Source organism: Streptomyces sp. JH002 (assembly GCF_050916115.1).
In the GTDB taxonomy this organism is placed as follows: domain Bacteria; phylum Actinomycetota; class Actinomycetes; order Streptomycetales; family Streptomycetaceae; genus Streptomyces; species Streptomyces xiamenensis.
The window spans coordinates 687584-802926 of record NZ_CP087989.1; the positions used below are offsets into that span (position 1 = coordinate 687584).

Annotated in this window: 92 protein-coding genes, 2 tRNA genes, 1 pseudogene and 1 riboswitch (2 of these 96 running past the window's edge); of the genes and pseudogenes, 54 read left to right on the top strand and 41 right to left on the bottom strand. The window is 72.7% G+C overall.

The window, feature by feature from the left end; all coding sequences use genetic code 11:
• Window positions 1–747: the 3' portion of a bifunctional 2-methylcitrate synthase/citrate synthase gene (locus tag H7827_RS02805; RefSeq protein WP_432742374.1), read on the top strand. Its footprint begins 393 nt before the window's first position; the window shows 747 of its 1140 coding nt (coding positions 394–1140); its start codon lies beyond the left edge, outside the window; the stop codon is at window positions 745–747.
• Window positions 748–760: 13 nt separating this feature from the next.
• On the opposite strand, the gene H7827_RS02810 is transcribed toward H7827_RS02805, so the two are convergent.
• From H7827_RS02810 to H7827_RS02825, 4 genes are read right to left on the bottom strand one after another with little or no spacing between them, the layout of a single operon-like run.
• Window positions 761–2122 (bottom strand): MDR family MFS transporter, encoded by a 1362-nt coding sequence (locus H7827_RS02810; RefSeq protein WP_432742376.1) that lies wholly within the window; start codon window positions 2120–2122, stop codon window positions 761–763.
• A complete protein-coding gene (locus H7827_RS02815; RefSeq protein ID WP_432742378.1) occupies window positions 2119–3960 on the bottom strand; it encodes an ABC transporter permease subunit in 1842 nt (613 codons plus the stop codon). Before H7827_RS02815 ends, H7827_RS02810 begins: the two co-directional genes overlap by 4 nt.
• Before the next feature lie 5 nt (window positions 3961–3965).
• Window positions 3966–5471: an ABC transporter substrate-binding protein gene (locus H7827_RS02820; protein ID WP_432742380.1), complete on the bottom strand. Its 1506-nt coding sequence runs from the start codon at window positions 5469–5471 to the stop codon at window positions 3966–3968.
• A 28-nt stretch (window positions 5472–5499) separates the two neighbouring features.
• Window positions 5500–6036 carry a GNAT family N-acetyltransferase gene (locus H7827_RS02825; RefSeq protein ID WP_432742382.1) on the bottom strand — a complete coding sequence of 179 codons (537 nt, stop codon included), beginning with the start codon at window positions 6034–6036 and terminating at the stop codon, window positions 5500–5502.
• A 147-nt stretch (window positions 6037–6183) separates the two neighbouring features.
• Here H7827_RS02825 and H7827_RS02830 point away from each other — a divergent pair, with 147 nt between their 5' ends.
• Window positions 6184–7095 (top strand): NADP-dependent oxidoreductase, encoded by a 912-nt coding sequence (locus tag H7827_RS02830; protein WP_432742385.1) that lies wholly within the window; start codon window positions 6184–6186, stop codon window positions 7093–7095.
• A gap of 74 nt (window positions 7096–7169) precedes the next feature.
• On the opposite strand, the gene H7827_RS02835 is transcribed toward H7827_RS02830, so the two are convergent.
• Entirely contained in the window at window positions 7170–7997 is an 828-nt protein-coding gene (locus tag H7827_RS02835; RefSeq protein WP_432742387.1) for an alpha/beta fold hydrolase, read from the bottom strand.
• Between the two features lie 275 nt (window positions 7998–8272).
• Here H7827_RS02835 and H7827_RS02840 point away from each other — a divergent pair, with 275 nt between their 5' ends.
• Window positions 8273–10483: a catalase gene (locus H7827_RS02840; RefSeq protein WP_432742389.1), complete on the top strand. Its 2211-nt coding sequence runs from the start codon at window positions 8273–8275 to the stop codon at window positions 10481–10483.
• A 41-nt stretch (window positions 10484–10524) separates the two neighbouring features.
• Here H7827_RS02840 and H7827_RS02845 read toward each other — a convergent pair whose 3' ends face one another.
• The 11 genes from H7827_RS02845 to H7827_RS02895 all read right to left on the bottom strand — a co-directional run bounded on the left by H7827_RS02845 (window position 10525) and on the right by H7827_RS02895 (window position 17105).
• Window positions 10525–11700 (bottom strand): zinc-dependent alcohol dehydrogenase, encoded by a 1176-nt coding sequence (locus H7827_RS02845; RefSeq protein ID WP_386541335.1) that lies wholly within the window; start codon window positions 11698–11700, stop codon window positions 10525–10527.
• 254 nt (window positions 11701–11954) lie between these two features.
• Complete coding sequence (locus H7827_RS02850; RefSeq protein WP_386541336.1) at window positions 11955–12218, bottom strand: gas vesicle protein K; 264 nt, start codon at window positions 12216–12218, stop codon at window positions 11955–11957.
• Between the two features lie 14 nt (window positions 12219–12232).
• Entirely contained in the window at window positions 12233–12463 is a 231-nt protein-coding gene (locus H7827_RS02855) for a gas vesicle protein (RefSeq protein ID WP_030731353.1), read from the bottom strand.
• The gene (locus H7827_RS02860; protein ID WP_432742392.1) at window positions 12450–13292 is read right to left on the bottom strand and encodes a GvpL/GvpF family gas vesicle protein; all 843 of its coding nucleotides are present in this window, start codon (window positions 13290–13292) and stop codon (window positions 12450–12452) included. Before H7827_RS02860 ends, H7827_RS02855 begins: the two co-directional genes overlap by 14 nt.
• On the bottom strand, window positions 13289–13660 hold the full coding sequence (locus tag H7827_RS02865) for a gas vesicle protein (RefSeq protein ID WP_078635408.1): 372 nt from the start codon (window positions 13658–13660) through the stop codon (window positions 13289–13291). The genes H7827_RS02860 and H7827_RS02865 overlap by 4 nt, the downstream gene beginning before the upstream one ends.
• The gene (locus H7827_RS02870) at window positions 13657–14649 is read right to left on the bottom strand and encodes an SRPBCC family protein (RefSeq protein WP_432742394.1); all 993 of its coding nucleotides are present in this window, start codon (window positions 14647–14649) and stop codon (window positions 13657–13659) included. Before H7827_RS02870 ends, H7827_RS02865 begins: the two co-directional genes overlap by 4 nt.
• Complete coding sequence (locus H7827_RS02875; RefSeq protein ID WP_386541340.1) at window positions 14649–15155, bottom strand: hypothetical protein; 507 nt, start codon at window positions 15153–15155, stop codon at window positions 14649–14651. The genes H7827_RS02870 and H7827_RS02875 overlap by 1 nt, the downstream gene beginning before the upstream one ends.
• Window positions 15156–15184: 29 nt before the next feature.
• Window positions 15185–15448: a gas vesicle protein GvpG gene (locus tag H7827_RS02880; RefSeq protein WP_200363002.1), complete on the bottom strand. Its 264-nt coding sequence runs from the start codon at window positions 15446–15448 to the stop codon at window positions 15185–15187.
• A gap of 5 nt (window positions 15449–15453) precedes the next feature.
• Window positions 15454–16278 carry a GvpL/GvpF family gas vesicle protein gene (locus tag H7827_RS02885; protein ID WP_432742396.1) on the bottom strand — a complete coding sequence of 275 codons (825 nt, stop codon included), beginning with the start codon at window positions 16276–16278 and terminating at the stop codon, window positions 15454–15456.
• 47 nt (window positions 16279–16325) lie between these two features.
• Window positions 16326–16757: a gas vesicle protein GvpJ gene (gene gvpJ / locus H7827_RS02890; protein WP_043177427.1), complete on the bottom strand. Its 432-nt coding sequence runs from the start codon at window positions 16755–16757 to the stop codon at window positions 16326–16328.
• Window positions 16758–16814: 57 nt separating this feature from the next.
• A complete protein-coding gene (locus H7827_RS02895; protein ID WP_432742398.1) occupies window positions 16815–17105 on the bottom strand; it encodes a gas vesicle protein in 291 nt (96 codons plus the stop codon).
• Between the two features lie 332 nt (window positions 17106–17437).
• Between H7827_RS02895 and H7827_RS02900 the strand changes: the two genes are divergently transcribed.
• On the top strand, window positions 17438–18127 hold the full coding sequence (locus H7827_RS02900) for a helix-turn-helix domain-containing protein (RefSeq protein ID WP_432742400.1): 690 nt from the start codon (window positions 17438–17440) through the stop codon (window positions 18125–18127).
• Window positions 18128–18229: 102 nt separating this feature from the next.
• Here H7827_RS02900 and H7827_RS02905 read toward each other — a convergent pair whose 3' ends face one another.
• Entirely contained in the window at window positions 18230–18916 is a 687-nt protein-coding gene (locus H7827_RS02905; protein WP_432742402.1) for a TetR/AcrR family transcriptional regulator, read from the bottom strand.
• Between the two features lie 153 nt (window positions 18917–19069).
• On the opposite strand from H7827_RS02905, the gene abc-f reads away from it, so the two are divergent.
• The 3 genes from abc-f (at window position 19070) to H7827_RS02920 (ending at window position 22859) form a co-directional block, all read left to right on the top strand.
• The gene (gene abc-f, locus H7827_RS02910) at window positions 19070–20683 is read left to right on the top strand and encodes a ribosomal protection-like ABC-F family protein (protein WP_432742404.1); all 1614 of its coding nucleotides are present in this window, start codon (window positions 19070–19072) and stop codon (window positions 20681–20683) included.
• A gap of 71 nt (window positions 20684–20754) precedes the next feature.
• On the top strand, window positions 20755–21417 hold the full coding sequence (locus tag H7827_RS02915) for a CatB-related O-acetyltransferase (protein ID WP_432742406.1): 663 nt from the start codon (window positions 20755–20757) through the stop codon (window positions 21415–21417).
• A gap of 83 nt (window positions 21418–21500) precedes the next feature.
• On the top strand, window positions 21501–22859 hold the full coding sequence (locus H7827_RS02920; protein ID WP_432742408.1) for an erythromycin esterase family protein: 1359 nt from the start codon (window positions 21501–21503) through the stop codon (window positions 22857–22859).
• A 214-nt stretch (window positions 22860–23073) separates the two neighbouring features.
• Here the strand turns inward: H7827_RS02920 and H7827_RS02925 are convergent, their stop codons facing one another.
• Window positions 23074–24189 carry a ferric reductase-like transmembrane domain-containing protein gene (locus H7827_RS02925; protein ID WP_432742410.1) on the bottom strand — a complete coding sequence of 372 codons (1116 nt, stop codon included), beginning with the start codon at window positions 24187–24189 and terminating at the stop codon, window positions 23074–23076.
• A gap of 439 nt (window positions 24190–24628) precedes the next feature.
• On the opposite strand from H7827_RS02925, the gene H7827_RS02930 reads away from it, so the two are divergent.
• From H7827_RS02930 to H7827_RS02940, 3 genes are all read left to right on the top strand, one after another.
• Window positions 24629–25006: a MarR family winged helix-turn-helix transcriptional regulator gene (locus H7827_RS02930; RefSeq protein WP_432742412.1), complete on the top strand. Its 378-nt coding sequence runs from the start codon at window positions 24629–24631 to the stop codon at window positions 25004–25006.
• 384 nt (window positions 25007–25390) lie between these two features.
• Window positions 25391–26008: a hypothetical protein gene (locus H7827_RS02935; RefSeq protein ID WP_432742414.1), complete on the top strand. Its 618-nt coding sequence runs from the start codon at window positions 25391–25393 to the stop codon at window positions 26006–26008.
• Between the two features lie 73 nt (window positions 26009–26081).
• Window positions 26082–26738 (top strand): DsbA family protein, encoded by a 657-nt coding sequence (locus tag H7827_RS02940; protein WP_432742416.1) that lies wholly within the window; start codon window positions 26082–26084, stop codon window positions 26736–26738.
• A 70-nt stretch (window positions 26739–26808) separates the two neighbouring features.
• Here H7827_RS02940 and H7827_RS02945 read toward each other — a convergent pair whose 3' ends face one another.
• Both H7827_RS02945 and H7827_RS02950 read right to left on the bottom strand, forming a co-directional pair.
• Window positions 26809–27813 (bottom strand): hypothetical protein, encoded by a 1005-nt coding sequence (locus H7827_RS02945; RefSeq protein ID WP_432742418.1) that lies wholly within the window; start codon window positions 27811–27813, stop codon window positions 26809–26811.
• A 189-nt stretch (window positions 27814–28002) separates the two neighbouring features.
• Window positions 28003–28545 (bottom strand): RipA family octameric membrane protein, encoded by a 543-nt coding sequence (locus H7827_RS02950; protein ID WP_432742420.1) that lies wholly within the window; start codon window positions 28543–28545, stop codon window positions 28003–28005.
• 281 nt (window positions 28546–28826) lie between these two features.
• Between H7827_RS02950 and H7827_RS02955 the strand changes: the two genes are divergently transcribed.
• On the top strand, window positions 28827–29258 hold the full coding sequence (locus tag H7827_RS02955) for an NUDIX hydrolase (RefSeq protein ID WP_432742422.1): 432 nt from the start codon (window positions 28827–28829) through the stop codon (window positions 29256–29258).
• A gap of 93 nt (window positions 29259–29351) precedes the next feature.
• Here the strand turns inward: H7827_RS02955 and H7827_RS02960 are convergent, their stop codons facing one another.
• Complete coding sequence (locus H7827_RS02960; protein WP_432742424.1) at window positions 29352–30458, bottom strand: protein kinase family protein; 1107 nt, start codon at window positions 30456–30458, stop codon at window positions 29352–29354.
• 518 nt (window positions 30459–30976) lie between these two features.
• On the opposite strand from H7827_RS02960, the gene H7827_RS02965 reads away from it, so the two are divergent.
• Together H7827_RS02965 and H7827_RS02970 are read left to right on the top strand one after the other, a co-directional pair.
• Window positions 30977–32080 carry a non-reducing end alpha-L-arabinofuranosidase family hydrolase gene (locus H7827_RS02965; RefSeq protein ID WP_432742426.1) on the top strand — a complete coding sequence of 368 codons (1104 nt, stop codon included), beginning with the start codon at window positions 30977–30979 and terminating at the stop codon, window positions 32078–32080.
• An 83-nt stretch (window positions 32081–32163) separates the two neighbouring features.
• Complete coding sequence (locus tag H7827_RS02970) at window positions 32164–33078, top strand: alpha/beta hydrolase family protein (RefSeq protein WP_432742428.1); 915 nt, start codon at window positions 32164–32166, stop codon at window positions 33076–33078.
• 159 nt (window positions 33079–33237) lie between these two features.
• On the opposite strand, the gene H7827_RS02975 is transcribed toward H7827_RS02970, so the two are convergent.
• Complete coding sequence (locus H7827_RS02975; protein WP_432742430.1) at window positions 33238–34008, bottom strand: FadR/GntR family transcriptional regulator; 771 nt, start codon at window positions 34006–34008, stop codon at window positions 33238–33240.
• 153 nt (window positions 34009–34161) lie between these two features.
• On the opposite strand from H7827_RS02975, the gene H7827_RS02980 reads away from it, so the two are divergent.
• The 6 genes from H7827_RS02980 (at window position 34162) to H7827_RS03005 (ending at window position 42137) form a co-directional block, all read left to right on the top strand.
• On the top strand, window positions 34162–35427 hold the full coding sequence (locus tag H7827_RS02980; protein ID WP_432742431.1) for an ABC transporter substrate-binding protein: 1266 nt from the start codon (window positions 34162–34164) through the stop codon (window positions 35425–35427).
• Between the two features lie 142 nt (window positions 35428–35569).
• Window positions 35570–36415, top strand: coding sequence for a carbohydrate ABC transporter permease (locus H7827_RS02985; RefSeq protein ID WP_432747925.1), 846 nt, complete (start codon window positions 35570–35572; stop codon window positions 36413–36415).
• Window positions 36415–37242 (top strand): carbohydrate ABC transporter permease, encoded by an 828-nt coding sequence (locus tag H7827_RS02990; protein WP_432742433.1) that lies wholly within the window; start codon window positions 36415–36417, stop codon window positions 37240–37242. Before H7827_RS02985 ends, H7827_RS02990 begins: the two co-directional genes overlap by 1 nt.
• Window position 37243: 1 nt before the next feature.
• Window positions 37244–38506, top strand: a complete 1263-nt coding sequence (locus H7827_RS02995; protein ID WP_432742435.1) for a mandelate racemase/muconate lactonizing enzyme family protein — start codon at window positions 37244–37246, stop codon at window positions 38504–38506.
• A 3-nt stretch (window positions 38507–38509) separates the two neighbouring features.
• A complete protein-coding gene (locus H7827_RS03000) occupies window positions 38510–40546 on the top strand; it encodes a right-handed parallel beta-helix repeat-containing protein (protein WP_432742437.1) in 2037 nt (678 codons plus the stop codon).
• A 550-nt stretch (window positions 40547–41096) separates the two neighbouring features.
• Window positions 41097–42137 (top strand): NAD-dependent epimerase/dehydratase family protein, encoded by a 1041-nt coding sequence (locus H7827_RS03005; RefSeq protein WP_386535697.1) that lies wholly within the window; start codon window positions 41097–41099, stop codon window positions 42135–42137.
• On the opposite strand, the gene H7827_RS03010 is transcribed toward H7827_RS03005, so the two are convergent.
• Window positions 42119–43453: a hypothetical protein gene (locus H7827_RS03010; RefSeq protein WP_432742439.1), complete on the bottom strand. Its 1335-nt coding sequence runs from the start codon at window positions 43451–43453 to the stop codon at window positions 42119–42121. The two genes, H7827_RS03005 and H7827_RS03010, sit on opposite strands and share 19 nt — an antisense overlap.
• 292 nt (window positions 43454–43745) lie before the next feature.
• On the opposite strand from H7827_RS03010, the gene H7827_RS03015 reads away from it, so the two are divergent.
• The 5 genes from H7827_RS03015 to H7827_RS03035 all read left to right on the top strand — a co-directional run bounded on the left by H7827_RS03015 (window position 43746) and on the right by H7827_RS03035 (window position 46428).
• Window positions 43746–44171: an ATP-binding protein gene (locus H7827_RS03015; protein ID WP_432742441.1), complete on the top strand. Its 426-nt coding sequence runs from the start codon at window positions 43746–43748 to the stop codon at window positions 44169–44171.
• Between the two features lie 343 nt (window positions 44172–44514).
• Complete coding sequence (locus H7827_RS03020; protein WP_432742443.1) at window positions 44515–44820, top strand: hypothetical protein; 306 nt, start codon at window positions 44515–44517, stop codon at window positions 44818–44820.
• On the top strand, window positions 44817–45188 hold the full coding sequence (locus H7827_RS03025; RefSeq protein WP_386535684.1) for a hypothetical protein: 372 nt from the start codon (window positions 44817–44819) through the stop codon (window positions 45186–45188). The genes H7827_RS03020 and H7827_RS03025 overlap by 4 nt, the downstream gene beginning before the upstream one ends.
• Before the next feature lie 128 nt (window positions 45189–45316).
• Window positions 45317–45389 (top strand) — tRNA-Ser (locus H7827_RS03030).
• A gap of 103 nt (window positions 45390–45492) precedes the next feature.
• Complete coding sequence (locus H7827_RS03035) at window positions 45493–46428, top strand: TauD/TfdA family dioxygenase (protein ID WP_432742445.1); 936 nt, start codon at window positions 45493–45495, stop codon at window positions 46426–46428.
• A gap of 40 nt (window positions 46429–46468) precedes the next feature.
• Here the strand turns inward: H7827_RS03035 and H7827_RS03040 are convergent, their stop codons facing one another.
• Window positions 46469–47242, bottom strand: a complete 774-nt coding sequence (locus H7827_RS03040) for a glycosyltransferase family 2 protein (RefSeq protein WP_432742447.1) — start codon at window positions 47240–47242, stop codon at window positions 46469–46471.
• Between the two features lie 67 nt (window positions 47243–47309).
• Between H7827_RS03040 and H7827_RS03045 the strand changes: the two genes are divergently transcribed.
• Window positions 47310–48572: a nucleotide sugar dehydrogenase gene (locus tag H7827_RS03045; RefSeq protein ID WP_432742449.1), complete on the top strand. Its 1263-nt coding sequence runs from the start codon at window positions 47310–47312 to the stop codon at window positions 48570–48572.
• A 216-nt stretch (window positions 48573–48788) separates the two neighbouring features.
• Here the strand turns inward: H7827_RS03045 and H7827_RS03050 are convergent.
• A tRNA-Leu gene (locus H7827_RS03050) sits at window positions 48789–48876 on the bottom strand.
• A gap of 194 nt (window positions 48877–49070) precedes the next feature.
• Here H7827_RS03050 and H7827_RS03055 point away from each other — a divergent pair.
• Together H7827_RS03055 and H7827_RS03060 are read left to right on the top strand one after the other, a co-directional pair.
• On the top strand, window positions 49071–50456 hold the full coding sequence (locus H7827_RS03055; RefSeq protein WP_432742451.1) for a cellulase family glycosylhydrolase: 1386 nt from the start codon (window positions 49071–49073) through the stop codon (window positions 50454–50456).
• A 129-nt stretch (window positions 50457–50585) separates the two neighbouring features.
• Window positions 50586–51059: pseudogene (locus tag H7827_RS03060) on the top strand (alpha/beta fold hydrolase); the annotation flags it as partial.
• Between the two features lie 295 nt (window positions 51060–51354).
• On the opposite strand, the gene H7827_RS03065 reads toward H7827_RS03060, so the two are convergent.
• Complete coding sequence (locus tag H7827_RS03065) at window positions 51355–51930, bottom strand: hypothetical protein (RefSeq protein WP_432742453.1); 576 nt, start codon at window positions 51928–51930, stop codon at window positions 51355–51357.
• A gap of 136 nt (window positions 51931–52066) precedes the next feature.
• Window positions 52067–53389, bottom strand: a complete 1323-nt coding sequence (locus H7827_RS03070; RefSeq protein ID WP_432742455.1) for an extracellular catalytic domain type 1 short-chain-length polyhydroxyalkanoate depolymerase — start codon at window positions 53387–53389, stop codon at window positions 52067–52069.
• 198 nt (window positions 53390–53587) lie between these two features.
• Between H7827_RS03070 and H7827_RS03075 the strand changes: the two genes are divergently transcribed.
• The 8 genes from H7827_RS03075 (at window position 53588) to H7827_RS03110 (ending at window position 62574) form a co-directional block, all read left to right on the top strand.
• On the top strand, window positions 53588–54394 hold the full coding sequence (locus H7827_RS03075) for a DeoR/GlpR family DNA-binding transcription regulator (protein ID WP_386535663.1): 807 nt from the start codon (window positions 53588–53590) through the stop codon (window positions 54392–54394).
• A 214-nt stretch (window positions 54395–54608) separates the two neighbouring features.
• Entirely contained in the window at window positions 54609–56111 is a 1503-nt protein-coding gene (locus tag H7827_RS03080; RefSeq protein WP_432742457.1) for an FGGY family carbohydrate kinase, read from the top strand.
• Window positions 56104–57573 carry an FGGY-family carbohydrate kinase gene (locus H7827_RS03085; RefSeq protein ID WP_432742459.1) on the top strand — a complete coding sequence of 490 codons (1470 nt, stop codon included), beginning with the start codon at window positions 56104–56106 and terminating at the stop codon, window positions 57571–57573. Before H7827_RS03080 ends, H7827_RS03085 begins: the two co-directional genes overlap by 8 nt.
• Window positions 57573–58637: an NAD(P)-dependent oxidoreductase gene (locus tag H7827_RS03090; protein ID WP_432742461.1), complete on the top strand. Its 1065-nt coding sequence runs from the start codon at window positions 57573–57575 to the stop codon at window positions 58635–58637. Before H7827_RS03085 ends, H7827_RS03090 begins: the two co-directional genes overlap by 1 nt.
• Before the next feature lie 193 nt (window positions 58638–58830).
• Window positions 58831–59460 carry a histidine phosphatase family protein gene (locus H7827_RS03095; protein WP_386535653.1) on the top strand — a complete coding sequence of 210 codons (630 nt, stop codon included), beginning with the start codon at window positions 58831–58833 and terminating at the stop codon, window positions 59458–59460.
• 14 nt (window positions 59461–59474) lie between these two features.
• Window positions 59475–60551, top strand: a complete 1077-nt coding sequence (locus tag H7827_RS03100; RefSeq protein WP_432742464.1) for an ABC transporter substrate-binding protein — start codon at window positions 59475–59477, stop codon at window positions 60549–60551.
• 12 nt (window positions 60552–60563) lie between these two features.
• Window positions 60564–61337, top strand: coding sequence for an ATP-binding cassette domain-containing protein (locus tag H7827_RS03105; protein WP_432742466.1), 774 nt, complete (start codon window positions 60564–60566; stop codon window positions 61335–61337).
• The gene (locus H7827_RS03110; protein WP_432742468.1) at window positions 61330–62574 is read left to right on the top strand and encodes a sugar ABC transporter permease; all 1245 of its coding nucleotides are present in this window, start codon (window positions 61330–61332) and stop codon (window positions 62572–62574) included. The genes H7827_RS03105 and H7827_RS03110 overlap by 8 nt, the downstream gene beginning before the upstream one ends.
• 119 nt (window positions 62575–62693) lie before the next feature.
• On the opposite strand, the gene H7827_RS03115 is transcribed toward H7827_RS03110, so the two are convergent.
• Window positions 62694–63701 carry a porin PorA family protein gene (locus H7827_RS03115; RefSeq protein WP_432742470.1) on the bottom strand — a complete coding sequence of 336 codons (1008 nt, stop codon included), beginning with the start codon at window positions 63699–63701 and terminating at the stop codon, window positions 62694–62696.
• Between the two features lie 287 nt (window positions 63702–63988).
• Here H7827_RS03115 and H7827_RS03120 point away from each other — a divergent pair, with 287 nt between their 5' ends.
• Together H7827_RS03120 and H7827_RS03125 are read left to right on the top strand one after the other, a co-directional pair.
• Entirely contained in the window at window positions 63989–64870 is an 882-nt protein-coding gene (locus H7827_RS03120; protein ID WP_432742472.1) for a sigma-70 family RNA polymerase sigma factor, read from the top strand.
• Between the two features lie 24 nt (window positions 64871–64894).
• Entirely contained in the window at window positions 64895–65380 is a 486-nt protein-coding gene (locus H7827_RS03125; protein ID WP_030731209.1) for a GNAT family N-acetyltransferase, read from the top strand.
• A 63-nt stretch (window positions 65381–65443) separates the two neighbouring features.
• On the opposite strand, the gene H7827_RS03130 is transcribed toward H7827_RS03125, so the two are convergent.
• A complete protein-coding gene (locus H7827_RS03130; protein WP_432742475.1) occupies window positions 65444–67210 on the bottom strand; it encodes an ABC transporter ATP-binding protein in 1767 nt (588 codons plus the stop codon).
• A gap of 191 nt (window positions 67211–67401) precedes the next feature.
• Between H7827_RS03130 and H7827_RS03135 the strand changes: the two genes are divergently transcribed.
• From H7827_RS03135 to H7827_RS03150, 4 genes are all read left to right on the top strand, one after another.
• Window positions 67402–68010 (top strand): helix-turn-helix domain-containing protein, encoded by a 609-nt coding sequence (locus H7827_RS03135; protein WP_432742477.1) that lies wholly within the window; start codon window positions 67402–67404, stop codon window positions 68008–68010.
• On the top strand, window positions 68007–68219 hold the full coding sequence (locus tag H7827_RS03140) for a hypothetical protein (RefSeq protein ID WP_432742479.1): 213 nt from the start codon (window positions 68007–68009) through the stop codon (window positions 68217–68219). Before H7827_RS03135 ends, H7827_RS03140 begins: the two co-directional genes overlap by 4 nt.
• A gap of 64 nt (window positions 68220–68283) precedes the next feature.
• Window positions 68284–68474: riboswitch (cobalamin riboswitch) on the top strand.
• A 167-nt stretch (window positions 68475–68641) separates the two neighbouring features.
• Window positions 68642–70966 carry a 5-methyltetrahydropteroyltriglutamate--homocysteine S-methyltransferase gene (metE, locus tag H7827_RS03145; protein WP_432742481.1) on the top strand — a complete coding sequence of 775 codons (2325 nt, stop codon included), beginning with the start codon at window positions 68642–68644 and terminating at the stop codon, window positions 70964–70966.
• A 198-nt stretch (window positions 70967–71164) separates the two neighbouring features.
• Window positions 71165–72001, top strand: coding sequence for an endonuclease I family protein (locus H7827_RS03150; protein WP_432742483.1), 837 nt, complete (start codon window positions 71165–71167; stop codon window positions 71999–72001).
• A 34-nt stretch (window positions 72002–72035) separates the two neighbouring features.
• Here the strand turns inward: H7827_RS03150 and H7827_RS03155 are convergent, their stop codons facing one another.
• From H7827_RS03155 to H7827_RS03165, 3 genes are all read right to left on the bottom strand, one after another.
• Window positions 72036–74207 carry an MMPL family transporter gene (locus H7827_RS03155; protein ID WP_432742485.1) on the bottom strand — a complete coding sequence of 724 codons (2172 nt, stop codon included), beginning with the start codon at window positions 74205–74207 and terminating at the stop codon, window positions 72036–72038.
• Window positions 74208–74403: 196 nt separating this feature from the next.
• Window positions 74404–75648, bottom strand: a complete 1245-nt coding sequence (locus H7827_RS03160; RefSeq protein ID WP_432742487.1) for an MFS transporter — start codon at window positions 75646–75648, stop codon at window positions 74404–74406.
• Window positions 75649–75711: 63 nt separating this feature from the next.
• Window positions 75712–86799, bottom strand: coding sequence for an amino acid adenylation domain-containing protein (locus H7827_RS03165; RefSeq protein WP_432742489.1), 11088 nt, complete (start codon window positions 86797–86799; stop codon window positions 75712–75714).
• A 443-nt stretch (window positions 86800–87242) separates the two neighbouring features.
• On the opposite strand from H7827_RS03165, the gene H7827_RS03170 reads away from it, so the two are divergent.
• The 6 genes from H7827_RS03170 to H7827_RS03195 are packed head-to-tail and all read left to right on the top strand — an operon-like array spanning window position 87243 to window position 94131.
• Window positions 87243–88403, top strand: coding sequence for a hypothetical protein (locus H7827_RS03170; protein ID WP_432742491.1), 1161 nt, complete (start codon window positions 87243–87245; stop codon window positions 88401–88403).
• Entirely contained in the window at window positions 88400–89548 is a 1149-nt protein-coding gene (locus H7827_RS03175) for a CbiQ family ECF transporter T component (protein ID WP_432742493.1), read from the top strand. The genes H7827_RS03170 and H7827_RS03175 overlap by 4 nt, the downstream gene beginning before the upstream one ends.
• Window positions 89545–91179, top strand: a complete 1635-nt coding sequence (locus tag H7827_RS03180) for an ABC transporter ATP-binding protein (protein WP_432742495.1) — start codon at window positions 89545–89547, stop codon at window positions 91177–91179. Before H7827_RS03175 ends, H7827_RS03180 begins: the two co-directional genes overlap by 4 nt.
• A 50-nt stretch (window positions 91180–91229) precedes the next feature.
• Window positions 91230–92114: an ECF transporter S component gene (locus tag H7827_RS03185; RefSeq protein ID WP_432747926.1), complete on the top strand. Its 885-nt coding sequence runs from the start codon at window positions 91230–91232 to the stop codon at window positions 92112–92114.
• Window positions 92111–93601 carry a hypothetical protein gene (locus tag H7827_RS03190; protein ID WP_432742497.1) on the top strand — a complete coding sequence of 497 codons (1491 nt, stop codon included), beginning with the start codon at window positions 92111–92113 and terminating at the stop codon, window positions 93599–93601. The genes H7827_RS03185 and H7827_RS03190 overlap by 4 nt, the downstream gene beginning before the upstream one ends.
• A 50-nt stretch (window positions 93602–93651) precedes the next feature.
• A complete protein-coding gene (locus H7827_RS03195) occupies window positions 93652–94131 on the top strand; it encodes a DUF4430 domain-containing protein (protein ID WP_432742499.1) in 480 nt (159 codons plus the stop codon).
• 63 nt (window positions 94132–94194) lie between these two features.
• Here H7827_RS03195 and H7827_RS03200 read toward each other — a convergent pair whose 3' ends face one another.
• On the bottom strand, window positions 94195–96630 hold the full coding sequence (locus H7827_RS03200; protein ID WP_432742501.1) for a glycosyltransferase: 2436 nt from the start codon (window positions 96628–96630) through the stop codon (window positions 94195–94197).
• 339 nt (window positions 96631–96969) lie between these two features.
• Between H7827_RS03200 and H7827_RS03205 the strand changes: the two genes are divergently transcribed.
• Entirely contained in the window at window positions 96970–98364 is a 1395-nt protein-coding gene (locus H7827_RS03205) for a flavin monoamine oxidase family protein (RefSeq protein ID WP_432742503.1), read from the top strand.
• A 283-nt stretch (window positions 98365–98647) separates the two neighbouring features.
• Entirely contained in the window at window positions 98648–99292 is a 645-nt protein-coding gene (locus H7827_RS03210; RefSeq protein WP_386541697.1) for a hypothetical protein, read from the top strand.
• 99 nt (window positions 99293–99391) lie between these two features.
• Here the strand turns inward: H7827_RS03210 and H7827_RS03215 are convergent, their stop codons facing one another.
• The 5 genes from H7827_RS03215 to H7827_RS03235 all read right to left on the bottom strand — a co-directional run bounded on the left by H7827_RS03215 (window position 99392) and on the right by H7827_RS03235 (window position 106942).
• Complete coding sequence (locus tag H7827_RS03215; protein ID WP_432742505.1) at window positions 99392–101425, bottom strand: glycoside hydrolase; 2034 nt, start codon at window positions 101423–101425, stop codon at window positions 99392–99394.
• A gap of 65 nt (window positions 101426–101490) precedes the next feature.
• Entirely contained in the window at window positions 101491–103521 is a 2031-nt protein-coding gene (locus H7827_RS03220; RefSeq protein ID WP_432742507.1) for a beta-galactosidase, read from the bottom strand.
• A gap of 113 nt (window positions 103522–103634) precedes the next feature.
• A complete protein-coding gene (locus H7827_RS03225; protein WP_386541718.1) occupies window positions 103635–104996 on the bottom strand; it encodes an ABC transporter substrate-binding protein in 1362 nt (453 codons plus the stop codon).
• An 84-nt stretch (window positions 104997–105080) separates the two neighbouring features.
• Window positions 105081–105992, bottom strand: a complete 912-nt coding sequence (locus tag H7827_RS03230; RefSeq protein ID WP_030731125.1) for a carbohydrate ABC transporter permease — start codon at window positions 105990–105992, stop codon at window positions 105081–105083.
• Window positions 105993–106000: 8 nt separating this feature from the next.
• Window positions 106001–106942: a carbohydrate ABC transporter permease gene (locus tag H7827_RS03235; protein WP_030731123.1), complete on the bottom strand. Its 942-nt coding sequence runs from the start codon at window positions 106940–106942 to the stop codon at window positions 106001–106003.
• Window positions 106943–107225: 283 nt separating this feature from the next.
• On the opposite strand from H7827_RS03235, the gene H7827_RS03240 reads away from it, so the two are divergent.
• The 3 genes from H7827_RS03240 (at window position 107226) to H7827_RS03250 (ending at window position 110199) form a co-directional block, all read left to right on the top strand.
• Window positions 107226–108218 (top strand): LacI family DNA-binding transcriptional regulator, encoded by a 993-nt coding sequence (locus H7827_RS03240; RefSeq protein WP_432747927.1) that lies wholly within the window; start codon window positions 107226–107228, stop codon window positions 108216–108218.
• A gap of 296 nt (window positions 108219–108514) precedes the next feature.
• The gene (rsgA, locus tag H7827_RS03245) at window positions 108515–109582 is read left to right on the top strand and encodes a ribosome small subunit-dependent GTPase A (protein WP_386541719.1); all 1068 of its coding nucleotides are present in this window, start codon (window positions 108515–108517) and stop codon (window positions 109580–109582) included.
• Between the two features lie 95 nt (window positions 109583–109677).
• A complete protein-coding gene (locus tag H7827_RS03250) occupies window positions 109678–110199 on the top strand; it encodes a GNAT family N-acetyltransferase (RefSeq protein ID WP_432747929.1) in 522 nt (173 codons plus the stop codon).
• Window positions 110200–110265: 66 nt separating this feature from the next.
• On the opposite strand, the gene H7827_RS03255 is transcribed toward H7827_RS03250, so the two are convergent.
• Window positions 110266–110865 carry an HhH-GPD-type base excision DNA repair protein gene (locus H7827_RS03255; RefSeq protein ID WP_386542099.1) on the bottom strand — a complete coding sequence of 200 codons (600 nt, stop codon included), beginning with the start codon at window positions 110863–110865 and terminating at the stop codon, window positions 110266–110268.
• A gap of 129 nt (window positions 110866–110994) precedes the next feature.
• On the opposite strand from H7827_RS03255, the gene H7827_RS03260 reads away from it, so the two are divergent.
• The gene (locus H7827_RS03260; RefSeq protein WP_432742510.1) at window positions 110995–111723 is read left to right on the top strand and encodes a flavodoxin family protein; all 729 of its coding nucleotides are present in this window, start codon (window positions 110995–110997) and stop codon (window positions 111721–111723) included.
• Between the two features lie 115 nt (window positions 111724–111838).
• Here the strand turns inward: H7827_RS03260 and H7827_RS03265 are convergent, their stop codons facing one another.
• A complete protein-coding gene (locus tag H7827_RS03265) occupies window positions 111839–113098 on the bottom strand; it encodes a right-handed parallel beta-helix repeat-containing protein (RefSeq protein WP_432742512.1) in 1260 nt (419 codons plus the stop codon).
• A gap of 114 nt (window positions 113099–113212) precedes the next feature.
• Between H7827_RS03265 and H7827_RS03270 the strand changes: the two genes are divergently transcribed.
• The gene (locus tag H7827_RS03270; protein WP_432742514.1) at window positions 113213–114490 is read left to right on the top strand and encodes an FAD-binding protein; all 1278 of its coding nucleotides are present in this window, start codon (window positions 113213–113215) and stop codon (window positions 114488–114490) included.
• Here the strand turns inward: H7827_RS03270 and H7827_RS03275 are convergent.
• Window positions 114391–115343, bottom strand: the 3' portion of a protein-coding gene (locus H7827_RS03275) for a DNA polymerase Y family protein (protein ID WP_432742516.1). It continues 499 nt past the right edge of the window; 953 of the gene's 1452 nt are visible here — the last part of the coding sequence; its start codon lies off the right edge, out of view; it ends in the stop codon at window positions 114391–114393. The two genes, H7827_RS03270 and H7827_RS03275, sit on opposite strands and share 100 nt — an antisense overlap.

Genomic DNA, 115343 nt, shown 5'->3' on the forward strand with positions numbered 1-115343 from the left:
AAGCTGCCCACGGTGGTGGCGGCCGACCAGCGCCGTCGCCGGGGGCTGCCCCCGGTGCCGCCGGACCCCGCTCTCGGGTACGCGGAGAACTTCTTCCACATGTGCTTCGGCGCCGTACCGGACCCCGAGGTGGTGCGCTGCTTCGAGATCTCCCTGGTGCTGTACGCCGAACACGGCTTCAACGCCTCCACGTTCACCGCCCGTGTGGTGACCTCCACGCTCTCGGACCTGTACAGCGCGGTCACGGCGGCCATCGGCGCGCTCAAGGGCCCGCTGCACGGCGGCGCCAACGAGGCGGTGATGCACATGCTGGCGGAGATCGGCGACCCCGCGCGGGCCCCGGAGTGGCTGGCCGCCGCGCTGGCGGAGAAGCGCAAGATCATGGGGTTCGGGCACCGGGTCTACAAGGACGGCGACTCCCGGGTGCCGATCATGCAGCAGGCGCTGGACGCTCTTCTCACCCGTGGGGCGCACCCGGAGACCGCCCGGCTGGCCGCGCTGCACGCCGCGCTGCGGGAGGCGATGCTCGACCACAAGGGCATCCACCCGAACCTGGACTACCCGGCCGGGCTCGCCTACCACCTGATGGGGTTCGACACCCCGGTGTTCACGCCGCTGTTCGTGATGAGCCGCATCACCGGCTGGACGGCGCACATCACCGAACAGCTGGCGCACAACGCGCTGATCCGGCCGCTGGCCTCGTACACGGGGCCGGAACAGCGGGCGGTGCCGGCGGTCACCGGGTAGGTGAGGGCGCCCGTCACCCGCCGGACGGCGGGGCGGGTTGCCGGGCGGCGTGCGGACCGGGGCCGGGACCCGGGTCGGGATTCGTGTCGGGGCCCGGGGCGGGGTGCGTGTCGGGCTGCGGTCCGCGCGGGAGCACCAGCACCGCCAGCGCGGTGACGGCGGCCAGGACCAACCAGGGCACGGCGGGCGGCAGCCCCAGCTGGAACAGCCCGCCGGTCGCCGAACTGCCCACCAGGACCAGCAGCCCGGAGACCGAGGACAGCGCGCCCATGTACAGGCCGAGCCGTCCCCGGGCCGCGAAGTCGGGTACCCACGCCCGGGCGGCCGGCACGATCAGCATCTGGCCCACCGTCAGCAGGACCACGAATCCGGCGGCGGGCAGCAGCCCGGCCGGGCCCGTCCAGCCCGCCGGGCGGGCCAGCGCCACCACCGCGAACCCGGCCGCCACCAGCAGCAGTCCGGCCGCCATCGAGCGGCGCGGATCCAGCCGGTCACCCACCAGGCGGCTGACCGGCAGCTGGGCGCAGACCACCAGCAGCGAGGAGAGCGCGAACAGCCAGGACAGCGGCGCCTGCGAGCCGGCCGCCCGCTCCACCTCCTGCGGTAGGGCGAGATACAGCTGGTTGTAGGCGAGCAGATAGCCGCCGTACGCGCAGCACAGGGCGAGGAAACGGCGGTCGCGCAGCAGGGGCGCGAACGCGCCGCCGGCCGGGGCCCGCTCCCGGCCGGGGATGTGCTGCGGCATCAGCCGCGCGTGGCCGGCCAGGACGAGGACGAAGACGGCCGCCCCGCACAGGCACGCGGTGCGGAAGTCGACGGCGAGCAGCAGCCCGCCCAGCAGCGGTCCGACGAACGCCCCGGCCTGGCCGGCCGCCGAGAACAGGGCCAGGACCCGGGTGCGCGGGCCGTGCCCCGACGCCTCCCACTCCACGGCCTGCCGGGCCACCTCGGATTCGACGGCCGGGGAGAACAGCGCGGCGGCGAAGCCGATCAGCAGCACCGCGCCGATCACCGCCCAGGTGGCCGTCGCGTAACCGAGCCACACGAAGCCGGCGATCCGCAGCGCGCAGCCGGTCAGGACGGCGGGCCGCACGCCGTAGCGGTCCACCAGCCAGCCGCCGGCCAGGAACAGGCCCTGCTGGCTGAAGGTGCGCAGTCCCAGGACGAGGCCGACCAGCCAGCCGGCCATGCCGATCGCCGTCCCCAGGTGCGCGGCGAGGAAGGGCAGTACGGCGAAGAAGCCGAGGTTGAAGGCGAGTTGGGTGGCGATCAGCAGCCGCGGCAGGGGCGGCAGCCGCCGCCACACCCGCTCGCGCGGTGGACGGGACCGCCCTCCGGGGCGGGGAGCCAGGATCCGGGCGACGAGCCGGCTCATCGCGCCACCCCTTCGGCCGGGGCCCGGGCGGCGGACACCGCGGCGGGAGCGGCGACGGGGAAGCCCGGCACGGCCGGTGTCGCCCGCCGGCGGCGCACCCGGGGCAGCCGTACCCCGCCGGCCGCCGTCACCGCGAGGGCGCCGAGCAGGGCGAGGGCGGCGGCGGGCGTCAGAACCGTCCACGGCGCGCGTTCGACGTAGGGCTGGTTCTCGGAGAGCAGCAGGCCCCACTCGGGCGAGGGCGGCTGCGCGCCGAGTCCGAGGAAGCCGAGGGCGGCGAGGCTGAGCGCGATGCCGGGCAGCCGGATCAGGGCGTGCCGGACCACCGGCGGCAGTACGGCGGGGAGCAGCACCCGGCGCAGCAGATGACCGGGGCCCGCTCCCAGCGCGCGCGAGGCGGTCACGTGCGGGGCGGCGCGTTCCTGCCGCAGCAGTGCGGAGGTGTGCGCGGCCAGCGCCGTCCAGGCGACCGCGGCCACCGCCAGCGCCGGGACCCACGGCCCGCCGCCCAGCAGCCCGGTGATCAGCAGTGCGGCCGGTACCGGCGGGACGGCGTTGACCGTGTCCACCAGCGGGCCGGACAGCCGGGGCAGCAGCCCGAGCAGCACGCCGGCCAGCAGGGCGGCGGCGCTCACCGCCAGCGCGGTGCCCAGGGTGCTCAGCGCGCCGTGCGCGACCCGCGCCAGCAGGTCGCGGCCGAGCGCGTCGGTGCCGAACGGGTGGGCCCAGGAGGGTGGTTGGAGGCGGGCGGTGGTGTCGAGCGCCAGCGGGTCGCGGGGCAGGCCGAGGCCGATCAAGGCGGCGAGGGCGAGCCCGTAGCCGAGGGGCGCGAAGCGTGGTTCCCGGCGGGTGGACCGGTACGCGGAGTGCAGGGCGCCGTCGCGCAGCGCGGGGCCGATCAGCCGCTGTGCGCCGAGCCGGGCGAGCGCGGCGGCCACCGCCGCGAGGGCGACGAGGGTGAGGATGCCGGTCTGGAGCACGGGGAGGTCCTGGGCGAGGGCGGCGCGCAGGGTGAGCCGTCCGAGCCCCGGGATGTCGAATATCTGCTCGACGGCGACGGCGCCGCCGGTCAGGCCGACGACGAACAGGCCCAGGTTGGGCAGCAGTCCGGGCACGCAGCGGCGCAGCGCGTGCCGGGCCACGGCGGCCGGCGGGATGCCGCGCGCCACGGCGGCCGGCAGCCAGGGTTCGGCGTACGCGGTGGGCAGCAGGTCGGCGAGCAGCCGCCCGAGCACCGCGCCGGCGGGCAGCCCCAGGGCGAGCGAGGGCAGGATCATCCACTGCGGGCCGTACCAGCCGAGTGCCGGCAGCCAGCCCAGTTGCACGCCGATGACGGAGGCCAGGACGGAGGCGAGCAGGAACTCGGGGAGCGCGGCGAGCACGGCCGAGCCCGTACCGCCGGGGCGCCGGGCGTGAAGCCGCCGCCGGGCGCCGTGCCACAGCGGGCGGGCGCAGATCGCCGCGACGGTGGCCAGGGCGACGGCGAGGGCGCCGGCCATCAGCAGCAGGGAGACGCCCAGGGCCTGTCCGACGGCGGGCAGAACCTCGGTGCCCGACACCCAGGACCGGCCGGCGTCGCCGTGCGCCAGCCCGCCGAGCCAGCTGCCGAGCAGGGAGAAGGGCCCCTCGTCCAGGCCGAGGTCGTTCCGGATGGCGTCCAGCGTCTCCGGGGTGGGCTCGCGTTCGGTGGAGCGGGCCTTGAGGACGGTGAGCGCGGGGTCGGTGCGGGACAGCCACGGGAGCAGGCCGATCACGCCGATCAGGGCGGCGAGCAGCGCGAGCCGCCACAGTGCGGTGGCGGCGCGCCGCTCGGGCCGGTGGCGCGCGGTGGTCTTCACGGGTGTCAGCGCCGGGTTCCCAGGCCGACGATCTCCCGTTCGTAGGGGTCCAGGGCGACGCCGGTGACCCCGGCGGCGATGCCGGTCACGACCTTCAGATGGACGAGGGGGATCTCGGCGTCGGTGGCGAGGATGGCGGCCTCGGCGCGCAGCGCGGCGTCCTGCCGGGCGCCGGGTTCCGGCTGGGCGCGGGCCTCGTCGATGAGGGCGTCGATGTGGGCGTCGCACAGCGCGGACAGGTTGAAGCTGCCCTCGCAGGTGTAGCCGCTGGCGAGGACGGTGACCGGGTCGCCGGTGTCGAGCATGACGTTGCGGGCGAGGACGGCGGCGTCGAACGTTCCGGCCAGCAGGTCGCTCTCCAGCCGGGCGTAGGTGCGTACCTCCAGCCGTACGGTGAACCCGGCACGCTCCAGCTGCTGCTGGACCACCTGGGCGGCCTCGGGGAGTTCGGGGCGGTCGCTGTAGGTGGCGATGGTGATGCTCCGCCCGGTGGGGTCGGTGGCCCCGGCGCGGTCCCGCGGCGCGATCCGCTTGCCCTCGGCCCAGCTCAGCGCGGGCCCGAAGATGCCCTGGGCGGGCTGGGCGTAGCCCTCGTAGACGCCCTCGGCGACGGCGGTGGGGTCGATCGCCTCGCGGGCGGCGGCGCGCAGTCCGGCGTCCTCGAAGGCGCCCGCCGCGGTGTTGAGGAACAGGCTGGTGTTGCGGGCGGTGTCGACCTCGTGCGCGGTGCCCTCCTCCAGGGCGGCGACCTGGGCGACCGGTACGGCCTCGGCGATGTCGGCCTCGCCGGTGCGCAGGGCGTTGGCGCGGGCGGTGCCGTCCGAGATGTAGGTGGCGTCGATGCCGGACGCCTGGGCCCGGCCGCCCCAGTGGTCCTCGAAGCGGTCCAGGGTGGCGGCGGTGTCGCCGGTGATGGTGGTGAGTTCGAAGGGGCCGGTGGCGGTGCCGGCCGGGTTGACCGTGCCGTCCTCGCCGTAGGCGGCCGGGGCGAACACGGCCAGGCTCGGGTTGGTCAGCCGCAGCGGCAGCACCGGATCGGGCTCGGCGGTGCCGACCCTGACCTGCCGGTCGCCGATGGCCTCGGCGCTCAGCTCCACCCCGGAGATGGCCGAGGGGGCGGGGTCGGCTGCGGCGGCGCGGGTGAGGGCGGTGGCGACGGCCTGCGCGGTGACCTCGGTGCCGTCCTGGAAGGTGGCCTCGCGCAGGGTGAAGAGCCAGCCGGTGCCGTCCGGTTCGGCGCTCCAGGAGGTGGCGAGCGCGGGCACGGCGGTGCCGTTGGCGTCCAGCCGGGTCAGTCCCTCGACGACGCCGAGCCGGGACAGGTCGTAGGCGTCCATCCCGTACGGGGAGTAGTTCTCGGCGGGCGGGAAGGCGAGCGCGACGCGCAGCCGGCCGCCGTCGCCCGGGCCGTCGGGGCCCGCGGCCCGGCCGCCGTCGGAGGAGGCGAAGCAGCCGGTGAGCAGGGGGACGAGCAGCAGCCCGGCTATCAGCCGCGGGCGGGGAGATCTCATGATCCTCGTTCTGTCTTCCTGAGGCGGGTCAGAGAAGGGGGAGCTCGAAGTGCACGACGTCGCTGCCGGCGCCGGGCCGTTCCACCCGCTCGTCGCACACGATCTTGCCCAGGGTCTGCCACAGGGCCATCGCGCCGGACAGGTGGGCGTTCGTGTGCAGGTACACGGAACGGTAGCCGCCGTCCCGGGCGGCGAAGTCGAGCAGTTCGGTCACCAGCCGCCCGGCGAGGCCGCGCCGCCGGTGCTCGGGGCGTACGTACACGCGCCGCAGTTGTGCCGTCTCGCCCGAGGGGTAGCGGTCGGCCAGCCAGCGCGGGTTGGGGGGATGCGCCGGTCCGCGGGCGTCGAGCGCGCCGGTGGCGGCGACCGTCCCGTCGTGCGTGTCCACGGCGACGAGCAGGGTGTGCCGGGGCGGGCGCAGGTAGAACGATCCCGGGTCGATGATGTCGGCGTGCCAGCGCGGCACGTATCCGGCACCGAAGTCGCGGTACACGGTGTCGAGCATCACGGCCCTGACCTCGTCGAGGTCCGCGTCCGTGGCCGTTCTGATGCGGTAATCATGCACTTGCGAATCATACGCAGAAGGGTTCCGGCGGGAACGGCCCGGCCCCGGGTCACGAGAGCCGGCCCCCGGCCGGCCCGGCGTGGCGCGGCGGCGGGCGCGCCGGGCGGTGCGAGGGTGCTGGCGACAACGGCGAGAAGTGGTGGTGGTATGCCCAAGGCGGTGCTGTTCGACGCGTACGGCGGTCCCGAGGTGCTGCGGGTGGCGGACGTACCCGTACCCGAGCCGGAAGGGGACCGGGTGCTGGTGCGGGTGTGGGCCGCGGCCATCAACCCGGGCGAGGCGATGATCCGGGAGGGGCTCCTGCACGACCGGTGGCCGGCGACCTTTCCCTCGGGCCAGGGCAGCGACCTGGCCGGCGTGGTGGAGCGCACGGGCCCCGGGGCGCAGGGGGTGGCGACCGGCGACGAGGTCCTGGGCTACACCGACGAGCGGGCCAGCCACGCCGAGTACGTCAGCGTGCCGGCCGGGCAGCTGACCCCCAAGCCGCCGAACGTGCCCTGGGAGGTGGCGGGTTCGCTGGCCATCGCCGGCAGCACGGGGTACGCGTGCGTGCGCGCCGTCGCCGCCGGCCCCGGCGACCGGGTCGCGGTGGCCGGTGCCGCCGGGGGCGTGGGCTCGATCGCCGCGCAACTGGCGCGGCACGCCGGGGCGGAGGTGATCGGCATCGCCGGGCCCGCGCACCACTCCTGGCTGAGCGGGCGCGGGATCCAGCCGATGGGCTACGGCGAAGGGCTGGAGGAGCGGCTGCGCGCCGCGGGGATCGACGCGCTGATCGACACGCACGGCACCGGCTATGTGCGGCTCGCCATCGATCTGGGTGTGGCACCCGAACGCGTCAACACCGTCGCCGACTTCACCGACGGGCCGCGGTACGGGGTGCGGATGGACGGCGCGTCCGCCGCCACGGGCGCCGGGGTCCTCGCCGAACTGGCCGCGCTGGTGGCCGACGGCGTCCTGGAGGTGCCCATCGCCGCGACCTATCCCCTGACGGAGGTGAGGGCGGCCTACGAAGACCTGGCCACCGGCCACGTCGAGGGCAAGATCGTCCTGCTGCCCTGAGGGCCGGACCGTCCGCCGGGGCGGCCGTCACCCCGTCCCTGGAGCCGCCGGGCCCCGGCGGCTTTCCGGCGTGCTCAGCGGGCGAGGAACTCGATCAGGTCGGCGTTGAACCGTTCCTTGTCCCCGCGGACCATGGCGATGCCGTGCGAGCCGCCCTCGTACACCGTGAGGGTGGCGTCGTCGATCAGTTCGGCGGATTTCGCTCCGGTGGCGGCGAAGGGCACCACCTGGTCGTCGTCGCCGTGCACCACGAGGGTGGGGATGTCGAACTTCTTCAGGTCCTCCGTGAAGTCCGTGTAGGCGAAGGCGTCCACACAGGCCGCCCCGCCCTGGATCGTCTCGTCCATCGCCATGAGCCAGAACGCGTCCTTGTTGCCCTGCGTGACCTTGTTGCCGGGCCGGTTCGCGCCGAAGAATCCCTCGGCCGTGTCCTTCCAGAACTGCGAGCGCTCATCCAGGATGCCCTGCTTGATCTGGTCGAAGACCTCGTCCGGTACGCCCTCGGCGTTGCCGCGCGACCGGCTCATCAGCGGGGTGATCGCGGACAGCAGGACGGCCGAGCGGATCCGGCCGGTGCCGTGCCGGCCGATGTAGCGGGCGAGTTCACCGCCGCCCATCGAGTGCGCCACCAGCGTGACGTCCCGCAGGTCCAGGCCGGTGAGCAGATCGTTCAGGTCGTCCGCGAAGGTGTCGAAGTCGTAGCCGTCGAAGACGGGGGTGGAACGTCCGTGCCCGCGCCGGTCGTGCGCGAGGCCCCGGAAGCCGGCGTCGGCCACCGCCTTCAGCTGGTCCTGCCAGGCGTCGCCGCTGAGCGGCCAGCCGTGGATGAAGACGACGGGCCGGCCGCTTCCCCAGTCCTTGTAGAAGATGTCGACGCCGTCGCGAGTGGTGCAGATGGGCATGGCAGTCCCTTCCAGGTGCGCGCTGCGCGCTCGGTCTCGTGGGCCACCTCCCACCGTCGGCCGCTCACCCGGCCGGCGCATCCGTACCGCCCGCGCACTGCTCCATGCGGGTGACGGCGGCGACCGCGCGTGACGGAGGACCACGGCACGCGCCCGGAACACACCCGCCGGAGTGTCCTTGACCTGGCGCCGCCCGACTGCTCCAGTGAAGACGGTTTGTTCATTTTGTCCGGACATCGGACCACATCCGTCCCCGGCGACCCCAGGAGCCCTCCATGCCCGAGCCCTCCCGCGCCGCCGCCGACCAGGGCGACCCCCCGTCCGAGATCCCGGGACGGCCCGCCGCCCAGCCGCCCTCGCCCGCCGAGCCCACGCAGGTACGAGAGCCCCTGCCCTCCAAGCCGGACCAGCGCGGCCCCGCGACCGTCTCCCCCACCGGCCGGGCCACGGACACCGATCCGGAGCTCGCCTCCCAGGGCGGCGGATACCTGACGACGGCGCAGGGCGCCCGGCTGCCCGACTCGGACCACTCGCTGAAGGCCGGGCCGCGCGGCCCCATCCTGCTCCGGGACCACCACCTGCGGGAGAAGATCACCCACTTCGACCACGAGCGGATCCCCGAGCGGGTGGTGCACGCGCGCGGCGCCGCGGCGCACGGGGTCTTCGAGGGCTACGGCACCGCCGGCCACATCACCAAGGCCGCGTTCCTCGGCAAGGACGTCAGCACCCCGGTCTTCGTCCGCTTCTCCACCGTGCTCGGCTCGCGCGGCTCCGCCGACACCGTGCGCGACACCCGCGGCTTCGCGACGAAGTTCTACACCGCCGAGGGCACCTTCGACCTGGTCGGCAACAACATCCCGGTCTTCTTCATCCAGGACGCCATCAAGTTCCCCGACGTCATCCACGCCGGCAAGCCGCACCCCGACCGGGAGATCCCGCAGGCCCAGAGCGCCCACGACACCTTCTGGGACTTCGCCGGCCTGCACACCGAGGCCACCCACCACACCCTGTGGAACATGTCCGACCGCGGCATCCCCCGCTCGTACCGGATGATGGAGGGCTTCGGCATCCACACCTTCCGGCTGGTCAACGACCGGGACGAGACGACCCTGGTGAAGTTCCACTGGAAGCCGCGCCTGGGCGTGCACTCCATGGTCTGGGAGGAAGCGCAACTGACGGGCGGGATCGACCCCGACTTCCACCGGCGCGATCTGGCCGACGCGATCGAGGCGGGCGCGTACCCCCAGTGGGAGCTGGGCGTGCAGATCTTCGCCGACACCGAGGAACAGCTCTTCGAAGGCATCGACCTGCTGGACCCCACCAACATCGTTCCCGAGGAACTTGCCCCGGTGCACCCCATCGGGCTGCTCACCCTCAACGCCAACCCGGTCAACTACTTCGCCGAGACCGAACAGGTGGCCTTCCACCCCGGGCACCTGGTGCCGGGCATCGACATCACCGACGACCCGCTGCTGGCCGGGCGGCTGTTCTCGTACCTGGACACCCAGATCTCCCGGCTCGGCGGCCCCAACTTCGCCCAGCTGCCCATCAACCGCACCCACGCGCCGGTCAACGACATGCTGCGCGACGGGATGCACCAGACGGCCGTGCACCGGGGGGTGGCCCCGTATCGGCCCAACTCCCTGGACGGCGGCTGCCCGTTCCTGGCCGGGGCGGGTGAAGGGGCGTACATCGAGGTGCCGCGCGAGGTGCCGGCCGGCCGCACCGTGCGGCAGGCGGCGGCGAGCTTCGACGACCACTTCAGCCAGCCGCGCCGGTTCTGGCTCAGCATGACCCCGGTGGAGCGCGAACACATCATCGCCGCCTACACCTTCGAGCTGGGCAAGTGCTACGAGCAGGCCGTCAAGGAGCGGATGCTGGGGGTGCTGGCCCGCATCGACCCGGTGCTGTGCGAACGCGTCGCCGCCGGACTTGGACTGCCCGGCCCCACGCCCCCGGCCGAGCTGCCGTCGGTCCAGGCGTCCCCCGCCCTCTCCCAGCTGGGGAAGGAATGGCCGCTGGACGGCCGGGTGATCGGGATCGTCGCGGACGGAACGGACGGCCGGGCCCTCGAAGGGGTGCGCACCGTACGCCAGTCCGCGCTCGCGGCGGGACTGGTGCCGCTGGTCATCGCCGCGACCGGTGGGGTACTGGACGCGGAGAACGACCCGGTGACGGTGCAGCGGACGTTCGCCACCGCGCGCTCCGTGGAGTTCGACGCCGTCCTGCTGGCCGGCGCCCCGGCCGGCTCCGAACCCGACAGCGACGCCGTCAACCCGCGGGTGCTGCTGCTGATCGCCGAGGCCTACCGGCACGGCAAGCCGATCGGCGCCTGGGCCGGGGCGGACCCGGCCCTCGACGCGGCGGGCGTCCCCGCCACGGCGCCCGGAGTGGTGCACGCCGCGTCACCGCTGGCGGTGTGGGACGAGATCACCCGGCTGCTCGCCGGTCACCGGGTCTGGGAACGCTTCCCGGCATCCGCGTGACGCCCCCGTCATGACGCCGCCGCTGTCGCTGCCGCAGCCGTTCAGGGCCGGAGCACGACCTTGCCGGTCTCCTTGAGCTGGAACCGGTCGTACGCCTCCGGGGCCCGCTCCAGGGGCAGATGGTGGGTGGCGAAGTCGTCCACGCCCAGCGGATCGTCCTCGCCGAGCAGCGGCAGGATCTCCGGCACCCAGTGCTTCACATTGGCCTGCCCCATCCGCAGCGTGATCTGCTTGTCGAACAGGGTGAGCATCGGCAGCGGGTCGGCCATGCCGCCGTAGAGCCCGCTCAGGGCGATGGTGCCGCCGCGCCGCACCATGTCGATGGCCAGGTAGAGCGCAGCCATCCGGTCCACGCCCGCCTTGCCCGCCATCCGCTCGGCCAGCGCGGACGGCAGCAGTCCGGCCAGTCCCTGGAGCGTCGCACCCGCGGTCCCGCCGTGGGCCTCCATCCCGACCGCGTCGATCACCGCGTCCGGCCCGCGCCCCGCGGTGAGGTCACGGACGGCCGCCGCGATGTCCTCGTGCTCCTCCAAGTCGAGGGTCTGCACCCCGCGGGCCGCGGCCCGCTCCAGGCGGTCCGGCACCAGGTCGATGCCGATGACCTGACCGGCACCCCGGAAGCGGGCGACGCGGCAGGCCATGTCGCCGATCGGCCCCAGTCCCAGCACGGCGACGCTGCCGCCGGCCGGGACCGCCGCCTGCTCCACCGCCTGCCAGGCGGTCGGCAGCACATCGGAGAGATACAGATAGCGGTCGTCCGGCACCCCGTCGGGGACCTTGACCGGGCCGTACTGTGCCTGCGGGACGCGCAGATACTCGGCCTGGGCCCCGGGCACCGACCCGTACAGCTTGGTGTAGCCGAACAGCGCGGCGCCGCTGTCCCGCCCGCGTACCTGGGTGGTCTCGCACTGGGTCTGCAGTCCGCGCCGGCACATGAAGCAGGTGCCGCAGGCGATCTGGAACGGCACCACCACCCGGTCCCCGGGCGCGATGCCGGTCACTTCGGAGCCGATCTCCTCCACCACCCCCAGCGGCTCGTGGCCCAGGATGTCGCCCGGGGTCATGAACGGGCCCAGGACCTCGTAGAGGTGGAGGTCCGAGCCGCACAGCCCGGTGGAGGTGACGCGTATCAGGGCGTCGGTGGGCTGCTGCAGCACCGGATCGGGGACCTCGTCGACCCGGACGTCGCGCTTGCCGTGCCATACGGCGGCCTTCATGGGCCAGCTCCTGTCGTCGTCGGTGCGGAGGGGCGGGGCCGACGCCGGACGGGGCCGACGCCGGACGGGGCCACGGCGGACCGGCCGCCCGCTCGCCGGGGCCGCCCCTCCTCTCGTTGTGCTCCTTCCCCGCGCCCCCGGGTACCTCGCACGGCGGAGATCACACCTGCCCGTCACCCTCACCGCCGGCGACCGGAACCAGGGCGACGACACCGGCGGCGGGCGGGACGCACCACCGGCCGGGCCGGAACCGCTCAGTCGCGGGGCAGCAGGGAGCCCAGCGGCCCCAGATCGAGGTTCAGGTCCTCGGGCCGCAGGCCGAAGGTGGTACGGAGCTCACCCATCCGCTGCTCCAGCAGCATCAAGGTGGTGCCGATGCGGTCGACCTGCTCCTCGGAGAGTTCGCCCGAGTCCACCCGGCGCAGCGCCTGCCGTTCCATCAGCTGCCGCAACAGCTCCACCACGGTCAGCACCAGCGCCACCAGGTCGCGCCCCACCGAGCCCTCGTCCAGATCCATGCGGCGCTCCGGGGTCACCACGGCCCACCGTCCGCCCAGGGCGCCGGCATCCGGTCGCTGACCGAGGACAGCAGCGCGTGCAGGGACAGCCGCACCAGCGGCACCTCGGCGATCGCGATCACCACATCGCCGCTGATCACCACGCCGGTGGCCATCACCCGGTCCAGCAGGTCCACCAGTGGCACCCCGATCGGCCCGTACGGGCCCTGCTCGCCCTGCCAGGGGATCGTCTCAGAGGACGGCATCGGCGCGCTCCTCCTCGTCGCACTGGTCGAGCCGGGCGAAGGAGTACGGGACCCACGGTCCGGTCACCTCAATCCGGGCGTGCCGGGCGATCGCGGGGTCGGCCGCCAGGGTGCCGGCCAGCTCGCGCAGTTCCGCCGCCCGGTGGTGGTCGAGCAGCAGGGCCGCGTTGAGGAGCTGGCGCGGTCCGCCGCCGCCGAGCACCGGATCCTGCGGGCGCAGCCGGCGGGCGGCCACCGCGGTGCGGCGTACCGCGGCGTACACCCGCTCGGCGGTGCGCCAGGCCACCTCCTGCCGTTCCTCGCGCTCCTGCTGCCGGCCGCGTACCCGGGCGAGGTAGGCACGGCCGTCGGCGGGGGCGGCGGCGGGCTCCGGAGCGGCCGGGGCCGGGGCGCCGGGGGCCGCGGTGACCTTGACCCCCCACTCCGCGCGGTGCCGCAGCCGGTCCAGGACCCGGACGAAATCCCGCGCCCGCTCGGCGACGGCCGCCACGGCCCGCTCATCGCTGAGGTAGAGCGTGGCGAGGGGAAAGGGCACGACGGGAGCGGTACGGGCCACGGCGGTGATGACGGCGTGATGGTCCCGGGCGCAGCGCTCCAGCTCGGCCGGGTCGCCCAGCCGCTCGGGCAGCGTCTCGGGGGCGAAGTCGGCGGCCGGTACGTCCTGGGCGACCACCGCCAGCGGCCCGGCCGTCAGCAGGCGCACCGGCCCGCCGCCCGTGTGCCCCGCGACCCCGCTCAGCACAGGGGCGGTGGAGGCGGGGCAGACCGCGAAGACGCAGACGGTGGAGCCGGATTCATCGTCGGGGCGGTGCGCCGTGGGCTCGGTCATGCGGTCTCGGACTCCTTGTGCCGGTCGCGCCGGTGATCGCTGGTGGTCTCCAGTTCGCACAGCCGTTCCCTGAGCCGTTTGTTCTCGTCGTACAGGGCGTCGCGGGCGGCCCGGGAGGAGAGCGCGGGCTCGGTCTCCCACCAGTCGATGCCGGCCTTGCGCGCGGTGTCGACGGAGGAAATGAACAACCGGACGCGGATGGTCAGCAGTTCGATGTCGAGCAGATCGATTTTGATGTCGCCCGCGATGACCACGCCCTTGTCGAGGATCCGCTCCAGGATGTCGGCGAGGTTGGCGGTACGGGGCGGGTACGGCTCCAGCGGCTCGTACGCCTCCAGGGGCTGCAACGTCCGGCGTGTCGATGTCATCGGCGGCCTCGTCCCTTGCGCCTGCCCTTGCGCTCCTTCTCCTCTTCCTCTTCGTCCTCGTCCTCGCCCTCCTCGCCTTCCTCTTCCTCCTCCTCTTCCTCGTCGTCCCACTCCCCCTCCGTGTCCTCGTCCTCGCCCTCCTCCTCGTCCGGCTCCTGCTCCTCGTCCCCGGGTTCCTCGTCGGGCCCGCGGACCACCTCGCCCTCCCTGATCTCGCCACGCCAGCCCTCGGGCTCGTCCTCCTCGGCGGCGAGCGTCACATGGCTCTGGAACCGCTTCAGGTCGAGCCGCAGCCTGCGGCCCTGCGCGCGCCAGAGGTTGGCGGTCTTCTCGAAGAAGCCGGCCGGGCTGTACTCGACGACCACCACGATCCTGGTGAGCCGGGGCGTCAGTTCGTGGAAGGAGACGACCCCCCGGTGGGTGCCCTTGGATCCCTCCGAGGTCCATTCGACGCGCTCGTCGGGCACCTGCTCCTGCACCGTCGCCTTCCAGGAGCGGGTGGACGGACCGATCTTGGCGCGCCAGTCGGTCTCCGTGTCGTCCTGGCGCTGGACGTGCTGCACGCCCTTCATGAACTCGCCGAAACCCTCGAAATCGGTCCAGTGGTTGTAGCAGGTCCGCAGCGGTACGCCCACGTCGATGGATTCGATGATGAAGGTGGACTTCATGCCGTCGGCCCCGCCCTTGCCGTCCCCGCCCTCCCCCTTCTCCTCGTCGTCGCCGCCGCCCATTCCCGGGATGACCTTCTTCACCGGATCGATCGCCGCCTTCTTGACCGGTTCGACCGCCGCTTCCTTCACCAGGTTGCGGGCTCCCGCGGCGGGTGCGCCGGCGAGCCGCCCCGCCATGTGCTGCACCCGTTGGCCGGCCGCCTGAGTCAGGTGGTGGGCACGGGCGCCGAGGTAGCCGGTGAATTCTTCCCGCAGCCGTTCCAGGCTGCCGCTCACGCCGCCGTCGGACGTCTGCGTCGCTTCTTCGGACTTCGCCATCAGGATGCCTCCGATGCCCTGGACCGACTGCTCTTGCTCGGTGACCGCTTCTTGTCCGGCGCCTTCTTCCCGGTCCCCGCCTTGGCCTTGGGCTTCGGCTTGGACGAGGGTTTCGTCTTCGGTTTCGGCTTGCGCTCCGGCTCCTCTTCCTGCTCCGGCTCCTGCTCCTGTTCCTGTTCGCCCTGCTCGGCCGAGACGCCCTCCAGGGCCTGGGCGCCGCGGCGCAGGGCTTCGGAGAGCGCGTCGATCCGGGCGGTGGCCGCGGCCATGACCGCGCTGCGGCCGGACTCCAGCAGATCACCCCGTACCTGATCGCTCAGCGCTCCGAACCGGGGGTGCTCCCGCAGCCTGCGTCCGCCTTCCTCGGCCAGGTGCCGCGGGGTGAGCGGAAAGCGGCGGCCGATGACGTAGGTGGCGATGGCGAAGGCCACTTTGGCCTTGCGGGTGCGGCCCAATACATAGCCCCCGGCAATTCCGGCCGCCAGCGCGGCCTTGCTGTTGTCCATCGGTACTGCCGCCTTTCCTCGTACGTGGCTCAGTCGGTGACAGGGGGTGGGTAGGGATGGTCGGGGTCCTGTCGCTGCTGGATGGCGAGCAGCAACCGTTCCTCCCCGGCCTCGAACTCCTCCTCGTCGATCTCGCCGTCCTCCAGCGCGCGGTGGAGTTCCCGCAGCCGCGCCATCAGCGGGGCCGGGTCGTACAGCTCCTCCTCGGCGGCGTCGGCGATGCGGCCGGCGAACCAGGCGGTCGCCCGGACGGGGGCCAGGGGCAGCAGCAGGATCTCGGTGAGCAGGCCCATGGCGGTCAGGCCCCCGGGGTGGTGGGGGCGGAACGGGCGGACGTGGTGGCCGGGTCCGGGGCCCGGCCGGCGCGGGGGCCGGCTCCGGCGCGGGGGCGGGCCCGCTGCGGCGCGGCCGGGACCCCGGTGAAGCTGAAGCAGGGCAACGGCCCGGACAACCGCAGCTCGACCTGCCCGCGATACGCGGCGGAGCAGGACTCGACGGCCGCCCGGAACTCCTCCTGCGCCTCCCGGCCGAGCAGGAAGGACATGTTGAGGACGCACCCCTCGATCTCCGGCCCTGCGGCGGTCGCCTCGGCGAGCGCCCCCATCCGTTCCAGGGTGCGGGCCGCCGCACGGGCCGCGCGCCGGCCCAGGCCCTCCGCGATGGCCTGGCCGAGCCTGATGCTGCTCTCGTATCCCGGCCGCGCCTTCGACTCCCGGTGCAGCCGGCGCACCTGGTTGTCCTCCCGCAGGAGTTCGGACAGGCCGTCCTCCAGCACGAGAGCCTTCAGGTTCATCTCGACCCGGCCGTCCAGCCTTTCCAGGAGCGCGAGTTGTTCCTGTGGGGCGTCGGCCAGCCGGGTGCGGAGGGTCTCCTCGTCCGGGGCGACGGAGCCGAACCGCATCGGGATGACGGGGCCGTCGGCCGCCAGCCCCAGCAACGTTTCCTGGTGGGCGAGCAGATCGCGGCGCCGGGCCAGCAGTCCGGCCGGGGCGGCGCTGACCACGGCGGTCAGCGGGCCCACCGGCAGCGTGCGCAGGGGTTCGGGAGGGCTGCCCACCCCCGTCGCCCCGGGCGGCAGCCGGTGTCCGGTGCGGACGATGCCGTACGCGTAGACCTGGTCCATCTCAGTCAGCCTCGCTCCGTCGTTCAGTCGCTCGGTCGTTCCGTGGCTCAGTCGGCGCCCGGAATGGCGCTCTTGACCTTGTCCTTCGCCCCGCCCATCGCCTTCTTGGTCCGGCCGGCGACCCCCTTGACCTTCTTCTCGCCGGCCTCGGCGGCCTTCTTGGCGCCCTTCTCGCCCGCCTTGCGGACCATGCCGCCACCGCCGCCCATGCCGCCGAACAGCTCGGGGACGGTGCGGCTGCGGCTGTCCGCCTCCAGGTCCAGGCGGTTGCACGCCTCGGCGAACCGCAGATAGGTGTCGACGCTGGCGATGACGATCCTTATGTCGATCTTGACGATCTCGATTCCGACCAGTGAGACCCGCAGAAAGACATCGATGACCATGCCCCGGTCGAGAATGATGTCGATGACGTCGTAGAGAGTGCCGGTGCGGGGCACGCACGCGACATCCTCGCGATAGGTGGTCGTGGTCGTGCTCATGGGCTCTCCCTCGGTCGTCCGTTCCCGGAGCCGCTCGGCCCCGGGGTTTCGCTGGGGCTAGTCGTCGGTGGCGCAGCGCCGGTAGCGGCGCACCCGCTCGTACTGCACGAGCCGGCCGTTGTGGTCGAGATCGACCTCGTAGGTGGCCATCAGACTGGTGGTGTCCGGGATGCGGGGCACCTCGATCACGTCGACGCGTACCCGCCACCCGTCCTCGATCGGGCTGACGGCGGAGACGCCGTCCACCGCGTGGCCGGTCAGGGCCGACAACCGCCGACCGGCCCGGCGGGCCGCGCCGATGGGCCCCTTGACCGGGGCGGAGCGCTGCTTCTCAGAGTGGTGAGGCATGACCTCATCTCGCCACGGTCCGGCCGTCCGCGCACCCGCAGTTGGGCTGTTGGGAGCGCGGGGAGCGGGCCGGTCGGGTGGTGCCGGGGCGCCGTCCGGCGCGGCCGGTGCGGCGAGCGCCTGCGGGCGCGGCTGCCGGCGGTCGGGGTGCCGCGCTCGTTGCCGACCCGCGCGGTGGGCTCCGCACCGCGCCGGGACGGTGACGGTGGTGCCGGCGCGGTCGGGGGCCCGGCGGGCGCCGGCCCGCGCGGTGGCGCAGGCGTCGCCGGCGGCACGGAGGGGGCACCCGCCTCCGTCCTACGATGGCCGGGTACGACGGAGGTGGATCGCCGGTGGGGAGCTACACCGCACGACGCGGGGCGCGGACCGGCGCGCTCGTGTGGCGTGTGGTCCCGGACGGCCCGGAGCATCGCGTCGATCCCGATGGCGTGCTGGATCTGATGTGGTTCCGGGAGCGCCTGATCGTGGCGGGCCCCGATACCCGGAGCATGCTCGCGCGGACCCGTGCCGGTGAGGTCACCTGGGGGCTGCGGCTGGCTCCCGGTGTGGGGCACGCGCTGTTCGGGGTGTCGGCGCACGAGCTGACGGACCGGCGCGTCGCGTTGTCCGACCTGGTGAGGCTTCCGGCGTACGGGGGCCCGTCGTTCGGTGACGATCCGGCCGGTGCGCTGGAACGGGTCTTCGTCGCCCTGTGGGCGCGGGCGGAGCCGGAGCGCCGTGACCTGCGGAGAGCGGCCTCGCTCGACAGCGCCGCTCGCGAGGGGCTGAGCGTGCGCGAGACGGCGCAGCTGCACGGTCTGTCGGTGCGCTCGCTGCACCGGCTGAGCAACCGGCTGTTCGGTTACGGGCCGAAGACGCTCCAGGGGATTCACCGCTTTCAGCGCGGTCTCCACCTGGCGCGGGCCGGTGTGCCGCTGCGTGACGCCGCGGCGACGGCCGGCTATGCCGACCAGGCGCACTTCACCCGGGAGGCCAAACGGCTCACCGGGCGGACACCGGGCGCGCTCACCCGGGCGACGTAGCGCGTTGGCCGCCTGCCCTCCCGCATCGCGGGGCCGCCGCACCGGAGGGCCGCGGCCCGCGTGGCGCGGCGCGAGGATGTCCGGAACGGCTGACCGTGCCGCTCAACTGCCGGGCGCCGACGGGGACCGGGCGAAGGCGCCGGCCACCGCGGCGAGGGTGACGGTGCGGGCCGCGTGGCGGGGCAGCCGCGGGTCCAGCGGCGTACGCAGCAGCACCAGGTGGTGGTACAGCGGTGCGGTGGCGGCGATGAGCAGGCGCCGGGCGTCGGTGTCCGGGGGGAGTTCGCCGCGCCGGACGGCCCGGCCGACGACGATGTCGCAGCGCGTGTACCGGTCCTCCCAGAGCCGCCGCTGGGCCTCGGCCGCCTTCTCGGAGCGGAACGAGGCGGCGATCAGGGCCTCCATGACCGGCGGCTGTGCCGTCATGGCCGTCTGGATCTCCTGGTTCAGCGCCGTCAGGTCCTCCTCCAGTGAGCCGGTGTCCGGTGGCTGCCAGTCGTCGTCGCCCGCGGCGTCGAGCACGTCGGCGAGCAGCGCGCCCACGTCGCCCCAGCGTCGGTAGACCGTGGTGCGGTGCACGCCGGCGCGGGCGGCGACGCCATCGGTGGTGAGCCCGTCGTAGCCGTGTTCGCCGAGCTCCGCGCGGACCGCGTCGAGCACCTGGGCACGGACCCGGGCGGTGCGGCCGCCGGGCCTGCGGCGTGGCGGTGACGGCCGGGTTTCCGCCGGGTCCGGCGGCGTTCGGGGTGCCACCTCCGCCTCTGGTCGCGGGTCTGTGGGTGTCGTCACGGGGAAATCCGTTTGCTCGGGGGACAGCGACGTGGCACGATCTTAACGCATCAGTTGTCGCACTAACGGAGCGATCCATGTTCTTCCGAAGCGTTCACCCGGCCGCGCGGCCCCTCACCGCCGCCTCACCCACCCACGCTCCGGAGTCCTCGTATGCCCACCCAGATCACCGCACGCTCCGTCAGCAAGTCCTTCAACGGCAGGACCGTCCTCGACTCGGTGACCTGCTCGCTCACCCCGGGCGAGCGCACCGGGATCATCGGTGAGAACGGATCCGGCAAGAGCACCCTGCTGCGTCTGCTCGCCGGACGGGAACAGCCCGATGAGGGCGAGATCGTCGTCCGGGCCGCCGGCGGCGTCGGGTACCTCGCCCAGGACGAGCGGCTGGCCCCCCGGTCCACCGTCCAGCAGGTCATCGACCGGGCCCTGGGCGAACTGCGCGCCGTGCAGCGGCGCATGCGGCAGCTGGAAGCCTCGATGGCCGAGGGCGACACAGCGGGCCTGGCCGAGTACGGCGACCTGCTGACGGTCTTCGAACTGCGCGGCGGCTACGAGGCCGACGCCCGCGTGGAACGTGCCCTGCACGGCCTCGGCCTGGGACTGGTCGGGCGCGACCGCACCGTGGGCACGCTGTCCGGCGGCGAGCAGGTCAGGCTGCGGCTGGCGGCCGTGCTGGCCGCCGCACCGGAGGTCCTGTTGCTGGACGAGCCGACCAACCATCTCGACGAGGCCGCCCTGCGCTGGCTGGAGGACCACCTGCGCACCCGGCGCGGCAGCACCGTCGCCGTCTCCCACGACCGGGTCTTCCTCGAACGGGTGGCCACCACCCTGCTGGAGGTGGACGCCGACCGGCATCGCGTCGTCCGGTACGGCGACGGCTACCCCGGGTACCTCGCCGAGCGGACGGCCGCCCGGCACCGCTGGGTCCAGGCGTACGACCGGTGGCGGACCGACATCGACCGGCTCCGCGAGACCGCCGCCACCACCGCACGGCAGGTGGCCCACGGCCGCCCGATGAAGGACGGCAACAAGATGGCGTACGACCGGGCGGGCGGCCGGGTGCAGCAGTCGCTGGCCGGCCGGGTGCGCAACGCCGAGGAACGGCTGCGCCGGCTGCTCGCCGACCCCGTCCCGCCGCCGCCCGAACCGCTGCGTTTCGCCCCCGCCCTGCGGACGGGGCACCGGGAGGGCGTCGTCCTCGACGCCACCGACATCGCCGTCACCGGCCGGCTCGACCGCACCCGCCTCACCCTCACGGCGGGCGAACACCTGCTGGTCACGGGGGAGAACGGAGCGGGCAAAAGCACCCTGCTGCGGGTCCTGGCCGGGGACATCGCGCCCGACGGCGGGAGCGTCACCCGCCGCGGCAGGGTCGGGTACCTGCCCCAGGACCCACGGCCCGGCGCACCGCGGGAGACCGTCCTGGCCGCCTTCGCCCGCGGCCGGGCGGGAGATGCCGACACGCACACCGAACAGCTGCTGTCACTGGGCCTGTTCGAGCGCGACCGGTTGACGGTGCCGGTCGGCCGGCTGTCCACCGGACAGCGGCAGCGCCTCGCCCTGGCCCGGCTGCTCAGCGAGCCGTGGGACGTTCTGCTGCTCGACGAACCCACCAACCACCTCTCCCCCGGACTCATCGAGGAGTTGGAGACCGCGCTGCGCGGTTTCGCCGGGGCCGTCGTCATCGTCAGCCACGACAGGCGGCTGCGCAGCCGCCACCGGGGCCGCCACCTGGCCCTGCGGGCGACCGCGCGGCCGGCGGTGTGAGTCACCGCCCCGCCTCTCCTCCCCCGCCGGAAGACACCTCTTCCCACCCGGACTTCGCAAAGGAAACAGCCATGCCACCCGTCCCGCCCGTCCTGCCCGACCCGACCGTCACACACCCGATGCCGGAACAGCCCCGGGTGGTCCTGCTGAAGCCGCTGATCACCTCGCCGCTGATCGAGGCGGGCGACTTCTCCTACTACGACGATCCCGATGACCCCACCGCCTTCGAGACCCGCAACGTGCTCTACCACTACGGCCCCGAGAAGCTGGTCATCGGCAGGTTCTGCGCGCTGGGCGCACAGGTGCGGTTCCTCATGAACGGCGCCAACCACCGCATGGACGGGCCCTCCACGTTCCCGTTCCCCATCATGGGCGGCTCCTGGGCCGAGCACGTCGACCTCATCTCCGGACTGCCGGGACGCGGTGACACCGTGGTGGGCAACGACGTCTGGCTCGGCTACCGCACGCTGGTGATGCCCGGTGTCCGGATCGGCCACGGGGCGATCATCGCCTCCGGCTCCGTCGTCGTCGACGACGTCCCCGACTACGGCATCGTCGGCGGCAACCCCGCCCGGCTCATCCGCCGCCGGTACGCGGACGCCGACATCGACCGCCTGCTGGCCCTCGCCTGGTGGGACTGGCCGCTGCCGCATCTCACCGCACAGCTGCGCACCATCATGTCCGGGACGATCGAGGACCTGGAGGCCGCGGCTCCCGCCCCCGGTCGTCCCTGAACCCGCCGGAAGCCCACGCCCGCACGCACCGCACCGCACCGCACCGGCCCTCCCTCCCCCTCACCCGCGAAATGAGTGCCCGTATGCCCGATCCGTCCCACCACCGGCACGGCGACCCGTTCACCCGCTGGCTCCGCGCCGACGCCGCCCCGCTGACCCACCTCGACCCGGACGCGCCGCTGGAGGACCTGGAGCCGCTGCGCGCCCTGATCGGCGACGCCCGCGTGGTCGCCATCGGCGAGAACTCGCACTTCATCCACGAGTTCACGCTCCTGCGCGAGCGCGTCCTGCGCTTCCTCACCGAACGCTGCGGCTTCACCGTCCTGGCCTTCGAGTACGGCTTCAGCGAAGGGTTCCCGCTCGACGCGTGGGCCCGGGGCGAGGGAACGCAGGACGCGCTGCCCGACCTCCTCGGCGCGTCGATCCCCGTGGGTGTCGAGGCGCCGCTGCGCCGACTGCGCCGGCACAACCGCACCGCCGCACCACCGGTGCGGTTCGCCGGCATCGACATCCCCGCGGCCGGCGGCTCCCTGCTCCCCGCCCTGGCCCCGGTCGCCGACTATCTGCGCGCCGCCGATCCCGAAGCGGTGCCGCAGATCGAGGAGGCGATGCGGATCGCCGCCTCGTTCGCGGGGGGCTCCGCGGCCGACGCCGCTCCCGCGTGGGCCCGCCTGGAGGCCGCCGAACAGGACGCGCTCAGCGCGATCCTGAACCGGCTGCTCATCCGGTTCCGTTCCGTCGAGCCGCTGTACGTCTCGCGCGGCGACCGGCGCGGCTACGACATCGCCCGGCGACGTCTCGAAGGTGCCTGCCACGGCGACCACACCTTCCGCGCCATGGCCGGACTCTTCTCCGGTACGGGGCTGACCGCCGACACCTCGGCCCGGGACCTGTACATGGCCGAATCGCTCCTGTGGCACCTGGAGCGCGGCGCGCCGGACACCCGGATCGTACTGGCGGCCCACAACGCCCACATCCAGAAGACACCGGTCTCCTTCGACGGCCACCTCACGGGATTCCCGATGGGACAGCACCTGCACTCCGTCCTCGGCGAGGACTACATCGCCGTGGGCCTGACCAGCAGCACCGGACAGACCGCGGAGATGCGCCGCGACGAGCGCAGCCGGTTCGGATTCACCGTCGAGCCCACCCCGCTGGGCGCGCCCGAACCGGGAAGCGTCGAGGCGGCGTTCACGGACGCCGGGCTCGGGCTCAGCCTGGCCGATCTCCGGCGGGCTCGCCGCCCGGACGCCGGCGGCGACGGCTCCGTGCCCGGCCCCGACCGCATCCGGATCCAGGGCGCCCAGCTGCACACCCCGGTCCTCGACGCGTTCGACGCCGTCCTCCACTCTCCGGTCTCCACCGTCATCGGCGGACTCGGCCTCGACGCCGTACCCGGTCCCGCCCCGGTCGGCCAAACCGCCGGGGAGGACACCAGGTGACCGGCGACGGGCCGTTGAGGGTCGCCGGGGCCGGCTGATCGGCTTCGGCGTCCGGGGACGGCAGGGCGGGCCGGCGGGGATGCGGCGGCCCATCGCCGCGCGGCCGGCTGGTGCGTGGCGTGGGACCGTCCCCAGGTGCGACGGGGACCGCCGGCCGGGCCGGTCACCCGTGCCGGGCGGGCTCCGTCTCGCGGGCGCCGCTCGTGCACTGCCGTCACTGCCGTTCGGAGATGTCCGCGGGCGCCCCGCGCCGGGAGGGGGACGGGGACTCCGGCGTTCCGGCGCCGGTGCCAGTGCCGGGGCGCAGCCGCAGCACGACCGCCACCAGGACCAGGGTGAGGGCGAGCAGGCCCGCCCAGATGATCCAGCGTTCGGGCCAGACCGCGGGTGAGGAGCCGCCGAGGTCCTCGGGGTCGCGCCCGCCGTCGGTTCCCGTGACGATCACGGCCAGCAGTCCGAGCAGGGTGGCGACGACCGCGAGGCGGCCGGCCAGCCGTACGGTCACCGGCAGGGGGTGGCCGCGCAGCCGGAGGCGTTCACGGGGGCGGGCCGGGGCCAGCAGCCTCACCAGGATGAGCCCGGCGATCGGCATCTGGAGGGCCCACACCAGGGTGCGGAACGTGCCGTCGAACCAGACGTTGGTGCCGTACAGCAGGGTGTGCCACACGCTGAGCACGTACACCACGATGACGAACCGGTGGAGCGCCACCCACATCCTGCTGCCGGTCCGGTGGCGGAGGTAGAAGGCCAGGCTCAGCGGTATGGCGAGGTAGAGGGCGAGCAGCCCCAGCAGGATGGCGACGCGGCCGGTGCCGGTGGCGTACCCGCCGGGGACGAACACGTCCACGAACGCCGTCCACAGGCTCCGGCCCGTGCCCCACCGGGTGAGGTTGTCGCGCATCTGGTCGCCGAAGAAGAACGCCGCGTGCAGGAACATCAGCCCGATCGTCGTCAGGCTGGTGGTGCGGTGCCATTTCTCGATCCGGGCCGGCGGCAGCCATCTCCAGCGTGGTCGCGGCCCGGAGCGCAGCAGTCCGAAGATCACGGTGATGTACGCCCACAGCAGTGCCGACCAGCCGAAGGCCTGGCACATCCAGTACATCCACAGCTCGTTGGGGTCGTTGAGGTGCGGCATGATCACGATGGACGGCGACGTGCCGTTGGCCACCCGCGCGTACAGCAGCCAGTAGATGAGGCCGGTGGCGATCAGCGCCAGCGAGGCGTCGGGGATCGCACCCCGCAGATCGGCTCGCAGACCGTGCCAGTCGAAGCTCCCGCGGACCCGTGGCTTGCGGGCGGGGGGCGACACCGTTTCGGAGACTTCGGTCATTCCAGGACACCGCTTTCCTGCGCCGTGACAATGTGCCGGTCCCGCTCCACCAGCGAGGGACAGTAACCGCGTTCGCCCGCGTGGGGAAGACATCCGTCCCGAGTTGGCCGATGACCCCGGGCAGGGGAACTCTCGCCGCTCCGGACCCGACGTCATGAGGTCGGCCGGGGTGGGGTGAAAGTTCCGGAGGGATGCCGACCGGGGCCGGGCACCACTTCGGGCGACGCGGCACACGAGGCGATCAGGGTGCCGGCGCGTCAGCGCACCGCGGAGACCGCGAACGGCCGCCGGAGGGAACGGACGTGGTGCCGATCGCCGTCCATGAGGGTCGCCCGGGGGCGGCTCACCGGCACGGGCGGGCGGACGATCGACCCGGGGTCGTCGTCCGCCCGCCCCCACCTGGGAAGCCGCCGCCCTCGCCGCCGAACTGCGGACCGCGATGGGCAAGCTCACCCGACGCGTCAAACACGAGGACCGCATCCCGCTGGGCCAGGTGGCCGTCCTCGGCGCACTCGACCGGGACGGCGCCATGACCACCAGCGACCTCGCCGCCGACCAGCGCGTACGCCCCCAGTCGATGGCCCGGGTGGTGGGACTGCTCATGGAGCAGAACCTGATCACGCGCCGGGCCCACCCCACGGACGGCCGGAAGTCGCTGGTCGAGCTCTCGGACGCGGGCCGGGCGGCGCTCCAAGCGGAGCGCTGCCGGCGGGCGGGCTGGCTCGCCCGGGCCATCGAGGCCGAACTCACCGACGAGGAGCAGGCGCTGCTGGCACGGAGTGCCACCTTGCTGGAGCGGCTCGCCACCCGGCACTGACACGGGTGGCGCAGGGCCGGGCCCGGAGGGTTCCGGTACCCGTCACCGGTCCACCCGGTGGGTCCCGCTCCGGGCCCCCTGCCGACGGTCTCCCCCGCGCGGCCACCTGTCCCCGGCTGGGCACCGCGTGGTCCTGACCGCCGCTTCAGGGGGCGCCACGGCCCCTCGGCACGACAGCGAACCCGCGCCGTCACGCCCGCGCCTCGCCTACGGCGCACGCGCCGCCTCCGCGCGCCGCCTCCGCACGCCGCCCGAAACCCCGTACCGCCCGTTCTCCACCGCCCCCTGACGGTGTGCCCGATCCGTACGGCCGCCCGAAGCGGCCCCGTACGGCTTGGCTACGCTGACCGGCACCGCACCACCACCGGGAATGAGGTGACGCACGTGCCGTCCGGCCGGGGCAGGACACGAGCCGGCGCGCTCGGCGCGCTGGGCGTGCTGCTTCCCCTGCTGAGCCAGGCGGGTGCGGCCGGATTCGTGCCCTCCGGGTGTGCGCTGTGGCTCTCCGTCGTGGTGGCGTGCTGCGGGGTCATGTGCGCCGCACGCCGGCCACTCCCCCACGGGCAGGCCCTGGCTGCGGTCGCCGGCGCTCAGGCCGCGCTCCAGGTCTGTTACGTCCTGCCGGGAGCGTGCACGGCGGCCGACGGGCGTGGTCCCGCCGGACTGCTCGCACAGCTCGCGCCGCAGGGCCACGGCACCGGTGAACTGCTGGCCGGGTACCTGGTGGCGCTGGTCCTCGCCGCCCGGCTGCTCGGTGTCGCGGACGGGTTGTCGGGGCCGCTGCGCGCCGTGCTGGTCGCGGCGATCGCCGCGCTGGCCGCGCGCCCGGCCGCCGTGCCCGGGCCGCTGTCCCGGCCGCGCCGTGCCAGGACCCCCACGGAGCCCCGTGTGTGGGGTACGTGCCCCGTCGTCTCGGGTCGTTCGGTCCGCGCCCCGCCGTGGGCGCCGGTGATCTCTCCCGCGCCCCGGCCGCTGCCGGGTGCCGGAACCCGCTGGGCCTGACCCGGCGGGCGACGGCGCGCCCCCGCGCGCCGTCCTCCCCGACCGAACGACCCATTCACCTCCGGAGTTCTCCGTGAAAAGACAGCTGTATGCCGTGCTCGCGACCGTGGCGGCCCTCGCCGCCGCCTTCGCCGTTCTGCTGGCGCTCTCCCCCGACGACCGGCCGAAGACCGCCGATTGGTCCGGCTCCTCCTCCGCCGCCGCCGTGGTGCGCGAGGACAGCCACCGCCTGTCCGACCCCGCGAACAGCGAGTTGACGCTGGTGGAGTTCCTCGACTTCGAATGCGAGGCGTGCGGCGCCTACTACCCGGTCGTGGAGCGACTGCGCGAGGAGTACGGCGACCGTGTCACCTTCGTCGCCCGGTACTTCCCGATGCCGGGGCACCACAACGGGGAGACCGCCGCTCTCGCCGCCGAAGCAGCCGCCCAGCAGGGCCGGTTCGAGGACATGTACAACCGGCTGTTCACCACGCAGGCCGCCTGGGGCGAGTCCCGCGACTCGCACGCGGCGACGTTCCGCGGCTTCGCGGAGGATCTCGGTCTGGACATGGCCACCTATGACGCCGCCGTCGCGGACCCCGCCACCGCCGAGCGGATCCAGGCCGACATCCGCGACGGCCTGGCACTGGGCGTTCAGGGCACCCCGACGTTCTTCTTCGACGACCGCCCCCTCTCACCCCCCGCCTCCTACGAGCAGTTCGTCGCCCTGATCGAGGACGAACTGGGCTGACCCGCCCGCCCTTCCCCCGGCGCGGCGCACGGCCGTGCCGGGGATGTGGCCGCCCGGCGGCTCCGGCGGGTCACTCCGTTCGCGGAGCCGCGGTGCCGTGGTCGTCGTCGGCGGCGGCACCCGGCGGCGGGACGCTGGGGCCTGCGTTTCTCGCCGGGGGGATTTCCGGCGCCTCGGCGAGTCGGCGTTTGACCTCGCGCAGGGTCGGATGAACCTGCCGCCGCATCATCGCGCGCAGCCGTCCGAGATCGGTCACAGCCCGCACCGCCGTGGGGTCGAGGCGGACGAACTGTGGCTCCCAGCCGGGGCCGAAGGTGATCAGGCCCTGGGTTCCGACGGCCCTGGCAGCGACGGCCGGGTTCTTCAGCGGCGGATGGTCGGGCAGCCGGAAGGCGCTGAGCCTGGCCGCCTGCGGCCCTTCCAACTCGGCGGCCCGGGAGGCGAAGGAGTCCTGTGCCGCAGACCGGAACCGGCCGTAGTCGGCCCGGTTGGTGAACACCACCAGCATCAGGCGCTCGGGCGGCAGGAGCCGGACACACTCCGTCAGTTCCCACAGCGTCCCCTCGGTGGTCCCGGTGGCGAGCACCACCAGCCGTGCCGTGCCGATGAGGGAGCTGACGGTCGGTTTCCACACCGTCGGCAGATAGAACCGCCGGGCACCCACCCGGGGCAGCCGTTCTCCGGGGCTGCCCACTGCCACGACCTTGCCCAGTCTCCACCGCAGGGTCAGCACCAGATCTTCCTCAAAGGTACGGCTGAGGGGGCTCTGGAGTCTGCGGACCGGATTGCGGCTGGGATCCGGCCTGATCCCGTACAGCTGGTGATCGAGTTCGAAGGGACGCAAGTACAGGATGTACGAGCCGGGTTCGAGGCCGCCCGGGTCCTTGATCAGCCGAGCGGTGTGGCGCCGGCCGAACCGGGACATGCGGGCGCCCACGTAGACGGCGGTGATGCCCCCCAGGATCATCAGAACGCCGGTGATCACGCCCTGGACCCGCGACTCCCCGAACAGCACAGGGGTGTAGATGTGGTTGGCCCCGCCGAGCGCGACGAGGAAGCCGGTTACGCGTGTCACGCATCCGGCACCTCGGGCGCCGCAGCCCACGGTCCTGGACTGGTGAGGCAGTGCGGGGACATCGTTCCCCGTTGGTGCGCGCATGGGGCGGAGGCTACTGATTCACGGGACGCCAGGAAGCGTGTTCCGCGCGAAAGGGCACGATCGCGGCGGTCGGACCCGCGAGATCCGCGAGCGGGTCGAGGCAGGTCACAGGGACAGCGTGCCGGTGAACAGGGTGAGATGCGCCAGGGCGAACACCCAGGGGACCATGCGTTCGGGGGTGCCCAACTCGGCGTAGCGCCTGAACCGGCCGGGTGACGGTGGGCTTTTGAGCACCTCCCACTCATCGGTGAAGATCCGCACCGGCAGGTGCTTCTCCAGACTGTGGATGACCTTGAACTTTGCCATGTTGAGGGCCCGGTAGCTGCGCAGTTGCATCCACCAGGCCAACGAGAGGGTCACGCCGCCCAGCGCCACGACCAGGGACACCCACCACGGCGACTCGGACAGGCGCGGCATCCCGAAGCCGATCAGGGTGACCAGCGCGGTCTGCAGGGAGAGGTAGTACGTGTTGGCCGCGCCGCGGCGGGAGGACACCCGGTCGGCCATCTCGACCGCGAGCTTGTACAGCTCCAGAACCTCCTGCCGTTCGGCGTGCGCGGTCGCCGCTACCGGCTCGCCGCCCGCGCGCGGGGACACGAGGCCCGTCCGCCCCGCCGCACCGTTCTCTCCCGCATCGTCCGCGTCCATCCGGCCCCCATCGGTGGTGAACGTCCCGGTGCGAAGAGTAACCGCGCAGCGGATGGTGCGCAGCCCTTTCCCCGGATACCGGGGCCACCCGCCACGGACCACCCGGTGTTCGCCGATCCCACGCCGGACTCGTACCTCAACGGGACTGCTGCGACGCGTGGTTGCTCATCACCGCGTCCGGCCTCGGCTGGTGGACGTACACGGGCTTCCCGCCATCTGCGGGCCCGGTACCACCACCGCTAAGGTCCTACCGCCCGACACTCGGCCGGAGGGACTTCCGCGTGCAACCCCACACCGTCATCGACGTCATGGTGATCCTCGAACGAGGCGACCGGATCCTCCTGGCCGAGCGCTCGGGCACCGGCTACGCCGACGGCATGCTCAACCTGCCCTCCGGAAAGGTCGACCCCGGCGAGAGTGTCATCGAGGCGGCGGTGCGCGAGGCGCGGGAGGAAGTCGGCATCGCCATCGATCCGGCGGCGCTGCGCACCGTGCACGTCATGCACCACCGCAGCCCCGAAGGACGGCCACGGATCGGCTGGTTCTTCGCCACGGCCCGCTGGGAGGGCGAACCGGTCAACGCGGAACCGGGGAAATGCGCCGGCATCGGCTGGCACAGGCCGGGCGAACTCCCGGCGCACACCGTCCCGTACAACGCCCACGGAATCGTTCACTACCTGGCCGGGGAGAGCTTCTCGACCCACGGCTGGTGATGCACCGCGCCAGGTGTCTCAGGCACCCGGCTGTACCCACTCACACCGCCCCGCGGGTCTCCGGACGGTGTTGTGGGCTTCTTCGCGGGGCTCTTACGGCCCGGTCGGCGCGCCGGGCGGGGCGTCCCGCTGAAGAATCCGGCGGATCGCCTCACCCGGGTAGGGCGTCTCGCGGCTGTCCTGCTGGAAGGTGCGGATGAAGTCCCACATCACCGGGGCGAGCGGAGCGTGGCGGGTGATGATCGAGGCGGCTGCCTCCGGGATGCCAGTCAGCGGCTCGCCCTCGGCGCACGCGCGCACCAGCGCGTAGCGTTCGTCCCACCCGTAACCGGCTCCGTACAGGGCGGTGATCAGCCAGTACACCAGGTAGGTGGCGGTGTAGGCCCGGTCGTACGTCTCGTGCCGCGCGGGGAGGGTGGCCTCGTCGCGGGACAGCTCGAAGCGGGAGGAGAGCGCGAGGCCGTAGTCGGCGAAGTACAGGCGGTGGCCGTCGGTCAGGATGTTCTGGAAGTGGGCGTCGAAGTGCACCAGCCCGCGGGCGTTCATGAACGAGACGCCGGCCCGCAGCTCGTCGTCCACCGCGACGCAGGCCCGCTCGGCGGCCTCGCCGCCCGCCCGGACGCGGTCACCGAGCCACTCGTGCAGGTTCTGCGGGATGTACTCCAGGAACAGCGTGAGGCTGGCCGTGGACTCCTGGATCCCTTCGATCCGCCGGCGTACCTCCGGCCCGCCTCCCCAGTAGGCGACGGCCCGTTCCACGTCGGCGAGTTCTTCGGGCAAGGGCCGGCCGGCCGTGGGGAGTACCCGCCAGTGGTGCATCAGGGGGAAGCCCTCGTAGTCCCCGGCGATCACCCAGTTCGTCGTCATGGTGTGGACGGCGAGTTCCCGCCAGGCCCCGCCGCCCGGGCCGCCGATGCTGCCGACTCCGTACTGGAAGAAGGACGGCAGGCCGAACAGATTGGCCGTGGAGCGCACGTTCTCCGGCTGTCGCTCCAGATCGGTCAGGGGCACCTGCTTGACGAATACGGGGGTTCCATCGACCTCCAGCAGTACGGTCCTGCCGCCGATACCAGAACCGATCGACGGGGCGGCCTCGACCTGCTCGTGCAGACTGCGATCGCTGTGCAGCGCCAGCAACGTGGCGACGGCACCGTGGGCGGCGAGCCGAGCACCGCGTGACCTGTCAGCGTTTCCCACCATGCCTCCAGCCGGGCCCCATCCCGCGCGGCCACGCCGACCAACGCCCGGACCGGCCCTGTTCGCCACCCTCTCACGCCCGTATGCCGTACGGAACCGAGCGTCATCCCTGTCCCGGGGTCTCCCGAAGCAGGGTTCCGCTCGCCCGAGCCGCTCGGAGAACGTGGCCCATGCATCCACGGATCCACCCCGTCGGCGGGCGCGACCACGCCGGGCGCCGATCACGGCGGACCGGAGACCGACCGGAGGCGGAGGCGGAGGCGGAAATTCGTACGACGTATGTTGACTCACGTCCGGCCCTCGCTATCATCCGTGACGTTTGAAGGGCCAGTCGACGTTCGACGGGTCGAACGTTCGGACGGGCCGCCGGTCTGTGTCCCCACACACAGACCATGACAGGACGTACGCGCACCATCCGTTTTGTTCCGGTGAGGTCCCCCCACGCCCCGCTGTGCCGGACACCATGGCCTGGCGATGTTCGTGTGGGTGAGCCCACCGGCCGAGCCGACACGGAGTCTTTGATGCCTGCCTCAGTACGCCGCTCCCGCTCCCGGCCCCTCCACGCGGCCGTCGTCCTCCTGCTCGGTGTGGCTTTGGCGCTGGTCGCCGCGCCCGCCTCCGGTGAGCAGGCGGACGACATCGCCCCCCAGGCCGACCCCGCGCAGCAGCAGTTACCCGACACCTTCCAGTGGTCCTCCGGCGGGCCCCTGATCTCCCCCGCGCCGAACCTCAACTCGGTCGCGGCCAAGGACCCGTCGGTGGTCCAGGACGACGACGGCACCTGGCACGTCTTCTTCACCAGAGTCGACACCAGCGGCGACTGGGGCCTGGCCCACACGAGCTTCACCGACTGGTCACAGGCCGCGAGTGCTCCGCAGACCGACCTGGAAGCCGCTTCCGCCATCGGGCCCGGCTACCGCGCCGCGCCTCACGCGTTCTACTTCGCGCCCCACGACGAGTGGTACCTCGTCTACCAGACCGGCCTGCCGTCGTTCTCCACCACCACAGACCCCAACGACCCGACCAGTTGGTCCGCGCCGCGGAACTTCATGGACAGCGTGCCCGAGGTGGTCCGGCAGAACATCGGCAACGGCAACTGGCTCGACTTCTTCGTCATCTGCGACGACACCATGTGCTACCTGTTCTCCGCGGACGACAACGGCCACGTCTACCGGTCCGAAACCACCATGGCGGACTTCCCCAACGGCTTCGACAACACGCAGATCGTCCTGGAGGACGGCGCGTACGACCTCTTCGAGGGCGGCGCCGTCTACCGCGTCGGCGACACCGACACCTATCTGCTGATCTGGGAGGCTATCGGCCCGGACGGCCGGCGCTGGTACCGCGCCTTCACCGCCCAGGGCCTGACCGGCCGGTGGACGCCGCTGGCCGACACCCAGCAGAACCCCTTCGCCAGCCGCAACAACGTCACCTTCGAATCCGGTGCCTGGACGCAGGACATCAGCCACGGCGAGCTGATCCGCGCCACCAACGACCAGACCATGACCATCGACCCGTGCGACCTCCGGCTCCTCTACCAGGGCATCGACCCCTCCGCAGGCGGCGAATACTCTCAGCTCCCCTGGCGTCTGGGCCTGGCCACCAGCACCACGAACAGCTGCTGATCCCCGCACGGGGCCGGGGCCGCCCGGCCCTCGGCCGCACCTCCCCCACTATCCCCCATCATCCCCCACACAAGGAGTCACCCATGACGATGCGACGACGCACGCTCCTGGGTCTCGGCGCCGCCGGAGCGATCGGGACCGGCGCCGCCCTGCTCGGCGCCGCACCGGCCCAGGCACTCCCCGCCCACCGAACCCGGCAGGCACCCACGCAGGCCTTCGCCGTCGGAGTCCGGGAATACCACTGGGCGCGCGGCGGCCGTTCGCTGTTCACCAAGGTGTTCTACCCGGCCACCGGCACCCCCGGCGGCCAGCCCGTCCCCAACGCGCCGGTCGCCGACGGAGTGTTCCCCGTCGCCGAGTTCAGCCACGGCATGGGGTGCAACTCCGACTGCTACTCCTCGCAGACCAATGGTCTGGCCGCGGCGGGCTTCATCTGCCCCGCTCCTTCCTTCTCCGACAACACCAACCTCGGGAGCGTCTACGGCGGCGAGTGGTCGAGGGACGTGTCCGAGGTCATCACCCGGACACTGGCGCTCGGCGACTCCTGGGACGACCCGATGGCCGGGCACATCGACACCGGCGCCGGAGTCGGCGTCTCCGGCCACTCCATGGGCGGCATGACCACCCAGGGACTGGTCACCGCGTGGCCGGACGACCGCATCGCCGCGGCGGCGCCGATCGCCTGTGTGGACATGGGCGACCCGACCGGCGCGGTCAGGGCCAACGTGCTGTTCATCCACGGCGACCGGGACCCGACCTGTGACTACCAATCGGCCCGCGCCGCGTACGACAAGGTCGCCGCTCCCAAGGCCTTCCTCACCCATGTGGGGGCGGACCACGGCTCCTACCTGATCCCGGACTTCCCGGCCTACCCGCAGACCGAGAACACCTTCCTCGACTGGTTCCGCTGGAGCCTGTACGGCGACACCGGCGCCCGTGACCGCCTTCCGGCCGGTGCCACGGCCGATGGCACCAGGTGGGAGGCGGTACTGGGGTAGTCCGACCGTGTGTTGGTGCCTTCCCGGGGCCGGCCGCCGTCTCTTCCCCCGGCGACGGCGGCCGGTCCCCGGGCCCCGACCGGTGTCAACAGCGCCCGGGCACAGCACACTCGGGGCTTGGCCGGCGGATCCCGGCCGGCCCGCGGCGACCGGCAGACCTCAGCGCCGTAGCCGCACGGGCTCGCCGGGTCCGCTGCGCCGGACCAGCCACGCCTCGGTGATGTGGGCGAACATCGCCTGGGCGGCGCCGGGCGGGTCATGGGCGGCGATGCGTTCGTAGATGCGGCGGTGGCCCTCGTTGGACGCGACACACAGGGCACGCTCGGTCTTCCCCACGTACCGGGCGGTGTTGATGGCCTGGCTCTCCAGTGAGCGCACCACGGCACGGGCGATGCGGTTCCGCGAGACCCGCATGATCGTGTCGTGGAAGGCGCGGTCGTGCTCCTCGTACGTGACGTGGTCGTCCACGAGCTCGTCCATCCCGTCGACGAGCGTGCGCAGCCGGTCGACGACCTCGTCCGTGGCGAGCTGGGCGGCGAGGTTGGCCATGTCGGATTCCAACAGGCGCCGTGTGACGACGAGGTCATCGAGGATCGTCAGGCTCTCGTCCCCTTCGACGCTGGCCCCCAGCACCAGCTCGTCGAGCATGTTCCACCGGGTCGAGGGGGTCACCACGGTGCCGGCCCCCTGACGGACGTGGACCAGGCCCTTCTCCTGAAGGAGCTTCACCGCCTCGCGCACCACGGTCCGGCTGACCCCGAACGCCTCGCACAGCCCCGGCTCGGCCGGCAGGGAAGTGCCGGGCGGGTAGTCCCCCCGGACGATGCGCACCACCAACTCCGCGGTGAGCGCCCTCGCGAGGCTGGCCGGCCGGCGCACCCAGGGCGGAGGCGGCGCAGCGCCCGAAGTGGCTTGCTGTGATGCCGTCATAGTCCCTCCGGTGGCCCGCGATCAGGCGGCGCCACGAATCCCGCCGCCAGTATACGCACCACCCCTTGACGCCAAACATCATACGACTTACGTTTCCTGACCATCTGGACCGACGGGCGGGCTGCCCCGGCACCCTCCGGAGAGTGAGCGGCGATGAAGCGGCGAGCACTGTGGTCGACGGCACTGGCGGTGGCTCTGGCCCTGAGCGGCTGCGGCAGCGCGGGATCGGGTTCCGCCTCCGGCTCCCGGCAGGACACGCTGGTCGTCTGGGACTGGAAGTCCGGTGACGAGGCCGCGGCCGCCTACATCGGGGAGGCGAGGGCCGACTTCGCCGAGCGACACCCGGAAGTGACCGTGGAGTTCGTGGCACAGCCCTTCGACCAGTACTACACCCTGCTCGGCACGGCCGTGCGGACCGGTCAAGGCCCCGACGTGATGCTCTTCAACGGTGGCGGCCAACTCCGGGAGCGGGCGGATGATCTGCTGCCCCTCGACGACCATGTGGCCCAGGACCGGCACAGGCTGGCGGGCTGGGAGGCGTTCTCCAGGGACGGCACCGTCTACGCGGCGCCGGTGACGCTCCAGGGACACCCCATCTACTACAACAAGGCCCTCTACGAGGAGGCCGGGCTCGACCCGGATGACCCGGCCACCACGTGGGAGGAGTTCCTCGGGGACTGCCGGACCATCGCGGAGGAGACCCCGGCCAACTGCTTCGCCCTGGGGAACAAGGAGGGCTACGGCATCCAGTTCTTCCTCTCGGCCCTGGGATCGGCCGTCCTCCCGCCACAGGAGTACGCCGACTGGATCGCCGGGAACCGGGACTGGACCTCGCCCCAGGTACGCCGGATCTTCGAACTCTGGCAGGAGGTCGACGGCGCGGGCCTGAACAACGACGGCGTCAACTCCACCGCGCTGTTCAACGACTCCCTCGCCCTCTTCTCCTCCGGCAGCGCCGCCCACATCGCCGGACTCATGTCGGACGTGGGTCACTGGGAGGAGTTCGGCGAGTTCCTCGGCGAGGACAACGTCGGCGTGCTGCGCGCACCGGTCCTCACGCAGGGGGCGGTTCCCAGCCTGCCCTACGACGGCGGCATCGGGTACGCGGTCGCGAAGGGGACCCAGAACCCGGACCTCGCCGCCGACCTGGTCCGTTCCCTCACCTCCACCAGGGCTCTGGCCGCCTTCCACGCCGACGCCGGGGCGATCGTCGCGGACACCACCGTGGACGTCTCCGGTGGCGGCCCCGCCCTGGCCACCATCGTGCGGGAGATCGAGACCGGCAGGCCCGCCCTGCATGTCGCGCTGTCGGCCCGGACGCTGGACCTGATGGGACGGCTGTCCCAACAGCTGCTGAGCGGGTCGGTCGGCGTCGATGACGCGCTGCGGCAGCTGGCCGACTCCGACCGGGCGGACTGACCCCGTGCCTGTCCACGGGTCGCCGCCCCCGGCTCACCCGGCCACGGCCGGTCCGACCGGTCGTCCGGGCGCCGCCGGTACCCGCCGCACGGCCGCGGGCAAGGGCGGGCCGCGGTACGGGACCGGTCGCCGCGCGGAACGGCTGGCGCCCTACGTCCTGCTCGCGCCGGCCATCCTGATCATCCTCGCGCTCCGGCTGTTCCCGCTGCTCCTGGGCGTCAACTTCTCCTTCACCGGCGACGGCGAGCACGACGGGCAGCCGGTCGGCCTGGACAACTACGCGGAGCTGTTGCGGGATCCGCTCTTCCGCACCGCGCTGGAGAACGTCGGGCTGCTGGTACTGCTGCTGCCGGTCGCGGTCGCGATCCCCGGCCTGCTGGCCACCTTCATCCACCTGCGTGTGCCGGGGCACCGGTTCTACCGCGGCGTCTACTTCTTCCCGGCCGTGCTCTCACCGGTGATCGTCGGCGCGATCTTCAACCTCCTGCTCGCCTTCGACGGCCCCCTGAACTCCGGGCTCGGACACCTGGGCATCGGCCCGATCGACTGGCTCGGTGATCCGGACCTCGCCATGTTCACCGTCGTCGGCGTGCACATCTGGGCGACCTTCGGGATGGCGCTGGTGGTCTTCCTGGCCGGCTTCTCCACCCTGGACCCCTCGCTCCAGGACGCCGCCCGCGTCGACGGGGCGTCGCTGCCGCAGCTCATCCGGCACGTGATCGTCCCGGGCCTGTCCCGCACCCTCCAGTTCGTCGTCGTCACCACGATGATCGGCATGCTGACCTCGATGTTCGGCCTGCTGTACGTGATGACGAGCGGCGGCCCCGAGGGCTCCACGTACCTGCCGGAGTACTACGTCTGGATCCAGCAGGGCCAGTTGAACCGGCCCGCGCTCGCCTCGGCCGCCTCGACCGTTCTGTTCGTCATCATGCTCGTCGTCGGCCTGGCACAGATCGCGCTGCTGCGCCGCTCGGGGAGGGAGAGCTGATGCGCGGCCCCCGTTTGGGCCGATGGCTGGTGGCCCTTCCCATGGCCGCCCTGGCCCTGGCGACGATCTACCCCCTGCTGTTCACGGGCAACGTCGCCATGAAGACCCGGCACGACTACGTCCTCGACCGGTTCTCCCCGGCACCGTCCCCGAACCTGGACAACGTCGCCGCGGCGTGGACCAACGCCGGCATGGGGCGGTACGTCGTCAACTCCCTCGCCGTCGTGACCTGCGCCGTGGTGGTCCTCCTGCTCATCGGCTCGATGGCCGGCTTCGCCCTGAGCCACCTGCGGTTCCGGGGCTCGCGGGTGCTCTTCCTGGGCTGCCTCGCGGCCCTGTTCGTACCCTTCCAGGTCATCATGGTCCCCCTGGCGCGGATCATGGCGGACGCCCGGCTCATGGACACCTACACCGGGCTGATCCTCGCCTACGTCGCCCAGTTCCTCCCGTTCACGATCTTCTTGATGACGAGCTACTACGCCACCATTCCCCGCGAGATCGTGGACGCGGCCAGGATCGACGGGAACACGCCCTACGGCGTCTACCGGCGCGTCATGCTGCCGATGGGGCGTCCGGCCCTGCTGTCGGTCGGCATCCTCAACGCCCTGTTCTGCTGGAACGACGTGCTCATCGCCCTGCTGATGATGCCGTCCCCCGAACACCGCACCCTGATGGTCGGGGTCACCTCACTGCGCGGCCAGTACGCCGACAACATCCCCGTCTTCGCCTCCGGGGTGCTGATCGCCGCGCTTCCGCTGCTCGTGCTCTACGTCTTCTTCCAGCGCCAGATCGCCGACGGCGTCACCGCCGGTTCCACGAAGGGATGACATGCGGATCACCGGGTATCGCACCCTGACGACCGTGCAGAGGTGGGGCCGTCCCGTCGGGGACGCCAACGGCGTCTTCGCCGACGGCGTCGTCCCCGTCCCGATCATCCTCGTGGACACGGACGAGGGCATCACCGGCGTCGGCCTGGGATCACACGCGGAAGCGGACGTCCTCTTCGCGGCCATCGAAGGTGAGGACCCGCGCGGCGTGACCGTGCTCTACGACCGCATGCTGCGGCAGACCTTCAAGGCCGGGCACGCCGGGGCCCGGTTCGGAACCATAGGCGCCCTCGACACCGCCTTGTGGGACATCAAGGCGCAAGCGGCCGGAGAACCCCTGTGGCGGCTCCTCGGCGGCCTCGACCGGACCGTCCCCGCCTACGCCTCCGGCCTCGACATCGGGCTGAACGAGGACGAACTGGTCGCGGTCTACCAGGAGTACGCCGCCCACGGCATCCGGGCGGCCAAGATCAAGGGCGGCCTCGACCCCGACCGGGACCGGCGGCGTCTGGCCCTCGTCCAGGAGGTGCTGGCCGAGGCCGCACACGGCGCACGGCCCGGCCTGATGCTCGACGCGAACGAGACCTGGACCCGTAAACAGGCCGTCCGGCACATCGCCGAGATCGAACGCACCCTGGACCTCATCTGGATCGAGGAGCCCGTGCGGCGCTGGGACGCCGAGGGCCTGGCCGCCGTCCAGCGCGGTGTCCGCACCTCGGTGGCGAGCGGGGAGAACCTGACGGGTCTGGAACAGTACCGGCCACTGCTCACCGCGGGCGCGCTCGACATCGTCCAGACCGCCGCCGTCCACGGGGTGACCCATTTCCTGCGGGTCGCCGCACTGGCCCACGCCCACGACCTCCCCGTCAGCCCGATCGGCAACACCCCCATCGGGCTGCTGCACGCCGCGACGGCCATGCCCCATCACCTGGTCAGCGAGCTCCAGGACCTTCAACCCCCGGCCGGAGTCTCCCTCGACCTGCACGTGGCGGACGGCGCGTTCGTCCTCGGCGACACTCCGGGACTCGGTCTGCGCGTCGACGCGGAAACGATCGCCGCCCGCCACACACCGCACACCGCCGCGCCGGGCACCCCGCACATCCGACCGGAGCAGGCCGGACGGCGCCTGCTCCCGGTGACCGGAAACGCGCCACGGCACCCCGCGGGGTCCACACCCCCCGCTCCGGTCCTCCAGGAACCGCGCCCCGCACCGCACCCGGATCACGACCTCCTGATGACGCCCCGCCACGACGAAAGGACGTAAGCCGTGCCCCCACCACAGCTCTCGACCCGCCTGCGCATACCCCTCGCGGCGTGTGCCGCGGCCCTGTCCACCGCGGTGTTCACCGCCCTGCCCGTTCCCACGGCACACGCCGCGCCCACCGGCCACACCATCGTCGTCGCACCCACCGGCGCCCAGCACGCCGCCGATGGCGGCCCCGGCACCGCCGAACAGCCGCTGGCGACCCTGGCGGAGGCGCAGCACCGGGCGCGGGAGCTCGCCGCCCGGGCCGACGGCGACGTCACCGTCACGCTCCTGGACGGGACGTACCGGCTCAGTGAGCCGCTGCGGTTCGATGCCGCCGACTCCGGACGGGACGGCCACACCGTGGCGTACCGGGCCGCCGAGGGAGCGCGGCCCGTGCTGACCGGGGCCGAGCCGGTCACCGGCTGGGAACTGGACGATCCGGCCACCGGCGTCTACCGGGCGGAGGTCGGCACGGGCTTCGACACCCGGCAGCTGTACGTCGACGGCGCCCTCGCCCAGCGCGCCCGCACCGCTCTGGCCCCGTCGGACATCACCCTCAACTCCACCGGCTTCACCCTGGACAACCCGGATCTCGGCTATCTCGCTGACCTGCCCGACCAGCGGCGCGTCGAACTCCAGGCGATGCTGTCGTTCACCAATCGCTTCGCGCCGGTGGACAGCATCACCGGCTCCACGGTGATCATGCGGCAGCCGGCGTGGGACAACAACACCTACGGCTACGACACGATCCAGTCGCCGTTCCGCGCGCCGACGTTCTGGCTGCTGAACTCCAAGGCGTTCCTCAACGAGCCCGGCGAGTGGTACCTGGACACCACGGGCGGAACGCTCTACTACAAGCCGCTCGCCGGGCAGGACCTGGCGAACGCGCGGGTCGAACTGCCCCGCCTGGAAACCCTGGTGGAGGTCGGTGGCAGCTACGACGAACCCGCCCACGACCTGAACTTCGCAGGGCTCACCTTCACCGGCACCACCTGGCTGCACCCCGGCTCGCCCGACGGATACGCCAACCAGCAGACCGGCACGTTCCTCACCGGTGTCCAGGAGCACCGACCCGCCGACGCGTTCACCTCCTGCGCGGCCGGGTGCAGGGGTTTCGAAGGCGCCCGCAACACCTGGGGACAGGCGCCCGCCGCCGTGCAGGTGTCGGCGGCGCACGACATCCTCTTCGAGGACAACACCTTCGTGAACCTCGGCTCGGTCGGGCTGGGCATCGGCAACGACGCCAACGCGCACGCCACCGGCGTCGGCCTCGGGACACGGGACGTCTCCGTCATCGGCAACACCTTCACCGCCGGCGCAGGCGGCGGCATCGTGGTCGGCGGAGTGCGCCCCGACGCCCACCACCCCTCCGACACACGCATGACCAACAGCGACATCCTCATCCGACACAACCGCGTCTTCTCCACCGCGCTGGAGTACCTCGACCACGACGGGATCTTCGCCAGCTACGTGACCCGGCTGACCATTGAGCACAACGAGGTGTCCGACATGCCCTACACGGGCATCGGTGTCGGATTCGGCTGGGGCGCCAACGACCCCGGCGGCAACCCCGAATACCTCAACCGCGGGCTCTACGACTTCCAGCCCGTCTACGACACACCCACCACCCTGTCCGAGGTCCGCGTGACGGGCAATCACATCAGCGACGTGATCCACACCCTGTTCGACGCCGGCTGCGTCTACACGCTGTCCGCGATGCCCGGCAGCACCATCGAGGGGAACTTCTGCGAGAACAGCGGACAGCTCGGGCTGTACTTCGACGAAGGCTCCCGGTACATCACCGCCACCCGCAACGTCTTCCTCAACACGGCGGCACAGTGGGCGCACGCCAACAACCAGAACGGCAACACCACCGGCGACCAGACCTTGACCGGTAACTACACGACCAACCCGGCCATCACCGGCCTGGTCACCGGCGAACGCGGCAACACCGTCGAGGGAACCGTCCTCTTCACTCCCGGCGACATCCCCGCCGAGGCCCGCGAGATCATCGCCGACGCCGGGCCGCCCGCGTCACACGGCAACGCGTCCTGAGGAGGGCTTGGACTCTCCCCCGGACACCCTGACCATGAGCCTCTGACCTGCTCTTCCCACCGGCCGGCGGGCCGGCAGGTCAGAGGCTCCGCGCTCCACCCCGCAGGTGCCCGCAGTGCACGGGGCCGTGGTTCACACGGTTGCTCGCGCCGAGCCTCCAAGCCCAAAAAAACGGAAACCCCCAGCTCAGCTGGGGTCTCGCCCAAGTGTCCGGGGGGACTTGAACTCTTCACCCGGACACCAGCCCCTCAGGGCTCTGACCTGCGGCAACGGCGCCTCCAAGGACGACCAGCGCCCCAGGCTGTGGCAACCCGTTCCTCGGTGTTTCCGGCTGTTCCGGACCCCTTCTGGTCACGCGCTGGTCATGCCAGACAACGTTCGCCCTCGCTCCTCACGGCTCCCTCCGCGCCCACGCCCATTCATTCATTCATCCGGTGGCTGACCCCCGAGGCGGGGAGCCTGACTGCTGGGGCCGGAACCAGTTTTCACGGAGCCTTCGCCGGAAGATCCGGGCTTGTCCTAGGTGGAGCACCCGAGGAAGGATCGCCCCATGCGAATTTTGTTGCTTGGTGGTACGTGGTTCCTCGGGCGTGCAGTAGCCGAGGAAGCGCTGAGGCGGGGGTGGGAGGTTGCCACCTTCAACCGTGGACGCTCCGGTGTCGACGTTACAGGGGTGCAAGCGATTCGCGGTGATCGAGCGGTCGTTGAAGATGTGGTCCGGCTCGCTTCGAATGGCCCATGGGATGCGGTGATTGATACGTCGTCCGCGGATCACGCTCCGGTGCGCATCCTGGCCGGGGCACGGGTATTGGAACCTGTCGCGCAGAGCTACATCTATGTCTCCACCGTCAACGCCTACAGTGGCTGGCCGAATGAGCCACTGACCGAGGCATCCGAAATCCTGGACGCCCCGGCCGAGGCCGACGAGGAGTACGGGAAGAACGGTAGCGCTGCCGCGTACTACGGCCTTCAGAAGGCGGGGGCAGAGCGCGCGGTGCAACGAACTTTCGGGGCTGGCAGAGCGACAGTGCTGCGACCGGGCGTGATCGTCGGCCCCGGGGAGTATGTTGGCCGACTGCCGTGGTGGCTGAGGCGGGCCGAGCGTGGCGGCCCGATGCTGGCACCGGGAAGTCCGAACAGGACGATCCAGCCGGTTGATGTACGGGATGTGGCTACGTTCGCGCTGGACAGAGCAGCCGTGGGCCAGGGAGCTAGCTTCAACTTGGCCGCACCGCTCCACCGGGACACGATGCGGGATTTCCTGTCGGCCTGTGTTGATGTCACTGGGGGCGGCGCAGAACTGCGTTGGGCCCCGGACGAACTACTCCTTGAACATGGTGTTCGCCAGTGGACAGAGCTTCCGTTGTGGCGCACCCACGCGGGTGCATGGGCCGTGGACTCCTCTGTTGCCCACAAGGCTGGATTCGTCAGTCGGCCACTGAGCGAGACAGTGGCCGACACCTGGGAGTGGATGCGCTCCGGCGGCATGCCTGTTGAGCATCCACGGTGGGCAGAGCACGGGATGTCAGCAAGCAGGGAGGCGGCCATCTTGGACGCGCTCCCGGCTAGCGGTCAGACCTCCAGCGCGTGATGGCTCCGTGCGCCCGCCCCGGTGATGGTGAATGCCTCGATCTGGCCACCCAGGTCGAGGGCCACCGTTGCCTCGCGGACATCGACCGCAGCGAGATCCCGGCGCAAGCCGGCCAAGCGCTCGCGGAGACCGAGCGTCCGCCATTCGCTGGGGATGTCGAAGACCGGGCTAACGGCCGCGGACGCTCCATCCAGTTCGCGTCGCAGTAACCGGGCGCGGGCCAAATCGACTGCGGCTTTGCTTCCCCAAGACATCCGTTCCTCGGCCGGGTGCCCCTGAACCAGTTCGAGGGCTTCCTCGGCTGCCGACTCGGCCTGCGCGACATCCTGAATGAGCAAGCAGCTTGTCGCGTTTGACATAGCAACGCGAGCGTCCGACATAGCGAATTCACCGCCGACTCCATCGTGCAGTTCGTCGCGTCGACCGGTGGTGTACTGCTCGACCTGGGACATGGCTGTCCGGGCGGCGGAGCGATCGCCCATGTGGGCGTGAGCGCGCGCAGCGATGGTGGCCAGTCGGATGCGGCCAGTGTCGCCGACATCGGTGAAGGTGCGAGCGGTCTGAGCTAGGCGAACCGCGTCGCTTGGCCGACCGTCCCAGTAGGCCAGGTATGCCAGGGCTCCGTGGGCGTATGCGCGCAGGGGATGGTGGTCGATGACCTCACCGTACAGCGCCGCTGTACGGGCCAGCGAGACTGCGGAGGACAGCGAGCCGAGATCAAAAGCGGCGCTAGCCATGATCGCCGCAGTGGACCCAGCCTGGAGGTACAGGCGGTCCCGTTGGCGAGGCCGCTGCGTCTGTTCCAGCATGGCCTGCGCCAGGCGAAGCAGGTCCAGACCTCGACGATATGACTCGCCCGGTGGCGTGCGGGGGTAGTCGCGGGCCAGGGTGCGTGTGTCGTCTTCCGCCTGGTCGAGAGTGAGGTCGGGCAGGGCCTTCGCTGCGGCCTCACTGGCGTGGCCGGCGGCTTCCCGTGCGGTCATGTGGAGTTCCCTCTCGTCAATCTGCGGCGTTCGCAGGCAAAGGGCCGTGGACTCGGACTCTTCATCGCCGGGTGGAGCGAGCAGCTCAGCGACCGGCCGGCTGAACATGTGCTCCAAGATCATGGAGGCCGGAGATCTCGGCAGACTTCGGACCTTGCCGCCGGTCCACCGCCTGTACGTCTGCTCCGAGAGCGTCGCTCGGGCGATCTGCGGGTCCCCCTCAGCCCTGGCTAGTTGAACAGCCGCCTCCTCGTATGCCCTGCGGAAACGGTCGTACGGCCATTGCAATTGCTGTGCCAACAGGTGGAGCAGCGTTCGGCTTGTGTTCTCCATCGCCCTCCCCCGGCGCCAGTGCGGGTGTTCTCGAAGGCTTTCGCCCTGCACAGTCAGTTTCACCTGCCTGCCTGGCTCGACACAGCTCCTACCCGGAAGTGGCATGCAAGTGGCGTCCCAGCGACATTCTGGAATCACCGGGCCTCACCATGTGGCATGTGCCGGGGCATGGCCATGGACGTCGGTCTCCTTAGACGCTTATGACGGCGCTCGCTTGACGGCTCACCTGGGTCCAGCGGTGTTGACCGTGCGCCGAATTCTCGTCTGCACCAGTCGGACCAGGAGGAAGCACATGAGCAGTTCTGTAGCCACGTACCGCCCACGAGTGCGCGAGTACCCGTTAACGGCGCGGGCCGCGGATCTTGAGCTGTGGCGGCGGGAGGCGGCCGGCGTGGCTCGGGAGTGGAGGGCGTCTCCTTCGGTAGTGAACGTGGTGCGGTTGGGGGTGACTGAGTTGCTGTCGAACGTGATCAAGCACGTGGATGACCAACGTTGTTCTCTGATGATTTACAAGCTCGGGGATGCGCTGGTGGTGTCGGTCTCCGACCGTTCTCTGGTTCTGCCTGAGGTCTGTGGTGCGCCGGATTGGGATGCCGAGTCGGGGCGCGGGCTGTGGATGTTGCAGAGCATGGCCGCGTCGGTCGGTAGTCATCGCGTGGACGGCCTCTTCAAGAAGTGTGTGTGGTTCCGCTGCGACACGGGGGCGGGCGCACGGTGAGCCGTCGGTGGGATGTGCGAAGGGTCCTGGGTCTGCTGGGTGACATGCGGCGCGGGGAGGAGGAGTTCCTCGCCGGGTCGAGGGTGCGGCGGGTGGTCCTGCCGGATGGCACGGAGTGGTGGACGGTGCCGGATCACTGGACCGCGGCGGAGGACGCGGCTCTGCGAGCGTTCGCGCGGCAGCAGGTTGGCCTCATACGGCAGACGGCGCTCCTGGTCGAGCCTGGCCTTCGGGGTGCGGGTCGTGGGTGCACAGTCGTGTCGGGTGAGGCCGCTGCGGGCGGCCGCGCGGCCGGCGCCGGGTGAGGTCGTTCAGCTGATGGTGGCGACGGAGGAGGTACGTGATGCCCGGGCATGCGCATGAGGCCCCGGCCCTGGTGGATCAGGCCCCGCTGGAGGAGATCACGCTCGATGTGGGCGTCAGCGGCGTGCGGCCGTGGGATCGGATCGAGATCGGTGGCCAGGCCGAGCGGGTGCAGTCGGTAACGGAACTGTTCGGCGGCCGGCGGATTCATTTCATTCATGGCGGGAGCGTCACGCTCGCCAACGGCCGACTGCTGCGGGTGACGCGGACGGTTCGGCGCGGGGAGATATCGCAGGCCGTCGCCGAACTTCCGCCGCCCGATACTCCCGAAGGCAGACCGTCATGACCGCTCCGACCCCGCTGGCCTGGCTGCACGTCGACAGGTTCGCCGCCTGGGTGACACGCGAAGGGACCTGCTCGATGTGCCAGCGTGAGAACGTGCCGGTGGTGTGGGCCGGATCGGTCGTCGCCCATGGCCGGGCGAAGGCCGTCCAGGCATGCGCGGACTGCTTGCGGCGCCTGGCCGACTTCGTACGCGGCGAGGTGGCGGGGCCGTGCGGTCCGACGCGGCACGGTACCGGGACATCGCCCCACCTACCCGCCTCGCCCACCGCGTCCCCACCGGACCCGCTTGGCCGCGCGTACGCCATCGCCCTGCTGGGCCTGGGCGCGCTGGTCGCCGGACTCGCGCGAACCTGGTGGCCCGGCCACTGACCCCGGCCACCCCCTGAACGTCCCGCCGCCGCGCCCCCCTTCCACCCCGTGCGCGGCGGTGGGGCCCGATCTCCCGCACCTCGACGGCTGGCCGAGGCGCGGGAGGGGGCCCCTCACAGGAGCACCAGGCCCGGATACGCCAACGGATGAACGGGCGCGCTCGAAACGCGCTGCGTGCCGGTTCAAATCCGGCTCCGGGCACGCCGGGAACCCCGGCTTCACACACTTCGAGAAACAGTGCCACGAACCGACATGGCTACTCCGCCCAACGGGGCGGAGTGAATCCTCAGAAAGGATCGATGCGATGCCCGAAATCGCGGGCGACTGGGACGGCTTCATCGACCTATCGGCAGAACTGGAAGAAGTCCTGATCGATATCGGCAAGGCCCTTCCCCCCTGGACCGTGGATGGCGCCTTCCTCGCAGAGTCCACGATCGAGCAGTACCGCACCCAGCTGCATTCGGCCCCGCTGTTCGCTGCGTTCCGGGAGTCACTTATCGGCGCGTTGAGCAGCGCAAACCGGGGCTACACCGTGGTGCGCCTGCGGAACATCGCTCAGAGACTCGGAACGGACGACGCGTTCCGGCGCCTGGCCACGGCGATTCTCGCCGAAGTCGCGACTCCGTTCCAGCCCTTCCACAGGTGGCCGCTGTGGAAGGAGATCGGGACCAATCCCGACGCCAACCCCGGCCTGTCAACTGGCACGGGGTACAACGCGTTTCACATGGACTTGGTCAACGCGACCCAGCCCCCCGACTACACGACCCTGCTGTGCGTCAGGCCGGACGCACTCGGTGCCGGCGCGAGCATCCTCTCCGATGCCCGCGCCGCCGTATTACGACTGACGCCCTCAAGTCGAAGCCTCCTGGCCGACGCGGCCTACCGCTACGGATCCTTCTTCGATCTGTCCGACGTCGGCGAGGAGTACAACCCCTTCCCCATCCTGGACGGCGAACCCGCGGATCTGGGATTCGTCCGGTTCACCGCCAAGATGCTCGCCGAGTCCGGACTCGATGAGGCACACACCCGGGCCGCTGAGGAACTCGCAGACCAGCTGGTCGCCGGCCAGGTGTCCTTCACTCTCCAGCGCGGTGACTTCCTCATCGTGAACCAGCACCGCTGGGTCCACGGACGCCAACCGCTGGGCACCGGCCAGCGTGACATCGTGCCGAAGGAACGCCGCCTGTTGCTCCAACTGTTCCTGCGCGATGCAGGAGTGGACGGACCCTTCGCCGCGTAGGCCAGTGAGCACGAACGGTTGCCGGGCTCCGCTGACGCTCTCAGATTCGCGATTTGCGCACCGAGTGCCAAGCCGCCCCAGCCAGCGCCCGAGTTGACTGAGGCACCGACAGCCGTTCGTGCTCGCGGTAGAGCGACCAGTTGTACCGGACCAGAGACAGTTTGTTCGAGGACAGAGACCCGGCCCGGCCAGCCCTATACAGGGCCAGCGGCTCGGACAAAGCTCGGGCCTCGATCCCGTCACGCATGATCGACAACCACAGCGCATAGTCCTGGCGCTTGGGCATCTCCGGCATCAGCCTCGTGCCGAGCACGCTGCGGTCGTACATGGCAGTCAGCGCGCCGATGTGGTCCTGGACCAGCATCGCCCGGTAGTCGACGTGTTCTCGGGCCTCGACCACACGCCCGTTAGGGATGAAGTCCGTGCTTTCGCCATCATATTCAGCATCCACTTTGAAGTAGGAAGTGAATGTCAAAGGTGTATCAGCTGTCGCGGCGAAGTCGAGCTGCCGCTCCAGCTTGTCCCGGAGCCACATGTCGTCACTGTCAAGAAAAGCGATGTAATCCCCGCGGGCACGCTCAATAGCAAGATTGCGGGCCCGACCAGCACCGCCCCGTTCAGGTGCTGCCTCCGGCAAAACCCGCGAGTCCTGCCCAGCAAACTCCATCAGCATGTCCATAGAGCCATCGGAAGACGCATCGTCGGTGACCAGAATCTCCAGGTCTTCATGGCTCTGTGTGAGTACCGACCGGATTGAGGATCCGAGAGTGACGGCCGAGTTATACACAGGCATCACAACAGATACCAGCGGCACAGCGTTTCTCCTTGCTAGGCCAAAGACGACGGTCCATTCAAGCACTGAAATTGTAGTAGGAGCTGCCATGCATGTTGTTGTGGTCGGCCAGGGCTACGTGGGACTCCCGCTGGCCGTGCGAGCGGCCGAGGTCGGCCATCAGGTCGTCGGGTACGACATCGACCCACACCGGGTCGACAAACTGACCCGCGGCGAGTCGTACATCGAAGACATCACGACCGACCGGCTGCGTCTGGTCCTCGGGAGCGGGAACTATCAGCCGTCCGTCGATCGGGCCGACCTGGCAGGCTACGACGTAGGGGTGATCACCGTCCCGACACCATTGCACGAAGGGGTGCCCGACCTCTCCTACATCGAGGCGGCCGGCGAAGCGCTAGCCGCACATCTGAGGCCGGGGACCATGGTGGTACTGGAGTCCACGACCTACCCAGGCACCACCGAGGAACTGCTTGCGCCACTGTTGGAGAAGGGCTCCGGGCTGATCGCCGGTCGCGATTTTCACCTGGGATACAGCCCCGAGCGGATCGACCCGGGCAACCCGGTCTGGTGTCTGGAGAACACCCCGAAAATCGTCTCCGGGATCGACCGGGACTCGCTGCATGCGGTGAACAGCTTCTACCGGCAACTGGTGGGGCGAACCGTGCCCACCTTCTCCTGCAAGGAGGCCGAGCTGACCAAGCTGCTGGAGAACACCTTCCGGCACGTCAATATCGCACTGGTCAACGAGCTGGCAGTGTTCGCTCACGACCTGGGGATCGACATCTGGGGGGCGATTGACGCGGCGGCCACGAAGCCGTTCGGGTTCATGCGGTTCGACCCGGGTCCGGGGGTCGGTGGACACTGCTTGCCGATTGACCCGTCGTTCCTCTCCTGGCGTGTGGAACGTGCGCTCGGTCGGTCGTTCCGTTTTGTCGAGCTGGCCAACGACGTGAACAGCCACATGCCGGACTACGTGGTGCGGCGTCTCACGGAAGGGTTGAACCACCGGCGCCGACCGGTCAACGGCTCCCGGGTACTCCTGCTTGGCCTGGCATATAAGGCGAACACCGGAGATGCGCGAGAAGCCCCGGCCGCTCGGATCGCCGAGCTGCTTCTCGACCTCGGCGCGGAGGTACGCGGTGCCGACCCACTCGTGGTGGCGGACACTCCCACCGATGCACGCTTGGTTCGAGTGGACGCGACTGCGGAGGAGATCGCAACGTCCGACGTCGTGGTACTGCTCACGGACCATGCTGAATTCGACTACGAGTCGCTTCTTGAACACGCGCCGTACGTGCTCGACTGCCGAAATCGCCTGTCCGGTGCAGGTGAGAAAGTCTCGGCCCTGTAAGCGTCGGGGCACGGAGCCCTCAGGAAATGGGCGGTCCGATGCTTCGGCAGAGAAAGCCGCGGGACGAGGGTGCCCGGAAGCCGGCCGCATTCAGCGCCGGCCGGAACGGACTGGGCGAGGTCGTCCGACGACCAAGCTCGTTCACGGGCTGGTCACTGCGGTGGTCACGACTAGGTCCTGACAACACAAAAACCCCAGGTGAACTGGGGTTCCTGCTGGTGTCCGAGGGGGGACTTGAACCCCCACGCCCATAAGAGGGCACTAGCACCTCAAGCTAGCGCGTCTGCCATTCCGCCACCCGGACGGGGTGTGTCGCTGTGACGACGACAACGATACCAAGCTCCGCCGGGTGCTCCGCACACACTCACAGCCCGTGGCCGGGTGGTGACTTTGGTGGGATTCGGTGGGGGTCTGCGCGATGTCTTGACGGCTTACGGGTGCGATGGGTTCATGGGAGCGCTCCCAATGTTCCCGTCGTGCTCACTCTCTGGAGTCGCAGTGAGAACAGCAAGAAGCACCAGACGCAAACGCCCACTGACCGCGCTGCTGGCCGCCCTGGCCGGGATGATCGGGGTCCTCGTGCTCGGCGGCCCCGGGGCGGCCACCGCGCAGGCGCAGGAGGAGCCGGCCCTCGCCACCGGACTGCACATCAGCGACGGCCGGCTGGTCGAAGGCAACGGCAACGACTTCATCATGCGTGGCGTGAACCACGCCCACACCTGGTACCCCGGCGAGACCCAGTCGCTGGCCGATGTGAAGGCGCTGGGGTCCAACACCGTACGGGTCGTGCTGTCCAACGGCTACCGGTGGTCCGAGAACAGCGCCGCCGATGTGGCCTCCGTCGTCGCCCAGTGCAAGGCCAACCGGCTCATCTGTGTGCTGGAGGTCCACGACACCACCGGATACGGGGAGGAGGCCGCGGCCGACACCCTGGACGGCGCCGCCGACTACTGGATCGGGCTCCAGAGCGTCCTCACCGGTGAGGAGGACTACGTCATCATCAACATCGGCAACGAGCCGTGGGGCAACACCAACCCCGAGGGCTGGACCGCGCCCACCATCGCCGCCGTCGAGAAGCTGCGGAACGCCGGCTTCGAGCACACGATCATGGTGGACGCGCCCAACTGGGGCCAGGACTGGCAGGGCGTGATGCGCGCCACCGCCCAGTCCGTCTACGAGGCCGACACCACCGGCAATCTGATCTTCTCGATCCACATGTACAGCGTCTACGACACGGCGCAGAAGATCACCGACTACCTGGGGTCGTTCGTCCAGGCCGGGCTGCCTCTGGTGATCGGTGAGTTCGGCGGGCCGCCGGACGAGTGGGGCGATCCGGACGAGGACGCCATGCTCGCCGCCGCCGAGCAGTACCGGCTCGGGTATCTCGCCTGGTCCTGGTCCGGCAACACCGACCCCATCCTCGACCTCGCGATCGACTTCGACCCCAGCCGGCTCAGCTCCTGGGGCGAGCGCATCTTCCACGGGCCCAACGGCATCGGCGAGACCGCCCAGGAAGCCACCATCTTCGACGGCGAGGGCGGCGGCGAGGAGCCCCAGCCGAACGCCGGATGCGCGGTCGCCTACCGCGTCGTCGGCGAGTGGAGCGGCGGGTTCCAGGGCGAGATCGTCATCCGCAACACCGGCACGGCCCCCCTCAACGGCTGGACCCTGGCGTTCGTCTTTCCCAGCGGTCAGACCGTCTCCAGCATGTGGGGCGGTACCGCCACCCAGAGCGGTGGCGGGGTGAGTGTGGCACCGGCCGCGTACAACGCCGGCATCCCGGCGGGCGGGGCCGTCACGGTCGGTTTCCTCGCCGGCAAGGGGAGCGCCAACGCCGCCCCCACCGGTTTCACACTCAGTGGCGCCGCCTGCACCACCGGGTGACCCTCGCGGCCGGCGGGGACTCTGCTCTCCCCCGCCGGCCGCCGGGCGGGCAGCCGCTCCGTCGAGCCGCGGATGTCGGGACGGGCGCCCGTCCTCGCGCGTGTCGGGGCCTCAGACGTAGCCCGGCCGAGTGCTCCCGCCAGCCTGGCCTGGCTGGCCGCCGACGCGCGTCCCGGGAAGGTGGCCAAGGTCGTCCTGATCGGCGGTTTCCCCGCCGCCGACGGACGGGCCTACGCCGATCACTTCACCATCGAGGACGGCGCCATGCCCTTCCCCGGCTGGGGGCCTTTCGAGGGTGCGGATGCCGCCGACCTGGACCAGGAGGCCCGGGACCGTTTCGCGTCCGCCACGGTTCCCGTCCCCGAGGGGGTCGCCAGGGGGGTCGTGCGCCTGGCCGACGAGCGGCGCTTCGACGTGCCTGTTGTGGTGGTCTGCCCGGAGTTCACTCCTGCCGAGGCCAAGGATTGGATCGCCGCCGGTGAGAGTCCTGAGCTCGCCCGCGCCACTCAGCTCGCGTACGTGGACCTCGACTCGGGTCACTGGCCGATGGCCACCCGCCCCCGCGAACTCGCCCGCGTCCTGGCGGAGGCCGCCGGCTCCTAGCGGTGCCGGGGCCGGGCGATCGGGCCGCTGTCGGCGGTGGTCGGCCGCCCTGGCGGAAGCTCCTCGGGCCGGGCCGACCGCGTGGAACCGGTGGATCCCGCCCCGGACGGTGTTCTGCGGGCGGGCGCGGCCCGGGGTGGGTGGTTCCCGGCGGCAGATCCGGGGGGGCGTCACTGACCGTTGATGTCGTTCTCCCGGGCGCTGCCGTCACAGCCATCGCCCCGGTTGTTGAACAGCAGAGAGGTGCCGGGCGGTCCCGTGCTGCCGCGCGTTCGTTCTTCCGAGGTGGAGCCGGTCAGTCCGCCGTTTCCCGCTCGTGCGGTGCGGCGGAGGCGTCGGGCGCCCCGCCCACCACGTGCCAGGCTGTCGTGCCCCACAGGATCGTGGCCGATCCCAGGCCGGACAGGGTCAGGACCGTCGTCACCTCGGCCCCGGCGAGGGCGGTGACGCAGCCGGCGAGGCCCAGGGCGATGAGCAGGGCTCCGGTCCAGCGGTACTCGGGACGGCCGAAGGGACGGACCAGCGGGAAGAAGTGGGCCCCGACCACGACTGTGACGAGGGCCGGAATCCACTGCTGCCCGCCGGTGGCCACACAGACGGCCACGACGGCCGCGATCCCGGCCGCCTGGGCTGCGTTGGCCGTCCGGTAGGCCGGTGCGGCCCGCTCGTACGCCTCCCGGCCGCCGATGTTGTCCAGGCGGCGCACGGCGAGCACGGACAGAGCCACGACCGCGGCCAGTCCCGCGACGAGGACGACGGCCTCCCCCAGGGCGATGGCCCCCACGAGCCACCACACGGTTCCGAAGAAGAGGAGGATGACCCCCGAACCGAGGGTGCCGTGCTGGGCTCGTGGCGGGGAAAAGGCGTTCATGGTCATCATTCAAGCGGACCGGCTGTCGCCCCGAACACCGCGGTCGGCCCGGGACCGCACGCCACGCCCCCGGCGCCGCACCGCGCGGCCCGGACCGCCGGCCTGTGGCGCCGGTCCGCCGCCGCGCGGTGGCCGGTCAGGACGTCGTGCACCCGGCGCCGTTGAGGGTGAAGACGGCCGGGCCCGCCGCATTGCCCGTGTGTGTGGCCTGGTAGCCGAAGCTGACGCTCGCGCCCGGGGCGATGGTGCTGTTGTGGGCCACCGGGGTGGCCGTCACGGTGCCGCCGGAAGTGGTGTACGTGGCGTTCCAGCCCGCGGTGATGGCCTGGCCGGGGGGCAGCGCGAAGGCCAGCGACCAGCCGCTCACCGTCGTGGTGCCGGTGTTGGTGACAGTCAGCTCGGCGGTCAGCCCGGTGTTCCAGGCGTTGGTCGCGATCCGCACCCGGCAGGCGCCCGGCTGGGGGCCGGGCCCGGGGCCCGGGCCGGGGTCGCCGCCGCCCTGGTCGAGGCCGAAGAACGCGATCGCCCGGGCCGCCATGCCGCCGCCGGGCACGTTGTGTCCGGTGCCCTGGAGGCTGATGGCCTCCACCGGGGCCTGGTCGCCGGTGCCGCCGTAGCGCGTGCGGTTCCAGCCGGCCTGCGGCTGATCGCTGTACGCGGGTGTCTGGCTCACTCCCAGCACCTGTGTCCACTGCTTGATCTGCTCCCCGAAGTTCGGGTAGCGCAGCACGTCGTCCGTGGTGCCGTGCCATATCTGCATGCGCGGTCGCGGCCCGGTGTAGCCGGGGTGGGCGGCACGTACGAGGTCGCCCCACTCCTGCGGGGTACGGCTGATCTGCCCCTGTGCGCAGGCGCTGTTCCAGCCGGAGCCGTCGGTGGTGGCGAAGCAGCCGAACGGGACCCCGGCGAACGCGGCGCCGGCCTTGAAGACGTCGGGGTAGACGCCCAGCAGCACGTTGGTCATCATGGCGCCGGAGGAGGCCCCGGTGACGTAGACGCGTTCCGGGTCGCCGCCGTGGGTGCGCTGCACGTGGTCGACCATCGAGCGGATGCCGACCGGGTCACTGCCGCCGTCGCGGCGCAGCGCCTGGGGTGAGGAGACGTCGAAGCACTGGCCGCTGCGGGTGGCGGACGGGTAGATGACGATGAAGCCGTGGCGGTCGGCGAGCGAGGCGAACTCGGTGCCGGAGTGGAAGGCGGGGCCGCTGCCGGTGCAGTAGTGCACGGCCACCAGGATGGCGGGGCGCTGCTGGACGGTGTCGGGTACGTACAGGTGCATCCGCAGGCCGCTGGGGTTGGCGCCGAAGCCGGTCACCTCGGTGAGGGTGGCGGCGGAGGCGGGCGGTGCGGTGAGGAACATCGCCGCGAGCAGCGGCGCGAGGGCGCCGAGCAGGGTGGCGAGTACGGTACGGGGCGGCCGTCGCCGCCGTCCCGCCGTGCGGGGCGAGGTGGTGGTCATCAAGGTCCCTTCGGCGCGAGGAGTGGGGGTACGGGGCCGGCTCGCGCGGCGGTGGAGGCTGTTGGGCCGGCTTCGGTTCGCGGAGCGGCACGTCGTGCGGATCGTGACATGAACACGCCCTTCGTGGAAGCGCTCCCACGCACATCGGTCCGATTCCGTTCACCGAACACCCGTCAACCCCCGTGCGATGCTGGGCGGATGGCGGGTGATCCCATGACGGCGGACGGGGCACGGCGGAATCCGGAACTGCGGCGGGTGGCCATGCGCCGGCAGGTGGCCGAAGCGGGATTCGTGCGGGTGGACGCGCTGGCCCGGGAGTACGGGGTCAGCATCATGACGGTGCACCGTGACCTCGACGAGCTGGCCCGGCGCGGATTCCTGCACAAGGTGCGCGGCGGCGCGACCAGCGCCCCGACCACCACCTTCCACGGTGACCTCGAACACCGGATGCAGGCCCAGGTGGACGCGAAGCTGGCGATCGCCCGCGAGGCGCTGGCCACCGAGGTCGAGTCCGGGCAGGTGGTGGCGCTGGACGACAGCACGACGTCCCTGGTACTGGCCCGGCTGCTGCCGGAGCGCGCGCCGCTCACCGTGGTGACGCACTTCCTGCCGGTGATCCGGGCGCTGGCCGCCCAGCCGGGCATCGAACTGGTGGGTCTTGGCGGCCGGTACGACGCCGCGTACGACTCCTTCCTGGGCCAGGACACGGCGGACGCGGCGGCCGGCATCCGGCCCGATCTGCTCTTCGTGTCCACCACGGCGGTGGCGGACGGGGTGTGCTACCTCCAGTCGCTGCGCACCGCCATCACCCGGCGGGCGCTGGTGGCCTCGGCCTCCCGGACCGTCGCGCTGATCGACCACTCCAAGTTCGACCGCCGCGCGCCGCACCGGCTGGCGGCGCTGGCGGAGGTGGACCGGGTGGTGGTGGACGGCGGCACCGCGCCGCGTACGGTGCGCGAACTGCGGGCCAGGGGCGCCCGCGTCGATGTGGTGGAGGACTGCTGAACCGGCGAACTGACAGTCCCTCAGTTCTGCTACGTCATGTGAAGTTCACCCGGTTGGTCGGCCCCCAGCGGCAGCGGAACGGCGGCCCCGAACTGCCCCTTTTCCGGTTCCGCACGACACGCGCCCTCAAGATCAATGTGAAAAGTTGCGAAATTCCGGGAGCGTGCGTGTAATACGCGTCACATCGGGGTCGGCCGGAATGAGGTGCGGCGGGATGGCGGTGCGGAACGAGGAAGTCGCGGTGTGCGTCGACGCCGGCACCACCGTGATCAAGGCGGTGGTCTTCGACGCCGCCGGACGGGAACTGACGGTCAGCCGGCGCGAGACCCGCGTCCACCACCCGCACCCGGGCGCGGCCGAGCAGGACATGAACGAGGTCTGGAGCGCGGTGGCCGGCGCGATCCGGGAGGCCGTCACCGAGGTGGCGCGCCCCGTCGGGCTGCTGGCCCTCACCGCCCAGGGCGACGGCGCCTGGCTGGTGGACCACGAGCACCGCCCGGTACGGCCCGCGGTGCTGTGGAACGACGCCCGCGCCGCCGCCGTCGTCCGCCGCTGGCGCACCGAGGGCGTGCTGGAGCGGGCGTACCGTGACAACGCCTCGCTCAGCAACGCCGGCCTGCCGAACGCCATTCTGCGGGTGCTCGCCGAGCGGGAGCCGGAGTCCCTGCGCGCGGCGCACGCCGTACTGACCTGCGGAAGCTGGCTGTTCCTGCGGCTGACGGGCGTACTGGGGCTGCACCCGTCCGAGGCGTCCGCGCCCTGGCTCGACATCCGCACCCGCGACTACTCCGACAAGCTGATCGAGTGGTACGGACTCTCCGCGCACCGTGCGCTGCTGCCGCCGCTGCTGAGCGACGAGGAACTGGTCGCGGAGCTGATCACCGGGGCGGCCGGCGAGCTGGGGCTGCCCTCCGGTACGCCGGTGGTGCTCGCCCCGTACGACGTGGTCGCCACCGCTCTGGGCACCGGCACCACCACCGCCGGGCAGGCCACGTGTGTGCTGGGCACCACCTTGTGCACCGAGGTGCTCATCCGCCGGGCGGCGCCGGAGGAGGGCGAACCCGCCGGTCTGACCCTGGACTTCGGCGTTCCGGAGCTGCTCATGCGGGCCTTCCCGACCCTGGCCGGCACCGGCGTCCTGGACTGGACGGTGGAGTTGCTCGGGCTGCGCGACCACCGTGAGCTGTCCGAACTGGCCGCCCGCGTGCCGCCGGGGGCCGAGGGGCTGCGCGTCCTGCCGTACCTCTCGCCCGCCGGTGAGCGCGCCCCCTTCCTCGATCCGGCGGCCAGCGGGCTGCTGACCGGGGCACTGTTCAGCCACGGTCGCGCGCACCTGGCGCGGGCCGTCCTGGAGGGCCTCGCGCATGTCATCCGGGACTGTCTGGACGCCGCCCCGACCCGGCCCACCGAGCTGGCGCTGTGCGGCGGCGGCGCGGCCAGCGAGCTGTGGTGCCGGCTGATCGCGGACATCACCGGGCTGCCGGCCGTCTCCTCCCGGGACAGCCAGGTCGGTGCCAAGGGCGCGCTGCTGTCCGCGCTGACCGCGCTCGGCCGCTACCCGGATCTGACCACGGCCGCCGGTGCCCTCGTGCACACCGGCCACCGCTACGAACCCTCGCCGCGACTGCGGGAGTTCCACGACGACGAGCACCAGGAGTTCCTGGCCACCCGGGAGTTGGCCGCGACGCGCTGGGGCGGATGGCGGGCCGATGGCTGAGCCGGTGTGGATCGGGGTCGACCTGGGCACCCAGAGCGTGCGCGCGCTGGCCGTCGACGACGAGGGCCGTACGGTGGCCGCCGCCGCCCGGCCGCTGCGCGGCCGGCGGGACGGGGCGCGGCACGAACAGGACCCGGCGTCCTGGTGGGAGCGGACGGCCGAGGCCCTCGCCGAGCTGTCGGAGTCGCTCGGCGGGCGCCCGGTGGGCGCGCTGGCCGTGTGCGCAACCTCCGGGACGGTACTGCTGACCGGGCCGGCCGGGGTGCCCCGTACCCCGGGGCTGATGTACGACGACAGCCGGGCGGGCGCGCTGGCCGCCGAGGCGCAGGAGGCCGGGGCGGGCCTGTGGCAGCACCTGGGGTACCGGATGCAGCCCGCGTGGGCGCTGCCGAAGCTGCTGTGGTGGCGGGACGCCGGACTGCTGGCGGACAGCGGGGTGCGGCTGGCGCACCAGCCGGACGTGGTGGCGGCGGCGCTGGTGGGGCATCCGGTGGCCGCCGACTCCAGTCACGCGCTCAAGAGCGGCTACGACCTGCTCGGTGAGCGCTGGCCGGCGGAGGTGCTGGCGCGGCTGCGGATCGATCCGGGGCTGCTGCCGGAGGTGGTGCGGCCGGGGGCCGTGCTGGGTGAGGTGTGCCGGGCGGCGGCGGCGCGTACCGGGCTGCCGTACGGCACGCCGGTGATCGCCGGGATGACCGACGGGTGCGCGGCGCAGCTGGGTGCCGGGGCGCTGGAGGCCGGTGAGTGGAACGCGGTGCTGGGCACGACGCTGACGCTCAAGGGGGTCAGCACGGTGCTGCCGCGCGATCCGACCGGGGCGGTGTACTCGCACCGCGCGCCGTACGGGGAGCTGTGGCTGCCGGGCGGGGCCTCCAGTACGGGGGCGGGTGCGGTCCGGGAGCTGTTCCCGGGCGCCGACCTGGCGGCGCTGACCCGGGCGGCGGCGAAGGTGAACGTGGCCGGGGTGCCGGTGTGTTACCCGCTGGTGGGGCACGGTGAGCGGTTCCCGTTCGTGGCCTCCGGGGCGCGCGGGTTCCTCGGGGACGGGCCGCTGGACGTCTCGACCGGGGACCGGGCGCGGGACTTCGCCGCGGTGTGCCTGGGGGTGGCGCACATCGAGCGGCTGGCGTTCGGGGTGCTGGCGGCGTCGGGGGCCGATGTGGGCGGTCCGGTGACGTTCACCGGCGGGGCGGCGCGCAACCCGTGGTGGAACCAGTTGCGCTGCGACATGCTCGGGATGCGGGTGCGGCTGCCGGCGAACCCCGAACCGGCGCTGGGCATGGCGGTGCTGGCCGCGGGTGCGGTGACCGGCGACATCCCGGCGGCGGCGCGGCGGCTGGTACGGGTGCTGCGCACGCTGGAGCCGGACCCGGACCGCAACGCCCGGCTGACCCCCGGCTACGAGGTGCTGGTCGCCGCGCTCACCGAACGCGGCTGGCTGGCGGGCTGGACCGACCGCTGATGAGGGAAGGGACGAGGAGCGTGGAGGAACCGATCCCGGTGCTGGCCGCCGGTGACGGATTCGTGCTGAACCGGCTGCTGACCGAGGCGCTGCACGCGACGGGCGGCGGCCCGGGCGCGTGGCAGGTGCGGGAGCTGGAACTGCCGTGGCCGCACGTGCCGTTCGGGCCGGTCGGGGAGGTGGTGGAGGCCTCGGGCAGCGAGGACGCGCTGATCGAGGCACTGGCGGGGGTCCGGGTGTGCCTGACGCAGATGGCTCCGCTGACCCGGCGGGTGCTCCGGGCCTGCCCGGATCTGGAGCTGTTCGCGGTGTCGCGGGGCGGCCCGGTCAACGCGAACCTGGCGGCGGCGGCCGAGCACGGGGTGGCGGTGACGTTCGCGCCGGGCCGTAACGCGGCCTCGACGGCCGAGCACACCGTCGGGCTGATGCTGGCGGCGATGCGGCGGATTCCGCAGGCGCACGCCGGGGTGCTGGCCGGGCGCTGGGACAGCGCGCAGTTCGCGTACGAGGCCACGGGGCTGGAGATCGAGGGCACCACGGTGGGCCTGGTGGGGGCCGGGGCGGTCGGCGGGCGGGTGGCGGCGGCGCTGACCGCGCTGGGGGCGCGGGTGCTGGTGGCCGACCCGTACGCGGATCCGGCGGCGCTGCCGGCGGGGGTGCGGCTGGTGGAGCTGCCGGAGTTGCTGGCCTCCAGCGGGGTGCTGTCGCTGCACGCGCGGCTGACGCCGGAGACGGCGGGCATGATCGGCGCCGCGGAGCTGGCGGCGCTGCCGCCCGGCGCGGTGCTGGTGAACTGTGCCAGGGGCGGGCTGCTGGACTACGCGGCGCTGGCCGGCGCGCTGCGGGAGGGGCGGCTGTTCGCGGCGGCGCTGGATGTCTACGACGAGGAGCCGCTGCCGGCGGACCATCCGCTGCGCGGGGCGCCGAACCTGGTCCTGACCCCGCATCTGGCGGGCGCGAGCCGGGCGGTCGCGCGGCGGGCGGCCCGGATGGTGGCGGCGGAGGCCGACCGCTGGCGCCGCGGCAAGCCCCTGCTGCACCGGGCGAACGGTGGTGGCTCATGAGGGCGGCGGGCCGGTCCGCGGAGCCGGCCGGGGGGTGGCGGCCGACCGGATCTGTTGTCCGCGAGGCCCCCCGCCCGGGGCGCGGAGCGAGTCCGTCCGCGCCGTCCACCGCCGCGCCGGGGACATCTCGCGCGCCGGGCCCACGCCCGCCCCATCCCGGGGAGCACCATGCCGGGCGCGGGGGGTGGCGGTGATGGCCGGCGCACCGCCCCGGGGGCGGCTGCTGCTCGTGCGGCACGCGCAGACCGTGTGGCACCGGGAGAACCGGTACGCGGGGGCGCGTACCGATCCCGCGCTGACCGAGGCCGGGGAGCGGCAGACCGCGGCGCTGGCCGTGGCCGCCGTCGGTGAGGGGGTCGAGGTGGTGGTCAGTTCGCCGCTGGGGCGGGCGGTGCGGACCGCGACGCCGGCCGCCGAGGCGGTGGGTGCCTCCGTGGAGCGCGAACCCGGCCTGCGGGAGGCGGATTTCGGCACGCTGGAGGGGCGGACCCGGCAGGAGGCGGATCCGGAGCTGGTGGCGCGGTTCGTGGCCGACCCGGTGGCGCATCCGTTCCCGGGAGCCGAACCGCCCGCCGAGGCCGCCGCGCGGGCAGCCGGCGCCCTGCGGTCCGTGCACGCGCGGCACCCCGGCCGCACCGTGCTCGTCGTCGCGCACAGCACCATCCTGCGGCTCGCCCTGTGCGAGCTGCTCGGACTGCCGCTCTCCCACTACCGGCGGATCTTCCCCCGGGTGGAGAACGTGGCGTTCACCGAGATCGCCCTGCCCGCCGACCCCGCCGGGCCCGCGGCCCTGCTCTGCCTCAACCGCACCGTCCCGTCGTGAAAGGACACACCGCCGTGCCCAGACGCCGACCGCTGACGCTCCTCACCGCCGCTCTGATAGCCCTGACCCTCGCCGCCACCGGCTGCGCCGCCAACGAGGCGGCCGACGGGAAGGGCGGCGGGGGCGACAAGATCGCCTTCCTCATGCCGGACATCGCCTCGCCCCGCTACGAGCTGTACGACAGCCCGCTGTTCGAGGCCAGGATCAAGGAGCTGTGCGGCGACTGCGAGGTCATCTACCAGAACGCCAACGCCGACGCCTCCCGCCAGCAGCAGCAGGCCAACTCCGCGCTCGCCCAGGGGGTGAGCGCCATCGTCATCGACCCGGTCGACTCCAACGCGGCGGCCGGCATCGTCGGTACCGCCCGCGCGCAGGGCGTTCCGGTGATCGCCTACGACCGGCCGGTCCTGGGCACCGCGCCCGACTACTACATCTCCTTCGACAACGAGAGGATCGGCGAGTCCATCGGGCTCTCCCTCGTCGAGGAGCTGCGGGCCTCCGGCGCGCGGGGCGGGCTGCTCCAGGTCAACGGCTCCCCCACCGACGCCGCCGCCGGGCTCATCAAGCAGGGCATCCACAACGCGATCGACGACAGCGGCTTCGAGCTGCTGGCCGAGTACGACACCCCGGACTGGCAGCCGGCCAAGGCGCAGGAGTGGGTGGGCGGCCAGATCACCCGGTTCGGCGACGGGATCGCCGGGGTGGTGGCCGCCAACGACGGTACGGGCGGCGGGGCGATCGCCGCGTTCAAGGCGGCCGGGGTGCCGGTCCCGCCCGTCACCGGCAATGACTTCGAGGTCGCGGCGGCGCAGCGGATCGTGGCGGGCGACCAGTACAACACCATCTCCAAGCCCATCAAGATCGTGGCGGAGGCGGCGGCCGAGGTGACGTACCAGTTCATCCAGGGCGAGGAGCCGGCCGGGGAGACCACGCTCTTCGACACCCCGGCCCAGTTGTTCGAGCCCACCGTGGTGACGGTGGACAACCTCGCCGAGGTGCTGGCCGGTTCGGATCAGCTGACCGCCGCCGAGGTGTGCACCGGGCAGTACGCGGCGGCGTGCGAGGCGGCCGGCGTCACGGACGCGGGCTGAGGGGGGCGTGCCATGTCGGTGGTGCTGTCGCTGCGCGGCATCAGCAAGAACTTCGGCGCGGTGGCGGCGCTCAGCGGGGTCGACCTGGAGGTGACGGCCGGTGAGGTGGTCGCCGTCGTCGGGGACAACGGGGCGGGCAAGTCCACCCTGGTGAAGGTGCTGGCGGGGGTGCACCGCGCGGACAGCGGAACCGTCACCTTCGAGGGCACCGAGGTGACGATCGGTTCGCCGGCCGGGGCGCACGCGCTGGGCATCGCCACCGTGTTCCAGGACCTGGCGCTGTGCGAGAACCTCGATGTGGTCGGGAATCTGTTCCTGGGCCAGGAGGTGCGGCGTTCGCGGCTGGACGAGGTGGCGATGGAGCTGCGCTCGTGGGAGCTGCTGCGGCAGCTGTCGGCGAAGATCCCGACCGTACGGGTGCCGGTGGCCTCACTGTCGGGCGGTCAGCGGCAGACGGTGGCGATCGCGCGCTCGCTGCTCGGCGACCCCAAGGTGATCATCCTGGACGAGCCGACCGCGGCGCTCGGGGTGGCCCAGACCGCGGAGGTGCTGGCGCTGATCCGGCGGCTGCGGGACCGGGGCCTGGGCGTGATCATGATCAGTCACAACATGGCGGACGTCCGGGCGGTGGCGGACCGGGTGGCCGTGCTGCGGCTGGGCCGCAACAACGGCGTCTTCGACACCGCCGCCGTCTCCGAGCAGGACATCATCGCGGCGATCGTCGGCGCGGTGCCGGTACCGGAGGACCACAGGGGAACGCGTCAGGGGAGCCGGGACGATGAGTGAGATCAAGACCGCCGCGCCGCTGGATCTGCTGGACGAGCGGCTGCGGCACGGCGGTGGCCGGCGCGAGGTGGTGCGCGCGCTGTGGGAGCGGCTGCGGGCCGGGGACGTGGGCGCGCTGCCGATCATCGCCGGACTGGCCGTCATCTGGACGGTGTTCCAGATCCTCAACCCGGTGTTCCTCTCCAGCGCCAACCTGGTGAATCTGCTGATGGAGTCCGTCGCGGTCGGAGTGATCGCGCTCGGCGTGGTGTGTGTGCTGCTGGTGGGTCAGATCGACCTGTCGGTCGGCTCGGTCAGCGGCCTGTCCGCCGCGCTGACCGCCGTCACCTTCGTCAACTCCGGCTGGCCGCTGCCGCTCTCCCTGGCGGCGGCGATCGGGGCCGGCGCGGTGATCGGCTGGCTGTACGCGCAGCTGGTCACCCGGCTGGGGGTGCCCAGCTTCGTGGCGACGCTGGCCGGGCTGCTCAGTTTCCTGGGCGTCCAGCTGTATCTGCTGGGCAGCACCGGGGCGATCAACCTGCCCTACGAGTCGGGGCTTGTGCACTTCGCGCAGCTGGCGTTCGTCCCGGCGTGGCTGTCGTACGTGCTGGTGGTGGCGGCGGCGGTGGCGCTGTTCTGCACCGGGTCGGCGCTGGCCCGCACCCGGCGGGCGGCGGGTCTGTCGGCCCGTTCCAGCACTGTGCTGGCGCTGCGCAGCGCGCTGGTGCTGGCGGGCGGCGGCTTCGCGGTCTGGTACCTGAACCAGGGCCGGGGCGTGGGGTGGATGTTCGTCGCCTTCGTGGCGCTGGTGCTGGTGCTCAACTACGCGCTGACCCGCACCGGGTGGGGGCGTTCGGTGTTCGCGGTCGGCGGGAACGCGGAGGCGGCGCGGCGGGCCGGGATCAACGTACGGCGTACGTACACCTCGGTGTTCATGCTCTGCTCGTCGCTGGCCGCGCTGGGCGGGGTGCTGGCGGCGTCACGTCTTGCGGCGGCGAACCAGGCCAGCGGGGCGGGGGACGTCAACCTGAACGCGATCGCGGCGGCGGTGATCGGCGGCACGTCGCTGTTCGGCGGCCGGGGCAGCGCGTTCTCGGCGCTGCTGGGGATCCTGGTCATCCAGTCGATCTCCAGCGGGCTGACGCTGCTGGACCTGGACTCGTCCTTCCGGTTCATCGTCACCGGGCTGGTGCTGGCGCTGGCGGTGGCGCTGGATTCGGCGGCGCGCCGCTCCCGGGCGGCGCACGGGCGGGCCTGACGGCGGTGCGCTCGGGCCCGGCCGGCCCCTCGCCCGCACGCGCCGGCACCCGGCCCCCGCGCCCCTCGCCATTGAGGGGGTATGGGAACCGGGTGCCGGTGATGCGGTGCGCAGGCGGCTCAGTCGGTCACCGGGCGGCGCCGGCCGCGCACCTCCAGGGTGGCGGCGACCGCGAGCAGCACCACCGCGATGCCGGCCAGACCCAGCGGAGCCAGGACGCCTATCAGCCACAGCAACTGTGCCGCCTCGGAGGCGTCGCCGGCGCGCTCGGTCACGCCCTCCGGGGTGCCCTCGATGGCCATGGCGTTGACCGGGGCGAGGGTGACCGGCTGCCCGTCGGGGCCGGCGGTCTGGGCCACGATGGTCTGCTGGAGCGAGCCGTCGAGCACCATGCCGGTCCCGGAGTCGATCCAGGCGGTGCGCTGCACGGTGGCCGCGTACGTCAGGGGTACGGGGTCGGGCAGTGCCTCCAGGGCCTCCGGCGGCGGCAGCTGGTCGGCGGGCAGCGTCTGGGCGATGCCGGCGAGCAGGTCCTTCGGGAGGGCCTGGGGCAGCCGTTCTGCGATGGCCGGGTCACCGAGCGGCCCGGCCGCGTCGATCACGTACACGTAGGCGGTGCGGCCCTCCAGGTCCTCGGTGCGGTCGTAGACCGCCGGGGCCTCGGTGGCGGTGGTCGGGTCCCAGAAGGTGTAGTCCTTCTCCTCCGGCTCCAGCGGCCAGGAGATCACCAGGCCCTGGTGCTCCTCCGCCTCGCTGCCCTCGGGCGCCGGCCTGTTCACCAGCTCGGTGCGGTCCACGGCCCAGCGGTGGGCGGTGGCCGACAGCGGGGAGCCGTCGGGGCCGTTGACGGTCACGTCGTCGGTGACCACGGCCGTGCCGCCGTCGGTCTCCACGACCTTGACGTGGCGCTCGACGGACACCGGGAGGTCGGTGAGGAAGGCGTTGGCCACGTCGCCCGCCTCCAGGGCCTCGGCGTTGAGCAGCGAGGCGGTCCCGGTGTACGCGAAGACGCTGTCGGTGTCGGAGGGCAGCTGGTGCGCCTCCGGGTACACGGCGAACCGGGTCACGGCCGATGCGGCGAGCACGACGACGGCCGTACCGGACAGAATCCAAGTGCTTCTTCGCATGGTGTGTCTCCCGAGGACAGGCGCGTACGACGATGTACGACAGCCGGAGGCGGCGGCCGGGAAACCCCCTGCGCCCACGCTCTCCGGTCAACCGCCCGGTCAACCTAGGGTTGTGGCAGTGAACCGTCAATAACTTCGGCAGTACCGGCGGGTAACAGTTGGGCACGCTGCCGGAAGCCGCACGTCGGACGGTGTCCCGGCGGCGCCGCGCACCTGTCACAACCGCTGCCCCGCGCGGGTCATCGGGGCAGGAGCGCGGTGCGCGAGGAGTACGAGGAGAGCGGGCGATGGATCACCACGAGGCCCTGGCGGCCCGGTTCGAGGAACACCGGCCCCGGCTGCGGGCCATGGCGGGCCGGATGCTGGGCTCGGCGGCCGAGGCCGAGGACGCCGTGCAGGAGGTGTGGCTGCGCGCGGCGCGGGCCGGGGACGCCGATGTCGCCAACCTGGGCGGCTGGCTGACCACCATCACCGGCCGGGTGTGCCTGAACCTGCTGCGTTCGCGCGGGACCCGGCGCGAGGAGCCGCTGCCCGAGGGGCGCGAACCGGCCCTCACCGCGCCCCGGGAGGCGGGCGCCGATCCGGAGCGGGCGGCGCTGCTGGCCGACTCGGTGGGAGCCGCGCTGGTGGTGGTGCTGGAGACGCTGAGCCCGGCGGAGCGTCTGGCGTTCGTGCTGCACGACATGTTCGCCGTGCCCTACGGGGAGATCGCCCCGATCGTGGGGCGGGGCGAGGCGGCGACGCGGCAGCTGGCGTCCCGGGCGCGGCGCCGGGTGCGCGGCGCGGGGCCGGGCACGCGGGCGCCCGGTGCGGGCACGGTGGACGCCCGGCACCGGGAGGTGGTGACGGCGTTCCTGGCCGCCGCCCGGGAGGGGGACCTGCGGGCGCTGGTGACGGTGCTGCACCCCGATGTGGTGCTGCGCTCGGACGACGGCACGGTGCTGCGCGGCGCGGAGCGGCTGGCGCGGGGGGCCTCGCGCTTCGCCCAGGAGTACGGGGGCGCGCGGCTCGCGCTGGTGGACGGCCGGCTCGGGGCGCTCACCCGGGCCGGAGGCCGCTCGGTGGCGGTGGCGCTCTTCACGGTCGAGGCCGGCCTGATCACGGCGATGGACACGGTCGGCGATCCGGTGCGGCTGGCCGCGATGGAGTTGTCGCTGCTCGACGGCTGAGGGCCGCTCCGTACACTGCCGAGCATGGTCACACTGGAACGGCTGCACGCGGACCACGCCTCCGCGCTGCTGGCCTTCGAACGGGAGAACCGCGCCTGGTTCGCCAGGTCAGTCCCGGACCGGGGCGACGCGTACTTCGCGCAGTTCGCCGACCGGCACCGGGCGCTGCTCGCCGAACAGGAGACCGGGGCCATCCACTTCCACGTGGTGAGGGACGGGAACGGGGAGCTGATCGGCCGCGCCAATCTGGTGGACGCGGCGGCCGGCACGGCGGAGGTCGGCTACCGGATCGGGCAGCGCGCGGCGGGCCGGGGCGTCGCCACGGCGGCGGTCGGTGAGCTGTGCCGGCTGGCGGTGAGCGCGTACGGGCTGCACACGCTCACCGCCGTCACGACGCTGGACAACGGGGCGTCGCGGGCGGTGCTGCGGCACAACGGGTTCGCGGAGGCCGGCGGGACCGAGGTCGGTGGGCGGCCCGGCGTCCGCTACCGGCGCGAGCTGTCGGCGTGACCCCGGCCGGGGGCGGCGGGCGGCCGTACCGCGCCGGCCGCCGCCCCCGCCCACGGGTCGCGATCAGGTGAGCTGACCGCGCTGGAGACCGGCGTACGCCCCGCCCCGCTCCAGCAGTTCCTCATGGGTGCCGATCTCGGCGATGCCGCCGTCGCGCATCACCACGATGCGGTCGGCGTTGCGCACCGTGGACAGCCGGTGCGCGACCACGAAGGTGGTGCGGCCCGCGACCAGCCGGCCCAGCGCCTGCTGGACCAGCGCCTCGGAGCGGGTGTCCAGCGCCGAGGTGGCCTCGTCCAGGATCAGCACCCGGGGGTTGCGGATCAGCGCGCGGGCGATGGCGAGCCGCTGCCGCTGGCCGCCCGAGAGCCGTCCGCCGCTCTCGCCGACGACCGCGTCCAGGCCGCCGGGCATCCGCTCGACGAACTCCAGGGCGTTGGCGTCGCGCAGGGCGGCCAGGACGGCGTCGTCGTCGACGTCGTCCATGCCGTAGGCGACGTTCTCGCGGATGGTGCCCTCGAACAGGATGGACTCCTGGGGCACCACGGAGACGAAGCGCCGGTAGGTGCGCAGGTCCAGGGTGTTCATGTCGGTGCCGTCCAGCAGCAGCCGGCCGCTGGTGGGCCGGATGAAGCCGATGACGAGGTTGAGCACCGTGGACTTGCCGGCTCCGGACGCGCCGACCAGGGCGATGGTCTCCCCCGGCTGGACGGACAGCGTGAAGTCGCGCACCGAGGGCCGTTCGGCCTCCTCGTAGCGGAACCCGGTGTTCTCGAACTCGATGGCGCCGCGCAACGAGGTCATCGCCGTCTTGCCCTCGTTCTCCTCCAGCGCCGGTGCCTGGAGGACCTCACCGACCGACCGCACCGACTCCAGACCCTTGGTGATCACGGGTGCCAGGCCCATCAAGGTGGTGGTGGAGTTGGTGAGGGTGGTGAGGAACGCGCTGAGCATCACGACGTCGCCCGCGCTCAGGTCCCACACCTCGTAGTAGGCGATGAGCGCGGAACCGGTGAGGAAGAGCACTCCCAGGGCGTTGAGGAACACCCAGGCCAGCGAGGCGAAGCGGCCGTTGAGCAGGTCGAGCCGCAAGCCGGAGCGCAGCACGTTGCCCAGCGTGTGGTCCATGCGGCGCAGCGCGCTGGGCTCCAGGCCGTGGGCGCGGGTGACGGAGATCAGCCGGGTCATCTCGGTGACCCGGGAGGAGAGGTTCTCGACCTCGTGCCGGAACTCCTCGTTGTGCGTGCGCAGCCGGGTCCGCAGCCGCATCACGAGGAGGGCGGCGACGGGCACCACGATGAGGAAGACGGGCAGGAACTCGGGGGTGCGGAAGCCGATGATGACCAGGCCGCCGATGAGGACGGTGATGGCGCCGAGGCCGGTGTCCGAGGACTGCTGCACCATCTGTTCGATGGTTTCGACGTCGCGGACCACCTTGGCCTGGAGCACGCCGGCGCTGACCCGGGAGTGGTAGCCGATGGACAGCTGCTGCATGCGGGTGCACAGCGCCGAGCGCAGGGCGGTGCCCACCCGGCGGATGCTGCCGTACAGCAGCCGGACGTAGAGCAGGTGCAGCGGCGGGTTGATGATCAGGATGATCATCACGACACCGGCGCTGCTCCACAGCTGGCTGATGGGCAGGTGCTGCACGACGGTGTCGACGATGGCGGCGGTGACCAGGGGCAGCAGCCATACGGGGCTGTGCTTGATCACGAAGACGATGAGGGCTCCGGCGACCTGGGGGCGGCTGCCGCGGAAGAGATAGGCGAGGGTGCGTACGGGGTGTTCGCCACGGTAGTGGTGGTCGAGCGGCCCTTCGGGCGTTGCCATGCGGGAGGTTCCTCCGAACCAGGGCGGATCTCAGCATTCCACAGCAAGCGCAGTAAGCGCTTTCCAAGGGACTCTACTCCTCGCCGAACCGGGCCCGACAGGGCGTTCGGAGGGTGAACCGGGCGCGCGGGCTCTTTGCCTCAGAGGCAAAGCATTTGCCTCTGAGGCGAAATCCTGCTTGCATCGGAGCCATGAACTCCGAGCTGCCGGCGATGGCACCCCGGCTGCGCGAGCTGCGCGGCAGGGCCGGGCTGACCCTGGAGTCGGCCGCCGGCCGGGCCGGGCTCTCCCCCGCCCATCTGTCCCGGCTGGAGACCGGACAGCGCCAGCCCTCGCTGCCCCTGCTGCTGTCCCTGGCCCGGATCTACGGTACGACGGTGGCCGAGCTGCTCGGCGAGCTGCCCGCCGCCGCCGACCCCGTCGTGCGCGGCGGCCCGCAGGCCGGGCCCGGCGCCCGCGAGGCGGACGGCTGGACGTACTGGCCGGCGGGCGGGCCCGCCCGCGCCATGCAGGCGCTGCGGGTCCGGGTGCCGTACGGCGGCGGCCAGGACGACCTCGTACGGGTGCACGCCGGCGAGGAGTGGCTGTACGTGCTCGGCGGCCGGCTGCGGCTCACCCTCGGCGAGGCGCGGCATCTGCTGGAGCCCGGCGACAGCGCGCACTTCGACTCGCTCACCCCGCACCGGATCGGCGCCGCCGATCCCGAGGGTGTGGAACTGCTGTTCGTGCACACCCTGCTGCGCAGCGGGGCCGCCCAGCTCTGCCTGGGCGGCGACGGAAGGGAGACGGTCCTGCCATGACGCCACGCGAGGAGCACGGGGAACCCACCGAAGACACGCCGGCGGCGGCACCCGTACCAGCCGCACCACCCGCGCCGGCCGGAAAGCGCGAGAAGAGCGGCGAGCTGCCGCCCGGCTTCCTGCCCCGGCTGTTCCTGTACGGGGTGCTGGGCCACGTGGTGGTCGCGCTGATCTTCCTCATGGTGTGGGCGGGTTCGCGCGCCCAGTGACGCGTCCGGCATACGAACGGGGTGTCCGGTGACGGGGTGGACCGCTTAGGGTGGCGGACGCAGCTGGTTCGCCCTGCCCGCCAGGCAGACGCGTCGTAAGAGGGAACCCGGTGGGAATCCGGGACTGCCCCGCAGCGGTGAGCGGGAACGACCGCCGTCATACGCACTGGAGCCGATGCCCGGTTCTGGGAAGCGACGGCCACTAGGAAGCCTCGTCATCCGGCGAGCAACGCCCGCGAGTCCGAAGACCTGCCACTGTCCGCGCGCATCCGTGCGCGGTTCCCGGTGACCCTCGAGGGTGGGTCGGCGTCACGCGTCGGGCGACCGGCGGGCTCCGTCCCGCGCGCGCCCGGGCGATCGCCCCTTCGCGCCCCCGCAGTGGTCCACCGGACACCGGAGTGACACTCGCGAAGGAGAGTTCCGTGACCGCACAGTCCGCAGCCGCGGCAGCACGGGCCACCGTGTACGGCGTACCCCGGCAGGGGCCCGACCGGGAGCTGAAGAGGGCCATCGAGGGGTACTGGAAGGGCCGCACCGACGCCGCCGCCCTGCACGGTACGGCCGCCGCACTGCGCCGCGACAACTGGCGCCGGCTGGCCGAGGCCGGCGTCCACGAGGTACCCACCGGCGACTTCTCGTACTACGACCATGTCCTGGACACCGCCGTCATGGTCGGGGCCGTCCCCGCGCGGCACCGGGCCGCCGTCGCCGCCGACCCGCTGGACGGCTACTTCGCCATGGCGCGCGGCACCCAGGACGTGGCGCCGCTGGAGATGACGAAGTGGTTCGACACCAACTACCACTATCTCGTCCCCGAGCTGGGTCCTGACACCGTCTTCAGCGCCGACTCCACCACCCAGGTCGCGCAGCTGACGGAGGCGCTGACGCTGGGTCACACCGCGCGCCCGGTGCTGGTGGGCCCCGTCACCTTCCTGCTGCTGGCCAAGCCGGCGCCGGGGGTGGCCGACGACTTCGAGCCGCTGACGCTGCTGGACCGGCTGCTGCCGGTGTACGCGGAGGTGCTGGCCGATCTGCGGGCGGCGGGCGCCCGCTGGGTGCAGCTGGACGAGCCGGCGCTGGTCGCGGACCGGACACCGGCCGAACTGAACGCCACCGCCCGCGCGTACCATCAGCTGGGTGCGCTGACCGACCGGCCGCAGCTGCTGGTCGCCTCGTACTTCGACCGGCTCGGCGAGGCGCTGCCGGTGCTGGCGAAGTCCCCGGTCGAGGGCCTCGCGCTGGACTTCACCGGCCCCGCCGCGGCGAACCTGCCGGAGCTGGCCGCCGCCGGCGGGCTGCCGGGCAAGCGCCTGGTGGCGGGCGTGGTGGACGGTCGCAATGTGTGGATCAACGATCTGGGTGCGTCGCTGAGCACCCTGGGCACGCTGCTGGGTCTCGCGGACCGGGTGGACGTGGCGGCCTCCTGCTCACTGCTGCACGTGCCGCTGGACGCCGCGGCGGAGCGGGACATCGATCCGCAGCTGGCCCGCTGGCTGGCGTTCGCCGTGCAGAAGACCGAGGAGATCGTCACCCTGGCGCGCGGCCTGTCCGAGGGCACCGGGGCGATCACCGCCCGGCTGGCCGCCAACCGCGCCGATCTGGCCTCCCGGGCCAACTCGCCGCTGGCCCACGACCCGGCGGTGCGGGCCCGTACCGCCGCCGTGACGGACGCCGACGCGCGCCGCTCCGCCGCCTACCCGGAGCGGGCGGCGGCGCAGCACGACCGGCTGGGGCTGCCGCTGCTGCCGGTGACCACCATCGGGTCCTTCCCGCAGACCGGGGAACTGCGCACGGCGCGCGCCGATCTGCGGGCCGGGCGCATCGACGAGACCGCCTACGAGGGCCGGATCGCGACCGAGATCCATGAGGTGATCGGTTTCCAGGAGCGCGCCGGGCTCGATGTGCTGGTGCACGGCGAGCCCGAACGCAACGACATGGTGCAGTACTTCGCCGAACAGCTGACCGGCGCGCTGACCACCCGGCACGGCTGGGTGCAGTCCTACGGCACCCGGTACGTGCGGCCGCCGATCCTGGCCGGGGACCTCTCGCGCCCGGAGCCGATGACGGTGCGCTGGACGCGGTACGCGCAGTCGCTGACCGAGCGGCCGGTGAAGGGCATGCTGACCGGTCCGGTGACGATGCTGGCCTGGTCCTTCGTGCGGGACGACCAGCCGCAGGCGGAGACCGCCCGGCAGATGGCGCTGGCGCTGCGGGACGAGGTGCAGGACCTGGAGGCGGCCGGCAGTTCGGTGATCCAGGTGGACGAGCCGGCGCTGCGCGAGACGCTGCCGCTGCGGGCCGCCGAGCGCGAGGAGTACCTGGCGTGGGCGACCGAGGCGTTCCGGCTGACGACGTCCGGGGTGCGTCCCGACACGCAGATCCACACCCACATGTGCTACGCCGAGTTCGGCGACATCCTGCGGGCGATCGACGAACTGGACGCCGATGTGATCAGCCTGGAGGCGGCCCGTTCCCACATGCGGGTGGCCGATGAGCTGGGCGCGGCGGGCTATCCGCGGGAGGTCGGCCCGGGCGTGTACGACATCCACTCGCCGCGGGTGCCCGACGTGGCGGAGGCGGCGGCGCTGCTGCGCAAGGCGCTGTCGGCGATCCCGGCCGAGCGGCTGTGGGTCAATCCGGACTGCGGGCTGAAGACGCGGGGCTGGACGGAGGTGCGGGCGGCGCTGGAGAACCTGGTGGCGGCGGCCCGTGAGGTGCGTGAAGGGCTGCCGGTGACCGGGGCCTGACGGTGTGGCGGGCGGGCGGGGAGGGAGCGTGGGCTCCTTCCCCGCCCGCCGCGTGTTCGCGCCGCGGTAGCCCGTGGGACATGAGGTCTTGACCCAACTGTCGTGCTGGACGCGCGTAGTGCGGGCCGTGTGGTGGCAGGATCACGACAACGTCCGTCAGGCCGGCGGACGGCCCGTCCTCCGAGAGGTCTCCCCCACATGCCTCAGAGCGCACCCCCCGCACCCGTCCCCGATACCGCCTCCGGCCCCGCGCGCGGGCGTGGGCGCGGCAGGCGGATCCTGCTGCCGGCCGCGATCGCGGCGCTGACGGCGGTGTTCGTCGCGCCGCTGCCGCAGGCCACCGCGGCCGACGACGTCTACTACCGTGACGCGCTGGGCAAGAGCGGCGAGCCGCTCAAGCAGGCGCTGCACGGGATCATCAGCGCGGACACCACCAAGCTGACGTACTCCCAGGTGTGGGAGGCGCTCAAGGTCACCGACGCCGATCCGAACCGGCCCGGCAACGTGGTGCTGATATACAGCGGCATCTCCCGCAGCGCCGCCAACAACGGCGGCAACACCGGGCAGTGGAACCGCGAACACGTGTGGCCGCAGTCGCACGGCAACTTCGGCACCGCGGCCGGCCCCGGCACGGACCTGCACCACCTGCGGCCCGAGGACGTCCAGGTCAACGGCGCGCGCGGCAACAAGGACTTCGACAACGGGGGCAGCGCCGTCTCGGGCGCGCCCGGCAACTACACGGACGCCGACTCCTGGGAGCCCCGGGACGCCGTCAAGGGCGATGTCGCCCGGATGGTGTTCTACATGGCGGTGCGGTACGAGGGCGGTGACGGGTTCGCCGATCTGGAGGTCAACGACACGGCGGGGAACGGCAGCGTGCCCTACCTCGGTCGGCTGTCGGTGCTCAAGGAGTGGCACGAGCAGGACCCGCCGGACGCGAACGAGCGGCGCCGCAACGAGGTGATCTTCGAGGACTACCAGAACAACCGCAACCCGTTCATCGACCACCCGGAGTGGGTGGAGGCCATCTGGTAGCCGGGCCGGGAGCGGTGGACCGCCGGCCGCCCGGTCAGGAACCGTGGGCGTGCTCCAGGCGCTTGCCCTCGATGTCGGGGTCGGGCAGCCGGCGGAACCAGCGCGGGTGGGACCAGATGCGGCCCCCGGCGATGGCCATCACCGCGGGCACGAGCGTGAGGCGGACCACGAAGGCGTCCAGCAGCACGCCGATGGCGAAGCTGAAGCCGATGGCCTTGATGGTCGCGTCGCTGGTGAACATGAAGGCGACGAAGATCGAGAACATGATGAGCGCGGCGGCGGTCACCACCCGCGCGGAGTGGGACATGCCGCGCACCACCGCGGCGCGCGCCTCGCCGGTGCGGGTGTAGTCCTCCTTGATGCGGGAGACCACGAAGACCTCGTAGTCGCTGGAGAGTCCGAAGATGATCGCCAGCATGATGATCGGGAGGAAGCTGACGGTCTCGGCCGGTTCGATGTTGAACAGGTGCTGCCCCCAGCCCCATTGGAAGACCGCGACCTGGGCGCCGAAGGCGGCCAGGATCGACAGCAGGAAGCCGAGCACCGACTTGAGCGGGACGAGGAAGGTGCGGAAGGCGAAGGTCAGCAGGAGGAACGCCAGGCCGACGACGACGATCAGGAAGACGGGCAGGGCGGAGGAGAGCTTGGCGGAGACATCGATGTTGGAGGCGGTGTTGCCGCCCACCAGGATGGTGGCTCCGGTGTCGCCCTCGATCGCGGCGCGGTCGCCGCGGATGCGGTGCACGAGGGAGGTGGTGGCCTCGTCGTTCGGTCCGCTGCCCGGGGTCACCTGGATGACGGAGACGTCGTTGGCCATGGTCAGCGGCTGCACGGCGGCCACGTCCGGCAGTGTGCCCAGCGCCGCCACCAGTTGATCGGTCTGGGTCTTGTCCGTGACGTGGTCGGCGACGATCAGCAGCGGGCCGTTCGCTCCCACTCCGAAGCCCTCGGTGATCAGATCGTAGGCCTGGCGCTGGGTGTTGGAGGTCGGCTGGGATGACCCGCTCGGCAGTCCGAGCCGCATGTGGGTGGCGGGCAGCGCCAGCAGACCCAGCAGTAGCACCCCCAGGATCAGCACCGGCACCCGGTGCCGCACGATGAACGCGCCCCAGCGCGCGCCGCGATGTTCCTCGGGGGCGGTGGCGGCGGTGTGCGCGGTGCGCTCCAGACGCGCATGCAGCCGGCGCGGGCGGCCCGGGAACCGCACGATGTGCGGCCCGGCGAAGCCGAGCATCGCCGGCAGCAGCGTCAGCGCGATCAGCATGGCGACCAGTACCGCGCCGGCCGCGCTCAGGCCCATGACGGCCAGGAACGGGATGCCGACCACCGACAGTCCGCACAGCGCGATGATCACGGTGAGCGCGGCGAAGACCACGGCACCGCCGGCGGTGCCCACCGACAGCGCGGCCGAGTCCTGCGGGTCCATGCCGCGCAGGACGTGGTTGCGGTGCCGGTAGAGGACGAACAGGCCGTAGTCGATGCCGCAGGACAGGCCGAGCATGATGGCGACGGTGGTGGAGGCGGTGGCGACATCCACCACGGCGGCCAGGGCGGTCACCGACATGATGGTGATGAGGATGCCGAGGATCGCGGTGATGATCGGCATTCCGGCCGCGATGAGGGACCCGAAGGTGATCAGCAGGATGATCAGCGCGACGATGACGCCGACGATCTCCGGTGTCTCGGAGGGCGCGGCGTTCCAGCCGGGGAAGACGCTGCCGGAGTAGGCGACATGCACTCCGGCCGCCTGTGCCGGTTCCACCGCCTTCTGCACGTCCTCCAGCGTGGAGGCGTCCACGCTGCCGGGCTGCACGCCGTACTGCACCGAGCCCAGGCCGATGGTGCCGTCCGGGGAGACGGCCCCGCCGTGGAAGGGGTCGGTGGCGACGGCGACCTGCGGCACCGCCTTGAGGTTCTGGACCGATGTCTCGATGGCGTCGCGCTGCCGGGTGTCGACGATCCGGCCATCTCCCTCGGCGGCGAAGACCAGCTGGGTCTGTCCGCCGCTCAGTTCCGGTACGCGCTCGCTCAGCAGGTTGGTGGCGCGCTGCGACTCGGTGCCGGGGATGGTGAAGTTGTCGTTGGTCTTGCCACCGCTGGCGGTGGCGGCACCGATCGCGACGACGGCGACGAGCAACCAGATCGCCAGGACGATCCGGCGGTGCGCGAAGGACCACCTTCCGATGCGGAACAAGAACGTGGACATGGTGTTCCTTCCGGGCCGGAGAGATCACACGCGATCATCCCCGCCCAGGGACGTAAGGAACATTTGCGACACGCGGGCCGGGATGCCGGCGGGCTGTGCGGTCGCGGCCGTCGTGCGCTCGCCGCGCACACCGGTCCGCGACCCCGGTGTGCGGGCTCGTTGACGGCGCCGGGGCGGCGGTGAGGGCGCGCGCCGGTCAGCGGCCGGGTTCGGGGTCCGGCTGTGCCGGGGTGGTGGGCGCGGTGAGGGCCCGCTCGGTGGCGGGGCGCTCGGTCAGCGGGGTGGTGCGGGTCAGGGCCAGGACGGCGAGCAGGGCCGCGGCGTACAGACCGGCCAGCAGCTGGAATCCCAGCGTGAAGGACCCCGTGCTGTCCTTGATCGTGCCCAGCGCGGAAATGGCGGCGAAGCCCCCGGCGTTGGCGCAGAAGTTCCCGAACCCGGAGCTGAAGCCCGCGGTACGCTGCCCCAGATAGTGCAGTCCCACACCGAACAGCGGTCCGAAGTACAGCTGGACGAACAGGGCGTTCACCCCGATCACCAGCAGCAGCGGCACCACCCCGTCCACCAGCGGCAGTACGGCCAGCGAGGCGCACAGCGCGGTCAGCGCGATGGTGATGACCAGCAGCGGGCGGCCGAGCCGGTCCGAGAACCAGCCGCCCAGCAGATTGGACGGCGCGGTGATCAGCGCGCTGACGGCCGCGATCGCCCCCGCCCCCGACAGGGACATGTCGTGCTCGGCCACCAGATAGCTCGGCAGCCAGAAGGCCAGTCCCTGCGCGGTGGCCAGGCGGGCGAACTGGATGACGCCGATCAGCCACAGCGCCGGATGCCCGAACAGGCGCCGGATCTCCGTGAGCCGGGGGAAGGACCCGGGTTCGCGGTGCGGATCGGTGCCCACCCGGTGGTAGAGCACCGCCCACAGCACCCCGGTCGCGCCGAAGATCACGAACAGCCAGCGCCAGCCGAGCGGGCCGACCACCAGCGGGCCCAGGGTGTTCAGCAGCACGCTGGAGGCGAAGCCGCCCGCCACGTACAGGCCCATCGCCGTGGCCTTGCGGTCGGCCGGGAACTGCTCCCTGATGAGCATCATGCCCGGGGCGAAGATCAGGGAGCGGAACAGTCCCGACACCGCCTGCACCGCCAGCAGCCAGCCGTAGGGGTGGAGGACCGCGAAGGCCAGCGCCATCGCGTTGGTGCCCACCACCCCCACGCAGAACAGCAGCTTCGGCGAGTAGCGGTCCGTCAGCCAGCCCGCGGGCACCTGCATCAGGGCGTACACGAGCGTCGCGATGGCGGCGAGCTGCCCGGCCTGCGCGAAGGACAGCCCCAGGTCCTCGCGGATGAGCGGCAGGAACAGGGCGATGCCGCCCATGCCGAGCGCCTGGCTGCTCTGCCCGAGCACGATCAGCCAGGTGTCCGCTCTGCCGCTCCCCCGTGCCATGCCGGCCCCTTGTCCGCTCGATCGCCGCCGGCGGCACGGATGCCGTGCCGCCGGCGCCCGACCCTACCGCGCGTCGTCCGCGCCGGTGCCGGGCAGCGGGGCGTGCGGATCGGCCAGCAGCCGCGCCAGCAGGTCGGCGAGATCACCTCCCCACGTCTCGATCGTGGCGGCGTCGAACAGGTCCGTGGAGTACTCCAGGGTCACGGTCAGCCGGTCCGGAAGCGGAGTCAGCACCACGTACAGCTCGGTCCGGGCGGTGCCGGAGACCGGCAGCGACCGTACGGTCGTGCGGACCCCGGGCAGTTCCACGGCGGGCGGTTCGGTGGTCACGACCGTGAACAGCACCGCGGGGAACGGCCCGGCCCCGTACTCCGGTGCCACCAGCCGCACCACCTCCGCCAGCGGCAGCGCCTGATGGTCCATCGCCGTGAACAGCGCGGGGCCCAGCCGTGCCACCAGATGGGCGAACGTGTCCGCCTCGGGGAGCCGGGCGCGCAGCGCCACCGCCTCGCCCAGCATGCCGAACACCTCCTCGTGCTCCCGGCGGGCCACCCGGTTGGCGCTGGACGCCGCCAGCACCACGTCGGACCGTCCGCCGAGCCGGGCCAGCCACACGGCGAACGCCCCGGCCAGCACCGTGTACGGGGTGCCGCCCAGCTCCGTGGCCGTCTCCCGGATCCTGGCCGGCAGCTCGCCGTCCAGGGTGAAGGTGTGCAGCGCGCCCCGTCCCGACAGCACCGGCGGGCGCGGGCGGTCGTAGGGGAGTACGGGCCGCAGCGGCACCCCGTCCAGTTCGGCGCGCCAGAACCGCTCCAGTGCGGCGCGGCGTTCCCCGGCCACCTGCTCGGCCGCCCAGCGGGCGTACTCCGGGAAGTCGGCCGCCGGCCGCGGCAGGGTCCGGCCCGCGTACAGGGCGGACATGTCGCGCCACAGGAGTCCCATGGACCAGCCGTCGCAGACGGCGTGGTGCAGCACCACCACCAGCAACCAGCGGTCCGGGGCGAGGCGGCCGAGCCGGAAGCGGAACAGCGGGGCCCGCTCCAGGTCGAAGGGCTGCCCTGCGGCCTCCTGGCAAAAGGCGTCGGCCTCCGCCCCGGTCAGGTCCACCACGGGGACGTCGAAGGGAACGTCCGCCGGGAACTCGGCCCGCTCGCCGTTCAGCCGCAGCCGCAGCGCGGCGTGCCGCGCCACCAGGGCGCGCAGCGCGCCGGTCAGGGCGGCCGGGTCGAGATCCCCGGTCAGCTCCAGGCGGTGGGCGACGTTGTAGACGGCCGGGTTGGGGTTCGCCCGGTGCCGCTGTGCCAGCCGCCGCAGCAGGGACGTCGCGGGCACCGTCTCCACCCCGCGCTCCCCTTCTTGCCCGGTCGCGGCGCCGGAGCGCGGACCGGAGTCCGTCGCGATCCCGCTTTCGTCCCCGGCACCAGCCCCGGTCTCGAAGTGCGCGGCGGCGGCCCGGACCGTGGGGGCCCCGAAGAAACCGGCCATCGTGAGTGTCCGGCCGGTACGGCCGTGCTCCTCGTTCATCCGGTGCACCAGCCGGATGGCGCTCAGCGAGTGGCCGCCGAGCTGGAAGAAGGACCGGGTGACACAGATCCCGCCCGGCAGGTCCAGCTCGTCGCACCACAGGTCGTGCAGCGACTTCTCCAGCGGAGTGCCGGGCTCCTCGACCGGCTCACCGGGGTCCTCGCCCGTGCCGGTCGCGGGGGCCGGGTCGGGAAGCCGGTCCCGGTCCAGCTTGCCCGAGGCGTTGACCGGCAGCCGCTCCAGCGGCACCCAGTGCCGGGGCACCAGATGCCCCGGCAGGACGTCGCGGAGCGCGGCCCGCAGTGTGCCGGTGTCCGTCCCCGGCTCCGTCACCACGTACGCGACCAGTTCGGCCTCACCGCGCCGGTCGCGGCGGGCGAGCACCGCCGCCTCCCGGACTCCGGGCAGCCGGGTCAGCGCCGCCCGCGCCTCGGCCGGTTCCACCCGGAACCCGCGGATCTTCACCTGGTCATCGGTGCGCCCCAGGAAGGCGAGGGTGCCGTCCGCCTGCCAGCGGCCGAGATCCCCCGTGCGGTAGGTCCGCACGCCGTCCGGGCCGGTGGAGAAGACGGCGGCGCTCTCGTCGGGCCTGCGGTGGTAGCCGTGCGCCACCGCAGGGCCGCCGATCTCGATCTCGCCGACCGCGCCCACCGGGACCTCGGCCCCGGCGGCGTCCAGCAGCCGGATCCGTACCCCGGGGAGCGGGCGGCCGATCGGCGGCCGGTCCTCGCTCACCCGGTGCGAGGTGACGACGATCGACCCCTCGGTGGGCCCGTACTGGTTGAACAGCTCGCACCGCGGATGCGCGGCGCGGAAGCGCCGGAAGGCGGGGGTGAGTTCCAGGGGTTCCCCGGCCGAGAACAGCTCGCGCAGGGACGGCAGGCGGGGTTCCGTCTCCATCAGATAGCGCAGCGGGGTGCAGGGCATGAACATCCGCTCGATCGCGTGCTCGCGCACCGCCGCCGCGACGGCGGCCGGGTCGTGCCGTACCGCCTCGTCGATCAGGACGAGTTCGGCGCCGGCCGCCAGGGTGGTGAAGATCTCCTGCACGCTGACGTCGAAGGCGGGCGAGGTCCACTGGAGGGTGCGCAGCGCGGGGTGCGCTGCGAGATGGCCGCGTACCAGCATGGCCGGGCCGCGGTGCGGCACGATCACGCCCTTGGGGCGGCCGGTGGAGCCGGAGGTGTAGAGGCAGTACGCCGGGTCGTCGGGGCCGGCGGGATCTGCCGGCGGCCCCGTCTGGGCGCCGGCCGGGTCCAGGGTCCGCGGCATGAGCAGCACGGGCACGCCGGTCTCCGCGGCGAGGGCACCGTACTGCTCGGTGGGCAGCCCCGCGCCGCTGAGCAGCAGCGTGGGCCCGCCGTCCCGCGCGAGCTCCGCCAGGCGGGCCGCCGGCAGCGCGGGGTCGAGCGGCAGATAGGCGGCGCCGCTGCCCAGGACCGCCAGCAGCGCGGTGATCAGTTCGGGGCCGCGCGGCAGCAGCACGGCGACCCGCTCGCCGCGCCGTGCGCCCTGGGCGCGCAGCAGATGGGCGAGGGCGTGGGCACGCTCGCGCAGTTCGCCGTACGTGACGGTGGTGCCGTCGGCCGCCGTGCGCAGGGCGGGGGCGTCCGGGGTCCGCTCCGCCTGCCGCTCGAACAGCGCGTGCAGGGTGTCGTCCGCGCCGGGGTGGGCGGGCGGTTCCGGGGTGTGGTGGGCGAGCAGTTCGGCCCGGTCGGCGTCGGTCGGCGCGGTCAGTTCGGACAGCGGGGCGTCCGGGGTCCGCAGGACGTGCCGCAGCGTCTGCTCGACGGAGCCGATCAGCCGGCGCACGGTGCGTTCGGTGAAGAGCGCGGTGTCGTACTCGGCCATGAACCGCAACCCGTCACCGTGGTGGGTGAGGTAGAAGCTGAGGTCGAACGGCGCGCGGTCGCTGGGTACGTCGAGCAGGTCGGACGCGGTCTGCCGTTCGTACTCCACCATCACCTGGAACAGCGGGTTGCGGCCCGGGTCGCGGCGCGGGTTCAGGGCGCGCACCAGGTCGTCGAAGGGCACCTCGCGGTGTTCGTAGGCGGCCGTGCTGCGGTCCCGCACCCGGTGCAGCACCGTCCCGAAGTCGGGGTCGCCGCTGAGGTCGACGCGCAGCGCGACGGTGTCGAGGAAGAGTCCGACCTCGTGCGCGGCGTCCGGGGGCCGGGCGTCGACCGCCGTCCCGAGGACGAGGTCGGTGGTGCCGCTGAAGCGGCCGAGCACCGCACCGATGGCGGCGGTCATGGCCATGAAGACGGTGGCGCGCCGCTCGGCGCAGTACCGGCCCAGGTCCGCCATCAGCGCGCCGTCCAGCTCGTGGCTGAGGGCGGCCCCGGCGCCGGTGCGCACCGCCGGGCGCGGGTGGTCGGTGGGCAGCGTCAGGTCGGGCACACCGGCGAGTTCACCGCGCCAGAACTCCAGGTCGGCGGCGATCCGTTCGGGCCCCGGTGGCGGCGGGACGGCGGACGGGGCGAGCGGTGGCAGGCCGGCGGGCAGCGGCCAGGACCGCAGCTCAGCGGTGAGGTCGCGGGCGAGGACGGCCGTGGAGGCGGAGTCCACGACCAGGTGGTGGACGACGAGGAACAGCAGGTGCCGCTCCGGTGCCAGGCGCAGCAGCCGGGCGGCCAGCAACGGGCCCCGGGCGAGGTCGAGGACCTCGCCCGCGGTGCGGTCGAGCACCGCGCGCAAAGCTTCTTCCTCGGTGGCGCCGCTGTGGTCGTCCACCGGCAGCTCGACCGTGACGTGCTCGCGCACCTCCCGGTGGGGGACGCCGTCGGACTGGGGGAAGACCGTACGCAGCGCCGGCTGGCGGGCGATGACCCGCTCCAGGGCGCCCCGTACGGCGGCCGGGTCCAGGGGGCCGTCCAGGCGGATGGCCTTGGGCTCGTGGTACATGCGGGTGCCGGGCTGGAGTTGTTCCTGCACCCAGATCCGCCGCTGGGCCGGGGTCAACGCCTGGCGTCCGGTGGGGAAGGAGGTGCGCAGCCGGTCGAGCAGCGGCAGTGCGTCGAGCACCCGCCGGGGGGCCACGCCGAAGTCGACGAAGCAGGCGATCTCGTCGGCACCGGCGTCGGTCAGGGAGCGGACGGTCGCGGCGGCGTCCTTCTCGTCGCCGATCAGGGCGCGGTCGGCGCAGTACCGCTCGTAGGCGCGGCCCAGCAGGAAGTCGACGTCCTCGGGGTCGGTGTTCTCCAGGTCGACCTCGACGCCGAGGCTGTTGGTGACCTGGTTGAACAGGGCGAGCGAGGAGCGCAGATAGGAGAGGAAGGGCTGGTACGCCTCGGCCCTGGCCGCCGCGGCGTCCTCGCCGAGGAAGGTGTGTACGAGCACCACGACGCGTCCGGCCGCCGGGTCCAGGCCGTGTTCGGCGCGGGTGCGCCGGTAGAGGGCGATGTTCTCGGCGAGTTGCTCGACGGTCTGCGCCATCAGGTTGGTGACGATGCCGAGGTCCTCGCGGGCGGCCCGGCGGTAGCTGTCCGGGTTGCCGACGACGGCCACGTACAGCGGCGGTTGTTCCTGGAGGGGGCGCGGGTGCAGCCGTATCTCGGTGGCCGTGCCGTCTCCGGCGGTGACCTCCACGGGGTCGCCGGACCACAGCTGCCGCACGGTCTCCAGCTGTTCGTACATCAGCTCGCGGTGCCGGCCGTAGTTCTGGGGTGCGAGCGAGAAGTCCCGCGCGTGCCAGCCGCTGGCGACGCAGATGCCGGCCCGGCCGCCGGAGATGTTGTCCACGACGGACCACTCCTCGGCGACCCGGGCCGGGTGGTGCAGCGGCAGCACGACGGAGCCGGCGTGCAGCCGTACCCGCCGGGTCCTGGCCGCGAGTGCGGCGGCGAGCACGGAGGGGTTGGGGAACAGCGCGCCGAAGGAGTCGAAGTGCCGTTCGGGGAACCACAGGGCGTGGAAGCCGTGCTGGTCGGCGAACTCACCGGCCGCCATGATGAGTTCGTACTTGTCGCGCTGCTGCTCCTCGGGATAGTCGCCGAAGAAGTACAGACTGAAATCGGGCGCACCGGCGGGCGCGGCGGTGGGTGTGGGGGCCGGGGCCCGGGTGGTCACGGGTGCGGGGCGGGGTGCCGGTACCGAGGAGGCCGGGGCGGTGGGTGGCGCCACGGGCTCGGGTGCGGCGGCCGGCACGGGCGGGAGCGCGGCAACCGGATCCCGGTCGCGGGCCGCCGAGGGGGCCGGTGCGGCAGCCGGCTCGCCCGGCGTGCTGCCGGCGGAGAGCAGGTCGAGCTGGCGGGACATCAGCCCGGTCACCTGGTCCACGAGGTAACGGGTGGTGCGCAGTTGCTCGACGACCACCTCGGTGGCCGCCGTCGCGCCGGTCACCTGCGGTGCCGGGGCCGCCGGCGCCTCACCGCCGGGAGCGGCGGCCGGCAGGAGGGGTTCTCCGCCCGGCCGGTCCGGTGCGCCGGCCCCGTCGGCGGATATCGCCGCGGACGGCGTCTCCACCGCGGGTGCGGCGTCCGTGCCACCCGAAGGCGCGGACGGCGCGGGGGCCGTGGGCCGTGGTGCGGTGCCGCCCCGGGCCGTGATCAGGGCGGCGAGGCGCTGCGGGGTGTCCGCGTCGGAGAACAGGTCGCGTACGGGGACGCGTACGCCGTACCGCTGCGACAGTTCGGCCGTCATTCCCATGAGCGCGAGCGAGTCGGCGCCCAGGGCGAAGAAAGAGGAGTCCGCGCGGACCTCCGCGGCTTCCACGCCGAGTTTGCGCGCCGTCAGCTCGGCGACCACCGCCAGCACATCGGCCTCGGCGGACGGTTCGGCCCCGGGTGAGGGGGCCGGTGGGGGTGTGGGCGCGGGCGCCTGCGCTCCGTGCGGGGTCGGCCCGGCCCCTCCGGGCGCGACGGCGCCGTCCGCCCGGGCGGAGTCGGTCCGCGCCGCCCCCGCCGGTCCGGGCGATCCCGGACCATCGACCGACACCTCGGGCACCGGTGCACGCTCCTCACTCAGGTTGTCCGATGACGGTGCCCGCCCGGCCTCCGCGCGGCAGGCGGCAGCGCCGGACGCCGGGGCCGAGGATGCCGGGCCACCATGGGCCGTGGCCGCGTCGGCCGGTGCCGGGGTCCGCACCGGCGGGGTGTCGCCCGGTCCTTCGGCCCGCCACGCCGGGAAGGTCCGGGGGCGGCGCGGGGGTCCGGGGAGGGGGACGCGGGCGCCTTCGGCGTTCAGGGCCCGCCAGTTCAGGGGGTGGCCCCTGCGGTACAGCTCGGCCAGCGCGGGCAGCAGTCCGGACAGCCAGCGGCTGTCCGGGACGCAGTGGCGTCCCAGGCCCGCCAGGGTGGCTCCGGGGCCGATCTCCAGGAAGTCCTGGTACCCCTCGCGGGCTGCCGTGGCCATGGCCAGGTCGAAGCGGACCGGGCGGCGGGCGTGCCGGATGAGGTGGTCCGCGTCGGGCACCCAGCCCACCGGCCTGATCTCGCCGTCCAGGCCGCTGATCAGCGGTACCCGCAGCGGCGTGAACGTGATCGTCTCGGCCCGCTCGCGGAACGCGTCCAGTGCCGCGTCCAGCGTCGCCGAGTGGAACGCCCGGTCCACCGGGAGTGCTTGCCAGCGGATCCCCTCGGCGTCCAGCAGTTCCCGCGTCCTCGCGATCGCCGGCTCCGCCCCGGAGAGCACGAGGGAGCGCGGGCCGTTGACGGCCGCCACCTCCACGCCGCCCGCTCGGGCGATCCGTTCGGCGGTGGCCAGGTCGGCGCGCAGTGCCACCGCCCCTCCGGGCGGGGCCAGCCGGCGCATCAGGCTGCCGCGTTCCGTCGTCAGGTACAGCGCGTCGGCCGCGCTCAGCCCGCCGGCCGCGCACAGGGCCGCGTACTCGCCGAGGCTGTGGGCGAGCACCACGTCCGGTCGCACGCCGAGCGACGCCCACCGTTCCACCAGGGCCGTCTGCGCGGCGAACAGGAGGGGTTGCGGTGCGTCCTGGGTCACGGCCAGGTCGGCCGCCAGGGCCTCCAGGGTGCCCGCCGGTGCGCCCTGGCCGGAGAAGGCGAAGGCCAGCCGGCCGGGCGCGGGAGCGGGCGAGTGGCCCGGCTCCAGGCTCTCCAGGGCGGCGATGAGTTCCCCGGCGCTCTCGCCGATGACGGCCGCGCGGGCGCCGGTGTGGTGCGTCCGGCCCAGGGTCAGGGTCGTGGCCACGTCCGCCGGGTCGAGACCGGGGTGCTGCCGCAGGTGGGCGGCGAGTTCCGTGGCGAGTTCGGACAGGGCGGCGGTGTCCCGCGCCGACAGGGGCAGCAGAACGGGGCGTGCCGCCGCCTCCTCGCGCGCAGGCACCGGCGGTGCCTCCTCCAGGATCACGTGGGCGTTGGTGCCGCCCACGCCCAGCGCGCTCACGCCGGCCCGGCGCGGGATGCCGGGCCGGGGCTGCCAGGCCCCGCGTGCGGTGGCCAGGGTGAGCGGGCCGTCCGTCAGCGGCAGCGCGGGGTGCGGGGTGCGCAGGTGCAGCGTCGGCAGCAGGGTGCGGTGACGCAGCATCAGGACGGTCTTGATCAGCCCCGCCATGCCGGCGCAGGTGTCGAGATGGCCGATGCTCGACTTCACCGAGCCGACGGCGCAGAAGCCGGTGCGGTCCGTCCCCTCGCCCAGGGCGCGGGAGAGTGCCTCGAACTCCACCGGGTCGCCCAGCGCCGTACCGGTGCCGTGGGCCTCGACGTAGGAGACGGTGTCGCCGGTGATGCCGGCCGCCCGCAAGGCGTCGCGGACCACCGCCACCTGGCCCGCCACTCCGGGGGCACTGAATCCGACCTTGCCCGAGCCGTCGTTGTTGACGGCCGAGCCGAGGATCACGGCGTGCACGGTGTCGCCGTCGGCCAGCGCCCGGTCGAGGCGCTTGAGCACCACGGCGGCGACGCCGTTGCCGCCCACCGTGCCGTCCGCCGCTGCGTCGAAGGGGCGGCAGCGGCCACTGGGCGACAGGATCGATCCGGGGTGCGAGCGGTAGCCGGTGTCCTGCGCGGGGTGGACGGCGGCGGCTCCCGCCAGTGCCATGTCGGCGTCGCCGCTGAGCAGTGACTGCGCTGCGAGGTGCACGGCGACCAGGGAGGAGGAGCAGGCGGTCTGGACGCCGATGGCCGGTCCGGTGAGCCCGAGCCGGTAGGCGACGCGGGTGGCGAGGAAGTCGGGCTGGGTGCCCATCGCCCACTGCATGGCCTCCACCGGGTCGCCGGCGGCGGCGCCGCTCCCGGGGCCGCCCTCCTGGTGGCCGTACAGCTGCATCCCGCTGCCGGCGAACACCCCGATCCGCTGGTCGCCCTCGTCCCCGGCGTGGCCGCTGTGTTCCAGCGCCCGGCGGCAGATCTCCAGGAACAGCCGGTGGGCGGGGTGGGTGGCGCCGGCCTCGCGCGGGGCGATGCCGAAGGATTCGGCGTCGAAGTCGTCGATGCCGTCGAGCGCGCCGATGACCTTGATCCGGTCACCGTCCCGCCCGGCGAAGGTGTGGACGCTGTCGACACCCTCGTACAGGTTGCGCCAGTAGGCGTCGGTGTCGGCGGCGCCGGGGAAGCGGGCGGCCATGCCGATGACGGCGATCCGCCGGTCGGGGGCCTCGGTGCGCGCCGCTTCGGGGGCGCTCGGGGCCGGCACCGGGCCGGAGTCCTCGGCCAGCCGGGCGCCCAGCGCCGTCACCGTGGGGTGTTCGAACAGGGCGGTCTGCGGCACGGGCCGTCCCAGGACCTCCTCCAGCCGGGCGCGCAGGCGCACCATGCGGATGGAGTCCAGGCCGAGTTCGTAGAACGGGGTGTCCTGCGCGCCCGTGACCGGCCGCCCCAGGACGGCCGCGACCTCGTCGGCGACCACGGTGCGCACGTCGGGGACCTGGTGGGCGGGGCGGGCGGATGTCGTGGGGCCGCCGTCGGGGGCCCCGGTGGGTATCTCCGGGCCGTCGAAGGCCCCGGCCAGCAGGCGTTCCAGCAGTTCCGCCCGCCGGATCTTGCCGGCCGGGGTGCGCGGGAAGTCGGCGGCCGGCACCGGGATCACCCGGTCCGCCGTGAGCCGCAGTCGCCCGAACAGGGCGGCCCTGATCTTCTGGGCGGTCGTAGCGTCCGCGGCCGGGCCGGCGCCGCCGACGAAGAACACCGCCAGGCTCTCCCCCTGGTCGCCCTCCCCCGGCACTCCGCAGGCGGCGACATCGCCGGTGCGTACCCCGTCGGCGGAGGCGGCGGCCTCCTCGACCTCCTGGGAGAGCACGTTCAGCCCGTTGAGGATGATCACGTCCTTGCGGCGGCCGGTCATCACCAGCTGTCCGTCCGCCAGATAGGCCAGGTCGCCGGTCTCCAGCCAGCGCGAGCCGTCCGGGAAGGCGATGGCGTCCGCCTCCGGGGCGTTGGCGTAGCCGGGGATGACCCGTGGCGAGGAGACCTGGAGCCGGCCGATCCACCGCTCCGGCAGGACCCGGCCCGCGTCGTCCACCACCCGGATCTCCGACCTGTGCGCCGGGGCGCCGCAGGCCACGAAGGTCAGGACCTCGCTCTCGGGGGCGTCCTGCGGCGCGGGGGTGACCTCGCCCGTCAGGCTGCCGCGCAGGACGCGCTGCACGGTGCCGGGCCGGTCCAGCCGCCCGAAGGTGATGGCGGTGGTCGTCTCGGCCATGCCCCAGGCGGCCGTGATGTGTTCGGCGCGCAGCCCGAAGGGGCCGGTCGCGGTGAGAAAGCGGCGCATGACGGGTTCGGCGATGCGTTCGCCGCCGCTGAGCAGGGACCGCACCCGGCTCAGGTCCCGCGCGCGTGCCCCGCCGGGCGCCGCCAGCGCCTCGGTGACCAGGGAGAAGCCGAAGGCGGGGGCCCAACTGTGGGTGGCCCGGTGGGTTTCGAGGAGGTCGAGCCAGCGCAGCGGATCTGCCAGCACCAGATCCGTTGGCGCGTGCACGTTGGTCGTCCCGGTGAAGACGGCGAGCACGTGGTAGAGGAGGAAGGCGCCACTGTGGTCCACGGGCAGCCAGTTGACGGTGGTGTCCTCCGGGCCGAGGTCCAGGATCCGGCGGCTGCTCGCGGCGAACAGGGCGAGGCCGTGGTGGGTGAGCTGTGCCGCCTTGGGGGCTCCGGTGCTGCCCGAGGAGAGCATCAGCACGGCGATGTCCGCGCCGTCCGGCACGACGATGCCGGCGTCGGCATCGGCATCGAGGTCGGGGGCTTCGGGTCCCGTGGCGCAGTCCTCGGCGGCCACGGCCCGCAGGGAGGGGTCCGTACGGCTCAGACCGGCCGCTCCGCTCCGGTCGGTGAGCACCAGCGGAGCGTCCAGCAGGTCACAGACCTGGCGCAGCCGGTTCAGGGCCGGGGCGCCGGCCTCGGCGCGGTCGGCGATCGCCACCGGCCGGGCACCGCCGAGCACACAGGCCCAGAACGCCGGGAAGAACGCGTCGAGCGGCAGTCCGCACAGCACGACCGGGTCGCCGGGGCGCACGCCGTGCTCGCGCAGTCCGCTCAGCAGTCGCCGGGCTCGCAGTAACAATTCGGAATAGGTCTGGAAGGTGCTGCTCGTCCCGTCCGGGGTCACGGTGATGACACCGGCGTCGGGGGCTCGCCGGGCCGCGCGCTGTAGCGCCCGCACCAGGTCCGGTGCGTCGTCCTCGGTGAACTCCAGTTCGGGACCCAGGTATTGGGCGTCCCGTCGTGCGACGTTCATGTGCGTCCTTACGTTCCTGGATCACCACACACCCCGGCCGCGTCGGCCGCTCCGTGATCGGCGCATGGTTGTTCCTGCATGATCCAGCACATCGGAGCGCAGATAAAGGTCTGGTCAAATCCGTGGTGGGCGGCCTATTCTGGCGGAGATTCCGTCTTTCGGGGGATCCATAACTTCATGCGTTGACGACCGAGGGAAGCCGGTGCGAATCCGGCGCTGACCTGCAACCGTGTGCGACGTTCCGCGTCGTGAGTCGGATCACTCGGCTCGCCGGCGTGAACACCCGCTTCTCACTGTCACGGTCCGCAGCGTGGAGCCCTCAGCCCGTCCCGGCTGGTAGGCCCCTGCCGCTTTCGTCACCGAAATGCGCGCCAGGGGTCTTCTCGTGCGGGCGGATGCCGGGCCCCGCCACGCACCGCGCCGGTCCGATGGAAAGGCATCCGATGCCCGTCGCCCGCGTCCGGGGCCACGCCCGCGCCCGAGCACGTGTCATGGCCGCCTGCCTGCTGCTCGGCCTGCTGGCCGCGCTGGGCGGGCCGGCCGGTACGGCGGCGGCAGCGGCCCCGTCCGGCCGGGTCGCGCTCGCCGGCACCCCCGGGTTCTGCCCGGACAGCAGCGGCGTCACCGTGGTGGTCGACTTCCAGCGGCTGGGCGGCGGCCGGATCGTGCGCTGTGCCCCCGGGCCCCAGGCGGACGGTCTCGCGGCGCTGCGCAACGCCGGCTTCGAGGTCGGCGGCACCACCCGCTGGGGCGACGCGTTCATCTGCCGTATCAACGGCCGGCCGGGCGCCGACAGCGAGAGCTGCGTGGACACCCCGCCCGCCACCGCGTACTGGTCGTACTGGCACGCCCCCAACGGCGGCGCGTGGACGTACAGCCAGCGCGGCGCCACCTACCGCACGCCGCCCGAGGGCAGCATCGAGGGCTGGTCGTTCGCGCTGACCGATGACGAGGACGAGATGGCGTCGCCGCCCGGCGTCGCCCCGCAGCGCCCGGCCGACAACGGCGGCGGTGACGGCGGCGGCAGTGGTTCCCCCGGCGGGGGCACCGGCGGCGGAGGCGCCGCCTCGGGCGGCAGCCCGTCCGGCGGCGGCTCCGGGACGCCCGGCGGCTCGGGCGGCTCCGGGGGCTCGAACGGCGGCGGGTCCGGGGGCGACGCCGCCTCCGGCGGCTCGGCCACCGGCGGCCAGGACGGCACCGCCGCGGGCGCCCCCGGCGGTGATCCCCCGCAGGACGCTCCCGATGGCGACGCGCCGGATGCCGAGGACCCCGACGCCCCGGACGGGGCCGAGCGGGAGGACGAGGACACGGACGCGGACCGGGACGGGGACGAGACGGCCGCGGAAGACCCCGCCGCCGAGGAGACCGCCCCCGCTCCCGCCCCCACCGAGGCGGCCGAGTGGAGCGGCCAGGACGACGCCCACGACCCCTCCGCCACCGCCGGCTCCGGCGGCCCGTCCACCGGCACCCTCGCCGCCATCGGCCTGGCCACCGCCCTGGCCGCCGGCGCGGGACTCACCGCCTGGCGCCGCCGCCCGGCCGCGAACGCCCCCACCGGCTCCACCACCCCCACCAGCACCACGGATACGGCCACCGACCAGTGATCACCCCTCTCCCCCGCGCCCTGCACCCCGGCGCCTGGTGGCTGTGGGCGCTCGGCCTCGCCGTCGCCGCCAGCCGCACCACCAACCCGGTGCTGCTCCTGCTGGTCATCGCCGTCGCCGGCTACGTCGTCGTCAGCCGCCGCACCGACGCGCCCTGGGCGCTGTCCTTCCGGATGTACCTGCTGTTCGGCGCCTTCATCGTCGTGATGCGGGTGCTGTTCCGCATCGTCTTCGGCGGCGGCCAGGGCTCCACCATCCTGTTCACGCTCCCCGAGATCCCGCTCCCCGAGGCCGCGGCCGGCATCAGGCTGCTGGGGCCGGTCGCCGCCGAACAACTCCTGGGCGGGGTGTACGACGGCCTCCAGCTCGCCGCCATGGTGATCTGCGTCGGCGCCGCCAACGCCCTCGCCAACCCCAAACGGCTGCTCAAGTCCCTGCCCGGCGCGCTGTACGAGATCGGCACCTCCGTCGTGGTCGCCCTCACCGTCGCCCCGCAGCTGATCGAGAGCGTGCAGCGGGTGCGCCGCGCCCGCCGGCTGCGCGGCGCCTCCGGCAAGGGGCGCGGTGCCCTGCGCGGCATCCTCATCCCCGTTCTCGAAGACGCGCTGAGCCGCTCCCTCGCCCTCGCCGCCGCCATGGCTTCCCGGGGCTACGGGCGGCTGGGCGCCACCGCGCCCCGGGCCAGGCTGCTCACCGGACTGCTGGTCATCGGCGGTCTGCTGGGCGTGTGCGCCGGCCTGTACGGGACGCTCGACCCCTCCGCCTCCCGGCTGCTGGGGCTGCCACTGCTGCTGGGCGGCCTCGCGCTCGCCGTGACCGGTTTCCTCCTCGGCGGACGCCGGGTGCGGCGCAGCAGCTACCGGCCCGACCGGTGGCGCACCGGCGAACTCCTGGCCGCCGGCTCCGGACTCACCGCCGGCGCGCTCATGTACGTGAGCACCCGGGTGGACCCGGCCAATCTCTATCCCTCGCTCTCCCCGCTGAGCTGGCCCGAGGTGGCCGCGCTGCCGGCCGTCGCCGTCCTGGTGGGGCTGCTGCCCGCCTTCCTCACGCCACCGCCCCCGTCCCCGACTCCGTCCACACCCCCGCAGCAGGCCGCCGCACCGCAGGACGCGGCGGCCCGTGAGGAGAAGACCCGCGCATGATCACGTTCGACTCGGTGAGTTTCCGCTACGACGGCGCCGCCCGTCCCACCCTGGCCGGGGTCGATCTGCGCGTCGAGGAGGGCGAGCTGTGCCTGATCGCCGGGCGTACCGGCTCGGGGAAGTCCACCCTGCTGGGGGCCGTCAACGGCCTGGTCCCCCGGTTCACCGGCGGTGAACTGCGCGGCCGGGTGACGGTCGCCGGGCAGAGCACACAGTCCCGGCCGCCGCAGGAGTTCGCGCATCTGGTGGGCGTGGTGGGCCAGGACCCGCTGGCCGGGTTCGTCACCGACACCGTCGAGGAGGAACTCGCCTACGGCATGGAGCAGCTGGCGATCGGCCAGGACACGATGCGCAAGCGGGTCGAGGAGACCCTGGACCTGCTGGGCATCGCGGAGCTGCGGCACCGCCCGCTGCGTACCCTCTCCGGCGGCCAGCAGCAGCGGGTGGCGATCGGCGCGGTACTCACCGCGCACCCCTCCGTCCTGGTGCTGGACGAACCGACCTCCGCCCTGGACCCGACGGCGGCCGAGGACGTGCTGTCGGCGATCCTGCGGCTGGTGCACGATCTGGGCACCACGGTGGTGATCGCCGAGCACCGCATGGAGCGCGTGCTCCAGTACGCGGACCGGCTGCTGTACCTGCCGGGGGACGGCAGCGTACGGTCCGGGACGCCCGCCGAGCTGATCGCGGAGTCCGACATCGCCCCGCCGATCGTTCATCTGGGACGGATCGCCGGCTGGGACCCACTGCCGCTGTCGGTGCGCGACGCCCGCCGGCACGCCGCCGGGCTGCGCGAGCGCCTCGCGGGGCTGCGGCCTCCGCAGCCGCGCGCGGTGGGCGGCGGCGCGGTCGCGCTGACGGCACGGAAGGTCACCGTGACCTACGGGGAGCACATCGCGGTGCGCGAGGTGGATCTGGAGGCACGGGGCGGGGAGGTCATCGCGCTGATGGGCCGCAACGGCTCCGGCAAGTCCTCGCTGCTGTGGGCGTTGCAAGGTTCGGGCCCGCGCCGTTCCGGCGAGGTCGCGGTGGCGGCCAAGGGCACGGACCCGGGTGAGGTCTCGGCGCGGGAGGCACGGGCGCTGGTGGGCCTGGTGCCGCAGACAGCGGCCGATCTGCTGTACCTGCAGACGGTGGACGCCGAGTGCGCGCAGGCCGACGCCGAGTCGGAGGCGTCGCCGGGCACCTGCCGCGCGCTGCTCGACCTGCTGACTCCCGGCATCCCCGGGGAGCGGCATCCACGGGACCTGTCCGAGGGGCAGCGGCTCGCGCTGGTGCTGGCGGTGCAGTTGACGGCGGCGCCGGACGTGGTGCTGCTGGACGAGCCGACCCGGGGCCTGGACTACCACGCCAAGCGGCACTTCGGGCAGGTGGTGCGGGAGCTGGCCGCGGAGGGCCGGGCGGTGATGATCGCCACCCATGACGTGGAGTTCGTGGCCGCCACGGCGGACCGGGTGACCGTGATGGCGGAGGGCGAGATCGTCGCGGACGGCCCGACGGCCGACGTGATCTGTTCCTCCCCGTCGTTCGCGCCCCAGGTGGCGAAGATCCTCAAGCCGCAGCCGTGGCTGACGCCCGACCAGGTGGCGCTTGCGCTCGCGCCGATCACGAGCGGGGAGGCCACCCGATGAGCGGGGCACGGCCGGACCCGGTGCGCGGCGGCGACGGTAGGCGGCCGGGCATGGACGTGGCCGGCGGCGCGGGCGGCGCCGGAGACACCGGCGCCCCGCGTACGGTCACGCGTGCCACCGCGCTGCGGGTCGGCCCCCGGGCCGCCGTCGTCCTCGCGCTGGCCTCGGTGATCGGGCTCGGCATGTTCTGCTGGCCGCTGCTGGTGCCGCCGCAGCCCCAGGCGGTGGCGCACGCCGGGCAGGCCCCGCTCATGTTCGTGCTGCTGCTGCCGGTGATCCTGGCCGTCGTCCTCGCGGAGATCTCCGAGGGCGGCATCGACCCCAAGACGCTCGCGCTGCTGGGGGTGCTGGCCGCTGTCAACGCCGCACTGCGCCCGCTGGGCGCCGGCACCGCCGGCATCGAGACGGTGTTCTTCCTGCTGATCCTCGCCGGGCGGGTCTTCGGCCCCGGCTTCGGCTACGCGCTGGGCACCATCTCGCTGTTCGCCTCCGCGCTGCTGACCGCCGGGGTCGGCCCGTGGCTGCCGTTCCAGATGATGGCCGCCGGCTGGGTGGGCCTGGGCGCCGGGCTGCTGCCGCGCCGGCTGACCGGGCGGGCGGAGATCGCGCTGCTGGCCGGGTACGGGGTGGTGGCGGCGTACGTCTTCGGCTTCCTGATGAATCTGTGGTTCTGGCCGTTCGCGCTGGGCGACGGCACCCAGCTGTCCTTCGACCCGGAGGCAGGCCCGCTGGAGAACCTGCACACCTTCTTCCTCTACACCCTGGCCACCTCCACCTTCGGCTGGGACACCGGCCGGGCGGTGACCAACGCGATCGCGCTGTGCGTGCTGGGTCCCGCCGTCCTGGCCACCCTGCGCCGCGCCGCGCGCCGCGCCGCCTTCGACGTTCCCGTCACCTTCGCCTCTTCCACCGATCAAGGAGCCATGACCCGATGAGGACCCTGCGCAGACGCGCGGCAGCCGTGCTGCCCGCCGCGCTGATAGCGACCGCGCTGGCGCTGCCCGGCGCCACGGCCCGCGCCGACGAGACGCCGCAGCAGTTGCTGTCCCCGGCCGAGGCCGCCGCCACCTGGGCGGTCGGCAAGCTCACCGATGACACCCACGCGTCCGCCGACCACGGGCTGACCGCCGACATCGTGATGGGCCTGGCCGCGACCGGCACCGCAGGCAACACCGCCGAGCGGGCCACCGACTGGCTGGCGGCGAACGCCGGCGACTACATCCACCGGGGCAACCCGGACGCGGTCAACGCGGGCGGCACCGCCAAGCTGGCACTGGTCGCGGCGATCGAGCACCGCGACCTGTCCGACTTCGGCGGCCACGACCTGACGGGGCTGCTGCTGGACCGCGTGCAGGACACCGGCCGGTTCTCGGACGCCGGGCCCGCCGGGGACATGTCCAACCAGTTCACCCAGTCCCTGGGGGTGCTGGCGCTGGCCCGCACGGCCGAGGGCGCCCCCGGCAGCACCGTGGAGTTCCTGGCCTCCACGCGCTGCGCGGACGGCGGCTATCCGCTGTCGCTGCGCCGCAACCCGGACCGCTGCACCTCGGACACCGACAGCACCGGCATGGCGGTGCAGGCGCTGCTGGCGGTGGGCCGTACGGCGGACGCCGCGCCCGGCCTGGACTGGCTGGAGGCGCAGCAGCAGGAGAACGGCGGCTGGGGCTACAACGCGGCCAGCGCCGCCAACTCCAACTCCACCGCGCTCGCCGTCCAGGCGCTGGCGGGCGGTGGGCGGGACGCCGCCGCCGAGCGCGGCACGGCCTGGCTGCGCGGTGTGCAGGTGGGCTGCTCGGCCGTCGCGGCCGACCGGGGCGCGGTCGGCTACATGGAGCCGGTGGCCGACGGCATGGCGCTGCGCGCGACCGCCCAGGTGATTCCGGCGCTGGCGGGGGTGGCGCTGGGCGACATCGACGGCGCGGGTGGCGCGGCGGAGACGGCGCCCGTCGCCTGCGGCCCGGGTGAGGGCGGTGACGGTGGCGGCGACAGCACGGTCGGCGGCGCGGGTGGCGCGGCGGCCGGTGGTGCGGACGCCGGCGGCGCGGATGTGACCGCGGGCGGCGCCGACGGGGGTGCGGACGGCGGCCTGGACGGTGGCTCCGAGGGCGGTGCCGACTCCGGTACGGACACCGGGGGTTCGGGCGACGACGCGACGGGCGGCGCCTCGGACGGCGCCACCGGTGACCAGGGCGCCAGCGGCGGCCCGGGCGACACCGACGGTTCCGGTACCTCGTCCACCGCCACTTCCGGCACCGCCACCGCCGGCGGCGCGGCGGCCGGCGGGCTGACCCCGGACGGCGGGCTGGCGAACACCGGCGCGAACCCGGTGCCGCTGGTGGCCGCAGCCGCCATGCTGCTGGCCGCCGGCTCGGGCGTGTACCTCCTCGCCCGGCAGCGGCGGCGCGGCGCGCTCCGCCCCTGATGCCTTCTTCCGCCCGTCCCGTACGTTCCGTTCGAGTTCGAGGGAGAACCATGTTCCGTACCGCCACCGTCACCGCGACCGCCGCCGCCGTGCTGGCCCTGGTGGGCGCGGCTCCGGCCCCGTCCACCGGCACCGTCGCCGCCGCCGATCCGGTGACCGTGCAGCTGACCGTCACCGGCCCGGCCGGCACGGTCTTCTCCGACGAGGTGACCACCACCGGACACACCGTCACCCCGCTGACCGGCGGGGCGCACCTGTGCGACGGCACCAACCTGGGCGCCAACCCGGAGCCGGGTGCCACCCCGACCGCCGCGCTGGACGACGCCGCCCAGCAGAACGGCTTCGGCTGGGACGGTGTGTGGTACGCCTCGTTCGACGACTACCTGGTCACCCAGATCGACGGGATCACGCAGACCGCCGACGAGTTCTGGCTGATCTCGGTGAACGGCGCGGCGACCCCGGTCGGCGGCTGCCAGTTCCTGGTGTCGGACGGCGACGAGGTGGCGTTCACCTGGACCGAGATCGACTGATCCGGAGCCACCGCCGGGGCCCGGTACTCCACCGGGCCCCGGCGCCCTCCCGCCGGGCCGCGCTCAGCGCGCCGTGTGCGGGCGTGAGGCGAACAGCTGCCCGCCGGTGGCCAGTTCCAGCTGAACGGTGACGGCGGGGCGGCGGAAGGGACCGCCGCCGGCCGGGACCCGCACGGTGAACGCCGGCCACTGGTCCGCGTTCCGCTCCGGTCCGACCGCCCGGGGCGCGGGATCCCCGGGACGCGGCGGGGCCAGTTCGAGGGCCATCGTGCGCGGCGGGCCGTCCCCGACCGTGACCCGCAGCCGCAGCTCGTCGGGGCGTACCCCGTAGACCCCGACCCGCCCGCGCACCACGAACTCCCGGCGCGAATCGGGGTCCCGGGCGGCCTCGGCCAGCAGCAGCTGGTTCTCCGGGGTGAAGTAGATCCCGCCGGAGTCGATGGCGAGATGACCGCTCTTGGTCATGTACGGGGTGACCAGCCGCAGATGCCCCTCCGCGTCGCTCAGGGGCCGTACCCGCCACAGCTGTTCGGTGGTCAGCCCGGTGACGGCCCGCAGCCGGGTCTCCCGGGTGACGCCGGGGGCGGTCAGCCGCAGGTGCAGGTCCCACACGCCGGGCGGCAGCGGGCTGCCGCCGTCGGCGGTCAGCGGGTCCACCTCCGCCGTGAAGCCGACCTCCGCGGGTACGCCGTGCGCGGGCGCGGCGTCCAGGTCGGTCCGCGGCACGTGGGCCCGCCGGGTGGGCACCAGCACCTGGAGCCCGGACTGGCGCGAGCGCAGGATGAGCTGCGGCTCGGCGCCCTCGCCCGGCACGCTGTCGATCCAGCCGGCTCCGGTCCAGCGCAGGGCCTCCCCGTCCCAGCGCTGGTCCGTGATCATGCCCTGCGCGGCGAGGCCGCGTACGCCGCCGCCGATGTCGAGGGCGAACTTGCCGCCCTTGGTGCGGTACGGGACGACGGAGTCGCCCCCGGCGGCCCGGATGCGGCCGGCGGGCATCACCCACTGGCCGGGGCGGCCGGCCGGTGCGCCGAGCCGTACCTCGCGGCGGACGCCCTGGATGTCGACGACGGCCCACAGGTCCCACACCCCGTGCTCGGGCGGTCCGCCGTCGGCTGCCGTCCCCGGGTCGAGTTCGGCCTCCCAGCCGGCGAGAGCGAAGTCGTAGCGGCCCTGTTTGCCGTGCTCCTCGGTGAGCTGCGGGGTGGCGGTGTGCCGGGTGGGGAGGTCGTACACGCGCCGGCCGTCGCGGCCGCGCAGTTGCAGCCGGGTGCGGACGTCGCGGGTGGAGACGGCGTCGATGCGGGCGTGACCGCTGACGGTCAGGGTGTCGCCGTCCCAGCGCGCGCCGGTGACGGCGTGCCGGGCCTTGAGCCGGTCGGTCATCTCGAACAGCTCGTCGGGGAGACCGGCGGCCGGGTCGCGGAAGAAGGGGTAGGGGCGGAAGACTCTGCCGTTCTCGACGATCTCGGGGTTCTGGCTGTGCTCCTCGAACCGGGCGAGGACTTCGAGCTGCGCGTAGCGGCCTTCGAGGAAGCAGTACAGCCGCAGCCAGGTGAGGGCGGGGAGATGCGGGATCATCTCCGGTTCCCAGTAGGTGTCGCACACCTCGCGCACATAGCGGTAGGTGTCGTCGCGGAAGGCACCGGCGAATTTCTCGGAGGCCGCGACGGGCAGCAGGACCTTGCCCATGATCTGCCGGAAGTGCCGGGCGAGCAACTGGCGGCGGTTGTCCGTGTCGGTGACGCGCTCGGCGATCAGGTCCATCACCCGCTTGACGGGCTCCACCGATTGCCAGGCGCTTCTGTCGCGCAGGGTCAGATGCTGGCCGTCCTCGCGGCGCCGCGCGTAGTAGCAGTCGTAGTCGCCGACCACGGATATGACGTGGGCGGCGAGCATGGCCTCGGTGCAGAACATCTGGTCCTCGCCCAGCCACAGGTCGACCGGGAAGCGGATCCCGTGATCGTTGAGGAGGCTGCGCCGGAAGAGTTTCTGCGGGTTGAGGGAGCGGTAGACGTCGGACGTGTAGAGGTCGGCGCGGGCGGCGTGTTTGAAGGCGAGGACGGACACCTCGCGCCCGCCCAGGCCGGCCATCCGGCCGAGCACCACATCGCTGCTGTTCTCCTCGGCCATGCCCACCATGCGTTCCAGTGCCTCGTCACCGAGCACGTCGTCGGCGTCGGCGATGAAGACGTAGCGGCCCCGGGCCTCGTCGATGGCGAGGTTGCGCGGACCGCTGGGACCGCCGGAGTTCTCCTGGTGGATGACACGCAGGTGAGGAAGACGGGTGGTCCAGCGATCGAGTTCGGCGCCGCTGTCGTCGGTGGAACCGTCGTCGACGGCGATGATCTCCACCCGCTGGGCGCCGATGGTCTGCCGTTCCAGGGATTCCAGCGCCTCGGTGAGATACGGCATGCCGTTGTAGACGGCCATCACCACCGTCACCACGGGTGAGGGCGACGGTTTTTCCGCATCGGTCTTGTTCTGTATCGCGTGGAGCATCGCGGCTTCCTCCCGACCGGGAAGTCGTGGGTGAACAACTGACCCGGGCTGGAGGAGAGATGGGGGGTTCGCGGGTGCACGGCCGAAGCCGGACCACGGCCCCGGTCCCCGGCTCCGGCCTGGGGCGGGCGGCGGGCTTCGCCGCTGTTCGGTGGGGGCCGGCGGGCCATGCGTTCCTGAAACAAACATTAACAGATAGTCAGCATACTGCGTATTTTTCGTGCCTGCCTCATGGCCTCCCGGTGCACATCACGTGTGCATCAGGGCACGATGCGGGGACTAACAGTCCCTCGCGTGCCCGGCCTTGACAGCCGGGCCGGACGGCGGGATAGACACCGCATGAAGCGGGAACGAGGGACCACGGACACCGACGTCGCCGTCATCGGGGCCGGCCTCGCCGGTCTGGTGGCCGCCACCGAACTGACCGCGGCCGGCCACGAGGTACGGGTCGCCGAGGCCAGGTCCCGGGTCGGCGGCCGGCTCGCCGGACTGCGGCTGGGCGGGGTCAACGTCGAACTGGGCGGCACCTTCATCGGCCCGGCACAACAGCGGGTGACCGCCCTGGCCCGCCGACTGGGCGTCAGCACCACGCCCACGTACGACAGCGGCCGTCATGTGCTGCTGCGGCGCGGGCACCTGCGCTCCTACACCGGCACCATCCCCCGGCTGCCGCCCCTCGCGCTGCTCGATCTCGACCGGGTGATGCGGCACTTCGAGCGGCTGGCGCGCACCGTGCCGCCCGGCGAGCCGTGGCGCGCGCCGCACGCGGAGCGGCTGGACGCGCACACCCTCAGCTCCTGGCTGCGGGCCGTGCGCGCGAGTGCGACCACCCGCGCGATGCTCGCCCTGGTGGCCCGCACCACCTGGGGCTGCGAGCCCGGTGAAGTCTCCCTGCTGCACGCCCTGCAGTACGTGCGCGGCTGCGGCGGCCTGCGACCGATGCTGGACGTGGCCGGCGGCGCACAGCAGGAACACTTCACCACCGGCGCGCACACCCTCGCCGAGCGGCTGGCGGACACCCTGGGCGACCGGCTGCTGCTGGACGCGCCGGTCACCGAAGTGGCCTGGGGGAGGAGCGGGGACGGCGCGGTGCTGCGTCTTGCGGACGGCCGTGGCACGCTCCGCGCCCGCCGGGTGATCGTCGCCGTCCCGCCGGCACTGCGGCACGCCATCACCTTCAGCCCGCCGTTGCCGCCACCGTACGCGCAACTCGCCCAGCGCTGGCCACAGGGCGTGCTCGGCAAGGCGTACGGGGTGTACGAGAGGCCGTTCTGGCGGGACGCCGGCCGCTCCGGGCAGGCACTGTCGGACACCGGTCCGGTGTTCATCACCTTCGACGTGAGCCCGGCGCCGCAGGGGCCCGGGGTGCTGCTCGGCTTCATCGGCGGCGACTACGCGCGGGCCTTCGACGCGCTGCCCGCCGAGGGCCGGCGGCGGGCCGCCCTGGCCTCCTTCGGCGCGCTGTTCGGTCCGCGCGCCGCCCGGCCGCTCGCGTACGCCGATCACTCCTGGGGCGGTGAGCGGTTCAGCGGCGGCGGACCCACCGCCGCCGTACCGCCCGGCGCCTGGAGCGCGTACGGGCTGTGGCTGGCCCGCCCGGTGGGCCCACTGCACTGGGCCGGTACGGAGACGGCAGATCGCTGGTCGGGTTTCATGGAGGGCGCGGTCCGCTCGGGCGAACGCGCGGCGGCCGAGGTACGGCGGGAACGGACAGAGCCGGCACGGACACCGTGATCCGGCCCCGGTCGGCTCCGCCCTCCCCCTCACCCTCCCCGGCCGGTCCTCAGCTCACTTCTTCCGGTGCTTACCCGTCGGCGGCGGAGGAGGTATCCGCTCCCCCTGGTTGCCGTTCGCCGGCTTCCCCGTGCCGAGCTCTGGCTCTGGCTTCGCATGCTTTCCCATGTATGACCCCCAGTTTGTACGCATTGCCACCACCATGGTGACGCGCCGCCACACGCTCCGGAAGGCGGCGCTCACCAGCGCATTACCGGACGTACGCGCCCCATAGGGTGATGCCATGACGAGCGCATCCCCCACCTCACCCGTCACGGCCGACGACCTGGAACTGATCGTCCGGCTCGCGGTCCGCACCCTCGGCGAGGCGCCGGACGACGCGTGGGGGCGCGCGGCGGGAGAGCTGGACTGGGACTGCTGGGAGACCGCCGAGCATCTCGCCGACGACTTCTTCGCCTACGCCGTCCAACTCGGCCCGGCCGCACCACCGCAGAACCACTACGTGCCCTTCGCCGCCCGGCAGACCCGCCCCGGCGCCCCCCACCAGAGCATCTACGCGGACCGCGAGGCCGGGCCCGCCGGGCTGCTCCAGGTCCTGGAGGCGTCCGGCGCGCTGCTGGTCGCCATGGTGCGCACCGCCGACCCGGGACTGCGCGCGTACCACCCGATGGGCGTCGCCGACCCCGAGGGCTGGGCCGCGATGGGCCTCGTGGAGGCGTTGGCGCACACCCACGATCTCGCCGCGGGGCTCGGCCTGGACTGGCAGCCGCCGGCCGGGGTCTGCGCCCGCACGCTGCACCGGCTGTTCCCCGACGCACCGCGCGACACCGACCCCTGGCCGACCCTGCTGTGGGCCACCGGCCGCGGTACCCTGCCCGGACGGCCCCGACGCACCGAGTGGCGCTGGCACGCGGCCCCGGCCGACTGACCACATACCGACCGGAGCGCCCGACACCGCCCGGCCGGAACGACGGCGCCGTGGCGCCACGTGGTCGTGGCGCCACGGCGTTTCCCGTGGGATGTGCGGTCAGCGCTTGAGGTCGGTGATCGTCCAGCGCTGGTTGGCACCGGAGTTGGGTGTCCACACCGTGACCGGCGCGCCCTCGTGGGTGGCCTGGCCGCCCACCTCCAGCAGCCGGCCGGTGGCCGCGTTCACCAGGGTGTACGTGCCGTCGCCGGTCGTCGACAGGATCCAGCGGGCCGCCTCGTCGGGACGGCCCCGGTCCTTCTCCAGCACCGCGGCCCCGTCCCGTACCGCCAGCCTCTGGTTCCCGGTACGCGTACCGAGCGTGTACTGCTGCCGGTTGTCGTGGCCCTTGGTGTAGGGGCTCAGGGTCCAGATCTGGTCCCGGTCGCCGGCCACGGGCGTGCTGATCACGGCCCCGGTGCCGTCGTCCGCCACGGTCAGCGCCCGGCCGCTCTGCACCCCGGTGAGCTGGTACGTGTGGCCCGGCTGGACCAGCGCGGCGTCCTTGGCGACGCCCGAGACCCCGTCGATCAGGAAGGTGGTCACCGACTCGGCCGGCACGGTCAGCACGGCGCGGCCGTCCCGTACCCGCACCGCGTCCCCGGTCACCAGTGCGCCGTCCGCGCTGGTCACCACCGGGGTGACGGTGGCGTCGCGGGCGGTCTTCTTGAACTTCGACAGGTCCAGGGTGACGGTGCGCTCCTGCGCGCTCTGGTTGGTGTGCACCACGGTGGCGGCGTCGCCCTCGCCGGAGAGCGCCGCGACGCTCCCCGTGTCGGAGGTCCCGATCAGGTGGTCGCCGGGCTTGATGTAGTGCGTGAAGTTCCGGGCGGTGTTGAACTTCTGATTGGTGTAGATCGGGCAGCTCTCCAGCGTGTCGCCCGCCGTGCAGTCGAACGGCAGCTGGATGCTGCCCCAGTTGCCGCCGAGCTCGGACTCACCGCCCGGCTTCATGTTGTCGTAGTCCTCCACCGGCTGCCAGAACACCCAGGCGGTGGGCTCCAGTTCCCGCAGGTCGCTGGTGATCCGCTCGGCCAGGCCGAGGCCCGGGGCCATCGCCTCGAAGTCCTGGCCGTTGCCCCAGTCGCCCTCGACCTCGCTCATCCACAGCGGCTTGTCCTCGCCCTTGGCGATGTCCCGCACCGTGGTACGGCCGCTCGTGCCGTAGGTGTGCACGTTCAGCTGCTCGACCAGCGCGCGCACCTCGGCCGGGTAGCTCTCCCAGTTGCGGGCGAACGTGGTGGGGTTGGTCTCGTCCATGGCCGAGATCACCGCGTCGGTGCCGGTGCCCTGCTGGGCGAGCCGGGCGGCCAGCGCCCGGATGACGTCCTGCTGCGCCTGCGGCCCGATGTGGGCGCCCTCCTGGCGTCCGCCGACCGGCTCGCCGTCGGCGCCGAGCCGGGTGCTCCAGTAGTTGGTGTTGGGCTCGTTGAACGGGTCGATGGTGGCGAACTCGATGCCGTGCGCGGACTCCAGCCGGTCCACCGCCCCCACCAGGTAGGCGGCGAAGTCGTCCACCCGGTCCGGGCGCAGCTGTTCGTCGGTGGCGTTGAAGCCGCCCGAGACGTAGCCGCTGACGGTCTGGAACCACGGCGGGGAGTTGCTGAACGCCTCCCAGTGGTCGATGTCGTCCTTGATGCGCTCCACCCACCAGCGCTGGGTGGCGTCCGCGTCCTCGTTCCAGTGGTCGGGGTTGTCGGCCTGCCACCAGTCGGTGTCCTCGCGGGTGGTGCCCTCCGGTGCCTGCCACCAGCCCTCGACGGCGCCGCCGGCCCGCAGGTAGTCGGTGACGTCGGGGGCGTTGCCGCCGCCGACGTTGTAGCGGGCGATGTTGAGCGCCAGCCCCTCGTCGCCGAACAGCAGCTCGGCGAGGCGCTCGCGGATCTCGTCGGGGTAGTCGCCCGTGGCGTTGGCGAACCACACCAGGCTCGTGCCCCAGCCCTCGAACTCCTGGCCCTGGTAGGAGGGATCGGGGGTGATGGTGTAGTCGGCGGCGGTCGCGGTGGCCGGTCCTGCGGCGACCAGCGTGCCGGTGGCCAGACTCACCACGCCCAGTGCGGCGGCCAGCTTCCTCGTGCGGAGTGGGCTGTTCATTCCGGTGTGAACCTCTTCTCTGCTCGCTTCGTTGCGATGGGGAAAAGCGGAACTGCGGTGATGGTTCAGGGGAGGTCGCGGCGCAGGACGGCGACGCCGCGGGCGGGCAGCGGGGCGGTCTGTCCGGTGACGAGTTCGCCGTCGATGCCGGTGAGGTCGACCGGCTCCTCGGTGCGGTTGATCAGGAACCAGTACGCGTGCCCCTCGTGGGCCCGTACGGTGAGTTCGACCTTGCCGCGGGCCGGCGCGGGCAGTTCGCCCTCGATGCCGGCGGCCTCCAGCAGCCGGGCCAGCACGCCGGGCAGCTGCTCGTGGCCGAGCCGGGTGGAGATGTAGGCGGCCGAGCCGTTGCCGGTGGCCGGGGTGCGGCGGGTGAGGGCGGGGCGGCCGGCCAGCTCACCGGAGCGGTAGGAGGCCAGGACCTCCACGGACGCCTCGTCGGTGATCTCGATGCGGTCGCTCCACAGGGTGCCGGTGGTGCCGTCGTCCAGTGCGACGCTCTCGCCGGGCAGCAGCGGCGCGAACTCCTCGATGCGGATGCCGAGCAGGTCGCGCAGCGGTCCCGGGTAGCCGCCCAGGTGGGCGTGGTCGTTCTCGTCGACGATGCCGGAGAAGTAGGTGGTGACCAGGTGGCCGCCGCCCGCCACGTAGTCGGTCAGCTCCTTGGCGAGCGGGGCCGGTACGACGTGCAGCACGGGCGCCACGACCAGGTCGTACCCGGCCAGTGCGGTGCCGGTGGGCACCACGTCGGCGCGTACGCCCAGCGCCAGGAACGCCGAGTACCAGTCGAGGGCTTCGGCCCGGTAGCGCAGCAGTTCGGTGGGGTGCGAGTCCTGCTCGCTGGCCCACCACGACTCCCAGTCGAAGAGGATCGCGGCGCGGGCGGGGGCGCGGTCGGCGCCGGCGAGCGGGGCGAGGTCCTTCAGGCGCTGCCCGAGGGTGGTGACGGAGCGGAAGACCTCGCTGTCGCGGCCGGCGTGCGGGACCATGCCGGAGTGGTACTTCTCGGCGCCGGCGGCGGACTGCCGCCACTGGAAGTAGCACACGGCGTCGGCGCCGTGGGCGACGTGCAGCAGCGCGTCGCGGGCCAGTTCGCCGGCGCCCTTGGCGCGGTTGACGGGCTGCCAGTTGACGGCGCTGGTGGAGTGTTCCATCAGGAACCAGGGCCGTCCGCCGGCGATGTTGCCGGTGAGGTTGGCGGAGAAGGACAGTTCGTCCTGGGCCTGCGGGGAGGGCAGGATGTAGTGGTCGTTGGAGACGAAGTCGACCTCGGCGGCCCAGTCCGCGTAGTTCATGCCCTTGGTCTCGCCCATGACCATGAAGTTGGTGGTGATGGGGATGTCGGGGGTGATGCCGCGCAGCAGTTCGCGTTCGGCGCGCAGGTAGTCCTTGAGCGCGTCGGAGGAGAAGCGCTTGAAGTCCAACTGCTGGGTGGGGTTGGGGTGCGAGGCGGCGAGCCGGGGCGGCAGGATCTGCTCCCAGTCGCTGTAGCGCTGGGACCAGAAGGCGGTGCCCCAGGCGTGGTTGAGGCCGTCCAGGCTCTGGTAGCGGCCGCGCAGCCAGGCGCGGAAGGCGCGGGCGGCGTCGTCGGAGTAGTCGTAGAGGTTGTGGCAGCCCAGTTCGTTGGAGATGTGCCAGGCGACGAGGGCGGGGTGGTCGGCGTACCGCTTGGCCATGGCGTCCACCAGGCGCAGGGCGTGCTCGCGGAAGACGGGCGAGGTGGGGCGCCAGTGCTGGCGGGCGCCGGGTGACAGCGTCTCGCCGGTGCGGGTGACGGGGAGGATCTCGGGGTGCTTGGCGGTGAGCCACGGCGGCGGGGAGGCGGTGGCGGTGGCCAGGTCGACGGTGATGCCGCCGGCGTGCAGCAGGTCCATGATCTCGTCGAGCCAGCCGAAGTCCCAGCTGTCCTCGGTGGGCTGGATGCGGGCCCAGGAGAAGATCGCCAGGGAGACGACGTTGACTCCGGCCTCGCGCATCAGCGCGATGTCCTCGTCCCAGACCTCACGGGGCCACTGGTCGGGGTTGTAGTCGGCGCCGTAGCCGATGCCGGGCAGGCGCGGCCAGCGGTGGGCGGCGGGTGCGGGGGCGCGGGTCATCGTGCTCCTTGGTACGCGGTGGTGCGGTGGGACGAGGCAGGGGCCGGTACGGGCGCGGGCGGGCGGTGCGGCCCGCGCCCGTAGGCGGCTGCGGTGGTGTCGGCGGGCGGTGGTCAGTCGTTGACCGTGAAGCCCTGCTCCTTGCCGTAGGCGATGGAGGCGTCCTGCCAGGCCTTGAGGCCGTCGGCGAGGGTGGTGCCGGAGATGTAGGCCTGGCCGGCGGTGTCGTTGAAGATGGAGTTGGCGTAGACCTGGTACGGCAGGTACGACCAGCCGGTGCCGACGTTGGCGGCGGAGTCGGCGAAGATCTCGTTGGCCTTCTGGCCGCCGAAGTAGGGGAATTCGGTGTTGAGGAATTCCTCGGAGTTGAGGTCGGCTGTGGTGGCGGGGAAGGCGCCGGCGTCGGTGCGGACCTTCACGCCGTCACCGACGTTGAGGTACTCGACGAAGGCGTAGGCGAGCGCCTGGTTCTTGCCGGCGCTGGGGATGGCCATGGAGCTGCCGCCGTTCTCGGCGCTCACGTTGGCGCCCTCCTCCCACTGCGGGAGCGGGGCGGCGCGCCAGTCGCCGGCGGCGTTGGGCACACCGGACTCGAAGTTGGGCGGCATCCAGGCGCCGGTGGCGAGGGTGGCGAGGCTGCCGTCGCCCAGGCCCTGGTACCACTCGTCGGTCCAGCTGGTGATGGGGGCCAGCAGGTCCTCGTCCAGCAGCTGCTGCCACAGGTCGGTGTAGGCGGTGGTGCCCTCGTCGGAGAAGTCGATGGTGACGTCGGTGCCGTCCACGGTGTAGGGGCGCCCGCCGGCCTGCCAGATCATGCTGGTGGCGGCGCCGCCCTCACCGGTGTCGTTGGTGATGTAGATGTCCGGGTCGGCCTCGTGCAGGGCGCGGGCGGCCTCCAGGTACCCCTCCCACGTGGTGGGGACCTCGATGCCGTGCTCGTCGAAGACGGTCTTGTTGTAGAACAGCGCCATCGGGCCGGAGTCGGTGGGCAGCGCGTAGATGCCGTCGCCGGACTGCACTGCGCTCCAGGGGCCGGGCGAGAAGGTGCCCTCCAGCTGGTCGGCGCCGAGCGAGCCGAGTTCGGTCAGCGCCCCGGAGAGGGTGAACTGGCCGAGCGCGTAGTACTCGATCTGGGCCACGTCGGGGACTCCGGAGCCGGCCGATATGGCGTTCTGGAGGGCCGTGTACTGGTCCTTGTTGGTGCCGGCGTTGACGACGTTCACCTTGACGTTGGGGTGCTCGTCCATGAAGGCCTGGGCGGCGGCGGGCAGGGTGGCCTCCCAGGACCACACAGTGAGGGAGCCGCCCTCTTCCAGGGCCGCCTCGACGTCGGCCGGGGTGAGGCCGGAGGACGTGCCGCCCCCGCCGCCCGCTCCGTCGCCGTCGTCGGAGGAGCCGCAGGCGGTGACGCCCAGGGCCAGGGCGCCGACCACAGCGGTGGTCCGCACCAGACGGCGCACAGTGGTGTTGCTCATGGTGTCCATCTCACTTCTTTGTCAGATTTCACAGGAACGGGGGGACGGGGGGTCGTGCGGGAAGGCAGCGGGTGCCGGGCGCCGTTACTCCTTGACGCTTCCGGCGGACAGGCCCGACTGCCAGTAGCGCTGGAGCAGCAGGAAGGCGATGACCAGCGGGATGATCGTCAGCAGGGAGCCGGTGATCACCAGGTTGAAGATGGCCTCGCCGCCGGCGGTGGCGGCCTGGTCCTTCCAGGAGTTGAGGCCGACGGTCAGCGGGTACCAGTCCGGGTCCTTGATCATGATCAGCGGCAGGAAGTAGTTGTTCCAGGTCGCGACCATGGTGAACAGCAGGACGGTGACGATGCCGGGCGCCAGCAGCGGCAGGCTGACCCGGAAGAAGGTGCCGATCTCGCTGGACCCGTCGATGCGGGCGGCCTCCAGCAGTTCGGTGGGGATCGCCTCGGAGGCGAAGACCCACATCAGGTAGAGGCCGAACGGCGAGATGAGCGAGGGGATGATGACGGCCCAGGGGGTGTTGGTGAGCCCCATCTGGCTGAACATCAGGAAGGTGGGGATCGCCAGCGCCGTGCCGGGGACGGCGACCGCCCCGATGATGACGGCGAACACCCCGCGCTTGCCGGGGAAGGTGAACTTGGCGAGCGCGTAACCGCCGAGCACCGCCAGCAGGGTGGCGCCGCCGGCCCCCGCCACCACGTACAGCAGGGTGTTGAGCAGCCAGCGCACGAAGGCGCCGTCGTTGTAGCTGAGGGTCTTGCCGATGTTGTCCCACAGCGCGAAGTCGCCGCTGAACCACAGGCCGAAGGAGTCGAACAGGGACCCCTGGGTCTTGGTGGCGTTGATGAACAGCCACACCAGGGGGACCAGGGTGTACACCAGGACCAGGCCGGTGAGCAGGGTCAGGGTGAGGCTGCGGCGCGGCCGGTTGACGCTGTGGGGCGGGCGCGGGCGGCGCGGGGTGCGCAGCCGTACGGCGGAAGCCGGGGTTCCCATCGCGTGGCTCACGCTTCCTTTCGCATGCCGCGCAGCTGCACGGCGTAGGCGATGATCATGGTGAAGACGCCCATGATGATCGCGACCGTGGCGGCGTAGTTGTGCTGCTGGCCGGAGAAGGACAGCGAGTAGGTGTAGAGGTTGGGCGTGAAGTACGTGGTGATCGCGTTGGGGGCCAGCTTCTGCAGGATGGACGGCTCGTTGAACAGCTGGAAGGAGCCGATGATCGAGAAGATGGTGGCGATGACCAGCGCGCCCCGGATGGCGGGGAGTTTGATGGCGGTGATGACCCGCAGCTGGCCGGCGCCGTCGATCTCGGCGGCCTCGTAGAGGGAGTGCGGGATGACCCGCAGCGCCGAGTAGAAGATCAGCATGTTGTAGCCGATGAACTCCCAGGTGACGATGTTGCCGATGGCGGCGAGGATCAGCTCCGGGGAGAGCGGGTCGGGTATCGAGACCCCGAACGCGTCGTTGATGTTGCCGATCAGTCCGAAGCGGGAGCCGTACATGAAGCTCCACATGATGGTGGCGACGACGGCGGGCACCGCGTACGGCAGGAAGATCGATATCCGGAAGAAGTTGGTGCCGTAGAGCCGGCCGCTGTCCAGGGCGAGGGCCACCAGCAGAGCCAGGAAGAGCATGATCGGCACCTGGACGGCCAGGAAGAGGCTGACCCGGCCGAGCGCGGACCAGAACTGCGGGTCCTCGAAGGCCCGCTGGTAGTTCTCGAAGCCCACGAAGGTGGTGCCGCCGACCAGTTGGTCGCGGAAGAGGCTGAGGTAGATCGAGTAACCGATGGGTGCCAGGAACACCAGGGCGAAGACGGCCATGAACGGCCCGATGAAGCCCCAGCCGGTCCAGGAGCGCCGGTCGCGCTGCCGCCGGGGCGAACGGGCCGGGCTGGAGCTTCCCGCTCGTCCCGCTCCCCGGGGCGGTGACAACGTTGTCATGGCCGAATCCTTGTTCCGTCGTGCGGAATGTTTACGTAAACATGTTGGATTATGTTTACGTAAACATCAATGGCTGGATGCTTACACTGCTCCCTGATCGCCGTCAAGAGTTGATGTATGACGTCACAGCCGTGTAGGCAGTGCAGCAGCGCGGCCGAGGCACGAGGGGAACGTGATCGCTCAGGTGGCCAAGGATCAGCCAGAGCCGGCGACGGAGCCGGCCACCGCACCGGTGCCCGGGGCAGCCGCCGTACCGGCACCGCGGCGTACCCAGCGGGTGTCGATGGCCCATGTCGCCCGGCTCGCCGGGGTCTCCTCGCAGACCGTCTCCCGGGTCTCCAACGGTCACCCGGGCGTCGGTGAGGAGACCAGGTCGCAAGTGCTCACCGCCATGAAACAGCTCGGCTACCGCCCCAACAGCGCGGCCCGCGCCCTCAAACGGGGGGAGTTCCGGACCATCGGCGTCATCCTGTTCACCCTCGCCACCACCGGCAACGTCCGCACCCTGGAGGCGATCGCCGCCTCGGCCGCGGGCGAGGGGTACGCGATCACGCTGATCCCGGTCAGCGCCCCCACCCAGGACGGGGTGCGCGGCGCCTTCACCCGGCTCGGCGAACTCGCCGTCGACGCCGCCATCGTGATCATGGAAGTCAGCCTGACCGACGTCGAGGTCCTGCCGCTGCCCCCGCACGTCCAGGTCGTGGTCGCCGACTCCAACGCCGGCGACCGCTACAGCGTCGTGGACACCGACCAGGCCGGCGGCACCCGCGAAGCCGTCCAGCACCTGCTGGACCTCGGCCACCGCACCGTGTGGCACATCTCCGGGCCCCCCGAGTCCTTCGCCGCCCAGCGGCGGGTGCGCGCCTGGCGCACCACCCTGGAGGAGGCCGGCCGCGAGGTGCCGCCGATGGCGGCAGGCGACTGGAGCGCCGAGTCCGGCTATCGCGCCGGACTGCTGCTGGCCCGCAACCCCGCGTGCACCGCCGTCTTCGCCGCCAACGACCAGATGGCGCTCGGCCTGCTGCGCGCCCTGCACGAGGCGGGCAAGTCCGTGCCGGGCGATGTGAGCGTCGTCGGCTTCGACGACATACCCGAGGCCGGTTCCTTCCCGCCCCCGCTGACCACCGTCCACCAGGACTTCGCCGAGGTGGGGCGGCGGTGCGTGGCCGGGGTGCTGCGCAAGATGCGCGAGCAGCACGCGCCCGAGCGCGGCACGACGCTGGTGCCCACGCACATGGTGATCCGCGAGAGCACCGCCCCGCCGCCGCGCGGCTGAACCGCGACGGGGCGCGGACGGCGGGGCACGGACGGCGGGGCGCGGGAACCGGGAAAAACGGACGGCCCGAACTCACTGGCAGCGCCGGCCCGCCCGGTGCTACGGTGTGCGGACCGCGACACGTGGGTCGCGCACCGGATGAGCTGAGGGAGGTGAGGTTGATGGCTGCGAACGAGACCGTTGCCGCGCGCAACGCCCGGACCATGACCACCCTCACATCCCGGGCCCCGGTCTGATTCCACGATTCTCCGCGTTTTCACACCGCAGGGGCCCCTTGTCCGCAAGGGTTACCACCGTTGTCTGACGTTTTTCCCGACGTGCTCTCCGGCTATGGCTGGAACACGTCACTCGAAGAGGACTTCACCCCCTACCGCACCGAAGGCCTGACCCCGGCCCGTATCGTCCGCGTGGACCGCGGCCGCTGCGAGGTCATCACCGGCGAGGGCGCGCTGCACGCCGACTCCCGTGCCGTCACCGCCCCCTGCACGGGCGACTGGGCGGCACTGCGCGGCGACCGCGTCGAGGCGCTGCTGCCCCGCCGTACCGCCATCGTCCGCGCCGAGGCCGCGCGGACCTCACGCGGCCAGGTGCTGGCCGCCAACGTCGACACCATCGTCGTCACCGTGCCGCTGGCCGACGCCATCTCCTCCGACCGGCTGGAACGGCTGCTCGCCCTGGCCTGGGAGAGCGGCGCCCGGCCGGTGATCGCCCTCACCAAGGCCGACCTCAGCCCCGATCCGCAGGCCGACCGGGCGGAGGCGGAATCACTGGCGCCGGGCGTGGAGGTGTTCCCCGTCGCCGCGCCCAGCGGCGAGGGCATGGACGCGCTGCGCGCCGCGCTCAGCGGCACCGTCGCACTGCTGGGCACCTCGGGCGCCGGCAAGTCCACCCTGGGCAACGCGCTGCTGGGCTCGGCGGTGCTGCGCACCGGCACGGTGAGCACCGCGCAGCACGGCAAGGGCCGGCACACCACCGTCAGCCGCGAACTGGTGCCACTGCCCGGGCCGGGCGGCGGCACGCTCATCGACACCCCGGGGCTGCGCGGGGTGGGCCTGCACGAGGCGGGCGCCGGTCTCCAGCAGGCGTTCGCGGAGATCGAGGAACTGGCCCGCGCGTGCCGGTTCGCCGACTGCGCGCACGACAGCGAGCCCGGGTGCGCCATCCAGCGGGCCATCGAGGACGGCGAACTGCCCGAGCGGCGGCTGGCCAGCTACCGCAAACTGGAACGCGAGGGCCGCCGGGCGGCGGCCCGGCACGACGACCGGCTGCGCGCGGTGCTGCACAAGGAGACCATCAACCGGCAGAAGGCCATCAGCCGCCATCTGCGCTCGGTCTACGGCAAGGACGGAGGCCGGCAGAAGTGAGCGAGGACCCGAACACCGTGCCGCACCGCGAGCACGGCGCCGACCACCGTTCCCGGCGCTACACCCTGACCCCGGCCGTCCCCGAGGAGAAGAGCATGTGGACCACCCGAGCCGAACACCCGGGAAGTGCCGGTACGGCGGACCGTGCGGCCATCCGCGATGTGCTGCTGGAGGCGTTCCCGACGCCGCTGGAGGCGGACCTGGTGGAGGCGCTGCGGGCGGACGGAAGCGTGTGGCTGCCGGAACTCTCGGTGGTGGCGCAGGCGCCGGACGGCACGATCGCCGGCTATGCGCTGCTCACCCGTGGCCGGGTGGACGGTGAGCCGGTGCTCACGCTCGCCCCGTGTGCCGTACGGCCGGAGTTCCAGCGGCAGGGCGCGGGAGCGGCGGCGATCCGGGCGGTGCTGGCGGCGGCCGGCGCCCGGGACGGGGAGAACCTGGTGACGGTGCTCGGACACCCCGGGTACTACCCGAGGTTCGGCTTCACCCCGGCCTCGGAGTTCGGGATCCGGGTCGGTTTCGAGGTGCCGGACGAGGCCGTCATGGCGCTCGCCCTGGACCCGGGGCGGCCGGTGCCGGCCGGAACGATCCGCTATCCGGAGGCATTCGGCGTGTGAGGTGCGCGGCCCGTTCCGTCCCCCGCGTATACGCGGGGGACGGAACGGGCCGCCGTGCCCCCGCCGCTACTTCTTGGCCGCCGCCCGGGCGGCCTTGGCGGCCTGCTTCATCTCCTGCTTGTGGGAACGGACCTTGTCCAGGGACTCGGGCCCGGTGATGTCGGCGACCGAACGGTAGACGCCGTCCTCCCCGTAGTCCCCGGCCGCCTCCCGCCAGCCCTGCGGCCGTACCCCGAACTGCTTGCCGAGCAGCGCCAGGAAGATCTGGGACTTCTGCTTGCCGAAACCGGGCAGTTCGGTGAGCCGCTTGAGGAGTTCCGCGCCGGTGGCCGCGTCCCGCCACACGCCTTCGGCGTCCCCGTCGTACCGCTGCACCAGGAAGCGGCACAACTGCTGGACGCGCCCGGCCATCGAACCCGGGTAGCGGTGCACCGCCGGCTTGGCGGAGAGCAGTGCGGCGAACTCCTCCGGGTCGTGCGCGGCGATCTCCCGCGCGTCCAGATCGTCCCCGCCCATGCGGGTGGCGATCGTGTAGGGGCCGGCGAAGGCCCACTCCATCGGGACCTGCTGGTCCAGGAGCATCCCCACCAGGGCGGCGAGCGGGCTGCGGCCCAGCAGCGCGTCGGCCGCCGGCTCCTGTGCGAGACGGATCGTGACGTCGCTCATGGGGGGCACTCTACGGCGCGGCCCGCTCCCCGCCCGGTACATCCGCCGCGTCACCACCCGTCGCGTACGGGTGAATCGCGGGCGGGGGGCCGGTATGCCGCCCGGCCCGTACGCCCGTTCTCCCGTCCCATGGAGGGCGTGAGCGATGAGACCCCTCTGCGATATGACAACCTGCGCGCGCTGTATCTGAACTGCACGCTCAAACGGTCGCCCGAGACGAGCAACACCGGCGGGCTGATCGACATCAGCCGGGCCGTCCTGGAGTCCCAGGGAGTGCGGACCGAGGTGGTGCGGGCGATCGACCACGAGATCGCCACCGGTGTGTGGCCGGACATGACCGAGCAGGGCTGGGAGCGGGACGCCTGGCCCGCGCTGTACGAGAAGGTGCTGGCCGCCGACATCCTGGTGCTGGCCGGGCCGATCTGGCTCGGCGACAACAGTTCGGTGATGAAGCAGGTGATCGAGCGGCTGTACTCGTGCTCGGCGCTGCTGAACGACCGGGGCCAGTACGCCTATTACGGGCGGGTCGGCGGCGCGCTGATCACCGGCAACGAGGACGGCGTGAAGCACTGCGCCATGAACATCCTCTACAGCCTTCAGCATCTGGGGTACACGATCCCGCCGCAGGCGGACGCCGGGTGGGTCGGCGAGGCGGGGCCCGGACCCTCGTACCTGGACCCGGGCTCCGGCGGGCCGGAGAACGACTTCACCAACCGCAACACCTCGTTCATGGCGTGGAATCTGATGCATCTGGCCGCGCTGCTCAAGCGCGCGGGCGGGGTTCCGGCGCGGGGCAACATGCGCACCGAGTGGGAAGCGGGCTGCCGCCCGGGCGCGGCCTCCCCCGAACACCGCTGAGCGGGCCGGGCGGTGGCCTCTCCCCCGAGGGCCCCGGTGAAGGGCACGGAGGAGAGGCCGCCGCGGCCCGTGTCGGGCCCGGGGCCCTCGGTCCGGCGTTCCGGTGGTTTCCGGGTCAGGGCCGGGCGCCGATCTCCTGTCCGTCGCGCGGCACCAGGAAGTCGGTGGCGGGGATCGAGCCGTCCGCCGCCCTGGCCCCGGTCACCAGGGCGGTGTCGGTGGACAGGACCGAGCCGGTGCCCCAGTCTCCGCCGAGGTTCCAGGAGTTGCCGGTGGCGGTGGAGTTGCCGAGGTTGACGGCGCGGGCGTCCGCGATGGACAGGTTCGCGGTCAGGGTGGAGTCGGAGCGGTTGACCTGGTAGCCGGTGTCACCGTTGCGGAACGTGGTGGTGCGGGAGATCGTCAGCGCGCCCGGGTTGCCGTTGTCGGTGATGCCGTCCTCCGCGTTGTCGAAGGCGATGGAGTGGGTGAGGGTGTGCGCGGCGGCCGGGCCCGGGCTGCCGCCGCCCATCTTGAAGCCGTTGCCGTCGCCCTCGAAACCGGGGAAGTCCCAGTGGTTGAAGCCGTTGCCCCAGGCCAGGGAGTTCTCGATGGTGATGGCCGACTCGAACAGCCAGGCGTCGAACCCGTCGTCCGCGTTGCGCCACAGCCGGGCCCCGACCACCCGGTTGCCCTCGCCGCGGCCCTCCTTGATGCCCAGGCCGTCGGCGCTCTCCCCGTTCTTGCGCGGATCGTGGTTGTCGTAACTGTCGAGGTTCTCGATCAGGTTGCGGCTGGAGTCGCCCTGGAGCTGGAAGCCGGTCTCGTAGTTGTCACGGGTGGTCAGGTTCGTGAACGCGTTGTCGTTGCAGCCGTCGCAGTAGACGCCGTACGGGCCCTTGGTGAGTTCGAGGCCGTGGATGCGCCACCACGACGCCTCCTGGTGGATGGCGCCGCGCTGCGGGCGCGGGATGCTGCCGCCGACCGGGGTGTGGCTGGCGGGCAGCAGATCGCCGTCGATGATCACCCGCTCGTCCTGGTAGGGGCCCAGGGTGATGGGAGCGGCGGAGGTGCCGGAGGTGAGGATCTGGATGTTGGTGGTCAGGGCGTACGTTCCGCCGCGCACCGCGATGACGTCGCCCGGCCGGGCGCGGCCCACGGCGGCCTGAAGGGTACGGAGCGGGGCGGCGACCGTACCGGCCGCGCCGTCGTCGCCGTCGGTGGCGACGACGATGGTCGGGTCGGCGAGCGCGGCCCGGGCGGCGGCCGGCGCGGGGGCGGATGTGGCGCCGGGTGCGGTGGCCCGCGCGGGATCGGGGGCGGCGTGCACGGGCTGTGCCGTGACCACCAGGGCCGCCGCACCGAGCAGCGCGCCCACCGTCGTACCGAGCTTCATCTGGTGTCCTTCCGGAGCGGGAGGTTCGCGTGATCACCTCTGCGTCGCCGCCCGCCCGAAGAAGGTTGCCCGACCACCTGCCCTTTCGTGGTCATTTCGTATTACGGTCAGCGCATGGTGACGATCAACGCGCCCGCGCGCAACTGGGCAGGCAATGTGACCTTCGGCGCCCGGCGGACCCACCGCCCGGCCACCGTCGGGGAACTGCGGCGCATCGTCGCCGGCTCGCCGCAGCTGCGCGTCCTGGGCAGCGGCCACTCCTTCAACCTCATCGCCGACACCCCCGGCGATCTGGTCCGGGTGGACGGACTGCCGCCCCGCACCGAGATCGACGCGGAGCGCCGCCGGGTCACCATCAGCGCCGGGATGCGGTACGCGGAGGTCACCGCCGCCCTGCACGCGGCGGGCTTCGCACTCGCCAACCTCGCCTCCCTGCCGCACATCTCGATCGCCGGCTCCTGCACCACCGGCACCCACGGCTCGGGCAACTCGCAGCCGGGCCTGGCCAACGCCGTCACCGCCGTCGAACTGATCGGCCCCGACGGGGAGATCGCCCGCCTGGAGCGCGACGCCGACCCCGGCGTCTTCCCCGGCGCGGTCGTCTCGCTCGGCGCGCTGGGCGTGATCACCGCCATGGAGCTGGAGATCGAACCCGCCTTCCAGGCCGCCCAGTGGGTCTACGAGAACGTCCCGCTGGACGGCGTCGACACGGCACGGTTCGACGAGATCACCGGCGCCGCGTACAGCGTGTCCACCTTCACCCGCTGGGACGACGGACGCGGCACGGTCGTCCTCAAGCGGCGCCTGGACCGCGAGAGCGGCGCCCACCCCGGCGAGGACTGGCAGGGCGGCACCCTGGCCACCGCCCCCTGGCACCCGATCCCCGGCGCCCCGACCGAACACTCCACCCAGCAGCTGGGCGTACCCGGCCCCTGGCACGAGCGGCTGCCGCACTTCCGGCCCGACTACTCCCCCAGCCACGGCGAGGAGCTCCAGTCCGAACTCTTCCTGCCGCGCTCCGCCGCGCCCGCCGCGTTCGCCGTCCTGCGGGAGCTGGGCGCGCGGATGGCACCGGTGCTCCAGGTCTCCGAGGTCCGCACCATCGCCGCCGACGCGCTGTGGCTCTCGCCGTCCTCCGGGCGGGAGACGGTGGCGTTCCACTTCACCTGGACGCTGGAGACCGAGCGCGTACTTCCGGTGCTGGGCGAGATGGAGGCCCGGCTGCTCCCGCTGGGCGCCCGCCCGCACTGGGGCAAGCTCACCACGATGCCGCCGGAGACGGTCACCGCGAGCTACCCGCGGTTCGCGGACTTCCGGCGGCTGGCGCTCTCCCGGGACCCGGCCGGAGTCTTCCGCAACCCGTTCGTGGCCGCCCTGCTCGGTACGGACTGAGCCGCGCCCGCCGGACCGACTGCCGCCGCCCCGAACCGCCGCCGCGCCCGGTCGGCCGCCGCCTCGGCCGCCCGGCGGCGTTCGTCGCGCGGATCGAGCGTCAACTGCTGGTGCGCGCGGTCGGCGTCGGCGAGATCGTCGGCGCGCAGGGAGACCGTACGCACCCGGGCCCGCTGAAGACCCAGCACGTCGTGGAGGGCGTGGGCGGCGGCCGCCAGCACGGGGGTGTGGGCGGTCGGTTCGGGGAGGGTACGGCTGCGGGTGGTCGTGGAACGGTCGGCGTAGCGGACGGTGAGGGTGAGCGTGCGGGCGGTCTGCCCGCTGCCGCGCAGCCGGTAGCCGAGATCGTCGGCGAGGGCGAGCAGGGCGCCGTGGCGGCGGGCCGGGTCGAGTTCGTCGTGCGGGAAGCGGTGATCGGCACGCAGTGAACGGGGCGGGGCGGCCGGGGTGACGAGGGTCGGATCGACACCGCGGGCCAGTTCGCGCAGCCGGCGGGCGGGCGCCGCGCCGAGGATGCGTTGGAGGGTGGCGGCGGGGGCGGCGTTGACCCGGCCGATGGTGTCCAGGCCGTACCCGTCGAGAGCCCGGGCGGTGGCGGCGCCGATGCCGTGCAGGGCGGTGGGCGGCAGCGGATCGAGGAACGCGGCGGCGTCGGTCACCTCATGCACCCCGCGGCCCCCGCCCTGCTGTCCGGCCATCCGGGCGAGCAGCGGGTTGCGGGCGACCCCGATGGTGACGTCGACCCCGTGCAGCGCGAGCGCGCGCACCCGGATCAGCTCGGCCAGCGAGACGGCTTCCCGCCCGAAGTACCGGCGGGCCCCGGAGACATCGACGAGCGCGGAGTCGGGCGGCA

Coding starts and splice junctions, on each gene's coding strand:
- H7827_RS03165 (WP_432742489.1), bottom strand. CDS start 86,799: ATGAACGTCGCACGACGGGACGCCCAATACCTGGGTCCCGAACTGGAG.
- H7827_RS03270 (WP_432742514.1), top strand. CDS start 113,213: ATGGTGACGATCAACGCGCCCGCGCGCAACTGGGCAGGCAATGTGACC.
- H7827_RS02870 (WP_432742394.1), bottom strand. CDS start 14,649: ATGGCGAAGTCCGAAGAAGCGACGCAGACGTCCGACGGCGGCGTGAGC.
- H7827_RS03160 (WP_432742487.1), bottom strand. CDS start 75,648: ATGGCACGGGGGAGCGGCAGAGCGGACACCTGGCTGATCGTGCTCGGG.
- H7827_RS02885 (WP_432742396.1), bottom strand. CDS start 16,278: ATGGACCAGGTCTACGCGTACGGCATCGTCCGCACCGGACACCGGCTG.
- H7827_RS03130 (WP_432742475.1), bottom strand. CDS start 67,210: ATGGCAACGCCCGAAGGGCCGCTCGACCACCACTACCGTGGCGAACAC.
- H7827_RS02995 (WP_432742435.1), top strand. CDS start 37,244: ATGCGGATCACCGGGTATCGCACCCTGACGACCGTGCAGAGGTGGGGC.
- H7827_RS03210 (WP_386541697.1), top strand. CDS start 98,648: ATGACGAGCGCATCCCCCACCTCACCCGTCACGGCCGACGACCTGGAA.
- H7827_RS03010 (WP_432742439.1), bottom strand. CDS start 43,453: ATGGAGAACACAAGCCGAACGCTGCTCCACCTGTTGGCACAGCAATTG.
- H7827_RS03225 (WP_386541718.1), bottom strand. CDS start 104,996: ATGAGCAACACCACTGTGCGCCGTCTGGTGCGGACCACCGCTGTGGTC.
- H7827_RS03105 (WP_432742466.1), top strand. CDS start 60,564: ATGTCGGTGGTGCTGTCGCTGCGCGGCATCAGCAAGAACTTCGGCGCG.
- H7827_RS02865 (WP_078635408.1), bottom strand. CDS start 13,660: ATGACATCGACACGCCGGACGTTGCAGCCCCTGGAGGCGTACGAGCCG.
- H7827_RS03035 (WP_432742445.1), top strand. CDS start 45,493: ATGCCCGAAATCGCGGGCGACTGGGACGGCTTCATCGACCTATCGGCA.
- gvpJ (WP_043177427.1), bottom strand. CDS start 16,757: ATGAGCACGACCACGACCACCTATCGCGAGGATGTCGCGTGCGTGCCC.
- H7827_RS02855 (WP_030731353.1), bottom strand. CDS start 12,463: ATGCCGTCCTCTGAGACGATCCCCTGGCAGGGCGAGCAGGGCCCGTAC.
- H7827_RS02990 (WP_432742433.1), top strand. CDS start 36,415: ATGCGCGGCCCCCGTTTGGGCCGATGGCTGGTGGCCCTTCCCATGGCC.
- H7827_RS03250 (WP_432747929.1), top strand. CDS start 109,678: ATGTGGACCACCCGAGCCGAACACCCGGGAAGTGCCGGTACGGCGGAC.
- H7827_RS02965 (WP_432742426.1), top strand. CDS start 30,977: ATGCCTGCCTCAGTACGCCGCTCCCGCTCCCGGCCCCTCCACGCGGCC.
- H7827_RS02980 (WP_432742431.1), top strand. CDS start 34,162: ATGAAGCGGCGAGCACTGTGGTCGACGGCACTGGCGGTGGCTCTGGCC.
- H7827_RS03110 (WP_432742468.1), top strand. CDS start 61,330: ATGAGTGAGATCAAGACCGCCGCGCCGCTGGATCTGCTGGACGAGCGG.
- H7827_RS03090 (WP_432742461.1), top strand. CDS start 57,573: ATGAGGGAAGGGACGAGGAGCGTGGAGGAACCGATCCCGGTGCTGGCC.
- H7827_RS02920 (WP_432742408.1), top strand. CDS start 21,501: ATGCCCGATCCGTCCCACCACCGGCACGGCGACCCGTTCACCCGCTGG.
- H7827_RS03220 (WP_432742507.1), bottom strand. CDS start 103,521: ATGACCCGCGCCCCCGCACCCGCCGCCCACCGCTGGCCGCGCCTGCCC.
- H7827_RS02975 (WP_432742430.1), bottom strand. CDS start 34,008: ATGACGGCATCACAGCAAGCCACTTCGGGCGCTGCGCCGCCTCCGCCC.
- H7827_RS02925 (WP_432742410.1), bottom strand. CDS start 24,189: ATGACCGAAGTCTCCGAAACGGTGTCGCCCCCCGCCCGCAAGCCACGG.
- H7827_RS03065 (WP_432742453.1), bottom strand. CDS start 51,930: ATGAACGCCTTTTCCCCGCCACGAGCCCAGCACGGCACCCTCGGTTCG.
- H7827_RS02960 (WP_432742424.1), bottom strand. CDS start 30,458: ATGGTGGGAAACGCTGACAGGTCACGCGGTGCTCGGCTCGCCGCCCAC.
- H7827_RS03235 (WP_030731123.1), bottom strand. CDS start 106,942: ATGACAACGTTGTCACCGCCCCGGGGAGCGGGACGAGCGGGAAGCTCC.
- abc-f (WP_432742404.1), top strand. CDS start 19,070: ATGCCCACCCAGATCACCGCACGCTCCGTCAGCAAGTCCTTCAACGGC.
- H7827_RS03195 (WP_432742499.1), top strand. CDS start 93,652: ATGTTCCGTACCGCCACCGTCACCGCGACCGCCGCCGCCGTGCTGGCC.
- H7827_RS02810 (WP_432742376.1), bottom strand. CDS start 2,122: ATGAGCCGGCTCGTCGCCCGGATCCTGGCTCCCCGCCCCGGAGGGCGG.
- H7827_RS03005 (WP_386535697.1), top strand. CDS start 41,097: ATGCGAATTTTGTTGCTTGGTGGTACGTGGTTCCTCGGGCGTGCAGTA.
- H7827_RS03075 (WP_386535663.1), top strand. CDS start 53,588: ATGGCGGGTGATCCCATGACGGCGGACGGGGCACGGCGGAATCCGGAA.
- H7827_RS02850 (WP_386541336.1), bottom strand. CDS start 12,218: ATGGATCTGGACGAGGGCTCGGTGGGGCGCGACCTGGTGGCGCTGGTG.
- H7827_RS02860 (WP_432742392.1), bottom strand. CDS start 13,292: ATGACCGAGCCCACGGCGCACCGCCCCGACGATGAATCCGGCTCCACC.
- H7827_RS03240 (WP_432747927.1), top strand. CDS start 107,226: ATGGCCCATGTCGCCCGGCTCGCCGGGGTCTCCTCGCAGACCGTCTCC.
- H7827_RS03020 (WP_432742443.1), top strand. CDS start 44,515: ATGCCCGGGCATGCGCATGAGGCCCCGGCCCTGGTGGATCAGGCCCCG.
- H7827_RS02820 (WP_432742380.1), bottom strand. CDS start 5,471: ATGAGATCTCCCCGCCCGCGGCTGATAGCCGGGCTGCTGCTCGTCCCC.
- H7827_RS03135 (WP_432742477.1), top strand. CDS start 67,402: ATGAACTCCGAGCTGCCGGCGATGGCACCCCGGCTGCGCGAGCTGCGC.
- H7827_RS02970 (WP_432742428.1), top strand. CDS start 32,164: ATGACGATGCGACGACGCACGCTCCTGGGTCTCGGCGCCGCCGGAGCG.
- H7827_RS03255 (WP_386542099.1), bottom strand. CDS start 110,865: ATGAGCGACGTCACGATCCGTCTCGCACAGGAGCCGGCGGCCGACGCG.
- H7827_RS03170 (WP_432742491.1), top strand. CDS start 87,243: ATGCCCGTCGCCCGCGTCCGGGGCCACGCCCGCGCCCGAGCACGTGTC.
- H7827_RS03045 (WP_432742449.1), top strand. CDS start 47,310: ATGCATGTTGTTGTGGTCGGCCAGGGCTACGTGGGACTCCCGCTGGCC.
- H7827_RS03080 (WP_432742457.1), top strand. CDS start 54,609: ATGGCGGTGCGGAACGAGGAAGTCGCGGTGTGCGTCGACGCCGGCACC.
- H7827_RS02930 (WP_432742412.1), top strand. CDS start 24,629: ATGGGCAAGCTCACCCGACGCGTCAAACACGAGGACCGCATCCCGCTG.
- H7827_RS03265 (WP_432742512.1), bottom strand. CDS start 113,098: ATGAAGCTCGGTACGACGGTGGGCGCGCTGCTCGGTGCGGCGGCCCTG.
- H7827_RS02875 (WP_386541340.1), bottom strand. CDS start 15,155: ATGGACAACAGCAAGGCCGCGCTGGCGGCCGGAATTGCCGGGGGCTAT.
- H7827_RS03205 (WP_432742503.1), top strand. CDS start 96,970: ATGAAGCGGGAACGAGGGACCACGGACACCGACGTCGCCGTCATCGGG.
- H7827_RS03215 (WP_432742505.1), bottom strand. CDS start 101,425: ATGAACAGCCCACTCCGCACGAGGAAGCTGGCCGCCGCACTGGGCGTG.
- H7827_RS03085 (WP_432742459.1), top strand. CDS start 56,104: ATGGCTGAGCCGGTGTGGATCGGGGTCGACCTGGGCACCCAGAGCGTG.
- H7827_RS03140 (WP_432742479.1), top strand. CDS start 68,007: ATGACGCCACGCGAGGAGCACGGGGAACCCACCGAAGACACGCCGGCG.
- H7827_RS03200 (WP_432742501.1), bottom strand. CDS start 96,630: ATGCTCCACGCGATACAGAACAAGACCGATGCGGAAAAACCGTCGCCC.
- H7827_RS03070 (WP_432742455.1), bottom strand. CDS start 53,389: ATGACCACCACCTCGCCCCGCACGGCGGGACGGCGGCGACGGCCGCCC.
- H7827_RS03155 (WP_432742485.1), bottom strand. CDS start 74,207: ATGTCCACGTTCTTGTTCCGCATCGGAAGGTGGTCCTTCGCGCACCGC.
- H7827_RS02840 (WP_432742389.1), top strand. CDS start 8,273: ATGCCCGAGCCCTCCCGCGCCGCCGCCGACCAGGGCGACCCCCCGTCC.
- H7827_RS02950 (WP_432742420.1), bottom strand. CDS start 28,545: ATGGACGCGGACGATGCGGGAGAGAACGGTGCGGCGGGGCGGACGGGC.
- H7827_RS03120 (WP_432742472.1), top strand. CDS start 63,989: ATGGATCACCACGAGGCCCTGGCGGCCCGGTTCGAGGAACACCGGCCC.
- H7827_RS02830 (WP_432742385.1), top strand. CDS start 6,184: ATGCCCAAGGCGGTGCTGTTCGACGCGTACGGCGGTCCCGAGGTGCTG.
- H7827_RS02835 (WP_432742387.1), bottom strand. CDS start 7,997: ATGCCCATCTGCACCACTCGCGACGGCGTCGACATCTTCTACAAGGAC.
- H7827_RS03230 (WP_030731125.1), bottom strand. CDS start 105,992: ATGGGAACCCCGGCTTCCGCCGTACGGCTGCGCACCCCGCGCCGCCCG.
- H7827_RS03115 (WP_432742470.1), bottom strand. CDS start 63,701: ATGCGAAGAAGCACTTGGATTCTGTCCGGTACGGCCGTCGTCGTGCTC.
- H7827_RS03260 (WP_432742510.1), top strand. CDS start 110,995: ATGGAGGGCGTGAGCGATGAGACCCCTCTGCGATATGACAACCTGCGC.
- H7827_RS03180 (WP_432742495.1), top strand. CDS start 89,545: ATGATCACGTTCGACTCGGTGAGTTTCCGCTACGACGGCGCCGCCCGT.
- H7827_RS03125 (WP_030731209.1), top strand. CDS start 64,895: ATGGTCACACTGGAACGGCTGCACGCGGACCACGCCTCCGCGCTGCTG.
- H7827_RS02880 (WP_200363002.1), bottom strand. CDS start 15,448: ATGGGCCTGCTCACCGAGATCCTGCTGCTGCCCCTGGCCCCCGTCCGG.
- H7827_RS03185 (WP_432747926.1), top strand. CDS start 91,230: ATGGACGTGGCCGGCGGCGCGGGCGGCGCCGGAGACACCGGCGCCCCG.
- H7827_RS02895 (WP_432742398.1), bottom strand. CDS start 17,105: ATGCCTCACCACTCTGAGAAGCAGCGCTCCGCCCCGGTCAAGGGGCCC.
- H7827_RS03150 (WP_432742483.1), top strand. CDS start 71,165: ATGCCTCAGAGCGCACCCCCCGCACCCGTCCCCGATACCGCCTCCGGC.
- H7827_RS03190 (WP_432742497.1), top strand. CDS start 92,111: ATGAGGACCCTGCGCAGACGCGCGGCAGCCGTGCTGCCCGCCGCGCTG.
- H7827_RS02915 (WP_432742406.1), top strand. CDS start 20,755: ATGCCACCCGTCCCGCCCGTCCTGCCCGACCCGACCGTCACACACCCG.
- H7827_RS03015 (WP_432742441.1), top strand. CDS start 43,746: ATGAGCAGTTCTGTAGCCACGTACCGCCCACGAGTGCGCGAGTACCCG.
- H7827_RS03095 (WP_386535653.1), top strand. CDS start 58,831: ATGGCCGGCGCACCGCCCCGGGGGCGGCTGCTGCTCGTGCGGCACGCG.
- H7827_RS03025 (WP_386535684.1), top strand. CDS start 44,817: ATGACCGCTCCGACCCCGCTGGCCTGGCTGCACGTCGACAGGTTCGCC.
- H7827_RS02845 (WP_386541335.1), bottom strand. CDS start 11,700: ATGAAGGCCGCCGTATGGCACGGCAAGCGCGACGTCCGGGTCGACGAG.